The organism is Methylophilus sp. 13, assembly GCF_015354335.1.
GTDB lineage: Bacteria > Pseudomonadota > Gammaproteobacteria > Burkholderiales > Methylophilaceae > Methylophilus > Methylophilus glucosoxydans.
The window spans coordinates 1-95,835 of record NZ_JADKYR010000007.1 but is presented as its reverse complement, the minus strand read 5'-3'; the positions used below and the strand labels follow the sequence as shown (position 1 = coordinate 95,835).

The 95,835-nt window shown below is 51.0% G+C and carries 90 protein-coding genes, 1 tRNA gene and 2 pseudogenes; 35 read left to right on the top strand and 58 right to left on the bottom strand.

Annotated elements, in window-relative coordinates; genetic code table 11:
* Positions 1-77: pseudogene (locus INP77_RS14040) on the top strand (integrase core domain-containing protein); the annotation flags it as partial.
* A 110-nt stretch (positions 78-187) separates the two neighbouring features.
* On the opposite strand, the gene INP77_RS14035 reads toward INP77_RS14040, so the two are convergent.
* Entirely contained in the window at positions 188-961 is a 774-nt protein-coding gene (locus tag INP77_RS14035; protein WP_194749696.1) for an exodeoxyribonuclease III, read from the bottom strand.
* 27 nt (positions 962-988) lie between these two features.
* Between INP77_RS14035 and pyrE the strand changes: the two genes are divergently transcribed.
* Positions 989-1,636: an orotate phosphoribosyltransferase gene (gene pyrE / locus INP77_RS14030; RefSeq protein ID WP_194749695.1), complete on the top strand. Its 648-nt coding sequence runs from the start codon at positions 989-991 to the stop codon at positions 1,634-1,636.
* 42 nt (positions 1,637-1,678) lie between these two features.
* Here pyrE and INP77_RS14025 read toward each other — a convergent pair whose 3' ends face one another.
* The 12 genes from INP77_RS14025 to INP77_RS13970 form a co-directional block, all read right to left on the bottom strand.
* The gene (locus INP77_RS14025; RefSeq protein WP_194749694.1) at positions 1,679-2,068 is read right to left on the bottom strand and encodes a YidB family protein; all 390 of its coding nucleotides are present in this window, start codon (positions 2,066-2,068) and stop codon (positions 1,679-1,681) included.
* 171 nt (positions 2,069-2,239) lie between these two features.
* On the bottom strand, positions 2,240-3,325 hold the full coding sequence (locus INP77_RS14020) for a pseudouridine synthase (protein WP_194749693.1): 1,086 nt from the start codon (positions 3,323-3,325) through the stop codon (positions 2,240-2,242).
* Between the two features lie 44 nt (positions 3,326-3,369).
* Complete coding sequence (locus tag INP77_RS14015) at positions 3,370-4,653, bottom strand: biosynthetic peptidoglycan transglycosylase (protein WP_194749692.1); 1,284 nt, start codon at positions 4,651-4,653, stop codon at positions 3,370-3,372.
* 12 nt (positions 4,654-4,665) lie between these two features.
* The gene (locus INP77_RS14010; RefSeq protein WP_194749691.1) at positions 4,666-4,980 is read right to left on the bottom strand and encodes a ferredoxin; all 315 of its coding nucleotides are present in this window, start codon (positions 4,978-4,980) and stop codon (positions 4,666-4,668) included.
* A 31-nt stretch (positions 4,981-5,011) separates the two neighbouring features.
* Entirely contained in the window at positions 5,012-5,965 is a 954-nt protein-coding gene (locus tag INP77_RS14005) for an energy transducer TonB (RefSeq protein ID WP_194749690.1), read from the bottom strand.
* Between the two features lie 15 nt (positions 5,966-5,980).
* Positions 5,981-7,351 (bottom strand): UDP-N-acetylmuramate:L-alanyl-gamma-D-glutamyl-meso-diaminopimelate ligase, encoded by a 1,371-nt coding sequence (gene mpl, locus INP77_RS14000; RefSeq protein WP_194749689.1) that lies wholly within the window; start codon positions 7,349-7,351, stop codon positions 5,981-5,983.
* Between the two features lie 70 nt (positions 7,352-7,421).
* Positions 7,422-8,048 (bottom strand): thiamine phosphate synthase, encoded by a 627-nt coding sequence (thiE, locus tag INP77_RS13995; protein ID WP_194749688.1) that lies wholly within the window; start codon positions 8,046-8,048, stop codon positions 7,422-7,424.
* Positions 8,032-8,889 carry a hydroxymethylpyrimidine/phosphomethylpyrimidine kinase gene (locus tag INP77_RS13990; RefSeq protein ID WP_194749687.1) on the bottom strand — a complete coding sequence of 286 codons (858 nt, stop codon included), beginning with the start codon at positions 8,887-8,889 and terminating at the stop codon, positions 8,032-8,034. The genes thiE and INP77_RS13990 overlap by 17 nt, the downstream gene beginning before the upstream one ends.
* Positions 8,890-8,900: 11 nt before the next feature.
* A tRNA-Gly gene (locus tag INP77_RS13985) sits at positions 8,901-8,974 on the bottom strand.
* 104 nt (positions 8,975-9,078) lie between these two features.
* Positions 9,079-12,744, bottom strand: coding sequence for a YDG domain-containing protein (locus INP77_RS13980; RefSeq protein WP_194749686.1), 3,666 nt, complete (start codon positions 12,742-12,744; stop codon positions 9,079-9,081).
* A gap of 193 nt (positions 12,745-12,937) precedes the next feature.
* A complete protein-coding gene (locus INP77_RS13975; RefSeq protein ID WP_228518954.1) occupies positions 12,938-14,647 on the bottom strand; it encodes a ShlB/FhaC/HecB family hemolysin secretion/activation protein in 1,710 nt (569 codons plus the stop codon).
* A 138-nt stretch (positions 14,648-14,785) separates the two neighbouring features.
* A complete protein-coding gene (locus tag INP77_RS13970; protein ID WP_194749685.1) occupies positions 14,786-17,053 on the bottom strand; it encodes a primosomal protein N' in 2,268 nt (755 codons plus the stop codon).
* 59 nt (positions 17,054-17,112) lie between these two features.
* Between INP77_RS13970 and argS the strand changes: the two genes are divergently transcribed.
* The 3 genes from argS to INP77_RS13955 all read left to right on the top strand — a co-directional run bounded on the left by argS (position 17,113) and on the right by INP77_RS13955 (position 20,116).
* Positions 17,113-18,771 (top strand): arginine--tRNA ligase, encoded by a 1,659-nt coding sequence (gene argS, locus INP77_RS13965; RefSeq protein ID WP_194749684.1) that lies wholly within the window; start codon positions 17,113-17,115, stop codon positions 18,769-18,771.
* A gap of 40 nt (positions 18,772-18,811) precedes the next feature.
* On the top strand, positions 18,812-19,405 hold the full coding sequence (locus tag INP77_RS13960) for an SPOR domain-containing protein (protein WP_194749683.1): 594 nt from the start codon (positions 18,812-18,814) through the stop codon (positions 19,403-19,405).
* A 66-nt stretch (positions 19,406-19,471) separates the two neighbouring features.
* On the top strand, positions 19,472-20,116 hold the full coding sequence (locus tag INP77_RS13955) for a thiol:disulfide interchange protein DsbA/DsbL (protein ID WP_194749682.1): 645 nt from the start codon (positions 19,472-19,474) through the stop codon (positions 20,114-20,116).
* A gap of 40 nt (positions 20,117-20,156) precedes the next feature.
* On the opposite strand, the gene INP77_RS13950 is transcribed toward INP77_RS13955, so the two are convergent.
* Positions 20,157-21,848: a TrkA family potassium uptake protein gene (locus INP77_RS13950; protein WP_194749681.1), complete on the bottom strand. Its 1,692-nt coding sequence runs from the start codon at positions 21,846-21,848 to the stop codon at positions 20,157-20,159.
* Positions 21,849-21,861: 13 nt separating this feature from the next.
* On the bottom strand, positions 21,862-22,236 hold the full coding sequence (locus INP77_RS13945; RefSeq protein WP_194749680.1) for a DUF6394 family protein: 375 nt from the start codon (positions 22,234-22,236) through the stop codon (positions 21,862-21,864).
* A 59-nt stretch (positions 22,237-22,295) separates the two neighbouring features.
* Between INP77_RS13945 and INP77_RS13940 the strand changes: the two genes are divergently transcribed.
* Both INP77_RS13940 and INP77_RS13935 read left to right on the top strand, forming a co-directional pair.
* The gene (locus INP77_RS13940) at positions 22,296-23,120 is read left to right on the top strand and encodes an SDR family oxidoreductase (protein ID WP_194749706.1); all 825 of its coding nucleotides are present in this window, start codon (positions 22,296-22,298) and stop codon (positions 23,118-23,120) included.
* Positions 23,121-23,217: 97 nt separating this feature from the next.
* Positions 23,218-23,439, top strand: coding sequence for a hypothetical protein (locus INP77_RS13935; protein WP_194749679.1), 222 nt, complete (start codon positions 23,218-23,220; stop codon positions 23,437-23,439).
* A 54-nt stretch (positions 23,440-23,493) separates the two neighbouring features.
* Here INP77_RS13935 and INP77_RS13930 read toward each other — a convergent pair whose 3' ends face one another.
* From INP77_RS13930 to mnmG, 19 genes are all read right to left on the bottom strand, one after another.
* A complete protein-coding gene (locus INP77_RS13930; protein ID WP_194749678.1) occupies positions 23,494-24,258 on the bottom strand; it encodes an arylamine N-acetyltransferase in 765 nt (254 codons plus the stop codon).
* Between the two features lie 92 nt (positions 24,259-24,350).
* The gene (ettA, locus tag INP77_RS13925; RefSeq protein WP_194749677.1) at positions 24,351-26,015 is read right to left on the bottom strand and encodes an energy-dependent translational throttle protein EttA; all 1,665 of its coding nucleotides are present in this window, start codon (positions 26,013-26,015) and stop codon (positions 24,351-24,353) included.
* Positions 26,016-26,241: 226 nt separating this feature from the next.
* On the bottom strand, positions 26,242-26,706 hold the full coding sequence (locus INP77_RS13920) for an Hsp20 family protein (RefSeq protein ID WP_194749676.1): 465 nt from the start codon (positions 26,704-26,706) through the stop codon (positions 26,242-26,244).
* Positions 26,707-26,821: 115 nt separating this feature from the next.
* Positions 26,822-28,042, bottom strand: coding sequence for an EAL and HDOD domain-containing protein (locus INP77_RS13915; RefSeq protein WP_194749675.1), 1,221 nt, complete (start codon positions 28,040-28,042; stop codon positions 26,822-26,824).
* 102 nt (positions 28,043-28,144) lie between these two features.
* Entirely contained in the window at positions 28,145-29,980 is a 1,836-nt protein-coding gene (gene glmS, locus INP77_RS13910; RefSeq protein WP_194749674.1) for a glutamine--fructose-6-phosphate transaminase (isomerizing), read from the bottom strand.
* A gap of 4 nt (positions 29,981-29,984) precedes the next feature.
* Complete coding sequence (gene glmU / locus INP77_RS13905) at positions 29,985-31,355, bottom strand: bifunctional UDP-N-acetylglucosamine diphosphorylase/glucosamine-1-phosphate N-acetyltransferase GlmU (protein ID WP_194749673.1); 1,371 nt, start codon at positions 31,353-31,355, stop codon at positions 29,985-29,987.
* Between the two features lie 96 nt (positions 31,356-31,451).
* Positions 31,452-31,877 carry a F0F1 ATP synthase subunit epsilon gene (locus tag INP77_RS13900; protein ID WP_194749672.1) on the bottom strand — a complete coding sequence of 142 codons (426 nt, stop codon included), beginning with the start codon at positions 31,875-31,877 and terminating at the stop codon, positions 31,452-31,454.
* 68 nt (positions 31,878-31,945) lie between these two features.
* Complete coding sequence (gene atpD, locus INP77_RS13895) at positions 31,946-33,382, bottom strand: F0F1 ATP synthase subunit beta (RefSeq protein WP_194749671.1); 1,437 nt, start codon at positions 33,380-33,382, stop codon at positions 31,946-31,948.
* A 67-nt stretch (positions 33,383-33,449) separates the two neighbouring features.
* Positions 33,450-34,319, bottom strand: a complete 870-nt coding sequence (atpG, locus tag INP77_RS13890; RefSeq protein ID WP_194749670.1) for a F0F1 ATP synthase subunit gamma — start codon at positions 34,317-34,319, stop codon at positions 33,450-33,452.
* 29 nt (positions 34,320-34,348) lie between these two features.
* The gene (atpA, locus tag INP77_RS13885) at positions 34,349-35,890 is read right to left on the bottom strand and encodes a F0F1 ATP synthase subunit alpha (RefSeq protein WP_194749669.1); all 1,542 of its coding nucleotides are present in this window, start codon (positions 35,888-35,890) and stop codon (positions 34,349-34,351) included.
* Between the two features lie 16 nt (positions 35,891-35,906).
* Positions 35,907-36,443: a F0F1 ATP synthase subunit delta gene (locus INP77_RS13880; RefSeq protein ID WP_194749668.1), complete on the bottom strand. Its 537-nt coding sequence runs from the start codon at positions 36,441-36,443 to the stop codon at positions 35,907-35,909.
* Positions 36,444-36,460: 17 nt separating this feature from the next.
* Entirely contained in the window at positions 36,461-36,931 is a 471-nt protein-coding gene (locus tag INP77_RS13875; protein WP_194749667.1) for a F0F1 ATP synthase subunit B, read from the bottom strand.
* Positions 36,932-37,010: 79 nt separating this feature from the next.
* Complete coding sequence (gene atpE / locus INP77_RS13870) at positions 37,011-37,277, bottom strand: F0F1 ATP synthase subunit C (protein ID WP_018987204.1); 267 nt, start codon at positions 37,275-37,277, stop codon at positions 37,011-37,013.
* 47 nt (positions 37,278-37,324) lie between these two features.
* Positions 37,325-38,161, bottom strand: a complete 837-nt coding sequence (gene atpB / locus INP77_RS13865) for a F0F1 ATP synthase subunit A (protein ID WP_194749666.1) — start codon at positions 38,159-38,161, stop codon at positions 37,325-37,327.
* Positions 38,162-38,190: 29 nt separating this feature from the next.
* Entirely contained in the window at positions 38,191-38,583 is a 393-nt protein-coding gene (locus tag INP77_RS13860) for an ATP synthase subunit I (RefSeq protein WP_194749665.1), read from the bottom strand.
* A gap of 148 nt (positions 38,584-38,731) precedes the next feature.
* Positions 38,732-39,592, bottom strand: a complete 861-nt coding sequence (locus INP77_RS13855; RefSeq protein WP_194749664.1) for a ParB/RepB/Spo0J family partition protein — start codon at positions 39,590-39,592, stop codon at positions 38,732-38,734.
* A 48-nt stretch (positions 39,593-39,640) separates the two neighbouring features.
* A complete protein-coding gene (locus INP77_RS13850) occupies positions 39,641-40,402 on the bottom strand; it encodes a ParA family protein (protein WP_228518953.1) in 762 nt (253 codons plus the stop codon).
* The gene (gene rsmG, locus INP77_RS13845) at positions 40,402-41,025 is read right to left on the bottom strand and encodes a 16S rRNA (guanine(527)-N(7))-methyltransferase RsmG (RefSeq protein WP_194749663.1); all 624 of its coding nucleotides are present in this window, start codon (positions 41,023-41,025) and stop codon (positions 40,402-40,404) included. Before rsmG ends, INP77_RS13850 begins: the two co-directional genes overlap by 1 nt.
* Entirely contained in the window at positions 41,025-42,962 is a 1,938-nt protein-coding gene (mnmG, locus tag INP77_RS13840; protein ID WP_194749704.1) for a tRNA uridine-5-carboxymethylaminomethyl(34) synthesis enzyme MnmG, read from the bottom strand. The genes rsmG and mnmG overlap by 1 nt, the downstream gene beginning before the upstream one ends.
* A gap of 210 nt (positions 42,963-43,172) precedes the next feature.
* Between mnmG and cycA the strand changes: the two genes are divergently transcribed.
* Both cycA and INP77_RS13830 read left to right on the top strand, forming a co-directional pair.
* Positions 43,173-43,607 (top strand): cytochrome c'', encoded by a 435-nt coding sequence (gene cycA / locus INP77_RS13835; RefSeq protein WP_194749662.1) that lies wholly within the window; start codon positions 43,173-43,175, stop codon positions 43,605-43,607.
* Positions 43,608-43,611: 4 nt separating this feature from the next.
* Complete coding sequence (locus INP77_RS13830) at positions 43,612-44,196, top strand: cytochrome b/b6 domain-containing protein (RefSeq protein ID WP_194749661.1); 585 nt, start codon at positions 43,612-43,614, stop codon at positions 44,194-44,196.
* A gap of 9 nt (positions 44,197-44,205) precedes the next feature.
* Here the strand turns inward: INP77_RS13830 and mnmE are convergent, their stop codons facing one another.
* The 5 genes from mnmE to rpmH are packed head-to-tail and all read right to left on the bottom strand — an operon-like array spanning position 44,206 to position 47,903.
* Positions 44,206-45,561, bottom strand: a complete 1,356-nt coding sequence (mnmE, locus tag INP77_RS13825; protein ID WP_194749660.1) for a tRNA uridine-5-carboxymethylaminomethyl(34) synthesis GTPase MnmE — start codon at positions 45,559-45,561, stop codon at positions 44,206-44,208.
* A complete protein-coding gene (gene yidC / locus INP77_RS13820; RefSeq protein WP_194749659.1) occupies positions 45,551-47,152 on the bottom strand; it encodes a membrane protein insertase YidC in 1,602 nt (533 codons plus the stop codon). The genes mnmE and yidC overlap by 11 nt, the downstream gene beginning before the upstream one ends.
* Before the next feature lie 17 nt (positions 47,153-47,169).
* On the bottom strand, positions 47,170-47,379 hold the full coding sequence (yidD, locus tag INP77_RS13815) for a membrane protein insertion efficiency factor YidD (protein WP_194749703.1): 210 nt from the start codon (positions 47,377-47,379) through the stop codon (positions 47,170-47,172).
* A gap of 13 nt (positions 47,380-47,392) precedes the next feature.
* Positions 47,393-47,737 carry a ribonuclease P protein component gene (rnpA, locus tag INP77_RS13810; RefSeq protein ID WP_194749658.1) on the bottom strand — a complete coding sequence of 115 codons (345 nt, stop codon included), beginning with the start codon at positions 47,735-47,737 and terminating at the stop codon, positions 47,393-47,395.
* Between the two features lie 31 nt (positions 47,738-47,768).
* Positions 47,769-47,903, bottom strand: coding sequence for a 50S ribosomal protein L34 (gene rpmH, locus INP77_RS13805; protein ID WP_018987191.1), 135 nt, complete (start codon positions 47,901-47,903; stop codon positions 47,769-47,771).
* A 328-nt stretch (positions 47,904-48,231) separates the two neighbouring features.
* Between rpmH and dnaA the strand changes: the two genes are divergently transcribed.
* The 3 genes from dnaA to gyrB all read left to right on the top strand — a co-directional run bounded on the left by dnaA (position 48,232) and on the right by gyrB (position 53,483).
* A complete protein-coding gene (dnaA, locus tag INP77_RS13800; RefSeq protein ID WP_194749657.1) occupies positions 48,232-49,644 on the top strand; it encodes a chromosomal replication initiator protein DnaA in 1,413 nt (470 codons plus the stop codon).
* A 248-nt stretch (positions 49,645-49,892) separates the two neighbouring features.
* Positions 49,893-50,996 carry a DNA polymerase III subunit beta gene (dnaN, locus tag INP77_RS13795; protein ID WP_194749656.1) on the top strand — a complete coding sequence of 368 codons (1,104 nt, stop codon included), beginning with the start codon at positions 49,893-49,895 and terminating at the stop codon, positions 50,994-50,996.
* 81 nt (positions 50,997-51,077) lie between these two features.
* Entirely contained in the window at positions 51,078-53,483 is a 2,406-nt protein-coding gene (gyrB, locus tag INP77_RS13790; protein ID WP_194749655.1) for a DNA topoisomerase (ATP-hydrolyzing) subunit B, read from the top strand.
* 94 nt (positions 53,484-53,577) lie between these two features.
* Here gyrB and INP77_RS13785 read toward each other — a convergent pair whose 3' ends face one another.
* Positions 53,578-55,350, bottom strand: a complete 1,773-nt coding sequence (locus INP77_RS13785; protein WP_194749654.1) for a monovalent cation:proton antiporter-2 (CPA2) family protein — start codon at positions 55,348-55,350, stop codon at positions 53,578-53,580.
* Positions 55,351-55,512: 162 nt separating this feature from the next.
* On the opposite strand from INP77_RS13785, the gene INP77_RS13780 reads away from it, so the two are divergent.
* On the top strand, positions 55,513-55,884 hold the full coding sequence (locus INP77_RS13780; protein WP_194749653.1) for a hypothetical protein: 372 nt from the start codon (positions 55,513-55,515) through the stop codon (positions 55,882-55,884).
* A gap of 25 nt (positions 55,885-55,909) precedes the next feature.
* On the opposite strand, the gene INP77_RS13775 is transcribed toward INP77_RS13780, so the two are convergent.
* Together INP77_RS13775 and INP77_RS13770 are read right to left on the bottom strand one after the other, a co-directional pair.
* Complete coding sequence (locus tag INP77_RS13775; protein ID WP_228518952.1) at positions 55,910-56,659, bottom strand: alpha/beta hydrolase fold domain-containing protein; 750 nt, start codon at positions 56,657-56,659, stop codon at positions 55,910-55,912.
* Positions 56,660-56,704: 45 nt separating this feature from the next.
* A complete protein-coding gene (locus INP77_RS13770) occupies positions 56,705-57,454 on the bottom strand; it encodes a glucose 1-dehydrogenase (RefSeq protein WP_194749652.1) in 750 nt (249 codons plus the stop codon).
* A 133-nt stretch (positions 57,455-57,587) separates the two neighbouring features.
* On the opposite strand from INP77_RS13770, the gene INP77_RS13765 reads away from it, so the two are divergent.
* Genes INP77_RS13765 through INP77_RS13755 form a run of 3 tightly spaced genes read left to right on the top strand, consistent with a single transcriptional unit; the run spans position 57,588 to position 59,342 of the window.
* The gene (locus tag INP77_RS13765; protein WP_194749651.1) at positions 57,588-58,502 is read left to right on the top strand and encodes a LysR family transcriptional regulator; all 915 of its coding nucleotides are present in this window, start codon (positions 57,588-57,590) and stop codon (positions 58,500-58,502) included.
* Positions 58,503-58,531: 29 nt separating this feature from the next.
* Positions 58,532-58,978 carry a YiiD C-terminal domain-containing protein gene (locus INP77_RS13760; RefSeq protein ID WP_194749650.1) on the top strand — a complete coding sequence of 149 codons (447 nt, stop codon included), beginning with the start codon at positions 58,532-58,534 and terminating at the stop codon, positions 58,976-58,978.
* Between the two features lie 37 nt (positions 58,979-59,015).
* Positions 59,016-59,342 (top strand): thioredoxin family protein, encoded by a 327-nt coding sequence (locus tag INP77_RS13755; RefSeq protein WP_194749649.1) that lies wholly within the window; start codon positions 59,016-59,018, stop codon positions 59,340-59,342.
* On the opposite strand, the gene INP77_RS13750 is transcribed toward INP77_RS13755, so the two are convergent.
* Positions 59,324-59,491, bottom strand: coding sequence for a hypothetical protein (locus INP77_RS13750; RefSeq protein ID WP_194749648.1), 168 nt, complete (start codon positions 59,489-59,491; stop codon positions 59,324-59,326). The genes INP77_RS13755 and INP77_RS13750 overlap by 19 nt on opposite strands.
* A gap of 111 nt (positions 59,492-59,602) precedes the next feature.
* Positions 59,603-61,066: a PLP-dependent aminotransferase family protein gene (locus tag INP77_RS13745; RefSeq protein WP_194749647.1), complete on the bottom strand. Its 1,464-nt coding sequence runs from the start codon at positions 61,064-61,066 to the stop codon at positions 59,603-59,605.
* A 191-nt stretch (positions 61,067-61,257) separates the two neighbouring features.
* Here INP77_RS13745 and INP77_RS13740 point away from each other — a divergent pair, with 191 nt between their 5' ends.
* From INP77_RS13740 to INP77_RS13715, 6 genes are read left to right on the top strand one after another with little or no spacing between them, the layout of a single operon-like run.
* Positions 61,258-62,325 carry a MoxR family ATPase gene (locus tag INP77_RS13740; RefSeq protein WP_228518951.1) on the top strand — a complete coding sequence of 356 codons (1,068 nt, stop codon included), beginning with the start codon at positions 61,258-61,260 and terminating at the stop codon, positions 62,323-62,325.
* 57 nt (positions 62,326-62,382) lie between these two features.
* The gene (locus tag INP77_RS13735; protein WP_194749700.1) at positions 62,383-63,255 is read left to right on the top strand and encodes a DUF58 domain-containing protein; all 873 of its coding nucleotides are present in this window, start codon (positions 62,383-62,385) and stop codon (positions 63,253-63,255) included.
* A 30-nt stretch (positions 63,256-63,285) separates the two neighbouring features.
* On the top strand, positions 63,286-64,260 hold the full coding sequence (locus INP77_RS13730; protein WP_194749646.1) for a hypothetical protein: 975 nt from the start codon (positions 63,286-63,288) through the stop codon (positions 64,258-64,260).
* On the top strand, positions 64,257-65,222 hold the full coding sequence (locus tag INP77_RS13725) for a VWA domain-containing protein (protein ID WP_194749645.1): 966 nt from the start codon (positions 64,257-64,259) through the stop codon (positions 65,220-65,222). The genes INP77_RS13730 and INP77_RS13725 overlap by 4 nt, the downstream gene beginning before the upstream one ends.
* The gene (locus INP77_RS13720; protein ID WP_194749644.1) at positions 65,219-65,782 is read left to right on the top strand and encodes a hypothetical protein; all 564 of its coding nucleotides are present in this window, start codon (positions 65,219-65,221) and stop codon (positions 65,780-65,782) included. The genes INP77_RS13725 and INP77_RS13720 overlap by 4 nt, the downstream gene beginning before the upstream one ends.
* Positions 65,779-66,741, top strand: a complete 963-nt coding sequence (locus tag INP77_RS13715; RefSeq protein ID WP_194749643.1) for a vWA domain-containing protein — start codon at positions 65,779-65,781, stop codon at positions 66,739-66,741. The genes INP77_RS13720 and INP77_RS13715 overlap by 4 nt, the downstream gene beginning before the upstream one ends.
* 24 nt (positions 66,742-66,765) lie before the next feature.
* On the opposite strand, the gene INP77_RS13710 is transcribed toward INP77_RS13715, so the two are convergent.
* The 4 genes and pseudogenes from INP77_RS13710 to INP77_RS13695 form a co-directional block, all read right to left on the bottom strand.
* A complete protein-coding gene (locus INP77_RS13710) occupies positions 66,766-67,875 on the bottom strand; it encodes a catalase family protein (RefSeq protein WP_194749642.1) in 1,110 nt (369 codons plus the stop codon).
* Positions 67,876-67,959: 84 nt separating this feature from the next.
* Complete coding sequence (locus INP77_RS13705; RefSeq protein WP_194749641.1) at positions 67,960-68,112, bottom strand: hypothetical protein; 153 nt, start codon at positions 68,110-68,112, stop codon at positions 67,960-67,962.
* 265 nt (positions 68,113-68,377) lie between these two features.
* A pseudogene (gene ycaC / locus INP77_RS13700) lies at positions 68,378-69,010 on the bottom strand (isochorismate family cysteine hydrolase YcaC).
* A gap of 99 nt (positions 69,011-69,109) precedes the next feature.
* On the bottom strand, positions 69,110-69,970 hold the full coding sequence (locus INP77_RS13695; protein ID WP_194749640.1) for a pirin family protein: 861 nt from the start codon (positions 69,968-69,970) through the stop codon (positions 69,110-69,112).
* A 114-nt stretch (positions 69,971-70,084) separates the two neighbouring features.
* Between INP77_RS13695 and INP77_RS13690 the strand changes: the two genes are divergently transcribed.
* A complete protein-coding gene (locus INP77_RS13690) occupies positions 70,085-70,975 on the top strand; it encodes a LysR family transcriptional regulator (protein ID WP_194749639.1) in 891 nt (296 codons plus the stop codon).
* A 271-nt stretch (positions 70,976-71,246) separates the two neighbouring features.
* Positions 71,247-73,223 carry a bifunctional diguanylate cyclase/phosphodiesterase gene (locus INP77_RS13685; protein ID WP_194749638.1) on the top strand — a complete coding sequence of 659 codons (1,977 nt, stop codon included), beginning with the start codon at positions 71,247-71,249 and terminating at the stop codon, positions 73,221-73,223.
* On the opposite strand, the gene recG is transcribed toward INP77_RS13685, so the two are convergent.
* From recG to INP77_RS13640, 9 genes are all read right to left on the bottom strand, one after another.
* Positions 73,220-75,283 (bottom strand): ATP-dependent DNA helicase RecG, encoded by a 2,064-nt coding sequence (gene recG / locus INP77_RS13680; protein ID WP_194749637.1) that lies wholly within the window; start codon positions 75,281-75,283, stop codon positions 73,220-73,222. The two genes, INP77_RS13685 and recG, sit on opposite strands and share 4 nt — an antisense overlap.
* A 15-nt stretch (positions 75,284-75,298) precedes the next feature.
* Positions 75,299-77,515, bottom strand: a complete 2,217-nt coding sequence (locus INP77_RS13675) for a bifunctional (p)ppGpp synthetase/guanosine-3',5'-bis(diphosphate) 3'-pyrophosphohydrolase (RefSeq protein WP_194749636.1) — start codon at positions 77,513-77,515, stop codon at positions 75,299-75,301.
* A gap of 6 nt (positions 77,516-77,521) precedes the next feature.
* A complete protein-coding gene (gene rpoZ, locus INP77_RS13670; protein WP_194749635.1) occupies positions 77,522-77,737 on the bottom strand; it encodes a DNA-directed RNA polymerase subunit omega in 216 nt (71 codons plus the stop codon).
* 44 nt (positions 77,738-77,781) lie between these two features.
* Positions 77,782-78,393, bottom strand: a complete 612-nt coding sequence (gmk, locus tag INP77_RS13665; RefSeq protein WP_194749699.1) for a guanylate kinase — start codon at positions 78,391-78,393, stop codon at positions 77,782-77,784.
* The gene (locus tag INP77_RS13660) at positions 78,393-79,127 is read right to left on the bottom strand and encodes a proteasome-type protease (protein WP_194749634.1); all 735 of its coding nucleotides are present in this window, start codon (positions 79,125-79,127) and stop codon (positions 78,393-78,395) included. The genes gmk and INP77_RS13660 overlap by 1 nt, the downstream gene beginning before the upstream one ends.
* Before the next feature lie 52 nt (positions 79,128-79,179).
* Positions 79,180-80,016, bottom strand: coding sequence for a transglutaminase family protein (locus INP77_RS13655; RefSeq protein WP_194749633.1), 837 nt, complete (start codon positions 80,014-80,016; stop codon positions 79,180-79,182).
* 81 nt (positions 80,017-80,097) lie between these two features.
* Positions 80,098-81,042, bottom strand: a complete 945-nt coding sequence (locus tag INP77_RS13650) for an alpha-E domain-containing protein (RefSeq protein WP_194749632.1) — start codon at positions 81,040-81,042, stop codon at positions 80,098-80,100.
* Positions 81,036-82,529 (bottom strand): circularly permuted type 2 ATP-grasp protein, encoded by a 1,494-nt coding sequence (locus INP77_RS13645; RefSeq protein WP_194749631.1) that lies wholly within the window; start codon positions 82,527-82,529, stop codon positions 81,036-81,038. The genes INP77_RS13650 and INP77_RS13645 overlap by 7 nt, the downstream gene beginning before the upstream one ends.
* 182 nt (positions 82,530-82,711) lie before the next feature.
* Entirely contained in the window at positions 82,712-83,605 is an 894-nt protein-coding gene (locus INP77_RS13640) for a YicC/YloC family endoribonuclease (protein ID WP_228518950.1), read from the bottom strand.
* A 145-nt stretch (positions 83,606-83,750) separates the two neighbouring features.
* On the opposite strand from INP77_RS13640, the gene INP77_RS13635 reads away from it, so the two are divergent.
* The 8 genes from INP77_RS13635 (at position 83,751) to INP77_RS13600 (ending at position 90,485) form a co-directional block, all read left to right on the top strand.
* On the top strand, positions 83,751-84,686 hold the full coding sequence (locus INP77_RS13635) for a serine/threonine-protein kinase (RefSeq protein ID WP_194749630.1): 936 nt from the start codon (positions 83,751-83,753) through the stop codon (positions 84,684-84,686).
* A gap of 10 nt (positions 84,687-84,696) precedes the next feature.
* The gene (locus INP77_RS13630; protein WP_194749629.1) at positions 84,697-85,614 is read left to right on the top strand and encodes a PP2C family serine/threonine-protein phosphatase; all 918 of its coding nucleotides are present in this window, start codon (positions 84,697-84,699) and stop codon (positions 85,612-85,614) included.
* 12 nt (positions 85,615-85,626) lie between these two features.
* The gene (gene rph, locus INP77_RS13625; protein ID WP_194749628.1) at positions 85,627-86,346 is read left to right on the top strand and encodes a ribonuclease PH; all 720 of its coding nucleotides are present in this window, start codon (positions 85,627-85,629) and stop codon (positions 86,344-86,346) included.
* A gap of 1 nt (position 86,347) precedes the next feature.
* A complete protein-coding gene (gene rdgB / locus INP77_RS13620; RefSeq protein WP_194749627.1) occupies positions 86,348-86,971 on the top strand; it encodes an RdgB/HAM1 family non-canonical purine NTP pyrophosphatase in 624 nt (207 codons plus the stop codon).
* 25 nt (positions 86,972-86,996) lie between these two features.
* Entirely contained in the window at positions 86,997-87,212 is a 216-nt protein-coding gene (locus INP77_RS13615) for a hypothetical protein (RefSeq protein ID WP_194749626.1), read from the top strand.
* A 156-nt stretch (positions 87,213-87,368) separates the two neighbouring features.
* Positions 87,369-89,189 carry a DNA helicase RecQ gene (gene recQ, locus INP77_RS13610; protein WP_194749625.1) on the top strand — a complete coding sequence of 607 codons (1,821 nt, stop codon included), beginning with the start codon at positions 87,369-87,371 and terminating at the stop codon, positions 89,187-89,189.
* Positions 89,190-89,265: 76 nt separating this feature from the next.
* Complete coding sequence (locus tag INP77_RS13605; protein ID WP_194749624.1) at positions 89,266-89,793, top strand: hypothetical protein; 528 nt, start codon at positions 89,266-89,268, stop codon at positions 89,791-89,793.
* A complete protein-coding gene (locus INP77_RS13600) occupies positions 89,784-90,485 on the top strand; it encodes a hypothetical protein (RefSeq protein ID WP_194749623.1) in 702 nt (233 codons plus the stop codon). The genes INP77_RS13605 and INP77_RS13600 overlap by 10 nt, the downstream gene beginning before the upstream one ends.
* Here the strand turns inward: INP77_RS13600 and INP77_RS13595 are convergent, their stop codons facing one another.
* A complete protein-coding gene (locus tag INP77_RS13595; RefSeq protein ID WP_228518949.1) occupies positions 90,486-91,151 on the bottom strand; it encodes an arylesterase in 666 nt (221 codons plus the stop codon).
* 2 nt (positions 91,152-91,153) lie between these two features.
* Between INP77_RS13595 and INP77_RS13590 the strand changes: the two genes are divergently transcribed.
* From INP77_RS13590 to hemW, 3 genes are read left to right on the top strand one after another with little or no spacing between them, the layout of a single operon-like run.
* Positions 91,154-91,861 carry an ABC transporter ATP-binding protein gene (locus tag INP77_RS13590; RefSeq protein WP_194749622.1) on the top strand — a complete coding sequence of 236 codons (708 nt, stop codon included), beginning with the start codon at positions 91,154-91,156 and terminating at the stop codon, positions 91,859-91,861.
* A complete protein-coding gene (locus tag INP77_RS13585) occupies positions 91,861-94,377 on the top strand; it encodes an ABC transporter permease (protein WP_194749621.1) in 2,517 nt (838 codons plus the stop codon). The genes INP77_RS13590 and INP77_RS13585 overlap by 1 nt, the downstream gene beginning before the upstream one ends.
* A 38-nt stretch (positions 94,378-94,415) precedes the next feature.
* Positions 94,416-95,624, top strand: coding sequence for a radical SAM family heme chaperone HemW (hemW, locus tag INP77_RS13580; RefSeq protein ID WP_194749620.1), 1,209 nt, complete (start codon positions 94,416-94,418; stop codon positions 95,622-95,624).
* The last annotated feature ends 211 nt before the right edge of the window (positions 95,625-95,835 follow it).

The window sequence follows — 95,835 nt, the reverse complement described above, 5'->3', positions numbered from 1 at the left end:
TAGGCATACGTATTAGCCATAGCCGTCCCTATCACCCACAGACCAATGGTAAAGATGAACGGTTCCACCGTACGCTCGGCGAAAAAGAACATTTCAAACGATAAGCAACCTACCAATAAATCACTTTCATTTATTCAATAATCGCCAAACTAGATTCCGGCAAGGTAAAAAGAACAACTTTCCTAAATTAATCCGCATAATCCACAATCAACGGCGCATGATCACTAAAACGCTCTGCCTTATACACGCTCGCGGCCGTCACCTTCGCACCCAATGCTGGCGTTGCCAGCTGATAATCAATCCGCCAGCCCACATTCTTCGCCCAGGCCTGACCACGATTACTCCACCACGTGTAACAGTCATCTGTAGTATCCGGGTATAAGCCTCGATAAGTATCCACCCAGCCTACACGCCCAAGCACATCCGTCATCCAGGCGCGCTCTTCTGGCAAAAAGCCGGAGTTCTTTTTATTGCCTTTCCAGTTTTTGAGGTCGATTTCCTGATGGGCAATATTCCAGTCGCCGCAAATTACGACCTCGCGGCCACAGGCAATCAACTGCTCCAGATGCGGCAAAAATTTTGCCATCACGGCAAATTTGAATTGCTGCCGCTCTTCGCCGCTAGAGCCGCTCGGCAGGTATAAAGACACCACGCTTAGATTGCCGTACTGACATTCCAGATAGCGCCCTTCAGCGTCTATTTCGGCATGGCCCAAGCCAATAATCACCTTGTCTGCAGGCTGCTTGCTGTAAATCCCCACACCGCTATAGCCCTTTTTCTCAGCATAGTGAAAATAGCCGTGGTAACCAGGCGGCTGCAGCATGTCAGGCTGCATGTCACCGGCTTGGGCTTTGAGCTCCTGTAAACACACAATCTCGCCGCCACTATTCGCCAGCCAGGGCAAAAAGCCTTTGTTGCAGGCTGACCGTATGCCATTGAGGTTCAAGGTTATAATACGCATTGTTTAAATACTTTCTGCTTTTTTAAAATGACTGCCAACACACTCAGTGCCGATTTTATTGCTTTTTCCATCCACAAACAGGTATTGCGCTTTGGTGAATTTAAAACCAAAGCCGGCCGCTTGAGCCCATATTTTTTTAATGCTGGCCTGTTTGATGACGGCGAGAGCATGCTCAAACTGGGTGAGTTTTATGCAAACAGCATTCTACAGTCTGGCTTGCAATTCGACATGCTGTTTGGGCCAGCTTATAAAGGCATTCCGCTGGTGACCGCGATCAGTATTGCATTTGCACGTCTGGGCCATAATTATCCGTATGCGTATAACCGCAAAGAAGCCAAGGACCATGGCGAAGGCGGGACGTTGGTCGGGGCTGCATTGAACGGCCGTGTGCTGATTATTGATGACGTGATTTCTGCGGGCACTTCTATCCGGGAGTCTGTTGAACTCATCCGCAAAGCAGGAGCCACGCCTTGCGCGGTCAGCATCGCCCTGGATCGCCAGGAAAAGGGGCTAGGGGAGTTGTCTGCCGTGCAGGAGGTTGAACAAACCAACCAGATGCCGGTGGTCAGTATTGCCAAACTGGCTGACCTGTTTGCCTATTTGCAAGGCAACGAAAAACTGGCGCAGTATTTCCCGGCCATCGAAGCGTACCGCGCACAATATTGCGTACGCTAAGCCGGCGGATCCCACTAAAAAGCGAGCATCGGCTCGCTTTTTTTATTTCAGCATGCCCATCAAGCGCGACATGATAAGTGCCGGATTATTCTCCACCACACCATTCGGCGTTAATTGATTCACCACATCGGGTAAATGTTCGGCAATTTTGCTGCTCAGCTCATCGGTCGTCATATTCAACTTACCGGCGATCCCGCTCAATACTGCAGTCCCCAAGGCAGCCCCGACTTGCTGGGCGCTCACATTCAAATTCGCCCCTGTGCCTACCCACGAATCAACCTGCTCGCTCAAGCCGCCGTTTTTCAGCGTTTGCAAAATGCCAGGCAAGCCACCGTATTGTTGAAATAGCTCCATCGCCAGTTTTGCCAATGGACCTTTATCACCCATGACCTTGTTCATCATGGCACCAGCGACGCTATCGAATAATCCCATTCTGGGCTGCTCCTAGTTTATTGTCCAAATAGTTCTTCTTTTATTGCACCTAGGCAACGATTACCCCGGCCTGGATCCGCCCTAGGCCGGAATGACAGATCCCAAGAACCAATCAATCTACTTTAATAACTATCTTAGAAGTAGATTGTTTACCGATTCAGAAAAGACCAATCAAAAACGCTCATGCTCACCCAAATACCGCCATTGTCCCGGCGGTAACTTACCCAAGTTGATACTGCCTATGCGAATCCGTTTTAAGCCGACGACGTGCAATCCCACCAATTCACACATGCGACGAATCTGGCGCTTACGCCCCTCTCGTAACACAAATCGCAGTTGATCTTCATTTTGCCAGGAAACTTTGGCAGGTTTTAACTGCACCCCATCCAGACTCAGGCCATGATTCAACAAAGCCAGGCCATTGGCACTGAGCTGACCTTCAACCCGCACCAAGTATTCTTTTTCAACGCTGGAGTCATCCCCGATCAGCTTGCGCGCAACGCGGCCATCTTGTGTGAGTACGAGCAGTCCGGTTGAATCAATATCCAGCCGCCCGGCGGGGGCCAAGCCACGCAAATGGCCTCGCTTGAAGTGGATACCGCTGCTATCTTCGGGCCATTGATTGTCTGGATTGACCAGTACTACTGCTGGTTCATAGCCATCTTCAGCCTGGCCGCTAACGTAACCCACGGGTTTGTGTAGCAGAATGGTGACGGTTTCGGCCTGATGCTCTTTGGCATAGGCACTGATAATAATCTCGGCCGCTGGGTCAATGCGGGTGCCCAAGGTTTCAATGATTTCACCATTGACCTTGACCCAACCGTTCACGATCCAGTCGTCGGCTTCGCGACGTGAGCACAAGCCGCGGTCGGCCATGACTTTGGACAAGCGAGGCTGCTGGTCAATGGCAGCGGGCGCAGGGGCTGACGGGCGAGGGGGGCGGTCATCGGTTTTTGCCATGCGTGGACGCGGCTGGTCGCGGTTGTATTGTCGACGGCCATCGTTGGCGGTGGGTGAGCGTCTCTCTTTTTGTTCGGGTTTGCCATCAAATGCACGTGGCTTTTTATCACGCACGGCTTTTTCTTTGCGTGCGGGTTGCGCTTGTGCGTCGCGCGCTTGCGGCTCGGCTGCAGCACGTTCTTTTTTGACAGGGGGCGCTTTGCTGCGGTCACGCAGCTCGGGTGAAAGTGGCCGCACCGGCTTTTCTCGTTTTTGTTCTGTGGCCGCGGGAGATTTATTGAGTTTGAGCGTAGACAAAGTAGTCGTCTCACCATAGAAAATGAATAAGACGCTATTGTAATTTATTTGACTGGCAGCGGACGAAAATTCAGGGTGCCAGGCTGTTTGCGGGCACTTTCCGGCATATAGTGCAAAATACTTTCAGCACGCGACAATACGGGGTTTCTGGCAATAAACTGTTGTTTCCAGGCACGGTGCGGGTTGCGGATGATGCCCGCCAGCCAGGCGGCCTGAATCGGATTCATCTTGGCAGGCTCCAGGCCAAAATAATAGTTGGCCGCTGCGTGTGCACCACACAGCCCCGGGCCCCAATCCACCGTATTCAGATACAAATTAAGAATTTGTGTTTTATTTAAAGTGTGTTCGAGCTGCACCGCGTAGAGCAATTCTTCAATTTTACGCTTCCAGGTCCGTTCACCATTGGTGAACATGTATTTCACGACCTGCTGGGTGATGGTGCTGCCGCCTACCGCTTTATCCGTGCTTTCTTTGCCTAATAGCTGCCGCATTTGCGTGAGCACATAGCCGGGATGGTGCCTGAACTCGGCATCCTCGGCGATGATCACCGCCATCGGCAGCCAATGCCCCATGTTTTCATAACTGAGCCAGTGGACTTTTTCAGGATGTTTTTGCTCATCAAGCAAGGGGCAATCATACTGCACCGTCGACGCTGTGACCTTGCTGAGATCAAGCCCTGTGACTTGCAGCTGTTCAAGCTGAGGTTGTGCACTCCAGCTCTGCTTGGGCCAGCGCAGGGTGCCGCTGGCGCTAAGAATGCCTGAGACATGCGCCTGCGAGATGCTGGAGGAATGACTGGCCAAAGGTGCCAGCAAGCTCGCTAAGGGGGTAGCAGGCAGCGTCCAGTTAAGCTTTAAGGCGTGCATGGTGACTTTGCCTTCAAAGTTAATTTTGAAGGCGGGCGGGGGCACTGCGGAAGGAGCATTGGGGAGCGCTGAGGACTGTGCAACCAGGTGTCCGTGAAGTTGCTGGCCATTCAGCTTTAGCCATAACTCGACACTTTCCAGCATCAGGGGCTTATCACTCACCGATTTAGCGATTAACCAGCATTGCTGGCAGTGGACACGCAAGCCGTCTGCATCATACAAGCGGATCTGGCCATGGTGCAGGCTAAATGCCTTGTGGTCCAGCCACCAGCGGCCAACTGGCGAGGTCGCCAGCATGAACAGCGGCAACACACGGACCTGAACGCCACTGCCTATCGGCAGCTTTATTCGCCAGGCAGTTTTATCATAGGGCTGCCAAATCCAGGCAGTGACGGCGAGCGTTGTCAGCAGGACAGCTGCCAAGAGCGTGAGTAACAGGCGTTTGCACCAGAGTCTGACCATGTTGAGCAATGCTTAGACCACCAGGCGCTCCACAACCTTGCCTTGCTGCAGATGACTTTCGATGATGTCGTCAATATCGCTTTCATCGACAAAGGTATACCAGACCGCATCTGGATAGACGACCATGACCGGGCCAACGCCACAACGGTCCAGGCAACCGGCACGGTTAATCCGCACTTTGCCAGCCCCAGCCAAGCCTTGCTGTTTGACCTGCTTTTTCATGTAATCAAAAGCCGCTTCGGCACCTTTGTTCATACAACAGTCTTCACCGTTTTCACGCTGGTTCAGGCAGAAAAAGACATGGTATTGAAAGTGGCTTGGAGTCATCTAAATTGCCTCAGTAAATAGGGACTGCACATTACTCAGTCGAAAGTTGGTCATCCCTGGTAAAGTTCCAGGTACGGGTAATACTCAGCACATCGGTATCCTGACGAATATCTTCGGTGAATACCGGAAAGGGCGCGGCCAATTGCACAATGCGCCGTGCGGACTCATCGAGCAACCTGTGCCCGGAGCTGCGATGAATACGAATACCTTCTATCGACCCATCGGCCTTGATCGACACCGTCATCTGCAATTGACCATATAACTTTTGTGTTCGAGCCGCCTGCGGATAATTCAGGTTTCCCACACGCTCAATTTTTTGCCGCCATTGCTCCACATAATTCGCAAAGCGATATTCGCGTGTGCGGGCACCGATAAACTGTCGCTTGGGCCGGTTCTCATAGGCCTCCTGCTGCTTGGCAATCAATGCTTCCAGCTTGGCCATTTCTTGCATGGCAGCCAGTTGCGGCTGTGATTGCTCTGGCAGCAATTTTGCCGGCGTTTGCTCTTTGCTGGATGGATGCGGCAATGTGGACGGCGCCTGCAGACTAGTGACCGATGTACTGGCTTTTAGTTGCGTCAGTAGTGCCTGTGCTTCTTGCTCCAGTTGGGTCACCCGCTGCTTTTCTCGAACCAGCTCAGACTCTTGCGGGGCCGCAGCAGGCGTTGCTGAGGCGGTGTTTGCCTGTGGCGTAGCGGGCAAGGCTGCTTGTAATTGCTGCACGCTGGGCAGCGGACTTTTCATCTGCCGCTTTTCATCGGTATTGCCGCCGCGATCGAGGTTGGCTTGTGCCAGCGCATCAGCTTTTTCTGGCGCACTGCGGGTTTTACTGTTGACCAGCATCACCTGCAAGGAGGGAATCTGGTCTTTAAACGCCTTGAGTTCGGGCTGAAAATGGAGCGTCAGCAATACGGCGTGCACCAGTAAAGAAGCCCACAAGGCCCATACCAGTGGTGACTGTTTGCTGAAACCTTTCACGAGGCCCATGCGGCGTCTGCCTGTTTATCCCTGCAAAGCCTGCAATAATTTCTGGTGCACGCCGCCGAACCCGCCATTGCTCATCACCAGCACATGGTCGCCAGGTTTGGCCATGGCGCTGACAGCGGCCACTAACTGTGTCAGGTCATCAAAGGTTTGGGCTTTGTGCTGAATCGGCGCCAGCGCCGCTGCAGCATCCCAGCCCAGGTTGCTGGCGTAGCAAAATACGGCATCGGCATCGCGCAGGCTATCGGGCAGGGCCTCTTTCATTACACCTAGTTTCATGGTGTTAGAGCGTGGCTCGAGGACGGCCAGAATGCGAGCTGCGCCCACTTTGGCACGCAAGCCTGCAACCGTGGTGGCAATCGCGGTAGGATGGTGGGCAAAATCGTCATACACCGTGATATCGTTAACCACGCCTTTGACTTCCATGCGGCGTTTGACGTTTTTGAATTCGCTCAAGGCCTCAATCGCTATGCAAGGTGCAACACCGACATGGCGGGCGGCGGCAATCACAGCCAGCGCATTATTACGGTTATGTTCGCCGAGCAGATTCCAGCTCACATTGCCCTGGCGCTCACCGTTAAAAAACACATCAAAACGACCTTGGGCGTCCACATGTTGCACTTGCCAGCCACTCGCGCTGTCTATGCGCTCCACAGCACTCCAACACCCGCGTGCAAGTACCCGGTCCAGGCTTTCTTGTTGGTTCGCAACCACAAGACCTTGCTGAGGCACGGTGCGCACCAGGTGATGGAACTGCTTTTCAATAGCGGCAAGGTCGTCAAAGATATCTGCATGATCGAATTCCAGATTATTCAGTACGGCTGTACGCGGACGGTAATGCACGAACTTTGAGCGCTTGTCGAAGAAAGCGGTGTCATATTCATCGGCCTCAATCACAAAGAAAGGGGAGACCGATTGCGGATCTTGCCTGGGTGTTTGTGGCAACCGCGCAGAAACACCAAAGTTTTCAGGCACGCCGCCAATCAAAAAGCCCGGCGCCAACCCGGCGTACTCCAGCACCCAGGTCAGCATCGAAGACGTGGTGGTTTTGCCGTGTGTCCCGGCCACGGCCAGTACCCATTTACCTTGCAGCACATTCTCTGCCAGCCACTGTGGTCCAGAAATATAAGGCAATCCCTGATTGAGGATTTCCTCCATCAGCGGATTGCCGCGCGTCACCACGTTGCCAATCACGTAAATATCAGGCTGCAAGCCCGTTTGCGAGGGATCAAAGCCCTGGATCAACTCAATGCCCTGAGCCTCGAGTTGGGTGCTCATAGGCGGGTACACATTGGCATCACAGCCAGTGACCCGATGCCCGGCCGCCTTGGCCAGCACGGCGATGCCGCCCATAAACGTGCCACAAATGCCAAGGATGTGAATATGCATAGAATTTACCAGAACAGATTAACGCATGCATTTTACCAAACAACGTCTGGCAAAACGGTAGTGATGTGATTCAATTTGACGCAAATAAAGACTGATATGCCCGGCAGTGGGCAGTGATATCGTCCGCCTGGAAAATATCGCTAATCACGGCCAGTGCATCCGCGCCAGCCGTGATCAATGGACGGGCATTCTCCAACGTTATCCCCCCAATGCCAACCACCGGCACAGACAACTGTTGCCTGCCTTGCGCAAACAACGCAGTCTCGGCACGCGGCGCATTCGGCTTGGTAGAAGAAGGATAACAGGCGCCAAAAGCCACGTAATCCGCCCCCGCAGTTTGCGCGTGTTCCGCCAGCGAAAACTGGTTATAGCAAGAAGCGCCAATGATTTTTTGTTTACCAAGCAGGGCGCGTGCCTGCGTGATGGCACGGTCATGCTGACCCACATGCACGCCATCTGCATCCAGATGAGCGGCCAGATCAACATGGTCATTAATCAAAAAGGGAATCTGCGCGCCACGGCATAATGCCAACAAGGCTGCCGCTTGCTCCAGACGCAAGGCCTCGGTGGCCGTTTTATGACGGTATTGCACAATGGCAACGCCTCCACGCAAGGCCTGCATCACCTGTTCGCACAACAGTGCAGTGTCATCACAATCTGGCGTGACCAGATACAAACCTTTAATGCTGAAGCTCACTCGCCTTTTCCTGTACCTCGGACTCACGTGCCCAGAAGAAACGGTCGGGAATAAACTGCCCCATGCCCGGCCTAAAAGCGTGACGCAGGGTTTGCCAGGTGAATTCCTGTGCTTCATGCACGGCTTCTTCCATACTCAAGCCATGTGCCAAACATGCGGTGATGGCACTGGTGAGCGTGCAGCCAGAGCCATGATAACTGCCAGGCAAACGCTCCCAGTGATAATCCTTGATCAGGCCAGGCGCCCCATTTTGTAAACCATACAAACTGTTAACGACGTCATTTGAACGCTCGTGCGTGCCCGTGATCATCACATATTCAGCCCCCATGCCCAGCAGGCGTAGCGCACATTCTTCAAGCGAGCTATGCTTCACCTCGTCGCTTTCATCGTAATAGGCCAGGCGACGCGCCTCCAGGCTATTAGGCGTAATCAGAGTGGCTTGCGGGAACAAGAGCTCGCACATCGCGGCCTGCATTTCTTCATTCGACAACTCATCGCCGCGGCCGGATGCAAGAATCGGATCGATGATAAGCGGCACATCCGGGTAATCAGCCACTATCTCGGCAATCACTGCCACATTTTCAACGCTCCCCAGCAAACCCAATTTAAACGCGCTGACGGAGACATCTTCCAGAATGGTGCGTGCCTGATCATTGATCAGGTCTGCATCCAGCGGCATCACGCTCTCTACCCCCACCGTATCTTGCGCGGTAATGCCAGTAATCACTGACAACGGGTAGCACCCGATGCTGGAGAGCGCCAGAATATCGGCCTGCACACCTGCACCACTGCTGGGATCTGTGGCCGCAAACGTTAAAACGGTGGGAGGGGTATTTGCCATGAAAAATCCTTTGGAGCGGCTGACGGGAATCGAACCCGCGTATCAAGCTTGGGAAGCTGGCGTTCTACCATTGAACTACAGCCGCAGATGAACGGGCTCTATTTTACTTGGTGTTAGCATGAATACAAAACATTATTCAGCATAAAAATAAAGCCGGACAATTGCCCGGCTTTATTAACACTCAACACATTAAATACAATTCGAGTTCACACCATCCGGCAATTTAACGCCAGAACTAAGGATAGGCGTACTACCCAGATGATCTTCATTCACTGGACAAGCCACTGCATCCGGATCTTCATCATCCCCCGCAGCAGGGTTCAGTGAAACGATGGTCATCGTATTCAAAGCAGGGTTAGTTCCGACTAGGCCACCTAAACCAGCGTTGTCACGTGGTGAGATATTCAACGTTGTAGTCGTTGGGGTCGTAGGGGGCGTTGGAACAGCCAAAATACTAGCTGTAGTCGTTGCGGTATTATTAACCAGTGTATAGTTACCTGCATCTACACCACCTAAGGTTATGCCACTGATATTAACAGTTTTACCAGCACCTACGCCACTATCAATAAACTGCCCATCAGCTGTCGCCACTGTCAGCTGATCATTACCCAACCGTCCATTAAATATGGCAGCACCCGTATTGAGCGTAGCGAGTGTATTACCATCAAAGACTTTGTCATTGGCTGTGATACCTGCCACCGTGGAGACTGTAGCAGGCGTAACTTTGCCTACAGCACCAGTCGCAGCTACTGAAGTCTGATTATTAGTTAATGTATAACCATATACTTGCCGCACGACACTCGCACCATTCCGAAACCCTGTGTTAGTGACACTTACAATAGAGACAGGATTCGTGGTTACAACTTTGTTATCACCTACATTTTTGTTGTCATAAGTCGCCGAAACCAATTTACTGTAATTAATCACATCGTTATCACGCCCTTCTTTCACCAAGTCCAGACCAGCGATGCTTGCATCCGTAGTCGTGTCATAAACCTTGGTTGCAGTCCCACTTACTTTTGGATCAATTACAATTGTTTCAGAATAAATCAACCCATTGCCTTTGGCTGCGGCATTTATCTGCTGCGAGCCACTTTTTACGGCATCATAGCGGGTACCGTATTGTTTAAAGTCGTATCCATTCAGAATTTTTGAGCCACGTTGACCAACATCCGGTGATTGGGAGTAAATCAACCAACGCCCATTAGAACCAGTTGAAATGTCAAAGTTATTTGTATTTTTGTATCCTACAGCAGCGACCATAGTTACTGCGTCAGCGGAATTGCTTGTAGTAACAATGTTCCCTTTTTGAATGATATCTTTACCAGCACGGACAAAAATATTTGCAGAGTTACCATTCACACCAGTACCAGTTTTAGCACCCGCATTATTGGTGATACCACCAAAAGTGACATCGCCAGTGGTTGCTACCAAATTAACGGCACCCGCAACGCCACCAGACTTATTCGTACCATTACCGTCTGCACCAGATGCAGTTACCTTTCCAACTGTGAGGCTAGTGCCCGCGGTAATATTTATATCCCTCGCGCTCTTACCATCAGTATCACTTCGCCCCACACCAGCACTGGTATTGATATCACCCGTTTTAATTTCTCCTGCTGCATTCATGGTGACTTTAGCACCGAGATTATTAATTCCACCATTGGCGTTAACATTGCCCGTAGTTATGTTGCCTGCTGAGCTAGCCAAGGTTACATCTCCAGATAGCGTTGAACTCGCCGATGTTGAGCCAGCATCTCCAGCACTGGTAGTAATACTGCCAACAGTAATATTATTTACTGTATTGATAGTAACCACTCCACCTTGTCCACCACTGCCTAATGTCTGATTAGAAACTGACCCACTCGTATTGATATTACCCGTCATGGTCAGACTGTTGGCCTTAATCTCTACATTGCCACCATTGGCACCAGTACCAGGACCAACTGCTACACCAGCAGCATTAATATTGGCATTGCCAAGGTTTATGTCCCCTCCTTTAGCCTCCATTTTTACACTCCCAGCAATACCATTGAATATATTGCCTGTCGTGTTGATATTCCCTGTGGTCTGCGTTATGTTCGCGGCGGAAAGGAATATCCCTTCACTCCCACTCGTGATATTTGCGTTGATATTGATATCGCCGCCATTTTTACCATCTTTATCTGCTATCAAACTAATCGAGCCAATTGGCCCTGATTGAATATTTGCATTTACATTAATATTGTTATTTGCTTCCATTCGGATACTGCCATTAGGCAAGTTCATTGAAACCGGACTTTTGACTGTAATGTCATTGTTAGCTTGTAAAAATAACTCGGTAAATCCCTGAACATTCGATATATTGATTACGGTATTTACACCAGAATTATCGGCAAAGGCCACATCAGGCGTCCCTGTTGCTTGATCCGTCAACGGTGTAGGCGCCGTATTATCCAAAGTAATATTCTCTGGATCAAACAAAATACTACCGCCTATGCCATTGGCTGCACCAACATTGACATCACCGAGCATGGCCAAGTGCTGCTTACCAGAGACCTCAACAAACCCACCGTTTCCACTCTTGGCGCCGCCTTGAGCAGAAATCTCGCCATAGTAACGGGTTAAATCATCTGCCCAGACCACCACTTTGCCGCCATTGCCTTCTTGAATGGCATCCGCTTTGATCGTTGCACCGCTGGCTACATAAGTGGTTCTAGCGTTGTAAACCGCGTCATTTTTACCTTGATAATCACCACCGATCAATACTTTGCCACCGCCTTTATCGCCAGAAGCATCAAGCAAAGCGCCGTTCATCAAAGCCACTTGCTCACCTGTGACCTCAATGCTGCCGCCAGTAGTGTTCAGACCTTTCGCAATCAGCTGACCTGAGACTTGAACCTTGGCATTATCGCCACCCTCCAGACGGATGACGCCATTACGTTCGACCAATTGGTTAGCTTCAACAATCCCGGAGATGTTGATTGCAGAAGCACGGGCATTGGTAGCCATTTGTACAAAGCCGCCATCGGCATAAATGGAACCACTGTTCTTAATGGTGGCCTCGAGTGCACCACCAGACAATTTGGTTTTAACCAGTCCATTGCCAAAAAAGTCCAGTGTCGCTTGTTGGGCAGAGCCCAATACAACACTGCCATTGCTCGCTACCAAGGTGCCACTGTTATCAACGGTTTTACCTAAGAGAACAATGTAGCCTTCATTTTTGGCTTTGATAACGCCATAGTTTTCAACGTTACCAACCATGGCACCCGCGGCAAAACTATAATTACCCTTAAGGAAATTATCATTAGTGATATTCAAGCTGGAGGCAACGATGTTGCCAACGTTAACCTCGGAACCATTACCAAACAAAACGCCGTTTTGGTTAATCAAGAAAAGGCTGCCATTAGAATTGAGCGTTCCCATGATTTCTGAACGACTATCACCAATCACGCGATAAAGCGCGCGACCAGCATCAGGCATCACAACATCAAGCTGATGGCCTTTCTCTACACCAAATTTGTAAAAATCAACAATATTGACGTTTGCAGTATGGGTATATTGGGTATGTGTGCTGCTCAAATCTTTGACCGTAAGATCACCCGCAACCACCCCGGCAACCACATTGGTATCAGCAAAAGAAGTCAATGGAGCGAGGACCGCAGCAAATGCACTGGCGACAAGCATGCCACGCTTGGCAGAAGAGGTGATAGCACCAATATGTCGCTTGCCTACATAGCCAGAAGCCGGTTCAGGCATTTTTCCACTGACACTGGACTTACCTTGCGCGCGCGCGGTCTCCGCAACGGCAACCCAAGCTTGCTGAAGCCGACTCCACACAAGACGGTAGATATGGTTTAAGGATGCTGCTTTCATGACACTTCTCCTTGTTAATAATAAACGCCACCGATCTCATGACCAGTGGGTTACCATTACTTCTCTCATATTCCTGATATGAATGTAATTTTGGTTCAGGAATTTTTTTTTGTATGTAGCCCAGTATGACTAATGCCTATTCATCCGAGCTACTTATTTTGTTTTTGCCAGGCCGAGGCCTGTTGGTTTACTACTAGAAATTTTTTCTCAACTGACCCCAGAGCTGATACTCAGTATTACTTGACGAACCATCCAGATCGCGCTTTTGCTGGGAGTAGGTGGTCGTTAATACCCACTGCCCTGGAATCTGGATATCAGTACCGACACCCACATGCTGGGAGCGGACATAGTTGCTGCTGCCAATCGGGTCATGATTTAACTTGCCACGACCAGCATCGTAAAAAACAAACGGCGTCACAGCTTGGATGTAGGGAGTCACGTCAGCGCCCGTGGTCGCAAAAGTACGGCGTAAATCAGTTCCTGCCATCCAGCCTTGGTCTGCCTGGCTGGGGATATCAGAGAATTGACGCCAGCGGTTAATGGCGCCAATACCAAAGCGCTCTGCGATATCAAGGTTACTATTTGTGCCTTGGTAATCTGCCCGCACAATCCAGTTAACGCCATTGTCGAATACCTGCGTACGGCTGGAATTCCAGTTCCATTTGGTAAAACTGCCTTGAACATCCAGTTGAGCCTTGTCATTTGCTTTGGCTGCGTTGTCCTTAATTGAAACATTCCCCTGTGTCAGCACCAAACTCCACTGATAAGCAACATCACCTGCTTCATTGATCCAATCACCTAGCACACCTAATTCCACGCTACTGATATTTCGACGGTTATCAATAGAAAATGCTTTTACTTCGTCATCGAGAATTTTGTAGTTGCTACCCACTTTGAATGAAATGCTTTTTTTGGTTTCACGTAACCAGGGATGTTCTAAAGACGCATAAAAATAATGCGCATCGCCCGACGCATCAAACTGTTTGAAATCGCGACCAAGCTCATAATCTACATAGCTGTAAGCCAGATTTAAAATATTACCTGCACTGCCAACAGGGGTCAGATACAATCCACTCAATGAGCGCTGACCTTCATCTCTGGAAACTTTACCCACCACCGCCAATTGATCTCCACGACCGTTCAGGTTGTTGACGGCACCGCCAAAACCTAATGTTTCTCGACCGGTGTAACGGTTGCCGTAAGTGTTTGCCGCAACATACCCACTGTAACGCGCTCTGGGTTCAACAGACACAGCCACATCTGAACTGCCCACGGCCTCACCGGGGTTGAGCTGAGAGGTGACCTGAATGCCCGGCAAGCCGTTCATCACCATGATATTGCGCACGAGGTTGCGCTCATTGAGCACATCCCCCTTGTTCAAGCCGTACTCGGAAACAGACTGGAAATAAGATTGATCCAGCCCTTCACCAGTTTCGGCTTTCACCTCGCCCAAAGTACCTTCCAGAATCGCCAACTCAACCACAGCTTCTGCTTCAGTAGTTTTTTGCAAATCTTGCGTAGGCAAATAGACTTGTGTCAGCAAGTAGCCACGTTGGCGGTAATAGTTCCGAATGGTACCCACCGCTTCATTCAGCTCGCGCATACCCACTTCATGGCCAGTCAGCGAGGCGACTTGTGCGGCAAGCACCTCATCTGAAAACTGTTTGTTGCCAGAAAATTTGAACGCCTTTACCACAATCTTGAGACTGGATTTCTTTTGTTTTTTTTCTGGCTGTGGCGTTTCTTGTGGTACCTGAATAATGGGCCGTGGCTCTGGAATAATCGGTCTAGGAATATTGGGCTGCAAGGGCTCCGGGAACGAAACGCCCCCTGCCAAAACCTGCGAGCAATATCCCATGACCAGCCAAGGAATCAGGCGCATACCTGTCGTGTGTTTTTTCAAGATGACTCCCCAAAACTTTTATTAAAATCAATATGCTACAAATAATATCGCAACCCTTAAATTTACCTTAAAAAACAATCAAACACTAACCCTTTTTTACAAAACACCCTGTCATTGAAGACCACTTTTGCAAATTTGCTAGTATTCCAGGGCATCGACATCCAGCACCCAGCGAATTTTCGCCTGTAATGGATGTGCTCTTACCCAGGCGACGGCGACTTGCAGTAGCTGCTGCAAGGCGTTGCGATGTGCAGATTGCATCATCACATAACCCCGCTCCATACGGTTCAGGCGTGCAAGCCCTGGTCTGACAGGATCATAAATTAGCGGCTGATCAGGCAAAGTTGCAGCATGCTGATCGACATAGGCTCTGGCCGCCAGACTAAACTCCGTCAGAAACTGGTTTACCAGGGCATACTCAGTGGCTTCTGCTTTCATCACGGCAATATAGGTAGCAGGCGGGAACTGCATCGCCATACGCTCTTGCAACAAAGCCTGTGCAAACTCGGCGTAATTCTGCTCGCGCAAGGCGGCAAATAAAGGGTGCTGCGGGAAGGCCGTTTGTATTAACACCTCACCCGGTTTTTCACCACGGCCGGCACGACCGGCCACCTGCATTAATTGAGCAAACAAGCGCTCGCTGGCGCGGTAATCCGGGCTATACAATGCACTGTCGGTATCGAGCACACCCACCAAGGTCAGATTAGCAAAATCATGGCCTTTGGCCAGCATTTGGGTGCCCACCAAAATATCGATTTCACCGGCATGCACCTCGGAAAGCAAGGTAGTTAAAGCATCTTTGGCCTGAATGGTATCTCTGTCCACGCGCGCGACACGCGCCTGCGGAAACACCTGCTGCAGCGTTTCCTCGATGCGTTGCGTCGCCTGACCAACCGGGCGCAAATCCGGATTGCCGCAACTTGGGCATTGCAGCGGAATAGGCTGCTCATCGCCACAGTGGTGACAACGTAGCACACGCTGCCGCAAGTGCAGCACCGCTTTGGCAGAGCACCTGCGGCAATCGGCCAGCCACTGGCAGGCCGAGCAATGCAGCACCGGGGCATAGCCACGGCGATTAATAAACAACAAGCTTTGTTCGCCACGCTGCAAACGCTGCTCTATCGCCTGCTTTAACAAGGGCGTCAATCCGGCTTCTGGCGGCGGATGCGCAGTATCTATACAAAAAATACGCGGCAATGTGGCTTGTGACACCGCCCGCTTGTTTAATGTGAGCAAGCGATAAATCGGCTTTCTGCCGCCTGCGTGCTCCTGATCGCCCGTTGCGTTGTACCAGCTTTCCAGCGAAGGCGTGGCACTGCCAAGCACCACGGGCACACCATGCTGCTTCGCACGCACCAGCGCAACGTCGCGGGCATGATAGCGCATGCCATCTTGTTGCTTGTAAGAGCTGTCATGCTCTTCGTCCAGAATCATCAGCTTGAGGTGAGGCATGGGCGTAAACACACTCAAGCGCGTCCCGATCACAATGCGTGCGGCGCCAGACTGGGCCGCTTGCCAGTTTTGCAAGCGCTCACTCTCACTCAAATGACTATGCAAGGTAACCAATGCGTACTCACTGAGCCGGCTACGAAAACGGCTCTCCAGCTGCGGTGTCAGGTTGATTTCGGGCACCATAATCAGCACTTGCGACTGTGGATCAGCCAACACTTTTTCCAGTAAGCGAATATACACCTCGGTTTTACCCGAGCCCGTGATCCCAAACAGTAGCCAGGGCTGAAAACCATGCAGGCGGCCCAGAATCGCCTCAACGGCCGCGGCCTGCTCGTCATTGAGTTCGGGGATCTGCGCGGAGGCAGGCATGGAGGGCCGCGTCGCGATGACTTCTCGCCTGTTTACATAGCCGCCATCCAGCAAGGGCTGTAACGCTTTGCGCCAAGTGGCAGAAACCGCAGCGAGCATGGCCTCACTGCATTCGGCGTGCTGCTGTAGCAAGGCCAGCAACCTCGCTAAGACTTGTTGCCGCTTGCCGATCAACGCATCTGGCACCGCTTGTGCCAGATGATAGAGCCACATTTTGCGCGACACCGCCGGCTTGATTTGCCGCAAGCGCAATGGCAGGCTGGATAATACGGTTTGCCCAAACGGATAGTGATAATAGTCTGCACAAAAGCGCAACAATTTGAAGCTGGCAGTATCCAGCGGCACGTCGTCAAACACTTGCAATACCGCTTTGAGCTTGTGCAAGGGGATATCGGTCTCATTGACCAGAGCCATCACGATCCCCACCAGTTGCCGTCCAGCAAATGGCACCACCACGCGGTTACCCACTTTGATCACCAGGCCAGGATTCAGGTAATCAAACTCACGGTCCAGCGGCACATCAAGCACGACGCGCACAATGCTGGCGGACGTGGTGACCTGAGGAGCGGCGGATGTTGAACACATGGGTGAAAAGGCTTAATTAGGTTAAAATGGCGGTTTGACGATAACGCATCATTTTAACCTTGAAACAAACGATCACAGAACTGATTCTGCAAGCGGTGACGCCGCTGGTGGCAGACACCTCCAGTCTCCATATCATCCTTGAGCGGCCAAAATCTGCCGAGCATGGGGATTTCGCGACCAATATCGCCATGCAACTGGCTAAACCGCTCAAGCAAAATCCGCGCATGATTGCCCAGCAGATTATCGACGGCTTGCCCGCCAACCAGGTGATCAGCAAGGTGGAGATTGCGGGTGCAGGCTTTATCAATTTCTTTTTGTCGGCAGATAGCAAACAGGCCATCGTGCACGATATTTTGAAACAAACCGACCAGTTTGGCCGCAACCCGGCAGGGCAAGGCGAAAAAGTTCAGGTGGAGTTTGTCTCTGCCAACCCCACTGGCCCGTTACATGTGGGCCATGGCCGCGGTGCTGCGGTCGGCGACTGTTTATGCCGATTACTGGCCGCCAATGGCTGGGAGGTGACGCGTGAGTTTTATTACAATGATGCAGGCGCACAAATCGATAACCTGACCAAATCGGTGCTGGCGCGCGCGCAAGGGATAACGCCAGACGATGCAAGCTTCCCTGAAGATGGTTACCGTGGGGACTATATCCTCGAAATTGCAGAGGCCTTTTTAGCCAAAGCGACGGTGACTGCTGACGACATGCAGGTGACTGCCAGCGGTGATGTCAATGATACGGAATCCATACGCAAGTTTGCGGTGGCTTATTTGCGCCATGAGCAAGATTTGGACTTGCAGGCATTCCAGATCAAATTTGATGTGTTCTCACTCGAAAGCGCGCTATACACCGAAGGCAAGGTAGACAACACCGTGCAATCGCTGCTCGCCAGTGGTCACACCTATGAACAAGACGACGCCTTATGGCTGCGCACAACGGATTTTGGTGATGACAAAGACCGCGTCATGCGCAAAAAAGAAGGTGGCTACACCTATTTTGTGCCGGATGTCGCTTACCATCGTGAAAAGTGGCAGCGCGGTTTCAAACGTGTGATCAACGAGCAGGGCGCAGACCACCACAGCACCATTACGCGCGTGCGCGCCGGGCTACAAGCCCTCAATGTTGGCATTCCGCAAGGCTGGCCCGAATACGTTCTGCACCAAATGGTCACGGTGATGCGCGGCGGTGAAGAGGTCAAGCTCTCCAAACGTGCAGGGAGCTATGTGACTTTGCGCGACCTGATTGAAGAAGTTGGCTGTGATGCCACCCGTTACTTTTTGGCGGCGCGTAGCCCGGATTCGCAATTGGTGTTCGACATCGATCTGGCACGTGCGCAAACCAATGACAACCCGGTTTACTATATCCAGTACGCGCATGCGCGCATTTGCAGCGTATTGAATCAATGGGGCGGCGATGTTGGCAGCCTCACCACCACCGACCTGTCACCACTCAACAGCGCCGCAGAAACAACCCTGATGCAAGCCTTGGGGCAATACCCTGAAGTGGTCAGCAGCGCCTGCCAGGCACTGGCACCGCACATGGTAGCCAACTATCTCAAGGAGCTAGCCAGTGCCCTGCATAGTTATTACAATGACACCAAATTTTTGGTGGATGATGCACAAGTCAAACTGGCACGCCTGTCGCTGATTACCGCAACCCGCGTTGTCCTTCGCAATGGCTTGTCTTTGCTGGGGGTAAGCGCCCCGGATAAAATGTAAGCACCTGAAAAGTGCCCGAATTGATTGGTTCAAATTATCTATGAGTCGCGACTACAAACCCTCACAAGCCAAAGCAAAAAGCAAGAGCAGCGGCAGCACCTTCTTTAACGGCCTGCTGGTCGGCCTGTTTTTGGGCGTCGCCTTGACGGTCGCGCTCATCATTTATATCAAAGGTGACCACAGCCCGTTCACCAGCGCCTTCAAGAATGACAGCGGCTCGCAAGAGCTGCCGATCAAAAGCACCGTCACCGAAGAAGAAGTCAAACCTGGGAGCACCTCGATTGAGGACCCTAACAAATTTGACTTCTACACCATTTTGCCGGATACCGAGAGCAAAATCAGTGAAGAGCAAGTGAAAAAGAACCCGACCATCAAACAAGAAAGCTACTTTATTCAGGTGGGCGCGTTTGCCAAAGAGGATGATGCCAACAATCTCAAAACCCGACTGGCACTGGTAGGCTTTGAGGCCGTTGTACAAACGGCAGAAATTCCGAACAAGGGCACCATGCACCGTGTACGCATTGGACCGCTCAACGATCTGGCAAAAATTACAAAAATCAGCCATGACTTGGAAACCAATGGCTTTCAGCCTAATCTGATCAAGGTCAATATCGAATCTTCAGCATCGCATTAATGCTGTCATCGTATCGCCAACTGTCACGTTAAACCATTACTTTCCACACATAAGGAAACGAATATCATGAAAAAAATGTTGTTAAGTTTGATGCTCTGGGCAGGCTTCACCGCCACTGCTGCCTTGGCTGAGCCGCAAATGGGTGAGCAATTTGATCAGGTTGCACAGCAAATAACGACCGATCAACCTGCCAAAATCGAAGTGATGGAGTTATTCTGGTACGGCTGTCCGCACTGCTATCACATGGAGCATCCGCTGGAAGCCTGGGTGAAAAAATTACCTGCGGATGTGTATTTCAAACGCATGCCAGCCTTACCCAATGCCAGCTGGGCGCCCATGGCCAAAACCTATTTTGCCATGCAAGAACTGGGCGTACTGGATAAACTGCATACCCCATTGTTTGACGCCATTCATAAAACAAAAAGCTTGAACCCGGCGGACGAAGCTGCAGCCATTGACTGGGTGACCAAACAAGGTGGCCTGGACAAGATTAAAGTTGAAAAAGCTTTTAAGTCGTTTGCGCTGAACATGCAAATGAACAAAGCCATGCAGGTGTTCCGCGCTTCCGGCGCTACAGGCGTACCTGCCTTGATTGTTGATGGCAAATACATCACCGGCAGCTCCATGGCCGGAGGCAATGAAGCTGCCTTGCAAACCGCGGACTTTATTATCCAGAACGTGCGCAAGGACCGCGCAGCGGGTAAAAAATAAGCACCAATGACAATAAATAACCCTGCTTAGGCAGGGTTATTTATTGTTTCAGCCAGCGACCAATCCAGCTTTCAGGCATCTCATTCCCTGTCACCAGATAATGCAAGGTTTTCAGGTCGTGCAGCAGATAGCGCTGGATCGATTTGGCCTGATCCAGACCACAGAATAAAATTTTATCGCCCATCTCCAGCGGCGTCGCCAGGTCCGGTAATAACATTTTTTCACCCGCGCGCAGCAACATTAACGGCACCACCGGCATTTCATGCCGCTGTTGACCGGCAGGATTCATGAGTAAATGCTTGAGCGCTGGTCCCAAGCCTTGCTGCATGAGGCCACACACCGCCACGGCCATGTCATCCGCAATCGTAATATCCCAGGTATCTGGCACTTGCTCACCGAGCTTGGAAACCAGTTGCGCAATCACGGCATTGGCCCAGGCATTGCCCTGATGCCGCGCCGTGGCAAGAAACTCGGCCAACATGGGTGAAACCATATAAGACAAACAGGTGTGTGCAATCACATCACTGGGCTGCATGGTGATGTCGGCATCAAAATGTTGAAACAGCGGCTCGTTATGGCGCTTGTTCTTGCGGATGATCACAAACAGATTAGGGTTGAGTTCCAATGCCGTCATGACGATAGACAAGTTATTAATGTCATTGTCGGTGCCCGCTACAATACCCACCGCCTGCTCAATCCCGGCCTGTTTCAAGATGTGCGACTCCACACCGCTGCCGATAATGCATTGCTCACATTGCGTGCCTGCCGGATCTGCCTCGATGATCGTGACATGCATGGCCTCATTTTGCAGGCTTTTGACGACGGACTTGCCAAAGCGACCAAAGCCACAAGCAATCCAGTGGCCTTGCGGAATGGCGGCCGGGGTTTCAATCGCATCGCCCGGTGCACGCGTCAACCACTCATGCAGCAGGTAAGTGCCCAATGCGTTGAGCCGCATGGCCAAGTGTTCCCCAAAAATATGGTAAGGATTAATAATGCGGTCTGTGCCAAACGAGGCCATATTGGCGGCGATGACATCATCCTGTACACGCGCCAGCACCGGCAATCCAGGCTTGATCAGCTTCACCGCCACCGAGATTGCCAGGTTGGCATGGTCATCATCGGTCAGCGCCGCCACCCCGCGGCACATGGGATTTTTAATGCCGGCGTAGAGCAACACCTCGGATAACTTTGCATCTGCGCATAAGTGCGGAATATGAAACTGGTAATTCGTCAGCTCAAGTTCATTCACGCGTTCTGGCGAGCGTTCAAGCACCACCACCCGCAACTCGTTTCTATCCAGCGCCCTGACCAGCTCGCCGCCGGTTTCCCCATAGCCACAAATCAGGTAAAACGGCTCCATCAGGTTTTTGACATCGCGCTGGAAAATCGCAGTTTTAAACGCCTGCTTGAGTGCGCCCTCCTGAAACAACCCGATAATCGCCCCGATGGCGTAAAACCAGGAGATCACCGTCACATAAATCGAAAAAGTCATCCACAGACGCTGTGGCGTGGTAAACGGGTAGGGGAGTTCACCAAAACCGATGGTGGTCGCGGTATAACTCAGAATATAAAAGGCATCGAAGAAATTCAGATGATAGGCTTGGCCGCGGTCATTTACCCCGGGGATCAACACAAAGCCAATCATCGCAATGGCATAGCTGACAATCAACATCAGCAGCGGCGCACGCATGCGCCGCAAAATCCAGAACACAATTTGATTGAGCGTCATGCTGACTACGTGCTTAGCGACGCAGGGTCACGGTTTCATAAATCAGCAAAATGACCGACGTGATATTGGCGAGAAATGCACCACCAGACAAAGAAACCACCCCGACAATCACCTCAGTATCCGCGCCGTTGCTACCAGCAACGGTCCAGATAATTGCTGCGCCAATCAACTGTAAATCGGCGACCAGGCTGGTAGCGAGGTGGATCGCACCAATCTGCGTCCGGTCACCAAATTTAAGTACGGTGGCGATCAAATTCACCACAATGGCGACATACAACTCGTAATGCAAGTGATGTTGCGGGTTATCAATATCACCAACAAAAAATCCAAAGTTAAGCGTCATGGCTAGAATAATAAAAAAGCCAAAAATCACTTTTTCCAAATTCATCTACGTTTCCCCGACCAGTGTTTTATGGCATTCTACCCGATTAAAATTTGTTTACTGCAATGTATTTTATGGCGAAAACCAATTCTGACTGCCTGCATATTGTGATTACCGGTGCCTCCAGTGGCCTAGGCGCCGCCATGGCCACGGCCTATGCCCAACATTATCGGCAACAATTGCAACTAAGTCTGTGCGGTCGCAATACGGGCGCCCTGCAAGCGCTTGCCAGTCAGCTGAGCAGCCAATATCAGGTTGCCTGTACAACTTACAGCGTCGATGTAAGGCAGGCAGACCAGATGCAAGCCATGGCGCAAGCCGCCATCCAGCAATATGGCACCCCGCATATCGTCATCGGCAATGCCGGCGTCAGCCGTGGCACCCTCACCGAATACCAGGACGACATCCCCGCCTTTCAAGCCGTGTTTGATACCAACGTCATGGGGCTGGTGCACACCTTTCAACCGTTTATCGAGGCCATGAAACAGGCAACGGAGCAGGGCAAGATGGCGCAACTAGTTGGCATCGCCAGTGTGGCCGGGATTCGCGGCTTGCCTGGCGCCGGCGCTTACAGCGCGAGTAAAGCAGCGGCCATTACCTACCTCGAAAGCCTGCGCGTCGAAATGCAGCAATATGCTATTACCGTCACCACCATCGCCCCCGGCTACATCCGCACGCCCATGACCGACATCAACACCTACCCGATGCCCTTTCTGATGGATGCCGATGTCTTCGCCCGCAAAGCCATGCGCGTGATTGCCCAACAACGCCGCTTTAGTGTCATCCCCTGGCAAATGGGTATCGTCGCACGCCTGCTCCGCCTGATCCCGCCCGGCCTGTGGGACTGGATCATGAAAAAAGCGCCGCATAAAGCCAGGCTACCCGATTAAATTTAGCCGCCATCAAGGTTGATTAGCCCGAACAGGCTATTGAGTAGATATTTCAGTTGGAGATAATCAAACAAACCCACCTTGTTTTAAGAGAAGTATGGACAACACCCAACCCCGCCAACGCCCTCTACAGCCACAAGCACACGAGGTCTGGCAAGACCAATGCCGCATCTGCCTGATTAACGGCAAGCTGGTTGCCTTGCCTTATATTGAAGCGTCACGCTTTGACGATTACGAATTCGGTGCCACGCTGGCAGCCATTAATGCCAACCGGCTGATACGCAAACTGGTGAACAAAGAGCAATCCTCTCCACGCTAGTCAAACCAGCCTCTGCGACGTCCTGCCAGGTCAGGATGCATGGAGCAAAGGTTTTTACGTCGACAACCCAAAGAGGGTTTTAAGCGTATCGCTACGCTCACTCTTCGGTATGATCCTTTTTGTCACCACGCCATCGGTGATGGTTTTCAAGGTGTCGCCGAATAAAATCATCCTGCCTGCCGGCTGATGTAATACAACCAGCAATCTCTGCACAAAAATCGCCTCAGGGTGAGTGGAGTTCATAAAATTTGCCGGATAAAAATCAATCCACTCCCAGGGATGCAGGTCAAACGCAAATTGGTTTTGCCAGCCCTCATCGACGCGTGCCTGTACTAAAAACTCGCGCTCGCCCTGGGTACGCAACATAAAGCAATCATGGTCCTGCATGGTTTCCGTATCCAGCCTATTTAAGGCCAGTGGTGCGCGGATACCATAGCTGCCAAAACCCAAATCACATAACCAGGCTTGTTGCTCGAGATGTACCACAATTGCCATATGCGTTTTGGGTCTGCGCACCGGATAAAACATTGGTCGCGCCGCGACCAGTTGAAAGCGAAAGCCCAGCGCCTGTAATGCCATGGCAAAGACCCCATTCACTTCGTAGCAATATCCCCCGCGTTGCCGATAAATAACTTTCTCGACTATCTCCTCTGGCACCATGGAAACCACCTTGCCAGCCTGTACATCCAGATTTTCAAACGGCACACTGAATAGCTGACAGCGCATGAGTGCACGCAAGGTCTCGATATTGGTGTCAGGCTGTCCCACATAGCCTATGCGGTTGAAATAATCCTGCAGTTTGAAATTGGTTGCTTGCATGTGAATAGGATCCTGTGAACAAGTTGCTCTGAAGTGCGCTCCACAGTAACACGATCACCATAAAAAAGCCCACCTTGCGGGTGGGCTGTCTTTTATCGCGTAATCGGTTTATAGCGGATACGTTTGGGTTTGGCACCTTCTTCACCCAGGCGTTTTTTCTTGTCAGCTTCGTATTCCTGATAGTTGCCGTTGAAAAACGTCCATTGCGAGTCGCCTTCGGCGGCCAGAATGTGTGTGGCAATTCGGTCCAGGAACCAGCGGTCGTGCGAGGTGACCAGTACGCAACCTGAAAACTCAAGCAAGGCATCTTCGAGCGCTCGCAGGGTTTCCACATCAAGGTCATTCGAGGGTTCATCCAGCAGCAAGACATTAGCCCCGGAAATCAGGGTCTTGGCCAAATGCAAGCGACCACGTTCACCACCCGAGAGTTGACCAACGATTTTTTGCTGGTCGCCACCTTTGAAGTTGAAGCGGCCAATATAAGCCCGGCTAGGCATTTCAAATTTACCAACGCTGAGCACATCCAGCCCGCCAGAAATCGCTTCGAATACGGTTTTATCGTTGTCCAGGCCATCACGGGTCTGGTCGACTGCAGCCAGTTTAACCGTTGGGCCGGTGATGATTTCACCACTATCAGGCTGCTCCTTGCCTTGCAGCATGCGGAACAGCGTGGACTTACCGGCACCGTTGGGGCCGATCACGCCAACAATCGCGCCAGGCGGAATGGTGAATGAGAGGTTATCAATCAACAAGCGATCCCCAAAGCCTTTGGAGACGTTGCTAAACTCAATCACCTGGTTGCCAAGACGGTCACCGGGCGGGATAAAGATTTCCTGCGTCTCGTTGCGGCGCTGGTATTCGACGCTGGACATTTCTTCATAACGTGCCAAGCGCGCCTTGCTCTTGCTCTGACGCGCTTTTGCCCCTTGGCGCACCCATTCCAGCTCTTGCTTCATGGCTTTGCGGTGGGCGTCTTCCTGTTTTTGCTCCAGCGCTAAGCGGTCTTCTTTTTGTTCCAGCCAGCTGGAGTAGTTGCCTTTCCATGGAATACCCTCACCGCGGTCCAGTTCCAGAATCCATTCAGCAGCATTATCCAAGAAGTAGCGGTCGTGGGTGACAGCCACCACGGTGCCGGGGAAGCGCACCAGAAACTGTTCCAGCCACTCGACGGATTCCGCATCCAAATGGTTGGTCGGCTCGTCCAGCAACAGCATGTCAGGTTTTGACAGTAACAATTTGCACAAGGCCACGCGGCGTTTTTCACCGCCTGACAACGGGCCGATTTTTGCGTCCCAGGGTGGCAAGCGCAGTGCATCGGCGGCAATCTCTAATTGCTGCTCGACATCACTTCCGCTGGCGGCCAGGATATTTTCGTACTTGGCCTGCTCTTCGGCCAGTTTGTCAAAATCGGCATCAGGTTCAGCATAGGCGGCATAAATTTCTTCCAGCTTTTGCTTGGCTTCCATGATAGCGCCCAAGCCGGCTTCGACCTCCTGACGCACGGTTTTATCAGCATCCAGCTGTGGCTCTTGTGGCAGATAGCCAATCGAAATATTCGGCTGCCATTGCACTTCGCCTTCAAACTCTTTATCCGCGCCCGCCATGATGCGCAGCACGGTCGACTTGCCTGAGCCGTTTAAGCCCAGCAAGCCAATTTTTGCGCCCGGGAAAAATGAAAGGGAAATATTTTTGATGATTTGCCGTTTGGGCGGCACGATTTTGCTCACGCGGAGCATGGACATCACATATTGCGCCATTTGTATTACATCCAGAGTATGGTTGGAAGCGGCTATTTTAACGCAGAGCGAGGATAAACAAGGAATTCTTTAGCGTTAGATAACCGCGGATGAGCGTGGCTGGCGGACAGTGACATGCGCATGCAAGGCGGTTGACTGGATGCCTTTGCTCAGCAACTAAACAGATTTCTATTCTGCAGCTAAATATGAAAAAAAGGGCCAACTGGCCCTTTTTTATACCCTCAGCTTAAGCTGCTTTTTGCTCGATCAAGGTAGCGCTTGCATTTGGGACTGCGGTGCCAATTTCAATTTTGCGTGGCTTGAGTGCCTCAGGAATCTCACGCACCAAAGCAATCGTTAACAAGCCATTTTCGAGCTGTGCCCCGGTGACTTTCACATGATCGGCCAACTGGAATTTGTGCTCAAAGTCCCGCGTGGCAATACCACGGTGCAAATAGGTGGTTTCCTGTTCTTTTTTGGCTTTGCGGCCAGTCACGCGCAAAGCCTGGTGTTCAGTTTCAATCTCCAGCTCATCTTGCTGGAAGCCAGCCACTGCCATCACGATTTTGTAGGCGTTTTCGTCTACCAGTTCGATGTTGTAAGGTGGATAGCTGATTTCGTTTTCACTGCGCTGGCTTTCGTTGAGCATTTTAGCCAAACGGTCAAAGCCAATTGCGGTTCTGTAGAAGGGGGTTAAGTCATAACTACGCATACGTTGATCCTTTCAAAAATAAGCGATTAACATGATTCACAGACCTCAAACTGCAAGCATCTGTATCGTGTAAATGGGTATGCGCTTTATCTTTTCAAGAGGGTCAGGTATTGATTTATATTCCCAGAGCCTCGGTCCAGGCCAGGGCCTCCATATGGCACTGATTTACTTTTTCCGGCTTGAGTTGCAGCATGGCAGCCATCTCTAAAATTTCTTCATTGTTGGCATCTTCGCAAGCTTCGGTGAGCTTGAGGAAAGGGCCAAAAATACCCTGGCGCTCAACCAGTGCATCGACGATCGTCTCAGGTAATTGTAGTTTTTCGAGGATATTTTCCATCGGCACTTTAAGCATCACATCCAGCAGCGAAAATACGCCCACCACAAACAGATTGTCACGGTCGCGCTTTTCAAAAAACGGTTCGCCCAATAACTCGGTCAAGCGGCCACGTGTAATTGAGGTTTTCATCAGGGCAGGGGAGCTGCTGTTGTTTCCCGCCGTGACCATAAGTAAAGTCAGCCAGCGATAAAGCTGGTTGCGACCCAAGATGGTCAAAGCATGACCGATGGATTGCACTTCGCATGACAAGCCAAAGCCCACAGAGTTGATATAGCGCAGCAGTTTATAACTCAGCGTGGTATCACGTTTAAACCCATTTTCGATGTCTTTGTTTTCTGCCTCCTGGCTGACCAGGTTCAACAAATGCAACACGCCATCAAAGCTTGGATTAATGACCTTGCTGCTGATATTTTCTGGCTTGGCATAAAAATAGCCTTGGAACTGGTGGTAACCCGCATCCAGCAGGTCCTGAAACTGGTTATTTTCCTCCACCTTTTCTGCAATGAGGGAACATTGATCGTGCTGGTATTTTTTTAACCATTGTTTAGCTTGTGCAATGCCCACATTGCGCATATCGATCTTGATAAAGTCGGCATAAGGCAACAAGGCTTCCAAATGCGGATAGTGTTGCGGATTATCCAATGCGATACGGAATTTGAGTTGTTTCAACTCCTGGCAACGCGCCAGGATTTCTGGGGTGACCTGAAGGTGATGCACCACTTCGAGCACGGTTTTTTCTGCCGGCATCAATTCGAGAAACACGCTATTGAGCATGACATGATCGACGTTGATGAATGCCAGCTGCTGGCCGAGTAACCAGCTCTCATGCATTTCGTCCATAGTGGTATTCAGGATACGCGCGCAGGTTTGAATATCTTCCTCAAAGGGCGTGTTGCTGCCATCCGTCTCATTACGGAAGAAAAACTCGTAGCCTATGATTTGTTGTTGATCATTAACAACCGGCTGGCGACCGATAATACTGTGTTGTGACGTGGTCATGACTGCATTCCTGATTAGCACCGATTACCAGTTTATGGCAGTCATCGCCATTTTGTATTGAAAAAAAAGCCCCGAATGTCGGGGCTTTTCTGGGGTTTATGACTATTCGACGGTCACACTCTTGGCCAGGTTACGTGGTTTGTCTACATCGGTGCCTTTAAACAAGGCGGCGTGATAAGCCAGCAGCTGCACCGGAATCACATGCAATACCGGGGAGAGCGCGCCGACATGGCGCGGCGTGCGGATGACCTGTACGCCTTCAGACGCATGAAAGTGACTGTCTGCATCCGCAAACACAAACAACTCGCCACCGCGTGCCCGGACTTCCTGCATGTTGGACTTGACCTTTTCAAGCAAGGCATCGTTGGGGGCAATCACCACTACGGGCATATTGCTATCAACCAGCGCCAAGGGGCCATGTTTTAACTCACCGGCAGGATAGGCTTCGGCATGGATATAGGAAATCTCTTTAAGCTTGAGCGCGCCTTCCATCGCAATCGGGAAGTGGATGCCACGGCCGAGGAACAAGGCATGTTCCTTATCGCCAAAGCGATGTGCCCATTCGCGAATCTGCGGCTCCAGATTCAGCGCAATTTGCACGCTGCCGGTCAGTTGGCGCAGCTCGGCCAGGTATTGTTGCTCTTGCGCATCGGTCAAGAGACCGCGCACTTTGCTCAAGGTAACGGACAGGACAAACAATGCAATCAATTGCGTGGTAAACGCCTTGGTACTGGCCACACCGATTTCTGCACCAGCACGTGTGTAGTAAATCAGGGATGATGCCCGTGGGATGGCGCTTTCTTGCACGTTGCAGATGGCAAGACTGAAAGGATGCCCCAGTTTTTGGGCATGTTTGAGCGCTTCCATCGTATCCAACGTTTCTCCTGATTGCGAAATGGTGACGATCAGCTGCTTGGGATTAGGCACCGAATCACGATACCGGTATTCGCTGGCGATTTCGACTGAGGTTGGAATTTTTGCAATGCTTTCCAGCCAGTATTTGGCGGTCATGCCCGCGTAATAGCTGGTCCCCGCCGCTAAAATCAATACGCTATCAATCTGTTTGAAAATGTCAGCTGCTGTCGCACCAAACAATTCACACCTGAAAGCGCCATCATCAATAAGCGCCTCAATGGTATCGCTAATCGCGCGTGGTTGCTCATGAATCTCTTTTTGCATGAAATGGCTATATGGGCCCAATTCCAATGAGGCCAGAGAGACATCACTCATGTGCACTGTGCGCTGCACGGTTTCACCTTGCTTATCGATAATCGTCACGCGATCGGTTTGCAAGGTGGCGACATCGCCATCTTCCAGATAAACCACTTTACGCGTGGCTGACAGCACCGCAGACACATCGGAAGCAACGAAATTTTCGCCTTCTCCATAGCCAATCAACAGTGGGCAGCCCAAGCGGGCAACAATCATGGTTTGTGGCTGGGCCAGGGCGATCACACTGATCGCATACGCCCCGGTCAGCTCACTGATCGCTTGTCTGACAGCCACCAGCAGGTCTTTGCTCTGCTGGTAATAATAATGCACCAGATGGGCAATCACTTCGGTATCAGTTTGTGAAGTAAAGTGATAACCCAAGGCTTGTAAACGGTCACGCTGTTCATCGTGGTTTTCGATAATGCCGTTATGTACCACGGCGATTTCAGCCTGGTCTTGCGTAGGCGAAACATGCGGGTGTGCATTTTGTTCGGTGACGCCACCGTGCGTTGCCCAACGCGTGTGGCCTATGCCGATCTGGCTGGTTAAGCCCTGAGCTTTGCGCTCTAATTCAGAGACGCGGCCGACCGCACGCACACGTACGATGGACTGGTTGAGTACAGCAATCCCCGCTGAGTCATAGCCGCGATATTCCAGCCGGCTAAGGCCTTCAATCAACAAGGGAACAATATTACGGTTTGAAACTGCACCGACAATGCCACACATATGTTTATTTTTTCACCTTTTGTGGACGTTTCCATCCTTGAATTGAACGTTGCTCACGTGCACGACAGAGCGTTAATGTCTCTGCCGGCACATCTTTAGTGATGGTGGAGCCTGCGGCAATCGTCGCCCCTTTGCCTATGGTCACAGGAGCGACCAATTGACTGTCAGAACCCACAAACACATCATCTTCTATCACAGTCTGATGTTTATTGGCCCCATCATAATTGCAAGTAATCGTTCCCGCACCAATATTGACGTTTGCCCCGACTGTGGCGTCCCCCACATAACTCAAGTGATTGACCTTGCTACCCAGGCCGACGCTGGCATTTTTAAGTTCGACGAAGTTACCCACATGGGTCTCGGCAGCCAGGTGCGTGCCTGGCCGCAAACGCGCAAATGGGCCAACTTTACTATCCTGTCCGACCCTGGCCTCTTCTATATGGGTAAATGCAGCTAATGTGGTATTGCGTGCAATCACAGCATTTTTGATCACACAATTTGGACCGACATCAACACCATCTTCCAAGGTGACTTCCCCTTCAAAGACACAGTTCACATCAATACGCACATCACAGCCGCAGTTCAGGTGACCTCGAATATCAATTCGCTGTGCATCCATGAGGGTGACGCCTTGCGTCATCAAGTTGAGCGCCTGTCTGTGTTGATATTCACGCTCCATCTGTTGTAAATCCAGCTTGGAATTGATGCCGGTAACAGACCAGGCATCGGCGACCACATGTGGTAGTACCGCCCGTCCTTCGTTCACAGACATTGCAATGATATCTGTCAGATAATACTCTTGCTGCGCATTGTTGTTTTGCAGTTGAGCCAGCCAATGCTTCAGCGCTGCATTAGGCATGGCCATAATGCCGGTATTCACTTCCTGAAGGGCTCGTTGTGCTTCACTGGCATCCTTATGCTCAACAATGGCCACAACCTGATTTTGTGCATTGCGCACGATACGGCCATAACCGGTCGGATCATCCTTGATAAACGTTTGTACAACCAGATGTGCATCTGCCTGTGACAGCATGTCGCGACAGGCTTCAACATCGACCAGCGGCACATCACCCAGCAGAATCAGTGTCTTTCCTTGTGCAGGCAGATGGGGGAGGGCTTGCTGCACGGCATGTCCGGTCCCCAGTTGCTCGGCTTGTAAAACCCACACCAAATCCTCGCCCGGGGTTTGTTGCTGGACCTGTTCCCCACCAAAACCATAGACCACAATGATTTTTTGAGGATTGAGTTTGCGTGCGGCGTTGATCACATGATGCAGTATCGGTGTGCCGCCAATGGCGTGCAGTACCTTAGGCAGGTCTGAGCGCATACGGGTGCCTTTGCCTGCCGCCAGAATTACAATATTCAAATCAGTCATGCGATTATTTTATCTCAGAAACAAAAAAGGCGGCTTGAAAGCCGCCTCATTTGTCATTGTCTGCATTAAATTTAATGTTAAACGCTAATGCAACAACTAGTGGACTGATTTACGCAATTTCTGAATTGCCTGGATTTGTGCAACAGCCTCTGCCAACTCAGCTTGCGCTGCGGCATAGTCAATCTCCGAAGAACGGTTTTTCAATGCTTCTTCGGCCGCTTCCTTAGCTGCAATAGCCTTGGCTTCGTCCAGATCCTGCCCGCGAATGGCTGTATCCGCCAGTACGGTAATCATGCCTGGTTGCACTTCCAGCATGCCACCAGAAATAAAGATCAGGGTTTCTTCCTGTTCTGCAGATTGCTTGATACGCAATGCACCGGGCTTGATCGTGGTAATCATTGGTGCGTGATTTGGGTAAATACCCACTTCACCTGCACCTGCGGGGGCCACGACAAATTCGGCTTCACCGGAGAAGATAGACTCTTCGGCACTCACCACATCGACATGCACTGTATTTGCCATAATGTTCTCTTTTCTATATCACTGAAATAAACAGGCAGATGGCACCCATCTGCCTGTAGTCATATCTATTAGTTCAGTGTTTTAGCCTTTTCAACAGCCTCTTCAATGCCACCTACCATGTAGAAGGCTTGTTCTGGCAAGTGGTCATACTCACCATTTACAATCGCTTTAAAGCCTTTAATGGTTTCTTTCAGTGGTACATATTTACCCGGCGCACCGGTAAACACTTCTGCCACGTGGAAAGGCTGTGACAAGAAACGTTGGATCTTACGTGCACGGCCAACCACCAGTTTATCTTCAGGTGACAGCTCGTCCATGCCCAGAATCGCAATAATGTCGCGCAGCTCTTTATAACGTTGCAGTGTAGACTGCACCGCACGTGCAACAGAGTAGTGCTCTTCACCCACAATTTGTGGATCCAGCTGACGTGAAGTTGAATCCAGTGGGTCAACCGCTGGGTAAATACCCAATGAAGCGATGTCACGTGACAGAACCACGGTGGAGTCCAAATGCTGGAATGTGGTTGCAGGGGATGGGTCAGTCAAGTCATCCGCAGGTACGTAAACGGCCTGGATAGATGTAATAGAACCGACTTTGGTTGAAGTAATACGCTCTTGCAGACGGCCCATTTCATCAGCCAGGGTAGGTTGGTAACCTACGGCAGATGGCATACGGCCCAGCAACGCAGATACTTCAGTACCGGCCAGTGTGTAACGGTAAATGTTATCTACGAAGAACAACACGTCACGGCCTTCGTCACGGAATTTTTCAGCCATGGTCAACCCGGACAACGCGACGCGCAGACGGTTACCAGGAGGCTCGTTCATCTGACCGAACACCATCGCCACTTTGGACTCTTTCATGTTGTCCAGCTTGATCACGCCAGCTTCTGCCATTTCGTGGTAGAAGTCGTTACCTTCACGGGTACGTTCACCTACACCGGCAAATACGGACAAACCGGAGTGCTGTTTAGCAATGTTGTTAATCAGTTCCAGCATGTTCACGGTTTTACCTACACCCGCACCACCGAACAGACCCACTTTACCGCCTTTAGCAAACGGGCAAACCAGGTCAATCACCTTGATGCCTGTTTCCAGCAGGTCAACCGAAGGAGACAGCTCTTCAAACGCTGGCGCTTTCTGGTGGATAGAACGGAATTCTTGTGAGTCGATAGGACCGACTTCGTCGATTGGGCGGCCCAATACGTCCATGATACGGCCCAATGTGCCTTCACCGACTGGGACAGAGATCGCTGCACCTGTGTTTTTGAACGCAGTGCCACGTGCCAAACCATCGGAGGAACCCATGGCGATGGTACGTACAATACCGTCGCCCAATTGCTGTTGCACTTCCAAAGTCAAGCCAGTCTCAGCTTTGGAATCTTTGTCATCAATAATCAATGCATCGAATACTTTAGGCATCTGATCGCGTGGAAACTCCACGTCAACCACAGCGCCGATACACTGCACTACTTTACCTGTTACTGCTTGATTTGCCTTTGCCATTTTCTTTTCCTAACTGTATGAGTCAGATCTAATTGAATTCTTAAACTTGCTGCCTTAAAACGCACCCTTAGGACGAAACCGCAGCTGCACCGCCGACGATTTCAGAAATCTCTTTGGTAATAGCAGCCTGACGCGCCTTGTTGTAGACCAGTTTCAGTTCACCAATCACGCTCTTAGCGTTATCCGAGGCTGATTTCATCGCTACCATACGGGCAGATTGCTCAGAGGCCATGTTTTCAGCCACTGCGTTATAAATCAATGACTCAATGTAACGCATCATCAATTCATCTACGACCGGTTTTGCTTCTGGCTCATAGATGTAATCCCAATGACCATTAGGACTGCCCAGTTGCTCGCCAGTCAAAGGCAACAATTGTTGCATGGTTGGCACTTGCTTCATGGTATTGATGAATTTGGTATAGCAGATGTAAAGCTGATCAATTTCACCGGCAATGTACGCATCGAGCATCACCTTGATGGTGCCGATGAGTTTTTCCAGATGCGGAGTATCGCCCAAACCGGTAATATGGGATTTCACTTGTGCGCCCACCCGGTTCATGAAGCCATAGCCTTTGTTACCAATGGCGCTGACGCTGATACCTTTGCCTTCGCTTTCCCAGGTTTTCATCTGGTTCATCGACATGCGCAGTACGTTGGTATTCAAGCCACCGCACAACCCTTTGTCCGAGCTGACGACAATCAGACCCACGTTTTTCACCACGTCACGTTTAATCAAAAACGGATGGCGATACTCTGATTGTGCAAAGGAAAGGTGAGCCGCCACGTTGCGGATTTTTTCCGCATAAGGGCGGGAGGCACGCATTCTATCTTGCGCCTTGCGCATTTTAGAGGCGGCCACCATCTCCATCGCCTTGGTGATCTTGCGTGTATTTTCTACACTCTTGATCTTGGTTCTAATCTCTTTACTTCCTGCCATATGCGTTTCCTAAGTCGAAGTGTCAGAGATTAATAAGCGTTGGTCGCTTTGAAGTCCTGAATTGCTGCTTCCAGTGCTTTTTCGTTATCACCGCTCAAATCCTTGCTGGATTCGATCGTATCAACGATATTTTTGTACTTGGAGCTCAGGAAACCGTGCAATGCGTTTTCAAAGGCCAAGACTTTGTTGGTTGGCACATCATCAAAGTAACCTTTGTTAGCAGCAAACAGGCTGATACCCATATTCGCCACACTCAAAGGTGCGTATTGAGCTTGCTTCATCAACTCAGTAAACATACGACCGCGGTCCAGCTGTTTGCGGGTCGCTTCGTCCAAGTCGGAAGCAAACTGCGCAAACGCAGCCAATTCACGATACTGCGCCAAAGCCAGACGGACACCACCGCCCAGTTTTTTGATCACTTTAGTTTGCGCTGCACCACCCACGCGAGACACGGAAATACCGGCGTTGATCGCAGGACGGACACCAGCGTTAAACAGGTCACTTTCCAGGAAGATCTGACCATCGGTAATCGAAATCACGTTGGTTGGAACGAATGCAGACACGTCACCAGCTTGTGTTTCAATCACTGGCAAGGCAGTCAATGAACCTGTTTTGCCTTTAACTTCACCGTTGGTGAATTTTTCAACATATTCTTCATTGACGCGCGCAGCACGCTCCAGCAGACGGGAGTGGATGTAGAACACGTCACCTGGGTAAGCTTCACGGCCTGGTGGACGACGCAGCAACAGGGAAATCTGACGGTAAGCCACGGCTTGTTTGGACAAGTCATCGTAGACAATCAATGCATCTTCACCACGGTCACGGAAGTATTCACCCATGGTACAACCGGCATAGGGTGCCAGGAATTGCAGGGCAGCCGAGTCAGAAGCAGTTGCCGCCACCACGATGGTATAGGCCATCGCGCCGTGCTCTTCAAGTTTGCGTACCACGTTAGCAATGGTAGAAGCTTTCTGACCAATCGCAACGTAGATACAGGTCATGTTCTGACCTTTTTGGTTAATGATCGCATCGACAGCAACCGCTGTTTTACCTGTCTGACGGTCACCAATGATCAATTCACGCTGACCACGACCCACTGGCACCATGGAGTCAATAGACTTCAAACCAGTTTGTACAGGCTGTGACACGGATTTACGTGCAATCACGCCTGGGGCGATTTTTTCAATTTTGTCTGTCAGCTTGGTGTTGACTGGACCCTTGCCATCAATCGGCTGACCCAACGCGTTCACCACACGGCCAATCAGCTCGGGGCCCACTGGCACTTCCAGAATACGGCCTGTGCATTTACAGACGTCGCCTTCAGTGATGTGTTCATACTCACCCAGCACCACGGCACCCACGGAGTCACGCTCCAGGTTCAATGCCAGACCGAATGTGTTGCCTGGAAACTCGATCATCTCACCAGCCATGACGTTAGACAGGCCGTGAATGCGCACAATGCCGTCTGTCACAGAAATCACAGTACCCTGGGTACGTGCTTCTGCGGCGGTAGAGAAGTTTTCCAAACGGCTCTTAATGAGCTCGCTAATCTCTGATGTAGATAACTGCATTTAATTCTCCTATGCCTTATGCTGTGAGCGTATAGGCTAAATTTTGTAACTGACCTTGGACAGACGCGTCGATAACGGTGTCGCCAACAATAATTTTGATGCCGCCGATGATTTCCGGATCAACGGAAACGCTTGCTTCAATTTTCTTGCCGAACTTGGCTTCCAGACGCTTGACCAAATCTTTGGTTTGCGTTGCCGTGATTTTGGCAGCGGCAATGATTTGTGCGTCCAAGGTGCCTTCATCTTGCGCTTTTAAAGCCTCAAAGGCTTCAGCAATGGCAGGCAATAAGGATAAACGGCCATATTCAACCAAAGTCTTGATCAAATTTTGACCATGCTCGTTAAGATTGTCGCCACAGACTTTGAGGAATGCGCCTTCAACATCTGCCGCATTCAGTTTGGGGTTATCAATCAGGGTTTTCATTTGGTCATTAGAAGCCACTCCGGCTGCCAATGCCAACATATCAGACCATGTTGCCAATGCATTTTTCTCTTTGCCCAACTTGTAGGCAGCGACAGCATAAGGCCTTGCAATGGTTGAGAGTTCAGCCATGTTTTATCCCTTTAACCTTATAGTTCCGCAGCGAGTTTAGACAACATTTCGCTATGTGCTTTGGCATCAATCTCTTTGCGCAGGATTTTTTCTGCACCAGCCACAGCCAGTGTTGAAACCTGTGCACGCAGACCCTCTTTGGCACGGTTCACTTCCTGATCGATTTCAGCTTTGGCACCGGCAATAATGCGATCACCTTCAGCCTTGGCATTTGCTTTGGCTTCATCAATGATTTGAGCGGCGCGTTTTTCGGCTTGCCCAATAATCTCACTTGCTTTTTGTTTGGCCTCGTTCAATGTTGCTTCAGATTTTTTGGCAGCCACTTCCAGGGCGCTCTTGCCCTCTTGGGCAGCAGCCAAACCATCTGCGATTTCCTTTTGGCGTGTTTCGATCGCCTTTAACAGCGGCGGCCAAACGAATTTCACTGTGAACCAGATCAACACTGCAAATGCGATAGCTTGCGCGATGAGTGTGAAATTAATATTCATGTTGGATCCATCATACTGATTGGTTGAAAGGTTTAAGTCACTACTTAAACCCTACCGGGCGGTGATTACCGAGTAAAAATTACTTGGCAACAACGCTCAACAATGGGTTTGCGAATGCAAACATCATTGCCAGACCAACACCGATAATGAAAGAAGCGTCAATCAAACCCAACAGCAGGAATACTTTACCTTGCAGGGCAGGGATCATTTCTGGTTGACGAGCAGCGCCTTCCAGGAAACTTGCACACATGATACCAATACCGATACAAGCGCCAGCGGCACCCAAACCAATGATCAAACCAATACCAACGCCTGTGTAGGCTTGAATCAATGCTAATGCTTCCATTTAATACCCTCTCTTATAAAGAATTAAAAACAACTACAAAGTTAAAACTAGTGTGATTCATGCGCCATGGCCAGGTAGACCACAGTCAACATCATGAAAATAAACGCTTGCAAGGCCACAATCAGGATGTGGAAGATAGACCATCCAGCACCCAGTACAGCACCGGCAACGGTACCAGTCAGGCCAGTGGCAGCCCACATACCCAACAGCAAGAAGATGATTTCACCAGCGTACATGTTACCGAACAGACGCAATGAGTGAGAAAGTGGTTTTGAAACGTATTCAATCAGGTTAAACAAGAAGTTGGCAGGCCATACCAAAGGATTGCTACCAAATGGTGCACAGAACAATTCGTGAATCCAGCCACCCAGGCCTTTGGCTTTGATAGAGAAGAAAATCATCAGGAACCACACCGCCAATGCCAAAGCAAACGTGGTGTTAATGTCAGAAGTAGGGACGATACGCCATTTGGTATGCTCGCCACCAATTGCTGATGCCACATTTGCTACGTGGTCTACCGGCAGGAAGTCCATCGCGTTCATGACCAGCACCCAAACAAACACGGTCAGTGCAGCCGGCGCAATAAAGGAATGACGGTTACCGTGAAAAATGTTTTTAACCTGGTCATCGACAAAACCGAATAACAACTCAACAAACGCCTGACGCTTAGTCGGTATGCCAGCGGTCGCTCCACGTGCCACCCACCAGATCAGCCCCATCACCAGCAAACCCAGCACGACTGAAGTCAGCAGGGTGTCATAGTGCAATACCCAAAAGCCTTCAGAGGTGGCATTGCCATTCACACCTTGCGCATTAAAGCTAAGGTGGTGCGCGATATATTCAGAAGGAGTCAGTTCTGCGTGTTGTGCGTGTTCGGTTGTCATATGTTCAAACTATTTTTAAGTTAACTGGTCTACACATTTGCTTGTGATTTTGCGAGCGCGGCGCCAGAAAAAAGCGCAGCGGCTGCCAAGCCTGCAATCAATGCAAAAGGCACCAATGCATGAAACAACTTGAAAACCACAAACAGGATAATCGCGATGATTAATATTTTTACTGCTTCTGCCTTGAGTAAATTGAGTAATACCGCCGTGGGATCTGTTTTCAGCTGACCTTTGGCTGCAATTCTTGCAGCAAACCAGGCACCGATCACAACGGAAATGCCGCCCATCAAGGCTGATAATGCTGCATTGATCCCTGCCAATGCAAATGCTGCTATGGTCACTGCCGCTGTCGCCATGAGTTGCCAGCGCAGCATGTTACGGTAAAGCGACATGCCAGCCGCTTGGGTTTCGAGACCACTCATGGGGTTAGCCCGCAAAAATTCAAGACAAAATACTACAAAGACGCGAGATTTTGAATTATTCACCCGACGAAGTCAAGCACCAAACTAGCCATAACTGCCTGAATGAGCTGGAAAAATCGAGGCCTGCAGGTTGGCTACGTCATTTTGCTTACGATTTTAGGTGATTGTCGGTCAGTTTCGCTATCCAATCATCAAGCTGATCCAGATTTGCAAAACTCAGTTTCAAGACACCCGCGCCGTTCGCCTTACTGCTAATACTGACCTCAGCCCCCAACTGCTCACTGAGTTGGTTTTGCAGAGTCGCCACATCTGGATGCACGGCAGGCTTGGCTTTTTTGCCGCTCGCCGGCTCGGATTGAATCATGCGCTCTACTTCACGCACAGATAAGCCATCCTGAACCACCTTGTTTGCCAACAAGATTTGCTGGGCCGGCTCTATCCCCACCAACGCACGGGCATGGCCCATGTCAATCTGGTTATCCAGCAACATATCCTGCACCATAGGGGTCAGGGTCAGCAGGCGCAACAAGTTGGACACCGCCACTCTCGAGCGACCCACGGCTTGTGCCGCTTTTTCGTGCGTCATCTCAAATTCGTCAATCAGGCGCTTAATGCCCATGGCCTCTTCGAGTGGATTCAGGTTTTCACGCTGAATATTTTCAATCAGCGCCATCGCCAGTGCGGCTTCGTCGGCAATTTCCCGCACCAGCACGGGCACTTCGGTCAGGCCCGCCTTTTGCGAAGCACGCCAGCGACGTTCACCGGCAATAATCTCAAATTTTTCCGGGGCAATTTCACGTACCAGAATCGGCTGCATAATGCCTTGTGCCGCGATTGAGTCAGCCAATGTTTGCAGGGCTTCCTCGTTCATATAGGAACGCGGCTGATATTTGCCTGGCTGCAACTGCCCTACAGGCAATGTGCGCAACATGTCTGACTGGGCAATTGTTTCCGCATCCCCTGATAACAATGCGTCGAGTCCGCGACCGAGTCCCTTGGGCTTCACCATGCTGCTACTTCCTTATAAATGTATGTCTGAAATGAAATGGATGAATAATTAATTTTTTTGAATGATTTCTTGCGCCAACTCAAGATAAGCCTGTGCACCCTTGGAAGAACGGTCATATAACAGAACAGGCATGCCGTAACTGGGCGCCTCAGCCAGTCTGACATTGCGCGGAATAATGGTTTGATACACCTTTTTGCCAAAGTGATTCACCAGCTGGGCTGACACTTGCTGTGCCAGCATATTGCGGTTATCAAACATGGTACGCAGCAAACCCTCTATCTCCAGAACAGGATTTAAGTGAGCGCGCACTTTCTTGACAGTATTGACCAGATCAGACAAGCCTTCCAGTGCATAATACTCACATTGCATCGGGATCATGACTGAGTGTGCTGCAGTTAATGCGTTAACGGTCACCAGATTTAATGAAGGCGGACAGTCCAGCAAGACAAAATCGTAGCGATCATCACCCAACTTGAGAATTGCATTTTTCAACCGCGTTTCACGCGCCATTTCATTGACCAACTCTACTTCGGCCCCAGCAAGGTCGCGATTAGAAGCCGCCACATCATACTTAGCAGCTTCAGCATGTATCACCACCTCCTGCAGTGTCTTGTTACCAATCAACACCTGATAAATACTGTCTTTTAAATGTGATTTATCAATGCCACTGCCAGTACTGGCATTACCCTGCGGATCCAGATCGACTAACAAGACTTTTTTTCCGTGCTCGGCCAAACTGGCAGCCAGATTGACGCAAGTGGTGGTTTTACCGACGCCCCCTTTTTGGTTGGTGATGGCAATTATTTTCATTATGTATTCTCAAACACGATTAAATGTCTTTCGGCCTGCAAGTAGGGCACATAAAGACGGATCACTTCTTTAGGGATGACCTTTGCCTGCGCCAACTCATCGCTTGGCGCCACTCCCTTCATGGCCAACCATCGCCCCTGTGGCGCAATTAGATGTGCAGTCAACTGCTTGAACAAAGCAATATCGGAAAAGGCTCTCGAGATCACTTGTGAAAAGCGAGTAGGGGGCGCATACGCTTCAACCCGGCCATGCACCACTTGCGCGTTGAACAATCCAAGCTCAGCCTTGACCTGCCGCATAAAGATAGCTTTTTTTTGTACAGTATCAATCGTGGTGACTTCGACCTCGGGACGCGTAATTGCGATTATCAACCCCGGCAAGCCTCCACCACTGCCTACGTCCAGCACATTACCGGCCTCTACAAAAGGCAGAACGCTCAAACTATCCAGCACATGTAGCACCAGCATCTCTTCTGAATCACGGACCGCAGTCAGGTTATAGACCTTGTTCCACTTTTGCATAAGCGCCATATAAGCGAGACACTTCTGCTGCATTTCAGGCGTAACCATCGCCTGCAAACCGAGCACCTCGACACCGGCCGCTAACTTTGAAGCCAATTCCATCATGCTGCTGCAATATCGCCAGACTGGCTCTGCTTTTTCTGTTTACGCTTGAGATAAACCATCAACAAAGAAATCGTGGCAGGGGTAATCCCCTGGATGCGACTGGCTTGGCCAATTGTTTCCGGTTTCTGTGCTAGCAGTTTTTGCCGCGCTTCAATACTCAAGCCATGCACATCATTATAATCGATAGCATCGCCCAACTTGACGTGCTCACTATTTTTTTGGCGTGAAATTTCCTCATTTTGACGATCAATATAGCCTTGATACTTGGCAGCAATTTCTACTTGCTCCATCACATCTTCGGCCAACACTTCAGAGGAGGGAACAATTTCCAGCAATGATTGATAACTCACTTCTGGACGCCGTAATAATTCAAACAACGAATACTCATGCTCCAAAGCTTTACCAAAAACCAACGTTTGTGTTTCACGTGAAACAATTTTATTTTGGCTATTGCCCAGGGATTGACCTTGGTCAGGCTGTAAAAACGTGCGCTTCAATCTTGCTTGCTCACGCGTGATCGCTTCCTGTTTTTTACAGAAGGCCGCCCAGCGCACATCATCAACCAACCCCAGTTGACGACCGACTTCAGTCAAGCGCATATCTGCATTATCTTCACGCAACTGCAATCGGTACTCTGCACGGCTAGTAAACATCCGGTATGGCTCATTCACACCCGTTGTAATCAAATCATCCACCAACACACCCAAATAGGCTTGTTCACGGGAGGGGCACCAACCGTCTTTATCTTGCGCATAAAGTGCGGCATTTGCACCTGCTAACAACCCTTGTGCTGCCGCCTCTTCATAACCGGTTGTCCCATTGATCTGTCCGGCAAAAAACAAGCCTTGCACAGCCTTGGTTTCGAGAGTCGACTTTAATCCTCTTGGATCGTAATAGTCGTATTCAATGGCGTATCCGGGGCGCAAGATATGCGCCTGCTCCAGCCCGCGAATCGAACGCACCAACGATAACTGAATGTCAAATGGCAAACTGGTGGAAATGCCGTTCGGATAGATCTCATGGGTCGTCAACCCCTCAGGCTCAAGAAATACCTGATGAGACTCTTTGTCGGCAAAGCGATGAATTTTGTCTTCAACAGAGGGGCAATAACGCGGGCCCACACCTTCAATCACACCCGTGTACATCGGCGAACGATCCAATCCACTGCGAATAATGTCATGCGTCTGCTGATTGGTATGCGTAATCCAGCAAGGTAACTGTTGCGGATGCTGGCCTGCATTACCCAAAAAGGAGAACACCGGCACTGGTGTATCACCAGGCTGCTCAGTCATCACACTGTAATCAATGGTTCTACCATCAATACGTGGTGGTGTTCCAGTTTTTAGCCGGCCAGCCGGGAGACCAATTTCTCTTAGCCTAGCCGCCAGGGAGATTGCGGGCGGGTCTCCGGCGCGCCCGGCGCTATAACTTTGCAAACCCACATGCACCAAGCCACCCAAAAATGTCCCTGCAGTGAGCACCACCGACTTTGCATAGAAACGCAAACCAATCTGCGTTACCACTCCCGCAGCGCGATGATTCTCAAGAATGATATCGTCTACCGCCTGCTGAAACAGCCACAAATTTTGCTGGTTCTCCAGACGGCGTCGAATGGCCGCCTTGTACAAAATGCGATCGGCTTGCGCACGCGTGGCACGCACAGCCGGGCCTTTACTAGAATTCAAGATACGAAACTGGATACCTCCCTCATCAGTGGCGGCCGCCATGGCGCCACCGAGGGCATCAACCTCTTTGACCAGGTGACCCTTGCCTATGCCACCAATAGAAGGGTTACAGGACATTTGCCCCAGAGTTTCAATGTTGTGGCTCAACAAGAGGGTTTTTTGACCCATACGGGCAGCCGCCAGCGCAGCCTCGGTGCCGGCATGCCCACCACCCACCACAATGACATCGAATCGATCAGGAAAGTCCATCATAAAGAATCTTGAACTGTTTGATTTAAAAAGATTTATGATTTTAGCTTAAACTTACTAAATGGTCATTTAAATCACTGCATTGTTACACCTAAACTATGATTTAATACAATGTATTTACGGTTTAATACAAATCAATAACAAGCAGGCCATATTTGCTTAACATAACAAGAATAGAATTTTTCCTAAAACAACCAAGGAGCTATTACCATGAAAATCAAAACAATCATTGCTGTATTCGGGGTTCTTTTTTCTGCGCACGCATTGGCTGATGTCACCAATGCTGAAAAACTGGTATACAAATATACCAACATTGCACACTCTGCAAACTCCATGTACGAAGCCCCCTCCATTACTGATGGTAAAATTTTCTTTAACCGCAAATTCAAAACACCAAGTGGTAAAGAAGCGGCATGTGCCTCTTGCCACACTAACAACCCTGCTAACGTTGGCAAGAACATCGTCACTGGCAAGGAAATCCCTCCACTGGCACCACGCGTGAATACCAAGCGCTTTACCGATATTGATAAAGTAGAAGAAGAGTTCACCAAACACTGCAATGATATTTTGGGTGCAGACTGCTCACCTTCAGAAAAGGCAAACTTTATCGCTTATCTGTTAACCGAAACAAAACCTAGCAAATAATTCAATGCTACGTTACGTATGGGATCCGTTTATACGGATCTTCCATTGGTCACTGGTCGCGGCGTTTGCTTATGCCTTTTATACGCACGACTCGATGTGGGATCGGCTACATCATGCTTATGCGGGTTATGTGGCCGGCACTCTGATCGTGGCGCGCATTATTTGGGGCATTATTTCCACAGGTTATGCAAACTTTCATAGCTTCCCGCTGAACCCTGTGTGGGCGCTGAAACATCTCTACAAGCTTATCCATGGAACAGCCAAGCACTATATCGGCCACAACCCCACAGGTGCGATAGCAATTTATGCGATGCTGGGCCTAGGCATCCTGACGGTAGGTTCCGGCTGCATTGTTTATAACAATGGCTGGGACTTTATTGATGATGAAATGGCCAAAACCTTACATCACTATGTGACCTGGACATGGCTGGGTGTGGTGGTGGTCCATGTCTTCGGTGTGATTTTTGAAAGCATCATCAATCGTGATAACCTGATCTGGGCGATGATTACAGGGTGTAAACGCGTATGCAGTATTGAAGAACGGTTTGACCAAAAAAACACACCGTTCCCCCGAAAAAAAACCCGCTGATGCGGGTTTTTATTTACCTATACAAAAACGACTGAATATTTCCCCAAGCAAATCATCCGGCGTAAACTCGCCAGTGATACTACCCAACGCCTCTTGTGCGCAACGCAACTCTTCTGCAATGAGCTCCGCAGCATTCATTTGACTCACCGCATGACTTAAGTGCTCTGATACGGCTTGCAAAGCCTGCAAGTGTCGAGCCCTTGCCATAAACACACCTTCTCCGCCAGGTTGATAACCAATCATCTCCAGCAAGGTTTTTTGCAACAAGGGAATACCTAGACCTGTCTTGGCTGATAAAAATACGTGCTGCTCATGATCAATAACATCAGTGCGCGATGTTTCACGTGAAACATCTATCTTATTGTGCACCCAAACTTTTTTGACCTGACTCGGTAACTTTTCAAGAATGGACTTTTCAAATGCACCAATGCCATGCTGACTATCTACAAGTAACAAAGCCACATGCGCACTTGCAATCGCTTTCCAGGTCCGGGCTATGCCAAATTGCTCCACGGTATCTTCGGTCTCACGCAAACCTGCAGTATCAATGATATGCAAAGGCACACCCTGGATTTGAATGACGTTTTTGATGGTATCACGTGTCGTACCAGCTATCGGTGTCACAATCGCCACCTCTTCACCAGATAAGGCATTTAATAAACTGGATTTGCCAACATTGGGCTGTCCAATCAACACCACATTCATGCCTTCGCGCAGCAAAGCACCCTGTTTTGCCTGGTGGAAAATTCTTTGCAAGGTGACCTGATTTTGTTGAAGCTTTTCCAACACTCGCCCTTGCGTGATGAAATCAATCTCTTCCTCAGGAAAATCCAGGCAAGCCTCGACATACATGCGCAAATCAATCAATTGATGCAACAAGTCCTGTACCGCATTAGAAAACTCGCCAGACAACGATCGAACTGCACTGCGGGCCGCTTCCTCAGTAGAGGCATTAATCAGATCTGCCACTGCTTCAGCTTGGGCGAGATCCAGTTTGTCATTCAAATATGCGCGTTGTGTGAACTCGCCGGCCATCGCATGGCGTGCGCCGCATTCGATGCAACGCGCAAGCAATATTTGCATCAACGCAGTCCCGCCATGCGCCTGTAGCTCAAGCACATCTTCACCTGTATAGGAATGAGGATTGGGGAAAAAAATAGCAATGCCACGATCTATTAATACACCGTCGGCTTGTAGAAAAGAAAGATACGCTGCGTGACGCGGGGGAGGGCAGTGCCCGAGAATTTGAGCAGCAATACTGGCTGCTAGCGGGCCGGAGACCCTGACGACACCAATGCCGCCTGCACCGGGGGCGGTTGCAATCGCGGCAATGGTATCGTTGGCAATCGGAAGATTATTTGCCATGTCCTTTTTTCGCCAGCGCTTCGGCGTGGATCATGCGATTAATCGCCCATTGTTGCCAGATAGACAGGATATTGTTGACCAGCCAGTACAATACCAAGCCGGCAGGAAAGAAGAAAAAGAATACACTGAACAATACAGGCATGATCTTCATCACTTTTGCTTGAATCGGATCAGTAGGTGGTGGATTCAAGAAGGTTTGAATAATCATGGTGGCACCCATCAATATGGGCAACACAAAATAGGGATCGGTCGCAGACAAATCCTGTATCCAGCCAAAAAATGGGGCATGCCGTAATTCTACAGAGCCCAACAATACCCAATACAAGGAAATAAACACTGGGATTTGTACCAGTATGGGCAAGCAACCACCCATCGGGTTAATTTTTTCGGTGCGGTACATTTCCATCATGGCTTGCTGCAGCTTTTGCTTGTCGTCGCCAAACTTGTCTTTCAGTGCTTGCATGCGTGGGGCAATTTCACGCAAATGCGCCATATTGCGGTAGCCAGATGCAGACAACTTGAAGAAAGCTGCCTTGATGAGGATGGTCAGCACAATAATCGACACACCCCAGTTTTTCACCAGATCGTGGATATGACTCAACAACCACATTAACGGTTTGGCAATCACGGTCAAAATGCCGTAATCGACCACATATTCCAAGCCAGGCGCCGTCGCTTCCAAGGCTTGCTGAACTTGCGGTCCACTGAATAATTTTGCGTCTACTGTTTTAATTGTCCCTGGTGCAATTTCGCCTACAGGCAAAATGGTACCAATTGAGAAGTCATGCTCACTGAGTTTTGTCGTGTAAAACTTGCGTTCAGATTTTGATTGTGGAATCCAGGCGCTGACAAAGTAATGTTGTACCAAGCCAATCCAACCATCTTTAGCATTGATAGAAACGTCCTTTTTGGCCATTTCATCAAATTTCACCTTGTTGTACTTGTCTGCTTGGGTGAAATAAGCGCCCCCAGTAAAGGTCGGCATCATTTTAGAACCCTGATTGGATTCATTATCGTGAATGATTTGGTAATACACCGAAGGCGAAATGGCTTTTTCGCTGTTATTCTTGATTTCATACAACACATCAATGACATATTCACCACGATGAAAGCGGTAAATCTTGTCTACTGCAATACCATTCTTCTCCGGGGCAGTTAAACGGATATCCAACGTTTGTTGATCCGCTTGCATTTGGTAGGTGCTAGCCTCAGCGGTAAAGCTTTCATAATGCGTAGGCAAGCCTTCACCCTTGAGGCCGGTTTGCGCAACATATAATTTGTCTTTACTGCTATCACTCATCAACTCATAAGGGCCAGCGCCATTATCTGCTTTATGTTCTAACAAGGATAATTGACGTAAATCACCGCCGGCAGTGTCAATAACCGCCGAATAACGATCAGTTGTGATGGCGATACGTGTGCCTTTGTTTAAATGAAAGCCATCTACCTGCGGTTTATCAGCAGTTTCAGGCAGCGCTTGTGCCACTTGCTCGGCAGTTGGTTGTGGTGAATGGTCTTGTTGCCAGGCATCCCACAGCAACATGATGGAAAAAGAAAAAATCACGAACAGAATTAGACGGCGAGTATCCATAAGATTTCGTTTAAAAGTCAGGGTAGGGGGTCTACACCACCTGGATGCCAGGGATGACAACGACCGATGCGGCGTAAGGCTAACACACTCCCACGCCACGCACCATAGCGTTGCAAGGCCTCAATGGCATAGTGTGAACAGGTAGGGTGAAAACGACATTGTCTTCCCAACCAGGGACTGAGTCCCCATTGGTAACACTTGATCAAGAATATCAACAACGTCTTCATCGGCAAAGATTCATCAGGAAGCATGCACGGATTTGCTTAAACGGCATAGCAAAGTCTCTACATCTTGACGCACTTGAGCAAATTCACCTTGTTTGAACGGCTTACGCACTTGTACCACCACATCGAAACAAACAGGCGACATTGCTGGGTGAGCACGCAGGACTTCTCGCAACACCCGTTTCATGTAATTGCGTCTGACCGCCAGTTTGGACACTTTTTTTGAAACAACCAGACCGTAGCGGTGATGTGAAAGCTGATTTGGTTTGATATTGGCAATTAACCATTCACCATAAAACCGCTTCCTGAAACTAAAAACGGATGAAAATTCATCCGTTTTTTTTAGCTTATACAATGTCATGCATTGAGTATCCGCAATGCATTGTCAGGGATTACAGACCCAAACGTTTACGACCTTTAGCGCGACGAGCAGCAATCACTGCGCGGCCACCTTTGGTTTTCATACGTACCAGAAAGCCATGGGTACGTGCACGACGGGTTTTAGATGGTTGATAGGTACGTTTCATTATTAAACTCCGGCCAAAAATGGCAATTAAACTCTAATCCGGCAAGCTTGATTATTACGCTCAATATTTGCCGATTTCAAAAACCCTTAATTAAACATCAAATTCAGAGTTTATGTCAATGATTTTTTTTAATTTTTTATGATGGCGGGCTGTGGATAACTCGCCTTAAAACGTTTAGAATACTCAACAGATGGTCATGACAACAACCAAGACAAGACCACTTCTTCTGCCACTCTTTCCTGGCAATTATAACGAATAAATATTCAACACGCTGATCCGTATTCGCGATCAATGTGTTGCAATTACTTTTAAAAAAAGCACTGGAGCAATGGAAAATTTTTGGGCCTATTGTTTGTTAAAGTTCGAGCAAGAGCTGTCAGCACAACAATACAACACCTGGATCAAACCCCTGAAAGCACGCATCAATGGGGAATCCGTGCAAATTGTTGCGCCCAACAAATTTGTCATGCAATGGGTCAAAAGCAAGTTTTTTTCACGCATAGAGACGATCGCGACAGAACTCTCTCCAACAGCGATTCTTGAACTGATTGTCGACAGTAGTGAATCCTTGGCACCGGCAGCACCCGTGGTTAACAAGGCAGCCAGTGTGAGCGAAAATCCAGTTGAAGCCGCCATTGCAAAAGCACCGACAAAAACCGTTAGCAAACCAAATCGGCCCCCCATTCCACGATCAAGCGCAAAACCGGTTAAAAATGAGAAGAGTAGTGGGCTCAATGACAGTTTCTTGTTTGATAACTATGTCACTGGCCGTGCAAACCAGCTAGCACGCGCAGCGGCAATACAGGTGGCAGGCAATCCTGGTCAGGCATATAACCCACTGTTTATTTATGGCGGCGTCGGCTTGGGCAAAACACATTTGCTACAAGCCATCGGCAACGAATTAAAGAAAATTAAGCCAGAAGCGAATATCCGTTACCTGCACGCAGAACGTTATGTCTCCGATGTAGTAAAGGCTTATGAAAACAAGGCGTTTGATGAATTCAAACAACTTTATCATTCGCTGGATCTATTGCTAATTGATGATATTCAGTTTTTCGCCAAAAAAACACGCACCCAGGAAGAGTTCTTCTACGCATTTAACACGCTGATTGAAGAAAAAAAACAAATAGTCATCACTTGCGATACCTATCCTAAAGAAATCGCAGACATGGATGAACGGCTACGTACTCGCTTCAGCTGGGGGCTTACCGTCGCGGTGGAGCCACCAGAGCTGGAAATGCGGGTAGCCATTCTGCGCAAAAAGGCTGAAAACCTGAATATAGATCTGCATGAAGATGTGGCCTTTTTTGTTGCCAAACAGATACGCTCTAGCGTGCGAGAACTTGAAGGCGCCTTGAATCGTATTATTGCCATGGCTAACTTTACCGGTCATGCCATTGATGTGCATCTGGCCAAAGACGCACTACGAGACCTGATTGCCGTGCGCGGCCGCCAGATCACCATCGAAAACATTCAAAAGACAGTGGCTGACTATTACAAAATCAAAGTCAGCGATATGTTTAGCAAAAAACGCTCACGCAATGTCGCCAGACCGCGCCAGGTGGCCATGTCTTTGGCGCGTGAGCTTACCAATCATAGCTTTCCAGAGATTGGGGAAGCTTTTGGCGGACGTCACCACACAACCGTGATGCACGCCTGCGAAGAAATTGAACAATTACGCTTGAATGACCAGACGCTGGCACGTGATATTGGTTTACTCACACAAGTGATCAGGGATTAAAACAAGCAAGTCATGCTGTGGATAAGTTGAGAATGACGTGTGCTTAAATATTGCGTATAGACTGAATAAAATCAGTTTACAATATCAGCCACAAACGATGCAGGTTTAAACCGCAATTTATGCACAAGGCAATATTCGGATAAGTCTTTGAATTATTTATATTTTTAGACTTACCCACAAAAAAACGTAACATTACTATTATTCTTATCTTTTATATATTGAAATAAAGTTATTAATTAGGTCAGGCCATGCAAATCAAAATTAACCGTGAGGTTTTGCTTAAACCACTCAATAGTGTGACTGGCATCGTAGAGCGTCGGCATACATTACCTATCCTTTCTAACCTGTTAGTTAACATCAAACAGGATGAAATGCATTTGACCGCTACCGACCTCGAAATGCAGATTTCTCTGAAAGTACATGGCGGCATTGAAGGCGAATTAAGTACAACGATTTCAGCAAAAAAACTGCTGGATATCTGCCGTTCATTGCCTGACAGCACCACGATAGAAATGAATAATCAGGATAATCGCATTACACTGAAAGCAGGCAAGAGCCGCTTTAACCTGCAAACACTGCCTGCAGCAGATTATCCTTTGATGAGCAAAGCCAGTGGCCAAAACATCAGTTTCAGTCTGGCGCAATCAGAGTTCAAACGCTTGCTCAAGCAAGTAGAATTTGCCATGGCGCAACAAGATATCCGCTATTACTTGAATGGCTTATTGCTGGAAGTAAACGGCAACCAGTTGCACGTGGTGGGCACAGATGGACACCGTTTAAGCTATACCAATACCACCCTGGCGCAAAGCTTTGAAAAAACAGAAGTGATCTTGCCGCGTAAAACAGTGCTGGAATTGACGAAGTTGCTGGATGAGCAGTCAGATTCGCCTGTCGTGATTGAAGTCTTGAACGGACAGGTCAGCTTTGAATTTGGTGATATCCAACTGATCAGCAAAGTGATTGATGGCAAGTTTCCGGATTACAACCGTGTGATTCCCAATGGTCATCAAAATACTTTTCTGGTCAATCGCACACAAATCCTGAGCGCCTTGCAACGTGCGTCTATTCTGTCGAATGAAAAATATCGCAGTATCCGCATGGTCATCACCAATAATCAGCTCAAACTGATTAGCACCAACACCGAGCAAGAAGAAGCAGAAGAAGAACTCGATATCGACTACAGCAATGCCGCACTGGATATTGGTTTTAATGTCACTTACCTGATTGATGTGCTTAATAATCTGAGTGATGAACAAATTCAATTTGCGTTCGCAGACGCCAACAGCAGTTGCCTGATCACCGCAAGCAGCGATGCCAACTATAAATATGTTGTGATGCCAATGCGCATATAATGCTGGTAGCCGTGTTTCACGTGAAACACGGCCAATGTTAGGGTGATGGTCTTTTAACTCTCAATTAAAGAAACTTTTGTTATGGCACAGCCACAAGAATATAACTCAGACAGTATCAAGATTTTGGAAGGTTTGGACGCTGTACGTAAGCGTCCTGGCATGTACATCGGTGACACGTCAGACGGTTCTGGTTTGCACCACATGGTATTCGAAGTGCTGGATAACGCCATTGACGAAGCACTAGCCGGGCATTGTGACGATATTAAAGTGATTATCCACCCGGATAATTCCATCAGTATTTCTGATAACGGTCGCGGCATTCCGACCGATGTCAAAGATGACGATAAACATGAGCCCAAACGCTCCGCGGCTGAAATCGTGATGACCGAGTTACATGCCGGCGGCAAGTTTGACCAGAACTCTTACAAGGTGTCTGGCGGTCTGCACGGTGTGGGTGTGTCTGTCGTTAATGCGCTGTCAGACTGGTTAAAACTCAAGATTTACCGTAAAGGTAAGGTACATCAGATGGAATTCCATCGTGGCGTACCGCAAGCGCCATTGGCCGTGACTGGTACTACTGATAAAACCGGGACAGAAGTACATTTTCTGGCTTCTGTCGACACGTTTGTGCTGGTTGAATACCACTTTGAAATCCTCGCCAAGCGTATTCGCGAATTGTCCTTCTTGAACAACGGCGTCAAGATTGAATTAATTGATCAACGTACCGGCAAGTCAGAAAACTTTGCTTTCAGTGGTGGTGTAAAAGGGTTTGTGGAGTACATGAACCGCAGCAAAACGGTTTTGCACCCTAAAGTGTTTTATGCCATTGGTGAAAAAGACAACATCACGATAGAAGTAGCCATGCAGTGGAATGACAGCTACTCAGAAACCGTGCAATGTTTCACCAACAATATTCCGCAACGTGATGGTGGCACCCATTTAACCGGTTTGCGCACCGCCATGACACGGACGCTGAACCAGTATATCGAGCAAAACGAGTTTGCTAAAAAAGCCAAGGTCGAAACCACCGGTGACGATATGCGTGAAGGCATTACTTGTGTGCTTTCGGTCAAAGTGCCAGATCCAAAGTTCAGTTCACAAACCAAAGACAAACTGGTGTCCAGTGAAGTACAACCAGTGGTCTCCGAAATTGTGTCCGCTAAACTGGCTGAGTTTTTAGAAGAAAACCCGATTGATGCCAAAATCGTATGTGGCAAGATTGTCGAAGCTGCGCGCGCGCGCGAAGCAGCCCGTAAAGCCCGTGAAATCACCCGCCGTAAAGGCGTGATGGACACCATGGGCCTGCCAGGTAAACTGGCTGATTGCCAGGAAAAAAATCCGGCGCTCTGCGAACTCTATCTGGTCGAGGGGGACTCTGCGGGTGGTTCTGCCAAACAAGGCCGTGACCGTAAATTCCAAGCCATTTTGCCACTCAAGGGTAAGATTTTAAACGTGGAAAAAGCACGTTTTGACAAGTTGCTGGGCTCTGCCGAAATTGCCACACTGATTACGGCCATGGGCACCGGCATTGGTAAAGATGACTTTAACCTGGAAAAATTGCGCTATCACCGCATCATCATCATGACCGATGCGGACGTTGATGGTGCGCACATCCGTACCTTGTTACTGACATTCTTCTATCGCCAGATGCCAGAGCTGGTTGAAAATGGCCATATCTACATCGCACAGCCACCGCTATACAAAGTCAAACAAGGCCGTGATGAGCGTTACCTCAAAGATGAGCATGAGCTCGATGAATACCTGCTTAATTCAGCCTTGCGCGATGCCATACTGGTGACCAAAGAGGGCGGCGAGATTCTGAAAGATGAAGCCTTGACCAGCATCGCCAAACAAATGGTGCTGACCGAAGCCGTAATCCGCCGCATTGCTAATCTGTATGACGAAAGCGTTTTGCGCGCCATTCAGGATGTGGGCGAGGTTGACCTGAGCACGGAGGCCGCCGCTAACAATGTGGCAGAAAAACTGCGTCCTATCCTCGGTGCAGTCGGCTCAGAAGTGATTGTGTCACAAGATACAGAGACCAGCGCCTATCGTCTGGAAGTGAACAAATACGTGCACGGTAACCTGCAAAGTTGCGTCATTGATGCCGAGTTTGTAGGCAGCGGCGATTACCGCCAGATCAACCGCACTTCACAAATGGTGAATAACCTGCTGGGTGAAGGCGCCATGATCAAGCGCGGTGAAAAAGAGCAAAAAGTCAGCACCTTTAAACAGGCGTTAGACTGGTTGCTAGGCGAAGCCAAACATAACCTGAATATTCAGCGGTATAAAGGTCTGGGCGAAATGAACCCGGAACAACTGTGGGAAACAACCATGGATCCGACCGTACGTCGCTTGCTCAAAGTACAGATTGAAGATGCCATCGGTGCCGATGAAATCTTCACTACCTTGATGGGTGATAACGTGGAACCGCGCCGCGCCTTTATCGAAAGCAACGCCTTAAGTGTCAGTTCACTGGATATTTAAGCGCATCAGTGTTTCACTAAAAAGGCTCCTGAGGGAGCCTTTTTTATTTGTCATAGATTTATGAAACGCAGCAGTAAAGCCGCCAGTTTAAAGCTTAGGTTTTATCTAACAGACTGCTTTCTGATTCAAGCAGGGCTTTAAGATCCTCACGCCCTTGCGCCATAACGGTCGACAAGGCTTTTCTGTCATGGCGGATTTTGAGCGTGGTTTCCAGTTGTTCCACATCATGCTTTTCAAATTGCTGAATGATGTGATTCGCCGCTGTGGCTGTTTCACCAATGACCAATAAGGCTTGTCTGGCGGCTTCGAGTGAGGAGTAAAACGTCTCGCGGATGGGTTGCAAATCCAGCTCGCGCAAATCAAACGCATCGGTCCGGCTTCTGGCCCTGACCACAATGTTAACCTGTGGCCAGCGCTCCTTGACCAGACGGGCCATTTCTAGTGTGGCATGGGTGTCATTCAAAGCAATGACTAGCAATTTGGCCGAGCCTATGCCAGCTTCTTCAAGCACATCCAGTCGTGACGCATCACCGTAGTAGCATCGCCAGCCAAACTGGCGGGTTAAATCAACCTGGTTGGGGTCGTTATCAATCAGGGTGGCGCTGATGCCTTTGGCTAACAGTACACGGCCAACAATCTGGCCAAAGCGGCCAAAACCGGCAATGATCACGTTATTATTTTCATGGATGGCATCGGGTGCACGTTCTCCGCATTGCAGGGTTAAAAAGCGGTCATACAATAACAGCAGCAGCGGGGTGATGAGCATAGACACGGCGACGATGGCATTGAGGGTGTTATAGCTGTTGCGAGACAAGGATTCCTGGCTTAACGCCAAGCCAAAAATCACAAACGCAAACTCGCCAATTTGCGAAATAGACAGGCCCAATAACAGTTTGTCGCGTAACGAGTACTTGAAAACCTGGCCCAGGCCCATCAATAAGACCATTTTGATCGCCACAATGAGCAGGGCAAAGCCAAAAATCAATCCAGGCTGTTGTGTGACCAGTGAGATATCTACGGTCATGCCGACCGAAATGAAAAACAGCCCTAACAGCAGACCTTTGACTGGCTCAATGTCCAGCCTGAGTTCATAGCGGTACTCAGAGCCTGCGAGCAACACGCCCGCCAGAAAGGTACCGAGGGCCATCGACAAGCCGACCGATTGCATGGCCAGGGAGACCCCGATCACCAGTAACAATGAAAAAGCGACAAACATTTCGCGCAAGCCGGTTTGGGCAATCACGCGCATGACCGGGGGCAACAGCGTGCGGCTGGCAAAAATAATGGCAACAATCACGGCAATGGCCTTGCCCACGGCCATCACATCAAACCCGGTGCTGGCGTGATGCGGGGCAATCAAGGCCAGGATCATAAACAGCGGGATCACTGATAAATCCTGAAACAGCAGGGTGGCAAAGGCCGCTTGTCCGCCCGGCGTGTGTAACTGCTTTTTCTCAATCAGTGCTGTCAGTCCAATGGCGGTCGATGACATCGCCACGCCCATGCCGATAATCAGCGCCTCCTGCCATGAAAAGTGCATTAAGTAGGCGATGCTGCCAACCACGGTGATGGTCAGTGTTACCTGCAAGCCTCCCAGGCCAAACAACAGCTTGCGCAACTCCCATACTTTTTGCGATTCCAGCTCCAGACCAATTAAAAACAACATCAATACCACGCCAAACTCGGCAAAGTGCAGCACTTGCTCCGGGTCGGCAATCAACTTCAAGGCATAAGGGCCCAGCAAAATCCCGGCAATCAGATAACCCAGCACCGAACCCAGGCCGAGCCGCTTGAACAATGGCACCAGAATAATGGCGAAAGACAGGTAAATGGCCGCTTGCACCAGAAAGTCAGAAGTGGAATGCATGATGCCCTTAAGAGAAATAAAGATTGAAATAACGGCTGCTAAAAATACTTTGCCAGATAAATCTGACATAACTATCAGATTGCTACCAATATATTACTGACAAACGCTTGTTTAAAGTGTCTATCAGCCATTCATAAACGCCATTTTAAAGAATTAACCGCTATGCAGACGCCTAAAGAATTTGCTGATCAGATTTTTGATGTATTAAGTTTTTCGATTGACTTAGCCTGCCATGAAAAAGAATGGTTTAATGTCAGCCGCGATGCCCTCGCGTTTGGCTTTAACCAAACCGATGTCTCCAGTGATTTTGCCTACGCCCAGCGCTTTGACCTTGAAGTCTCCCCCGACATTTTCATCAGCCTGCATTACCGCTCGTTTGACCCCTCCGGCCCTTTCCGCCGCCTGCCTGGTGTCAGCAAGTTTGAGCTCACCCTGTCTGTTCAAGACAAAATGCAGCGCTTTCATCAAAACAGTTTTGATGAACCGCTCACGGCCAACGACCCCTCGGCTTGGGATGAGCTCTCCTACGCATAACGCCGTTTAAGACGGCCTTTGCCTTTTAGAGAGTCATCCACTGCCGGATCAGCGGCGCATGTTGCGCCCAACTTTTCTCGCTAACACACCAGTGTTGTACTTGCCCGCCCGCCAATAATAATTTTTTCGCATAGGCTGCTGCTTCATCCACAAGCGGATGGCCTTGTTCGCTAATGATGAGCGCATTAACCAGCCCCGCCAGTCGGCACGACTGGACAGGCGAAACATAAGGATGCCAAGCCAAACTGGGGCAGGGCGCATAGTCAGCCCATGCCGCCCGGCAGGGACTCTCGGTCAGACTAGCGAGCGAAGGCGAGGTTTGCAAGGCATCCAGCATGGGGTTAACCAAGACTTGCCCTTGCAGTTGGGCAGGTGCACGCAGCCCGCGGTCTCTGTAAAGCAGGGCGGTGACGGCAGCCAGATTGCCGCCAGCGCGCTCGCCACCTACAAATAGCAGCTTCGCATTTGCCCCTAATAATTTTGCATGTTCACTGAGCCACTGCAAGGCCTGGTAGGCGACTTCTATACTGTGTGGAAACTGCACACCCGGCGCCAGCGGATAATCTACACATACCACGACACAGCTGTCTGAGATGGCTTCAGCCAGTGCATGCGCGCTCTCAATCTGGCCCTGATTAAACAGGCCATCATGAAAATACAGCAGTGCTGGCCCTCGCTTTTGGCGGTGGTGGCGGCCAAACACCTGCAGCTTGATACTGTGGCCGGTGGCGGCATATTCAAAGGTAGTGGTCCACATGGTGTAGGGTTGATGCAAACGCTAATGCAGGCACTGCGCTGCGTGCCTGCATTTGGGCATCCACTAGCGCAAACCGCCCCCCACCAGCAATTGCTCACCAGTCAGCCAATAAGCATCTTCAGAGGCCAGAAACACTGCGACAGAGGCAATATCATTCGGTTGCCCACTGCGCCCCAGTGGCGTCTGTGCCACATAAGCGGACTCCATTTCTGAACCGATCACCCCGGCGGTATGCGTGCCTTCTGTTTCCACCAGGCCAGGGTTCAAGGCGTTGACGCGAATCTTGCGTGGGCCCAACTCTCTGGCCAGCACGCCGGTGATGGCATCCACTGCGCCCTTGGTGCCGGTATACACGGCACTCGCAGGGGGGGTTAAACGGCTCACTACCGAACCAATATTGATAATGCTGCCGCCCTCAGGCAAGTGTTTGACCGCGGCTTGCGAGGTCAGCAACAGGCCCAGCACATTAATGTTGAATTGCTTGTGAAAATGGTCAGGCGTGATTTCTTCTAGGGTGGCAAATTCATACACCCCGGAGTTATTGACCAAAATATCCAGCTTACCAAAGTGAGTGATCGCTGCGTCTACCAGCGCGTGTGCATCAGCCACCTCACTGACATTGCCGCCCACCGCCACCGCCTTGCCATCCGCTTGTGTAATCTCGGCCACTACTTTGTCAGCCCCAGCCTTGCTCGATAAATAATTCACCACCACCGCTGCACCCTCGCGGGCAAAGCGTTTGGCAATTTCTGCCCCTATGCCTTTAGAGGCCCCAGTGACTACAGCGACCTTTCCTTCCAGTTTCTTGCTCATCTTGATACTCCTCAATTAATAAAGTGGTTTAAAACTGGTGACCACTATAAATAAATAAAAACCCCAGATAAATCACCTAAAAATGCAATCACTGTGCTAATTTATTGGACAATCAAGTCAAACAAGGACGGATATGGACCGTTTTGACACCATGTTGGCCTTTACTAGGGTGGTCGAGCTCGAGAGCTTCACCAAAGCCGCCATGTCGCTCAACCTACCCAAAACTACTGTCTCGGCCCAGGTACTGGCGCTGGAAAAGCGCTTGCGCGTCAAACTGCTGCACCGGACTACCAGACGCATCAGCGTGACTACGGATGGCGCTGCCTATTATGAGCGCGCTATCCGGTTATTAAACGAGCTCGAAGAAACCGAAGCCGCACTCACGCAGTCCACCGCCAGCGCAAAAGGGCGCTTGCGCGTAGACGTGCCCACGCCTTTAGGCCGGTTAGTGATTATTCCTGCCCTGGCCGAGTTTTTTAAACGCTATCCCGAGATCCAGCTTGAGATCGGCTGTGACGACAGGCCAATTGATTTACTGGAGGAGGGCGTCGATTGCGTGATCCGCGTCGGCAATCCTCAAGACGCCAGCCTGGTTGCCAGGCGCGTAGGCACCATGCAGTTTTTACTGGTCGCCGCCCCGCAATATCTCAACACTCATGGCAGGCCTATGTACCCTGAGGCGTTGCAACACCACCAGGGCGTACACTTTTTTTCCTCCAAAACCGGAAAAATCCGCCCCTTTATGCTCACGCATGCAGGCACCGAGCAAGAAATCCCCGCCATACGTAAACTCGCCATCAACAATGGTGATGCTATCGTCGCCGCTGCGCTGGCAGGGCTAGGCATCAGTCAGCTGCCCGCATTCATGGTGCAAGGGTATTTAACTGAGGGTAAATTAGAAAAGGTCTTGGCCGATTTTCCGGCCGGGAGTTTGCCGATTAACGCACTCTATCCACAAAATCGTCACCTCTCATCCAAAGTGCGGGCATTTATCGAGTGGGTGGCAGAGTTGTTTGAAGGGTGTCGTTTACTGCAAAAAACCAGTTAACTAAAATCGCCTTATGCATAGGAAGCAAAATGAGCCAACGCGAACAAAATTTTGAAGAAACCTTGTTTCAACGCATCCCCCAAACTAAAAACCTGGGGATACACATTGCTAGGATGGATGAACACCAACTCACCGCCTACGGCGATTTTTTGCCCAACAAAAACCACCTCGATATCGTGTTTGGTGGCAGCATCGCCGCTATTTCGATTACCACGGCCTGGTCACTGGCGCAGTCCAAAATTGAACAAGCCGGGCTTAAAGGCAGCCTGGTCATCAAGCGGCAAGAGATTGATTATCTATTGCCAGTGAAAACAGATTTTGAATGTGTGGCGAGCTTTCAATCAGCTGATGATTGGGAGCAGTTTAAAGGCATGTATCAGCAAAACGGCAGGGCGAAAATTATAGTCATGGCTAAAGTGATCAGCGAAGCCAAAGTCACCTCAAGATTTCAGGGAGTGTTTGTTTTGTATCAATGATGCTTAATGCCCATGATGCACTTACGAGGATGATTAAATGGAAAATACAGAACCTACCCGCAAAGAGATCAATGCCCTCATAGGTGCCACGCTGCTAGAGTTTGGCGCCAGCTGGTGCGGCTACTGCAAGGCAGCGCAACCTACAATCAGCGCTGAACTCACCCAGTTTCCATCTATCCGCCGCATCAAGATTGAGGATGGGAAAGGCCGCCGGTTGGGGCGATCGTTTCACGTGAAACTGTGGCCGACGCTCATTTTTATGAAAGATGGCGTGGAGCTGAAACGCTTGGTGAGGGAGGTTGACGCGGGAGAGTTGAAATCAGCTTTAGCGTTGATTACTACCGATCAGGCGACTGCGGAATAATGGTTAAACTGCACTTTTCCAACAAGCGTGCATATCAGTTTCATCAAAGGGTTTGGGTTTGCTAAAAAATAGCCTTCAGCATTTTTAATCGGCATAGTGGCTGCACTGGATGCCACCCGCACCATGTTGGCATAGGCAATATTTGCCACGGAGATGCAGCTGTCCTCGTCCTTGAGCCAGACCATGAAAGGAAAGGTATCAAGCAGGGTCTGTATATATTGATCGCTCTCAATATTCTAAATATTGATTTATTCCCATCTTCAGCGCTGGGTAAAGCAGGCTTTTAACCCCAGAACGCCTTTCTCCAGTTCTGCCGTGGTCAGGCTGCCAAATCCTAGCCGGATGGCATGCACACTTTGCTGTGATTCTGAAAAGAGTGTGCCGGGCAAAATGCGCACTTTGTGGACTAATGCCTGGGCCGCCACCGTTTCAACCTCGTAACCCTCCTTCAAACGTAACCAGATGGCGAGCCCACCATCGGGGGCGTCGAAAGTAACGTATTCTTTGAGCTCCTTTTTAATCAACGCAATCAACAGGTTTCGGCGTTCGTTGTATACCTTAAAGGTTTTGCGGATATGGCGTTTGATTTCGCCGGCGTTCATAAGCTCGGCGACGGCAAGCTCGGTGATGGAGTTACCTTGCCGGTCTATGAGCATCACCTCCTGTGCACAGCGGTCTATCAGGCTGGGTGTGGCAACCAGGTAACCGACACGCAATCCGGGGGCGAGCACTTTGGAGAGCGAGCCGACATAGATGACACGGCCACCGTGATTGGTGCTCGCCAGGGGGAATACCGGGTGATAAGAAAAATGAAATTCGTGGTCGTAGTCGTCTTCTACAATGGTGAAGTCGTATTGCTCAGCCAGCATCAACAGTTTTAAGCGCCGCTCGGCGGTCATGATCACGGTGGTGGGGAACTGGTGGTGCGGGGTGACATAAATGGCGCGGATCGGGTGTTGTTTGCACAGTTTTTCCAGTGCAGTGACATCGATACCGTGTTTGTCTTGCCCCACGGTGAGGATGTTGGCACCGCAGGAGCGGAAGGCTTCTTTGGCAGCGGGGTAGCTCAGTTGTTCCACCACCACATTGTCATTGGGCCGGGTGAGGATACGCGCGGCCAGGAAGATGCCCATCTGGCTACCGCGTGCGATGCAGATTTGGTCAATGTCCACACTCAGGCCTCTTTCCATATTGAGCATGGTGGCAATCGATTGCCGTAATGCAAACGTGCCACGCGGATCACCATAGCCAAGGTTGTTACCTTTGCTGGAGCCGATTAACGCATGGCGGAATGCACGCGACAAAATGTTGAACGGGATCAGCCGTGAATCAGGAATGCCATCATTGAAATCAATCACACCATTGAGGGGTGACTGGTAGTTGAGGAGTGGATGCGTGGAGCCCTCCACCACATTGGCGGGCTGATGACCGGTTTTGCTTGCTTGCGGTTGTGTAGTGAAATTGGGCAGATTGGCCGAAACAAATGAGCCACGTCTTTGCTCGGTGACCAGCCAGCCCTGGGCGATCAGTTCATCATAGGCGAGGATGACAGTTTTGCGGTTGACCTTAAGTTGTTCCGCCAGCTCGCGTGTACCCGGCATAGCGGTAGATGGGGCCAATCTGCCTTTCTGGATTTCTTCCATGATTTGCTGGGCGATTTGCAGGTAGACCGGCAAGCCCGAGGTCTCGGCAATGGTTAATTGCAGGCTCCAAGAACGTAGCATTTTCCTCTCCTTTGTTTGTGGCAGCCAATGCAGCAACGGGAAGAATTCCCTTTATTTTGTTGGCAATCTGGATTAGCAAACAATCACTATATCGCATAAATGGCTGGACCAGTAAGGTTCTCTAAACTGGAGGATTGTGGACCTTTAACACTCTGTTACATTTTTGAAACATTTAATTAAAGGAAAGATTCATGTCCACTACCTCTGATATTCGATTGGCATTAGATACCCAACTGACAGACTGGCGTCAGCATGCTTTGAACCTTGAAAAACAAGTGAATCAAGTGATTGTGGGACAAAGCAAAGCCGTCAGATTAATGAATATTGCGATTTTTGCCCGCGGCCATGTGTTGCTGGATGGTGGTGTGGGGGTAGGTAAAACAACCTTGCTGCAATCCATTGCCCGTGGCATAGGTGGGGCTTATGAGCGGATTGAGGGCACGGTGGACTTGATGCCGAATGACCTGATTTACCACACGTTTCTGGGACCGGATGGCAGGCCGCAAATTGATGAAGGGCCATTGTTGCGGGCGGGTGAAAATTTATCAGTCTTCTTTTTTAATGAAATCAACCGCGCCAGGCCGCAGGTACATGCACTCATGTTGCGTGTGATGGCGGAGCGTCATATCAGCGCATTTAAAAAAGAATACCGCATGCCGCACATGATTGTGTTTGCTGACCGCAACCAGGTGGAGAAAAACGAAACCTTTGAGATTCCTTCTGCGGCGCGAGACCGTTTCATGATGGAAATTCCAATTGAGATTCCTTCAGATCGCGAGCTGAAAAAGTCTCTGGTGTTCAATACCAAATTCCAGCACGCGGAAAAACTCACGCAGCAGGTGGAAAGCAATATTCTGCAATTTGACCAGTTGAATGCGTTTTCCGACCTTTTGCAAAATCATATCCAGTCCAGCGACGTGCTTGAAGAGTACACCATGGATTTGTGGGACGCGACCCAGCATCCGGAGAAGTTTGGCGTGACCATGGACAGTGTGGATGTCAGCCGTGTGATCCAGACCGGCGCCAGTCCGCGCGGCATGGGCATGCTGATGAAAGCCGCACGTGTGAATGCCTGGTTGAATGGCCGCGACAGTTTGTATCCCGAGGACATTCATGCCGTGTTTCATGAGGTGATTTCACATCGCCTGGTATTTAACGCAGCTTACGAAAATCGCCGCACGGCGCTGGCCAGGGAGTTGACCAACAACATTATCCGCACGGTGGCCGTGCCTAGCTTGTCGTTTAGCAAAGCAGCTTAAAAGCAGGCCATCATGCGATCAACACTCAAACATGCTTGGAAAAAAGCCGGGAAGAAAATGCCGGTGCATCACGATGAGGGTGAATATGCGCGCCCCTTCGAATATGTCATTGGCTGGAAATCTGACAGCATCCAGCTCGGTGATCATCCTGGCACACAGCGCGGTATCGGCTCCGATTACCGTGGCACCATCAACCTGGTGGATTACCCGGATGCAAGGCGTATGGATTTACGGCAGACGATACGTGACCCGTTTGAACAGGTGCAGGTGCGGCAGTTTAACCAGGACAGCACGACGCCGATTTATGCCGTGTGTGATTTATCTGGCTCTATGCAATTCACGGGGCAGCAGCGCAAGCTGGATACGGCAATAGAAATTGCCACGGCGGTGGCGAACTCGGCTTACCAGGCCGGAGATCTGTTCGGCTTTATTGGCTATCACCAGCAGGTGATTGAAGATTTTACCTTGCCTCTCAGCCGCAGTTTTCACCAGAGCAAACAGACTATCGCCTTGCTGCATACCTATCAATCGCAGCGCATGGGCATGGACGGCGTCACCGACATGCCTAATTTCCTGGGACAGACGCGCGCGCTGGTGTTCTGGATTTCGGATTTTCATATGCCATTGCCTGTGATTGAGAAAACACTGCTGGCCATGTCTGCACACAAAGTGGTGCCTATCGTGCTGTGGGACGATGAGGAATATAAAAAGCTGCCCAAGTTCGGCTTTGGCACCATGATAGACCTGGAAACCGGGCGTAACCGGACAATGTTTTTCCGTGGTGAAGTAAAAGCCAAATTCCTGGCGGCATTTAATGCGCGCAGAGAGGCATTGGAAGCGTTGTTTTTGCGTTTTGATAGTCCGGCGTTGTTTATGCATGGCGATTACCAGCCCGAGCTGATGACGCATTATTTTGAACAAACGATGTGAGTGAAGTTTACCTAAGCGAGAGTGACAAGCATGCGTAATCAAATTTCAAACAATCCCCTGGTCAAGGCCATGCAAGGCCTGCTATGGGGGGCAGCCATGGTGTTGACGGTGAATGCTGCAATGGCGGCAACGCCAGTGAGCCAGGCAACTGTAACCCCAATCATTAAGGTCATAAATCCTGCCTTAAATAATCATGTGCATATCGGCGATGTATTGCAGCGGACTGTCGTGTTACAGGTGCCAGCGGCATATCAGTTTTCAGACCAAGCGTTGCCCAAAAAAGGGAGCAAGCATGACGGGATAGAGTTGGTGAATGTTGCGGTGCAATCCGAAGCGGAATCTGACCATACACAATACACCCTGCAACTCAGTTACCAGGTGTTTGCGGCAAGCATGACACCGACCGTGATGCAGTTACCCACTGAAAAACTCGTATTCACCAGTAAAACTCCGCCGGTTTCAACCAGTGTAGAAGTGCCTGCCTGGGGTTTCTGGTTTTCACCACTGGTGACTGGCGGTAGCGTGACAGCCAAGAAAAATATGTTGCCGGAAGTGGCTACCCCGCTGATTGATCATCGGGCACATCAACAACGGCTGGTCGTGTTTCTCGCTTTGCTGGTCGGCAGTTTATTGGCGCTTTTATACATCAATGCAGATGGCCACTGGTTGCCGTTTATGGGCGGTGCCTTTGCCCGTGCGCACCGACAGCTCAAACGGCTGGCGAGATCATCCACACCAAAAACTGCTGTTGAGGAGAAAAAGGCGTTGGTGTATCTGCATCAAGCATTTAACCAGCATTACGGTGCCAATATTTTTGCGAGGGATGTGCAAGCATTTGTCACATTGCGCCCGGGCTTTAAAAGCCTGCAACAGGAAATCAGCCAGTTTTTTGAAGCTTCCAATCAATCGTTGTATGACGTGAAGACACGCGATAGCCGCCAGGTGATTGCGCAATTGGTACAGCTTAGCAAGCGTCTGCGTGATTGTGAGCGGGGCGTGTCATGAGTATTTTACATCCATGGGCATTTGCCCTATTGCCCATCGCGTTGCTGCCTTTCTGGTTAAAAGGACATCAGGGTCAGCATTACAGCTGGCTGGAGCTGATGCCGGAGGACCTGTTTTCGGACCGGCTCAACCTGGCAGTTAAAGGGGTGATGTCGTTGTTACTGCTGAGTATCGTGATTGCATTGGCCGCACCCAGGGGGGCGGATGAGCAAATCCCGCGTGTGGGCAAGGGTGCGCAAACCGTGATGGTGATAGACCGTAGCGTGAGTATGGATCACCCGTTTGCGGGCGATGCTTCCGGCCATGTGGCGGAAATCAAGTCTGCCGCGGCACGCCGCATTATTACGCAGTTTATTGATTCGCGTCCGAACGACATGATGGGGGTGGTGGGATTTACCAACTCGGCGTTGTATGGCATCAAAATCACGACCAACCGTGATGCCATCCATGCCGCGATTTTGGCCGCCACCAGCCCCTCGCTCAACCAGACCAATATCGGTGCAGGTCTCACGGAGGCGGTCGGCCTGTTCGATAACATCGAAAACTCCGGCTCACGCGCGCTAATCCTGCTGTCTGACGGTGCGGGCAAATTAAGCCCGCGCGTGAAGTATTTGCTGAGCGAGCGCCTGAAAAGCCGCAAGCTGAGTATTTACTGGATCATGTTACGCGAACCTGGCGAGCCGAGTATTTTTTCCAAAGCCGAATATGGCGAGGACCGTACGCCTAACTCCATCGTGTTGCATAAGTATTTCCAGTCATTGGGCCTGAAGTATAAAGCGTATGAAGCGGATGATCCGGAAACCTTGCAGTCGGCCATTAATGACATCGATTCGCGGGAAAAAAAGGCCATTAAATATCGCGAGACGATTGCCGGCTATGACTATTCCAAGGTGTTTATGGTGTCTGCGCTGGTGTTGGTGTTGTTGATGTTGGTGATTAAAAATCTGAGGGTGTATGAATGAAAAACCATTTAACGCGCAAAAACCAGGTGTTGGGGTTGATGCTGATTGTCGGCGTGCTCGGCAGTGTCTATGAGGGTTACCAGGTCAGTCATATTGCGACGGCCAACCGTATGTTGCAGGCTGGCGAAGTATTAGAAGGCGACCCGTTTCCTTTTCACCAGAAATTTGCCGATGCTTACCAGCAAGTTAAAACAGGCAACTACAAACATGCCATCCAGAATTTTGGCCAATTGCTCGAAGCTCCCAAGCAGCAGGATTCGGCGCTCTTTGACCCGGACCAGGCATTGAAGTCGCAGATCCATTTTAATATCGGCAATCAGTTGTTCCGTTCCGGTTTGCAGCGCCTGGTGGAAGCCGATGGCGCCATCCAGGAGCAGGCCAAATTTGATTACTTGCAGGCACGGGCGGCCTATGAACAATCACTCAAGCTGGATCCACACAACCAGGCGGCCAAGTTTAATTTGAGCTTACTGCATGGGGTGATTCCCAAACATATCAAAACTGTGCCGCAAGATCCTTCCGGCATGGAAATCAGCAATTTGCCACAGGGGTTGCCATGAAACGCTTTTTTAACCTGCTGAAAGCGCATTATGAGACCAGCTTGTTGCTGGCTGCAGCGGTCTTTTTGTTGTTGGCCTTAGTGAAGCCTGAGATTCAGCTCAAGCAAGAGGTACACAACTATTTATTACTGGCCGATATTTCGCAAAGCATGAATGCCGAGGATATGCACATTGCGGATAAACCCGTGACCCGCCTGGCCTACACACAGCATTTGATGCGGCAAGTTGTCAAAACATCGCCCTGCGGTACTTATGTCAGTGTGGGCGTATTTGCGGCGGAAAATGTTGCTCTGCTGTTTATGCCACTGGAAGTGTGCGCTAACTTTGACATTATTAACGACAGTATTAACCACCTCGAATGGCGCATGGCCTGGAGTGGTAACAGCCGCATGACGTTTGGCGTTAAAGCTGCCGAGGCGACGTTTGATTACCTGAATATTCCGGCACAAATGCTGTTTTTTACGGATGGTGACGAAGCGCCCAAAGCCAATGGCATTAATAAACTGGACATCAGTGATGTACGTATAGGCAAAAAAGTCATATTTGTGGGCGTGGGCGGCAAAGAGCCTGCACCGATCAAACGCTTTAATGCCAACAATCATTTTGTCGGCTATTGGGGGACGGATGCGGCAGCAGAAAGTGCGGGCGGCGGCGTTAATTACAGTGATGCCAGCAAGGATGATCCTGATCCACCGGTGGCTTATGCCGAGTTTGACCGCTATTTATCCAGCCAGGATGTGGAGCATCTAAAAGAGATGGCCACGGAAATCAAAGGCCAGTATATCGAAGGCATAGATCAACCATCATTTTATGCATTTGTGCAATCGCAAACGCCCGCTGCCAAGTTTGTCACCAGCTATTCAGTAAAGTGGATATTCCTGAGCCTGGCGGCATTGATGGTCATTGCGACTTACCTGCCGGATCTATGGGGATACATGCATCAGCGCCGCGTCATATGAGAATGCGGAGCGATGATTTGCGGCTTAACACAAATCATCCAGGCTGGTGGGTTCGCAGATGCGTGCATCTTCTTTTTCTGCCCGCATTTTTTTAGCCATCTCATAGCTCATTTTCCTGAGCCGCATCACGGATCCCAGTGGCCGGTGAGAAGTAATGCCATGCCAGGGCGAGAACAGCATGCCTTCATCCACCACATGCGAACGGTATGGACTCCAGGCAATTTGGGGTTTGGCGGTGATGCGGGCGACTGGGATATAAGGGGAATGCTCCTCTGGCCAGATGATGGTGGCGTCTTCGATGGGCATGGTTTGGAGATCGGTGCAGAGTTGTACGCGTAGCTCCCAAACGGCGGTGCGCTTGATAAAAAAATCGACGATGGATTTTCTGAGGCCGTCGGAGGCGAACAGGTCTATGGGTTTGTTGCTGAGGGCGATGAGGTCGGGGGCGATGGGAACAACCGCGATTTTAGCCATGTAGTCACCGTACATGATCGGGTCCTGGCTGATGTAGGTTTCACCGAGCAAGTTAGTTTCTTGCGACTGGTAGAGGTGGTTAAGCTGCGATTGCTGGCCATATTTGAGCGACTCGACCAAATGTGCGGTAGAACGGAACAATTGCGCGAGGAAATGCCGGAATTCTGAACTGGTGTTGGGCGAACACGCTAAGTGTTTGAGGTTGTTTAAAAACACCTGCACGCTGGAGGATAAAAAACTGGCGCCGTTTACAAATAAAAAATTTTGCGTGATGGCGTCTTCACTGCCTGGCAGGCGCTCGCCTTCTACACCTACCACCTTCAGCGCGAGGCTGCGGGGCGTACCGGGTTTGTCGTGCAGGATGTCACCAGGGACAGTGGAAAAGCGCATAATCAGCGGCAGGGTTTGCGGGCGTGCAAACAGGCCTTGTGCATAGGCAGGCGGCAGTTGGTCATAGATTTGCATTTCGGCTGTGAGCAGGCCGTGGCTTTTCAGGTGCACACTGCGTGCAGCATGGGTGGCGGCCTGGCTGCTGATTTCTGAGAGCTTGTGCAGAGTTTGCTGCAGGTGCTGCTGGCGGGTGCGTTCGGTGGTGGCTACCACCTCGTAATCGGGCTGGTAACTTAGGGGCGAGACTACAAATTGATCTGTTTGCTGCATCACAACCCCCTTTTGCAATTGGGTTTATCGGATCAGTGCCAAGCACATTGATTTCTAGAGGGCGGGGTACCGCCCACTCTGGTATTACTCTTTGGTCTCACCGGCTTCTTTGCGTTGTTTACCCACAATACGTGCAGCGACTTCCTCTTCGCGCCCAGGATAACGGTGATCCTTTTTAAATTCCTCTTCGAGTTTTTCATATTCACGTTCCCGTTTCGGGCTGGAACCTCTGGGCATGTCACACCTCCTTTTGCGTGAGTGCAAACGGCAGCCGTTATGGCTGCCGTGTTGTCTTGTTATCAAACTGAAGTGGAAAATTCATTCAACCTTCATTTTCAAACGCGACAATTGCAGATTACGCGGGTAACTGGCGGTAGGGCATCCGGTTCAGGCTTAAGCGACTGTAGGAAGCCCTTTATGCCACGTGTTGCCACTCATAAACTTTTGAACGTATTTAGGCTAAAAAAATCCTTTAACCGGGATTCTTTACGCTTGCAAAGCCTTAAGGGTTGGCGGCAGACAAAGCATGGTAAGACGTCATCAAGTTGCGGTAATCTGGAATATGGTTGGCACAAAGGGCACCCAGGCCTTCAATATCGTGGCGCCAGTCGCGCTGAAGTTCACAGGCCACGCCAAACCAGGTCATCATGTGTACCCCGGCGGCTTGCATGCGTAGCCAGGCGGCATCGCGGGTGAGGGCGTTAAAAGTGCCTGAGGCGTCGGCGACCACAAATACTTCAAAACCGGCTTCAATGGCTGAGAGTGCGACAAAAGCGACACAAACCTCTGTGACGACGCCAGCAATAATGAGCTGCTTTTTACTTGTCGCCTTGATGGCCTGTACAAAGTCCGGGTTATCCCAGGCATTAATCTGGCCGGGGCGAGCGATGTAGGGCGCATCTGGGAACAGTGCCTTGAGCTATGGCATAAGCGGGCCGTTGGGGCCGGTTTCAAAGCTGGTGGTTAGGATGGTGGGCAGGTTAAAAAATTTGGCGGCATCGGCCAATGCAAGCACATTGTTTTTAAAGCGGTCTGGCTCGATATCGCGTACCAGTGATAATAAGCCAGCTTGGTGGTCTACCAACAATACGGCAGCGTTGTCACGGTCCAGACGGGTGTAGGGTGTATTTTTCATAATGTAATCCTCTCGAGATGTGGTTGGCTGGGTCACCGCCGTCAGTACTGCTGGTTGACGGCGGTGCCTGCTGTTTTATGTGATCAAGATGCCTGGCCCTTAAGCGGTGGCAAAGCGGCCCTGGTTGTAGTCATTAATGGCCTGGTCGATTTCCTCCCAGCTATTCATGACAAAAGGACCATGCCCGATCACCGGCTCATTGAGCGGTTCACCATTGAGCAATAGCAACGTGGTGTCTTGCTGGGCCTGCAATACCAGTTCAGTCCCTTCACGCTGCATCACGGCCAGTTCACTAGGGCGGATGGTATGCACTTCACCGGTTTTCACTGCGCCATGCAATACAAAAATGGCGGTGGTGTGGCCTTCTGGCAAGGTGAAGGTGGTGCGCGTGCCTGCATTGAGGCGTACATCCCACACATTCATTGCCGTGAAGGTCTTTGCCGGGCCTGGGTTGCCGTCATATGCACCGGCAATGACACGTACCTTGCCTGCCTCTTGCGGCAGAGTGACCTCAGGAATCTGGGCATGGGTAATGCCTTGATAGCCTGGCGCGGTCATTTTGTCCTTGGCAGGCAGGTTGACCCATAACTGGATCATTTCAAACGGACCGCCTGTGCGTGCATAGTCATCGCCGTGATACTCCTCGTGAATAATGCCTGAGCCCGCGGTCATCCACTGGACTTCACCTGGGCCAATGGTGCCGCCCGCGTTGGTGGAGTCATGGTGCGAGACTTGGCCATCGTAGACGATGGTGACCGTCTCAAAGCCACGGTGCGGGTGTTGGCCGACGCCGCGTCTATGTGCTGTTGGCTCAAAGCTAGTGGGGCCTGCATAGTCCATCAGCAAAAAGGGTGAAATATCACTGGCGATATCGCGGTAAGAAAAAATGCTTTGTACCGGAAAGCCGTCACCGACCCAGTGGTTGCCGTTACTGCGTTTGATAAATGCCAGTTTTTTCATGGTTTGCTCCTTGTTCAGGGGTGTGCGTGATTGCATGGATCACACTATAGACAGATGACAATCAGGTGACTAGATGGTTAAATGTGAAATTACTTTTCATTTAATTGAATAATCATGGACTTTAACGAAGCGGCGGTGTTTGTCAGGGTGGTGCAGGCAGGAAGCTTTAGCGCGGCCGCCCGTCAACTGGGATTACCGACGTCGACAGTGAGCACGCGGGTGGCAAGACTGGAGCGGCGGCTGGGTGTGACCTTGCTGCAACGCACCACGCGCCGTTTGCACCTGACCGAAGCAGGCAGCCTGTATTTTGAACATGCTTCGACCGGGCTGGGGTATTTAATGGAGGCAGAGGCCGCACTTGATGAGGCCAGGCAACAGCCGCAAGGGACATTGAAAATGACGGCTCCGGCGGATTTGGGCGATGCGCTGTTGGGACATTTGCTAGCCGAAACGCAGGCGCGGTATCCGGCATTGTCACTGGAGCTGTGGTTGACCGAGCGGTATGTCGATTTGGTCGCAGAAGGCGTGGACGTAGCGATCCGCATGGGGGAGTTACGCGACTCCAGCCTGATTGCCAAATCGCTGGGGACCATACAATGGGCGTTATTTGCCAGCCCGGCTTATTTGCAGCAGGCCGCGCCTATCAACTCTCCGGTCGAGCTGGCACAGCATCCCTGTGTGCAGTTTACGCCCATGGGGCGGCATCATTGGGAGTTGCAGCGGGGCACCAATGAGATCCGGGTGCCGTTGCCGGGTCAGGTGTTGGTCAATAATATCGGTGTTGTCAAAACCATGGCCGAGAGCGGGCAGGGGGTGGCTTTATTGCCAACCTTTATTTGTCAGGCGGCAGTGCGGCAGGCTGGCTTGCAACGTCTGTTGCCAGAGTGGCGTGGCCAAGCTGATGCGGTGCACCTGGTGTACCCTAAGCAGCGCTTTATGCCACCCAAGCTACGCGGGTTTATTGACCTGGCAGTGACGGCCCTTAAGCCACTGTTTGTGGCTTAGCCGGACACGAATTCTAAAGACTGCCTCCCGCAATCCCTTGAGGGGCATCGCTTTCTTTCTACAGGCTCTGTAGATGTCCCCGAGACCCGGGGCGACAGAAGTTACGCTAGCATCACTGACATTTCTTAGTATTTTTTTGCCATTCTTCAGCTAAAAATCGTGGCTTGGCTGCTGTCATTTTGCGTTTTTTGGCGCATGATACCAAGATAAGCAATTAAAGTATCAGCCGCTTTTAACCGTTGTTAAGACATTAACAATTATAGGCAGGGGGATGCGTGCGTTGAACAACACCACGGCAGAATCATCAGCGCTACACATTGAAATTGTGGATATGCTGTATGGCAATAACCGCAGGTCATTACTGGCTGCGTTTATTGTCATGGCTGCGTTGCTGCTCGTGCAACGGCATTTGATCGCCTCACCGATTCTGCTGATTTGGAGCGTACTTTTTCTGCTGGCCTATGGCGCACGTGCCTTTTTAACCTACCAATACGCCAAAGACCCGGTGCGTGAGGCACACACCCGGCAATGGTTGCAGTGGTTTCGCGCCACCTCTCTGTTTTGCGGCATCGCCTGGGGTCTTGCGGGGATCCTGCTGTTTCCCGAGAGCGATACCGAACATCAGGCCTTTTTAATCTTTGCGCTGGTGGGGGTCTGCGGGGCAGGCATCGTCATTTATTCGGTGGATACCACGACGAGTAATCTGTTCACGGGTGGGATTTTGTTGTTCATGATTCCACGCTTTGTGCTACATGGCACACAGTTGTCGCTGGCGCTGGCGGTGCTATTTATAGTCTATGTGATTTATGTGACGGTGGCTGGCCGCAGCCTGGCCAGCAGTTTGCGTGACAATATCATGCTGCGCATCGCCTCTAACCTGGACAATAAAAAAGTCCACCAATTGGCCTATTATGATTTTTTAACCGGGCTGCCTAACCGCCGTTTGTTAACGGATAGGCTCAACCAGTCATTTGCACGCTGTGCACGGCACAAAAGTTATGGTGCGGTCATCTGCCTGGACCTGAATAATTTTAAGGGCCTCAATGACAGCAAAGGCCATCAGGCTGGCGATGAATTGCTACAGCAGGTGGCGGCGCGTTTATCCTTGAGCTTGCGCAAACGCGATACGATTGCACGCATGGGCGGCGACGAATTTATTGCCGTGCTGGATGACCTCTCTAAAGATAAGGCTGAGGCGGTGGTTGCCGCGCATCGGGCGGCTGAAAATATGATGGCGGTATTTTCTGCGCCGTTTGAGCTGCAAGACAGTTTGTACCGCACCTCGCCCAGTATCGGTATTTGCCTGTTTATGGGGGATCACTTCGACGAAGCCGAGGTGTTGCGTCGCTCAGATATTGCCATGTATCAGGCCAAAAAATCGGACAAGCTCAACAGTATCCAGATGTATGACGAGACGCTCCATCCCGCCATTGAGCAACGTGCGTCGCTTGAGAATGAGCTGGCATTTGCCTTGCAGGCCAATCAACTGTTGTTGTATTACCAGGTGCAGGTGAATGCGGATCAGCAACCCATTGGTGCCGAAGTCTTGTTACGCTGGCAACATCCGACACTGGGCATGATTCCGCCCGACCAGTTTATCCCGATTGCAGAGGAGACGGGCGACATTGTGCCCATCGGGCATTGGGTGCTGGCCCAGGCCTGCCAGCAACTCAAGCATTGGGCAGATTCTGCACACACGGCTGGACTTAAACTATCCGTCAATGTCAGTGCCAAGCAGTTTAGTCAGCCCGACTTTGTGCGGCAGGTGACAGAGATTGTGCTGGCCAGTGGCTGTGATGCGCGCCACCTGTGCCTGGAGTTGACCGAGAGTCTGATTGTGAAAAACATTGATGAGGTGATTGGCAAGATCAAGGCGCTCAAAGCGCTGGGCATCACCTTCTCGCTGGATGATTTTGGCATAGGCCAGTCTTCATTGTCGGTATTAAGACGTTTGCCGCTGGATGAACTCAAGATCGACCGCAGTTTTATTAAAGATATTGCACATAACAACTACGATTCATTCATTGTGCAAACCATCATCAATATGGGCAAAAATCTGAGTCACTCTGTGATTGCCGAAGGCGTGGAATTACAGCAGCAGATGACCATGTTGCAGCATATGGGCTGCCAGCGTTTTCAGGGCTATTTGTTTAGCAAACCGGTGCCACTTGCTGAGTTTGAAGCCTGCTTGCAGGCGATTCTGACGCAGCCTGAGGCTTTGGCCAGATTGCAGACTCGCCTCTATTAAACCTTGATCCACTCTTCCGCCTGACTTAACCAGCGTTGCAAATGTGCGCTCACCGCTGCAGGGTCTGTCTGCAGCAGTTTTTCGGCCACGGGCTTCGCTGCGTCAAGCAGGTGCTCGTCCCGTTCCAGGTCGGCAATTTTGAGCATGGGCACGCCGCTCTGACGCGTGCCTAGCAGCTCGCCCGGGCCGCGAATATGCAAGTCGGCTTGCGCAATGGCAAAGCCATCATTGCTCTCATAAATCACTTTCAGCCGTTGGCGGCCAATTTGTGAGCATTGCTGTTTACTATATAGCAGGATGCAGGTACTTTTTGCAGCGCCGCGGCCGACGCGTCCACGTAACTGGTGCAACTGGCTCAGGCCCATGCGTTCGGCGTGTTCAATCACCATTAAACTCGCATTCGGTACATCCACGCCGACCTCAATCACGGTGGTGGCTACCAGCAACTGAATCTCATTGTCCGCAAATGCTTGCATGACGGCCTGCTTCTCTGCCGGTTTCATGCGGCCATGCACCAGCCCGACCTTAAGCGTTGGAAACACCTTTTGCATATAGGCAAACGTGTCATTGGCGGTTTGTAATTGCAAGGCTTCAGACTCTTCAATTAGCGGACACACCCAGTAAGCTTGATGCCCTTGCGTGCATGCCTCATAGACGCGCTGCAAAATCTCTTCACGTCTGTCATCCGCCACCAGTTTGGTGACGATAGGGGTCCGGCCCGGCGGTAGTTCGTCTATCACCGACACATCGAGGTCGGCGTAGTAGCTCATGGACAAGGTGCGTGGAATCGGCGTGGCCGACATCATGAGCTGGTGCGGTTCCAGCGCCGTGGCTTGTCCGCTGGTCGCGCCTTTTTTTCTAAGGGCCAGCCGCTGGCCGACACCAAAGCGGTGCTGCTCATCCACAATCGCCAACCCCAGTTGCTTGAACTGCACTTCGTCCTGAAACAGCGCATGTGTACCTACGGCTAACATGGCTTCACCATTGGCAATCATTGACAGTGACTGCTCACGTTCCCTTTTCGGCTGGCTACCTGTCAGCCAGGCCAGTGTGATGCCCAAGGGCTGTAACCAGCTACTGAGTTTCTTGTAATGTTGTTCGGCCAGGATTTCCGTGGGCGCCATCATCGCCACTTGCCAGCCGTGTTCGATCAGTTGTAGCGCGGCCAGGCAAGCGACGATAGTTTTGCCACTGCCAACATCGCCTTGCAGCAAGCGCTGCATGGGGTAGGGTTGGCCCAGGTCCTGGCGGATTTCTTGCACCACTTTTTGCTGCGCTGCGGTGAGTTCAAACGGCAGCATGGCGAGCAGGCGGTCAGCCAGCGCATGGGTGTCTGCAATCGCGGGGGCCGTGGCGCGTTTGCGCCGGGCATAATGCTGGCGCATGGATAACTGTTGGGCCAGCAACTCATCGTAAGCCAGGCGTTGCCAGGCCGGATGGCTGCGGTCTTCCAGGCTGGAAAGCGGGCTGTCTGGCGAGGGTTGGTGCAGCAAGTGCACGCTGCTGGCAAAGTCTGGCAGGGCCAGGGAGGCATATACCCAGGCGGGCAGGGTTTCGGTTAACAATGCAGGCTGCAATACCAGATTGACTGCTTTGCGCAGACTATTCTGGCTCAAACCTGCGGTGGTGGGGTAGACGGGCGTCAGTGCCTGATTGACGGGCGTTTCTTCACTGACTTTGCGTTGGGTGGGGTGCACCATTTCATAGCCAAAAAAGCCGCCACGCACTTCACCAAACACGCGCAAGCGCTGGCCTGGTTGCATGAGGGCGATCTGGCTGGGATAAAAATGTAAAAAGCGCAAATGCAGGATGCCAGTGTCATCTTGCAGGCTGACATTGAGGGCTTTGCGCGGTTTGTAGCTGACCTCCTGATGCACCACCACACCTTCAACCTGCGTTTGTTCACCAAGACGCAAATCGCGGATGGCGGTAATGCGTGTTTCATCCAGATAACGCAAGGGCAAGTGCAGCAGTAAGGCTTCGGCCGAGGTAATCCCCAGTTTACCCAACTGGCTGCGCAGGGCAGGCGACAGACCTTTGATTTCGCTCAAGGGACGCATGCGGTCGAGTCAGGCTTACTGGATGCGCTGCTCCACCTGGTTGCCTTTGACGCGGTTGATACGCACGATCTGCTGGATCTTGCGCAGGTTGCGGATCAAGGTGGCCAGATGCACGCGGTTGTGGACCTGCAAGGTAAAGTTGACGTTGGAGTACTGGCTGCCGTCGCTGGTCTCCACACTCACATTGTCAATGTTGGCTTCTGCATTGGAAATGGTGGCCGCAATCTTGGCCAGCATGCCGCGCTCATCCACCACCGTGATGCGCAAGTTGACGCTGAACAGTTTTTTCGGATCCGCATCCCATTCCACATCCAGCCATTTTTCCGGATCCAGCCGGAATTTGCGGATGGCGGGGCAATCATGCGTGTGAATGACCAGGCCTTTATCTTTATTGATAAAGCCCAGAATCGGGTCGCCAGGAATCGGGCGGCAGCAGGGCGCAAACTGAACCGCCATCCCCTCGGAGCCACGGATGGTAATCGTATCGAGTACCTTGCCGGTTTTATCTTCGGTTTCGGCTGGATGGGCCAGCAGCTGGTGCGCTACCATCAGGCTGTTACGTTTGCCGAGGCCGATATCGGTCAGAATGGCCTGGCGCGTTTTGCTGCCATAGTCATTCATGACTTTTTGCCATTGTTTGTCGCTAATGTCGCCAGGCTCGATATGCATGGCGCGTAACGCCACATTAAGCATACGCTCGCCCAGTTGTGCCGACTCTTCCACCTTGACCGTTTTCAGGTAATGGCGGATATGCGAGCGCGCCTTGCCGGTCACCACATAATTGAGCCAGGCCGGATTGGGTTTGGCCAGCGGGGCAGTAATGATTTCCACATGGTCGCCATTGCGCATTTCACTGCGTAGCGGTGCCAGCTCATTATTGATCTTGACCGCGACACAGCTATTGCCCACATCCGAGTGGACGGCATAGGCAAAATCCACCGCCGTCGAGCCACGTGGCAAGGCCATGATGTTGCCTTTGGGCGTAAACACATAGACCTCGTCCGGGAACAGGTCGACCTTGAAGTTCTCCAGAAATTCGTGGCTATCGTCGCTTTCGGTCTGGATTTCTACCAAGCGTTGCAGCCACTGGTGGGTTTGTTGTTGCAGCTTGGTCAGGTGGGCATCGGTGGTTTTATACAGCCAGTGCGCGGCCACCCCGGCATCGGCAATGTTGTGCATCTCCTGGCTGCGGATTTGTACCTCAATCGGCGTGCCAAACGGACCAAACAGGGTGGTATGCAACGATTGATAACCGTTGGCCTTGGGGATGGCAATATAGTCCTTGAAGCGGCCGGGAATAGGTTTGTAAAGCGCATGCAGCGCCCCTAACGCCAGATAGCAGGCGGCGTTGTCCTTGACGATGACGCGAAAACCGTAAATGTCGTTAATTTGCGACAATTTCATCGACTTTTCGCTCATCTTTTTGTAAATACTGAACAGATGCTTTTCGCGGCCCTGTACATCGTACTCAATGCCGTATTGCAATAGCTGGTTCTGGATGGCCTCCAGGATCTTGCTGATCACTTCTTTACGGTTACCGCGTGCCAGCCGGATCGCTTTGTCGATCACGTGGTAGCGGTTGGGGTATAAATACTTGAGGCTCAGGTCTTCCAGCTCATGGTAAATCGGGTTCAGGCCCAGCCGGTTGGCAATTGGCGCATAAATATCCAGCGTTTCACGGGCGATGCGCTTTTGCTTTTCTGGCCGCATGGCGTCCAGTGTTTGCATGTTATGCAGCCGGTCGGCCAGCTTGACCAGGATCACGCGGACATCCTGGCTCATGGCCAGCAGCATTTTGCGGAAGTTTTCCGCTTGTGCCTGCATGGCAGTTTGCAACTCGACCTTATCCAGCTTGGTCAGGCCGTCTACCAGGTCAGCGACCTGTTTGCCAAAGCGCTCGGCAATGGCGGCACTGTCGACTTCGGTATCCTCGACCACATCATGCAGCAATGCGGCCAGCAGGGTAGGCAGATCCAGGTGCAGTTTAGCCAGAATACAGGTCACCGCCACCGGGTGCGAGATATACGGTTCACCGGTTTTGCGGGTTTGTCCCGCATGCGCCTGGTCGGCATAGCGATACGCTTGCCAGACCAGTTGCACTTCTTCTTCGTTGAGATATTTGCGGATCAGCTGGGTAAGGGGGGAATCCTCACGGTCAGCGGGGAGCAAGTCCGCTTCGCTCAGCGGCGGTTTGGACTTGCGATGGGCATGGTCGCCTTGGGTGTGGGGCATGGCTGCTTAAGCGTGGCCCTTTTTCTCTAAGATCTCTACACCGATTTTACCGGCAGCAATTTCACGCAAGGCAATCACGGTCGGTTTGTCTTTTTGTGAATAACCACTGACGAGTGGATCGGAACCATTGGCCAATTGTCTGGCGCGATAAGCCGCGACCAGCGTCAGTTGAAAACGGTTAGGGATGTTGTCCAAGCAATCATCGACAGTAATACGTGCCATAAAAACCTCTATCTGTGTGAACCTGAAGTGCGGCGTGCGCCGGCTTAGGTAAGGGATTGAATCAATGACGCGTGGCAGGCTACCTGGCGGTTTAACTGCAAGCGCTGGGCGCGAACAATCGCCATCAGATCCTGCAAGGCCACGTCAAAATTATCATTAATTGTAACATAATCAAACTCATGCACGTGACGCATCTCCTCACGCGCGGCGGACAGCCGTTGTGCAATCACGGCTTCACTGTCCTGGCCGCGGCTGTTGAGGCGGTGCGCCAGCGCTTCGATGGAAGGCGGCAGAATAAAAATAGAGGTCGCGTCAGGGAATAAGGTTCTGATCTGCTGTGCGCCTTGCCAGTCGATTTCGAGGATCACATCGCGGCCGGCAGCCAGGGCGCCTTCGACTTCGCTTTGCGCGGTGCCATAGCGGGCGCTGTGCACATGCGCGCTTTCCAGAAAACCGCCGGCGTCTAGAATCTCCAGAAACGCGGGCTCTGAAACAAAATGATAGTGGATGCCGTCTTCTTCACCCGGACGCGGTGCACGCGTGGTGTGCGAAACAGACAGTTTCAGGATTGGGTCTTGCGCCAGCATGGCGCGCACCAGGCTGGTTTTACCGGCGCCAGAGGCGGCAGAGATAATAAATAAATGGCCGTGACTCATCATGCACACCATTCAGGGTCAGGCAAGGAAGAGAACACGGCTTTCAGGCCCTCGCTCCAGCCTTTACGGATGCTGGCATAACAAGGGTCATCTTCTGTCAGGCGTTGCCGTTTGCCGGCGCTTAAAGTATCAGTTCGGTATATCATCAAATCAATCGGTAAGGCCACAGAAATATTGCTGCGGATGGTGGAGTCAAAAGAAATCAGCACGCATTTTACCGCATCTGTGACATTGGTTTGATGTTTGATCACGCGATCAATGATCGGCTTGCCGTATTTGGTTTCACCAATTTGCAGGTAAGGCGTATCCGGGGTCGCTTCGATAAAATTACCGGCGGCATACACATTAAACAGGCGTGGCTTTTCGCCCTTGATTTGCCCTGCGACCAGCACGCTGGCACTAAAGTCTATGCCGTGCTCCTTCAGTGCTTTGCCGTCACGCTGATGCACGCTGCGCATGGCCGCGCCCACCACGCTGGCGGCTTCAAACATCGAGTGCACATTGTGCAGATTGGCATGGCCTTCTGCCGACTTGAGTTGTTCGCGGCACAGGTTGACCACGGATTGCGTGATCGCCAGATTGCCTGCGGTCAGCAGCACAATCATACGTTCGCCCGGCACCTCAAACACGTGCATCTTGGGTGCAATCGCCACTTGGTCCACCCCGGCATTGGTGCGCGTGTCTGAGGCCAATACCAGACCTTGTTCAAGCAGGATTCCTACACAGTAAGTCATCTCAAGTCAGTCATTTATCAAGTTAACAAATATCATAGCATGCGAGTACTTGCTATTGCTGGGCGGCTTGTGCCTGCTCACGTAATTGCTGTAAGTGTGCCTGCCGTTGCGCTTCGCTCAGCGCTGTCTGGCGGTTGACGCTCACCATGCTGGCCATGCCTTCCTGGCCGCCACCCATACGTGAGCCAGTCACCGGACTGGCACTGCGGTAGTCGAGACCGCCCGCCAATTTGACATGGGTTTCATCCACCGGAATACCATTGGAGACATCCAGCCCCAGCCATGTCTCTTGTTGCCAAACTTCTACCCAGGCATGGGTTTGCATCAGGCTGCCATCCTCGGTAAACAGGTAACCACTCACATAACGGGCGGGCCAGCCCAGGCTGCGGCAGCAGGCGATAAAAGCATGCGCATGGTCCTGGCAGACGCCCTTGCCCAGCTTAAAGGCGAGTGCGGCGGGGGTGTTCACCTCGGTGGCGCCCTTGCTGTATTGCATGCGGTCGCGCAAGGCCTGCATCAGCGCTTGCGCGGGCGCATGGGCAAAGTCTTTGGCAAAGGCCATGATGGCATCATCGGGCTGGGTGAGTGGCGTGTCTCGCAAAAAAACAGTCACTGGCAAGCTTGCCGTGGCTGCGCTGGTCGCGGCGCCGGTTTCGACCTCACCGCTCACCGTGATCAATAAAGCCTGGTGCGGCTGGTCGACGACCAGTGTGTGTGCCAGGTTGCCAAACGCATCTGCAAACGGGGTCAGCTGCCCGGCTACCTTGATCTCCCAATGTCTGACTTGCTGGCGCGGGTCGGTGCGGGGTGTCAGGCGCAGTTGCTGTATGGTGTATGGCACCATTTCGCTGTACACATATTGGGTTTGATGTTCGATGGTTAACCGCATGTCGCTTCCCAAATAAAAAAGCGCAGTGCTGTCTTAGAGCAATCTGCGCATGAGGGGTTCATGGCAATCGTGTGTCAGGCGTCAGGCCGTGGCGCTTAAAAAATTACGTTGTATTTCCTCGCCCAGTTTGCGGTTTGCCAGAATAAATTCATCCAGAAAATGGTGTACGCCATCTTTTAAAATATCCAGCATGCGGCCGTAATGCAGTCTGGCATGCATCTGGCCAGCCAGCCGCTCGGCTTCGGTGTGGCGGCTGCCGGCGACCTGGCGCAAAATCGGCATGATCTCGGCGTAACAGGCATGCAGAGACCGCGGCATGTCTTCACGCAGAATCAATAATTCAGACACCTTGGTCGGTTCAATGGCATCGCGGTAGACTTTTTGGTAAGCCTGAAACGCCGAGACCGAGCGCAACACCGCACTCCATTCGTAGTAATCCACCGCGCCGTCATTGGCTTCTTGCATGGGCATCAGGTACTCATACTTCACATCCAGCAGGCGGGCAGTATTGTCTGCGCGTTCCATAAAGGTGCCCAGGCGCACAAAGCTAAAGGCCTCGTCACGCAACATGGTGCCAAAACAAACGCCACGGAACAGGTGCGAACGGCTTTTTACCCATTCGCAAAATTCGCTCAAGCCGGATTGGGTCAGGTCCTGTTTGATATATTGCCCAAACTCAATCCACAGTGTGTTCATGTTTTCCCAGGTCTCGGTGGTCATGGCCACACGCACGGCACGGGCATTTTCACGCGCACTGCGTAATGAGCTGTAAATGCTGGACGGGTTCTGGCTATCCATGACCAGATGCTTGATGACATTGGTGGCCGACAGCTCTTTGTAGTTGCTGTCATAAATGTCGCGGATTCCGGCAATTTCAAGCACGGCATCCCAAAGTTCGGCTTCGTTACTGCTGTCTGAAGGCAACAGGGACATGTTATAAGTCACGTCCAGCACACGGGCCACGTTTTCAGCACGCTCGATATAGCGTGCCATCCAATATAAATGATCTGCGGTACGGCTTAACATATAACGGCCTCTTGCGTTGCTTGTTGGGCAGCCATTTGCGACTGCACGGTTTCTGCACTGACATCGTCCCGCTCCAGCACCCAGGTATCCTTGGTGCCGCCCCCTTGCGAGGAGTTCACCACCAGTGACCCTTCTTTGAGCGCTACGCGCGACAGGCCACCCGGCACCACGCTGACCGTTTTGCCAGACAGCACAAATGGCCGTAAATCCACATGACGCGGTGCAATGCCCTGGTCGACCAGCGTTGGGCAGGTTGACAGTGCCAGCGTCGGCTGCGCGATGTAGTTAGCGGGTTTGGAGACGATGCGTAAACGGAATTCTTCAATTTCCTGTTTGCTGGCTGTGGGGCCTACCAGCATGCCGTAGCCGCCAGAGCCCTGCACTTCCTTGACGACCAGCTCGGGCAGATGATCCAGCACATAGGCCAGATCATCTTCCTTGCTGAGTTGATACGTAGGCACGTTCTGCAAGATGGGGGATTCACCCAAGTAGAACTTGATCATCTCCGGCACGTAAATATACGTCGCCTTGTCATCGGCCACGCCGGTGCCTACAGCGTTGGCCAATGTGACGCCACCATTGCGGTAAACGGAGAGCAGACCTGGCACGCCCAACAGGGAATCGGGCTTGAACACCAGAGGGTCGAGGAAGTCGTCGTCAATGCGGCGGTAGATCACGTCCACCCTTTGCGGGCCTTGCGTGGTGCGCATATAGACGGCGTTATTACGGACAAACAAATCCTGGCCTTCCACCAGTTCTATGCCCATTTGCTGGGCGAGGAAGGCATGTTCAAAGTAAGCGCTGTTGTAAGCGCCGGGTGAGAGCAATACCACGGTCGGGTCAGTGACGCCGGTCTGGGCGACCGAGCGCAGGTTGTTCAGCAGTACACTGGGGTAATGCTCTACCGGGGCAATCGGGTATTTTTTAAACAAATCCGGGAACAGCCGCATCATCATCTTGCGGTCTTCGAGCATATAAGACACGCCGGAAGGGGTACGCAGGTTGTCCTCCAGTACGTAAAACTGCGACTCGCTGGTGCGGACCAGGTCTATCCCTGCCACATGCGCATACACCTGGTTAGGCACAGTCACACCCACCATTTCCGGGCGGTATTGGGAATTGGTCAGGATGCTGTGCGGGACAATGCCGGCCTTGATGATTTCCTGATCATGATAAATATCATGCAGAAACATATTGAGGGCGCGTACGCGCTGGACGGCACCTTTGGACAAATGCGCCCATTCACTGGCCGAAATCATGCGCGGAATCACATCAAACGGAATCAGGCGCTCGGCACCATCTTCTTCACCATACACGTTAAACGTGATGCCGACGCGGCGGAACAGGACTTCTGCTTCTGCGCGTTTGGCCGCCAGTTGCTGGGTAGGCACATTCGCCAACCAGCGGTTATAGGCCTGGTAAATCGCCCTTACATTGCCCCCATAGCCCTGCATTTCATCAAAAAACTGTTTGGCCGTTTGCGTCATCGTGCTGGACCTTTGCCTTACTTGTAAAATTCATTTAAACAAGAGCAAGCCGTGTGCCAGCCTGTAAAACCCATTTAAATCATGAGTTTATGTTTTATATGAGCGGGTTTCAGAAAGAAAGCGCACCTAAATGGTGCACTCTCGAATCACGGTTTTGGTGCAAACCGAGTGTTAAATAGGGTTTATTCAATATTCTGAATCTGTTCACGCATCTGTTCGATCAACACTTTCAGTTGCATGGACACTTGTGTCGTTTCAATCGCCACCGATTTGGAGCCTAGTGTGTTGGCTTCCCGGTTCATTTCCTGCATCAAAAAGTCCAGCTTTTTGCCCATGGTGCCGCCAGCCGTGAGGATGCGGTCCATTTCAACAATGTGGGCATTGAGCCGCGCCAACTCTTCATCGACATCAATCCGTTGGGCGTAGAGCACGATTTCCTGACGTACGCGGTCATCCTCTGCCTGCATGGCTTCACGCAGTTTGGTGGTCAGTTTATCCTGATATTGGCTGATCAGGGCAGGTAACAGCGGTTTGACGATGCTGATCTGCTCACGGACACCTTGCAGACGGTCGAGCAGCACTTGCTTGAGTTTTTCACCTTCACGCTGGCGGGCGGCAATCAGTTCATCAATGGCCTGCGACAAGCCATTGAGCAGGCTCTGCGCCATGGCCTCGGTATCGATGCTCTCCGTTTGGCAAACACCTGGCAGCTTGAGCACTTCAACCAGATTGACGGGTTGCGCCTGCGGAAAATGTTGCTGTAACGCGGCCAGGGTTTGCGCGATCTGCCCGACCATCTCAGGATTGAGCGTCAGGTTAGCCACCGCGGCATCGCTTTTGAGATTGATGCGGCATTCCACCTTGCCACGTCCCAGGCGGGACTGCAGCAATTCACGTACTTGCGCCTCAAACTGGCGCAAGTTGTCATCGATTTTGACATTGAGCTCGAGATAACGGTGGTTGACTGCACGCAGCTCAATTAGCAGCAGCCCGCCAGTAAAGCGGCTTTCGGTGGCCGCAAAGCCGGTCATGCTCAACATCGGTTGGCTAGCGGGGGAATTTTTTATCGTCATCATCTGGCTCCTGGCAAACTCACTGATTGTATCAAATGCGGTATCGTTATGCGAAAATGGTACAAACAAGGCGGCGCGCAGAACAAATCACAGCCTCTGCTGATGCCATGCCCTTAATAAAAGCCATGATTGTGACGTTAAAGCGCTAGTGAAGCTCGCTCATAAATACGATTTTGCCTTGCCGGTAGGCACTGTGCTGCATGACTACACCATTACCAAGGTGCTGAGTCTGGGCGGGTTCAGCTTCGTCTATCTGGCGCAAGATGCGCAGAAAACCACGGTTGCTATCAAGGAATACATGCCGGTGACCTTGGCCGAGCGCGAGGGCGATACGCATATCCGCTCTAATGGCAAAAATGAAGCTGCCTACAAACATGGCATGAAGTGCTTTTTTGAAGAAGGTCTGGCGCTGGCCAATATCGAGCACAAAAATATCGTGCGCGTGAAAAACTTCTTCCGCGCCAACAGCACCGTTTATATGGTCATGAAATATGAGCGCGGCAAATCGCTGCAAGACTACATCATGGCGTTAGCGCAGCCTGTGCCCGAGAATTTTCTGATCCGCATGTTCGTTGAGTTGCTCAATGGATTGCGTGAGGTGCACTCACGCAAATTGCTGCACCTTGATATCAAACCGGCCAATATCTATATCCGCCTGGATGGCTCGCCAGTGCTGCTGGACTTCGGTTCGGCGCGCCAGGCTTTGTCCGAGGTGACGCTGGCGCCCACTTACACGCCGGGCTATGCCCCGCCTGAGCAATATATAGACCGCAAACATCTGGGCCCCTGGAGCGATATTTACAGCATAGGCGCCAGCATGTATGCCTGTCTGCACCGGGCCTCGCCGATCGCGGCCAACCAGCGCCTCAAGCACGATACGCTGGTGCCGGCCGTGGAGCTTGGCAAACAGATATACTCTGAAAAATTGCTGGCGATTATTGATGAGTGCATGCAGCTGGACTACATGCTCAGACCGCAAAGTGTGTTTTCATTGCAGAAAAAAATGATCGGCATCCATGTGGCTGAAGATCCGCGTGGCTCGCTGGTGGATAAAATTATTAAAGTGTTGACCAAGCCACTATGAAATTCATCCTATGAAATTCACCATTGCACAAGGCAGTCGCCAGGGGCCGCGACCCTATAATCAGGACCGGCTGGCTTACTCTTACCATCGGCATGCCATTTTCATGGTGTTGGCAGACGGCATGGGCGGGCACCAGCATGGCGATGTGGCGGCCGAAATCGCGGTCAAAACCATGATCGATGCCTTTCAGCGCGAATCAAAGCCCATGATTGCGCAACCCGCGCAATTTTTGCGCGAGCAGATTGCACAGGTGCATGAGGTGATTGAAAACGTCCGCCTGCAAAAGCGTTTGCAAGAGTCGCCGCGTACCACCATCGTCGTGGCTTTGATTCAACACAATAAACTGTTTTGCGCCCATGTCGGCGATTCCCGCGCCTACCTCTACCGCAACGGCCTGGTCGAGTTTCAAACAGAAGATCATTCTGTGGTGCAATCCTTGTTGCGCGAGGGTAAAATCCGCGCTGACGAGGTCAACCATCACCCGCACCGCAATAAAATTTATAATTGCGTCGGCGGGGATCGTGAACCGCAGGTCGAACTGACTGCGCCGATTCCGTTGCGGGAGGGCGATGTGGTGTTGCTGTGCTCGGATGGCGTCTGGAACGTGGTGTCCGAGATCAGTATGGCGCAACACATGCTGGCGGCGGATATCCATGATGGTGTCACGCGCTTGCTCGACGATGCCGATGCCGCCAGTATTACCGTTGGTGATAACATGAGCGCCATTGCGCTGCAGTGGGGCGAACGCATTGTCACCCCGCTGACGATTTCAACGCTGGATTTACCGCTAGACGTCACCACCACCATGATGAATGAAAGCCCGGCCACGCCCAGTCCGTATGCGTTAGACCTGACTGACGAAGAAATCGAAAAGGCGATTGCCGAGATACAAGAAGCGCTGGGCAGAACCCGGCAATTGATTAAATAAGAGAAAGTAACCATGACCAGACCCAGCCAGCGCGCCAACGACCAGTTGCGTGCCATCGAAATCATTCGCCATTACACCAAGCATGCAGAAGGCTCAGTACTGGTTAAATTTGGCGATACCCAGGTGATTTGTACTGCCAGCGTAGAAGAAAAAGTCCCAGGCTTTTTAAAAGGTAAAGGCCAGGGTTGGGTGACGGCAGAATACGGCATGCTGCCACGGTCTACCGGTTCCCGCATGGACCGTGAGGCCGCGCGCGGCAAGCAAACTGGCCGTACGCAAGAGATTCAGCGCCTGATCGGCCGCAGTCTGCGCGCCATCATTGACCTTGAAAAACTCGGTGAACGCACCATCCACTTTGACTGTGACGTGATTCAGGCCGATGGCGGCACCCGCACCGCCAGCATCACCGGCGCCTATGTCGCCATGGTCGATGCCGTGTCCACCTTGCTGCAAAAAGGCCTGTTGGCCGAGAGCCCGATCAAAGACTCTGTGGCCGCCATTTCCGTCGGCGTTTATCAAGGCACACCCGTGCTGGATTTGGACTATATCGAAGACTCTGACTGCGATACAGACATGAACGTGGTCATGACCGGCAACGGTGGCTTTGTCGAGATTCAGGGCACCGCCGAAGGCGAGCCCTTTGCCCGCGAAACCATGAACCAGATGCTGGATCTTGCCGCCAAGGGCATCAGCGAAATTGCCGTGATTCAGCAAACCGCACTGGCTGCTTAATATGGCCTTGCCGTTTGAAAAACTGGTGATTGCCTCTGGCAACAAAGGCAAACTCCGTGAAATCACCCATTTGCTGGCGCCGCTCAATCTCGCAGTGCTGCCGCAGTCCGAGTTTAATGTCCCAGAATGCCCCGAGCCGTATGGCACTTTTATTGAAAACGCCCTGGCCAAGGCGCGCCATGCCAGCGAGCATACCGGCTTGCCCGCGCTGGCCGATGATTCCGGCCTGTGTGTCGATGCCTTGCAAGGCGCACCTGGCGTGATTTCTGCACGCTATGCCGGGCCACAGCCAGCCAAAAGCCTGCTCACGCAAGACGAGCGCAATAACGATAAATTGCTCACAGCCATGGAACGCATTGCCGACCGCCGTGCCTATTTTTACAGCGTGGTTGTGCTGGTGCGCCATCCGCAAGATCCGCAACCGATCATTGCCGATGGCCTATGGCGCGGTGAAATCCTGCGTGAGTTCCGCGGTACCGAAGGCTTTGGCTACGACCCACTGTTTCTTGATACGCAGACTGGCAAAACCGTGGCAGAATTACCGCTTGAGATCAAAAGTCAGTTGAGTCACCGCGGTCAAGCGATGGCCAAACTGCTGCAACAACTGAAAACACTCAGTCATTAAACAAACAAGATGAGTAAACAAGACCATGAGTAATGAATGGCCAAAATGGGTACGCGATGACGGTTCGGTGGTGTCCTGCACCGAAAAGGTCAAAGTCATGGCCGAAAATTTTGATGAACTGAAACAGATTGCACAAGATGCGCTGGAAGATGGCTTGCTGATGGAAGTCAGTGAAGAGCAAATGCGTAAAGCGTTACACGAGCTTGTCGATACCTTAATCAATCCTTATAACAAGATTTAGGGAAGTGCTGAATAATTGAGCGAGCGGGATAAAGTGCAAGGCGCACGGAGCACAGGAACCGAGACAGTACGTGGTGTACGGCTCGGCTGCGAGCACCGCGCAACGCAGCAATTTGCCCGCGCAGTCAATTATTCAGTGCTTCCTTAGGCTTGCCAAATGGCAACCCTCTCACCCCAACACATCCTCCAAACCGTTTTCGGTTACAACCAGTTCCGCCATCAGCAACAAGCCATCGTCGAGCATGTGATCGCCGGGCAAGATGCGCTGGTGCTCATGCCCACCGGCGGCGGAAAATCCCTTTGCTACCAGATTCCCGCCTTGGCCCGCGAAGGTTTGGCGATTGTGGTTTCGCCCCTGATTGCCCTCATGCAAGACCAGGTTGAGGCCTTGCAGCAATTAGGCGTGAATGCTGCCTTTTTAAATTCCAGTTTAAGTGCTGAAGAGAATAACCGTATCACCCGCCAGGTGGTGAGTGGAGAAATCAAATTACTCTACGTTGCCCCCGAGCGCCTGATGGTTGGCAGCTTTTTGAGCCTGCTCGACGAAGTGCAGCTGCACACCGGCCTTGCCCTGTTTGCGATTGATGAAGCGCATTGCGTGTCGCAATGGGGGCATGATTTCCGGCCGGAATATCGCCAGCTCACGGTGTTACACAACCGTTTCCCAGATGTGCCACGCATTGCGCTCACTGCCACGGCAGATGCACCGACGCGTGCCGAAATTATCAGCCAGCTCAATCTGGAAAACGCACGCCAGTTTGTCTCCAGTTTTGACCGACCGAATATCCGCTACCACGTCGGCATTAAAAATAATGCCCGCCAGCAATTACAGGCATTTCTGGAGCGTGAACACCCTAACGATGCAGGCATTATTTATTGCCTGTCCCGCCGAAAAGTCGAAGAAACCGCTGCCTGGCTGGTTGAAAAAGGCTGGTCTGCCTTGCCATACCACGCCGGTTTGCCCGCGCAATTACGTGAACATCACCAGCGCCGCTTCCTGCGTGAAGAAGGCATCATCATGGTGGCGACCATCGCATTTGGCATGGGCATCGATAAACCCAACGTGCGCTTTGTCGCGCATTTAGACCTGCCAAAAAGTATGGAAGGCTATTACCAGGAAACCGGCCGCGCTGGGCGCGATGGCCTAGCCGCCAACGCGTGGATGGTCTACGGCATGGGCGATGTCGTCTCCATGCGGCAAATGCTCGATAGCGGCGAAGCCTCCGAAGAACGCAAACGGCTGGAACGCCTGAAGCTGGACGCCTTGCTCGGCTACTGCGAATCCACCGCCTGCCGCCACCAGACCATTTTGCGCTACTTTGGCGAAAGCCATCCCGGCGCCTGCGAGCAATGCGATAACTGCCTGCACCCGGTCGAAACCTGGCAAGCCACCCAAGTCGCGCAAATGGCACTTTCCTGTGTTTATCGCACCGGGCAAAGATTCGGCGTCGGCCATTTGATCGATGTGCTCACCGGCAAAGTCACACCGCAAGTCGAGCGCTTCGGTCACGATAAAGTCAGCACTTTCGGCATAGGTAAAACCCTCAATCAAAACCAGTGGAGCGGTGTTTACCGACAATTGATCGCGGCGGGATTGCTGGAAACTGATCTGTCAGGTTATGGTGGTTTGCATCTCACTGAAACGGCACGTCCAGTGCTCAAAGGCGAGCAGGAAGTGTGGCTACGCCGCGATGCCGAACCCGAAAAGCGCATGAGCAAAGCTGAACGCAGCGCCCGCGCCAAAGAAGCATTTGAAGGGGCTAACGATGATCCGCTCTGGCAAGCACTTAAAGCCAAACGGCTGGAACTGGCAAGAGAACAGGGCGTGCCACCATATGTGATTTTTCACGATAGTACCTTGCTGGAGATTCATAACCGCAAACCTCAGACTTTGGATGAAATGGGACAGATTAGCGGTATAGGGCAGGCGAAATTGCAGAAATATGGGGAGGCGTTTTTGCGGGTATATGTGAGTTAAATTGAGGCTTTTTATGAAAGAATGAGCTATATTTAGATACTAAAAATCTTTAATGATTTCATGGAAAAATAAATAAATGAATGTCTTCATAACTTTAAATAATTATAAAAAGGACTATTTACCTTTCAAATTCAAAGGTTTTTGGCAAGAAGGCAATTGTTTTCTGCGAGTCGTTAGCAAAGATAGAAAAATTGTTTTTTTATGCTGTCAATTACCAAACTATCACGGTACCTCTATTACAAATGCTGTTGAAAGTATTAGATCAAGAGCTGTTGAAGTACTTTTGACCGAAGTTAACTCAAACGATAAGCCCGTTATAGATGTTTCTTTAGAACTTAGTTTGGCTGAAAGGCTAATCAATTCCTCTGTAGATATTGAAAGGGATAAAAAGCATAAAATTTTTGATTTCATCCGTAAAAACTCAATTTGGATTGAGCATTATCCGGCGGGTCATAGTATTGATGCAAATGGATCCTACGCTATAGTCAGGTTTTCTCAGTCTGGAGAGCCTAGTTGGAATTATGTTTCAATCGACTCCTTATTTAATTTAGTTCCTGGATTCGATTTCAATGTAAGTAATGAAATGCTCTACAAATGGAAATAATAAAGACTTCTAATTTTGTCTCCGAAGAGCACTCATTTTATTCAAATGAAGGAATATACTCATACGTAAATATTGCTCAGTTACTTTTAGAACTTAACAGTATTGTCAAATCAATGTCTGCGGGACAAGAAATAGCTAATTTTTATACTGCAGAACGCTCTCTTTATGAACCGTTGAAAAAAATACTAGAGGGTCATTTACCTATTCCCAACTTAGTAAATATAGAAAACGTTCTTTATAAAATGAATAATAAAAGAACGGATGTTTCAATTCGTCATATAACCAATGTAAGTAAGGGAAGGCTGGAGAAGGATTTAAGTTGTACGCATTTTATTGAAATTAAATCTCTTTTTAAGGGAGAGAAGCTAAGTGCTAGCGATATCCTAGATGATCTTCGCAAATTAATAGAATGTGAAGCTGAATATAGGTCGGTTGGATTTTTTGTGCTGGTGGGGTTAAATGAAGACTTGAAGCGTAATAATCAAAACTTAACAAAACTAGGCTCTCTTGGTCAGAATACAGAGCCATTCGAAGTTAGCTTAGATGATACTCTATCAATATGGTTAAGGCCTGCTGGATCATATGTGTCTCAAGATCCTTTTGTTTTTGTTTGGGAAGTATCAGTTAACAATAGATTCAGTCAGAATAGATCTGGATGCACTTTTTCTGTGTTTCAAAAGGATATTTTCTAATCAGTCATCCTTGATGGGCGTATTAACTTTAGTAGTCCTTGGTAACAGGGGTTTCAAAGTCGGCCAAACATTTTCCAATATCTTTCTCTGCGCATTCACATTCGGGTGCAGCCCATCTTCCAGCACCAGATCACTGTGACCACTGACACCATCCAGGAAAAACGGGATAAACGGTGTTTTGTATTTCTCCGATAAATCCAGGTAAACCGCTTTAAAACCATTGGTGTATTTAGGGCCGTAATTCGGTGGAATAAACATGCCTAATAAAACCACCTGCGCATTGATCTGCTTGCTGGCCTGAATCATCTTTTCCAAATTATTCTTCATCGCATCCAGCGGTAAGCCGCGCAGGCCGTCATTTGCGCCTAGTTCTATCACCACAATACTGGGTTTAAACTGCTGAAGTGCGGTAGGCAAACGGCTGAGGCCGCCCGCAGTGGTTTCACCACTGACGCTGGCGTTGGCAACTTCGTAGGGTAATTGCTTGTCTTTTATTCTTTGCGCCAATAAATTCACCCAACCTTTTTCTTTGGGGATGCCGTAGGCGGCGGATAAACTGTCTCCAAACACCAGAATCACCGGTTTGGATGTTGTTTCAGCCAGGGCGGCATCGGCAAAAAATAGAGTAGTGCAAACGCTTAATATCTTGAGAAATCGGAACATCATTAATGCAAGCCCCTTATGCTGTTGAAGCAGTGTCTTTAAGTAAAACGGTTGTTTCGAATGATACAACAATCCCCATTTTGACTAATTTGAATCTTGCCGTACCCAAGGGTGAGAGGCTTGCGATCATCGGGAGTTCAGGTTCTGGTAAATCTACCTTGCTGGGTCTGCTGGCGGGGCTGGATATTGCCAGCAGTGGCAAGGTGTTGATTGATGGTAGCGATATTGGCCCGTTGGATGAAGATGGCCGCGCCGCCATTCGGGCCAAGCATATGGGCTTTGTGTTTCAGTCGTTTCAATTATTGGGTTCACTGACCGCTTTGGAAAACGTGATGCTGCCTTTGCAGCTGGCGGGCCAGCGGGATGCGCAGGCAATTGCCATCGCGGCGCTCGACAGTGTCGGCCTGGCAGCGCGTGCCACGCATTACCCAAAACAATTGTCGGGCGGCGAGCAGCAGCGGGTGGCGATCGCCAGGGCATTTGCGGCCAAGCCTTCGATTTTATTTGCCGATGAGCCGACTGGTAATCTGGATGCTGCGACTGGTGAATCTATCATTGAGTTGTTGTTTGACCTGAATGTGAAGAGCGGCACGACGTTGGTGTTGGTCACGCATGATATGAATCTGGCGCGGCGTTGCCAGCGCGTGTTGAATTTGCAGAATGGCCAATTGAGTGAAATCAATATTGCAGACAACAAAGCAGGGGGGCATTAATGCTGGCGCTTTCTATTGCCTGGCGTCAGTGCCGCAGCCTGTGGTCTTCGGGTGAAATCCGCGTATTGCTGTTTGCGCTAATCCTTGCGGTCACGGCAACCACCTCAGTCAGCTTTTTCACTGACCGCATCAAAGCCAGCATGCAAACCCAGGGCAATGTGTTGCTTGGGGCGGATCTGGTGGTGAATTCAGACCATGTTCTCCCGGAAAAATACCTTGCTGAGGCACAGCGGCGCCAATACCAGACCACGCAGGCGCTGGAGTTTTCCAGCATGGTGGTCAAAGGGGAAAGTAGCGAGCTGGCCGAAATCAAGGCGGTGGAAGCGGGGTTTCCGCTACGTGGTCATTTGACCATCAGCAAGCAGTCAACGACCACAGCGAACGCTGAACCATCTTCTGCAACTATCCCAGCACGCGGAACAGTATGGATGGAGCCACGACTGGCGCAAAAGCTTGCGTTGAAGATTGGCGATGAAATTAGCGTCGGTGACAGCCAGTTTATGGTCGCGGCCTTTGTATTGCAGGAACCGTCGCGGGGCGGAGATATGTTCAGCATTGCGCCGCGCCTGTTTATGAATAGCGCCGATGTGCCTGCGACTGGCCTGGTCCAGTTTGGCAGCCGGGTGAAATACCAGTTGCTGGTGGCTGCCAATACCGATGGCGCAGCGGTGAATCAGGCCATGGAAGACTACGCCGAATGGCTGAAACCGCAATTAGCCCGCGGTGAACGGGTAGACGATATCCGCAGTGCCCGCCCGGAAATGCGCAGTGCGCTCAACAAGGCGCAACAGTTTCTCGGCATTGCCTCCATGGTCGGCGTGATTCTGGCGATGGTGGCCATGTTGCTGGCGAGTATCCCCTATGTGCAAAAGAGCCTGGATGCCTATGCGTTGATGCGCTGTTTTGGCGCGACCAAAAAGCTGATTACACAGATTCTGCTCTACCAGACCTTGCTGTTGGCATTGGTGGGTAGCGTGATCGGGTGTGTGCTGGGCTTTGCCGCGCAATATGGCTTGGCGATACTTGCTGGCCGCCTGTTTCTCGAAACGTTGCCAGCCCCGGGCTGGATGCCGGTCTTGTTGGGTTTCGCCACTGGCTTTGCTACTTTGCTGACGGCGGTGTGGCCGCAATTGCAGCGTTTACGGGCGGTGCCTGCACTGCGCATTTTGAGGCAGGATTTAGAAGGCAACGTACGCAGCCATGGTCTGATGTTTTTACCCGCATTGCTGGTATTGGCCGGGCTGGTGTTCTGGCATGCGGGGGATATCAAACTGGCCGGGATTGTATTTGCTGCGCTATTTGGATTGGTCGTGGTGGCTGGTTTGCTGGCTTATCTGGGCATGCGTTTCGTGCAGTCGTTCAGTGTCCAGAACTTCGGCATCATCAAGCTTGGCTTGATGGGCTTACGGCGCCGCCCGATGTTGACCATCGCGCAGGTGGTTGGCTTAAGCATGGGTTTGATGGCGATCTTGTTGCTGGCATTTGTGCGTAATGATTTGCTGGAAAACTGGCAGACCTCGTTACCCGCAGATGCGCCTAACCGCTTTGTGATTAATATCCAAGCAGACCAAATCCCGGGGATTAATCAGTTACTGACATCGCATGCTATCCAGCATGCGGATATTTTGCCCATGGTCAGGGCGCGGCTGATCTCCGTGAATGGCAAACCCATCAAGATTGAGGATTATAAAGATGACCGCGCCAAGCGCTTGGCCGAGCGTGAATTCAATTTATCGTGGGCTGCGCAAATGCAGGCCGATAACGAACTAGTGGCAGGGCAGTGGTGGCGTGCTGAGGATGCTGGTAAACCGCTGTTGTCGTTAGAGCAAGGGTTGGCTGAAACACTCAATTTAAAACTGGGCGATAAATTGTCTTACGATGTGGCCGGCACCCAGCTTGAGCTCACCATCACCAGTTTGCGCAAGGTGGAGTGGAACAGCATGCATGTGAATTTCTTCGCGGTGACGCCACCGAAAGTGCTGGATCACTATGCCGCCAATTACCTCACCAGCTTTCACTTGCCAGCGGGCAAAGAAGACGCCCTGAATCAGCTGGTCAAAACATTCCCCAATTTAACCATCATCAATGTGGCAGCGGTGCTGGAGCAGATTCAAAGCCTGATCAGCAAAATGAGCTATGCGATTGAATTCGTGTTTGGTTTTAGCCTGTTGGCGGGCCTGGCCGTGTTGTATGCCGCGCTGATGGCAACCCGCGAAGAGCGCGTGCGCGAAAGCACCTTGATGCGGGTGCTGGGCGCTTCCAGAAAGCAGGTGGTGCTGGCGATGCTGGTGGAGTTTTTATGCATAGGCCTATCGGCCAGTATCGTTGCCAATATTTTTACCAATATTGCCGCTTATGCCCTGACGACGCGGGTGCTGGAGATGGACTATCAATTCAACGCCTGGCTGACCATGCAGGCCTTGCTGGCGGCGATGGTGCTGGTGCCCTTGTCGGCCTGGCTGGTGGCGCGCAACCAGTTTAACCAGCCGCCCAGAGCTTTGTTGCAAAGTGTTTAAGTCCCTGTGCCTGGATGGATACAGGTTAAAATACGCGCATGATTCCGATTTATCCTGCCAATAGCCTGAAAGATGCGCCGCTACAAGGCGACATCACGCTGAGCGGCCTCACCAATCCGCCGCCACTTTCGTTGTATATCCATATCCCGTGGTGCGTGCGCAAATGCCCGTATTGCGATTTTAATTCGCACGAAGCACGGCAGGAGATCCCGGAAGCCGCTTATGTGGATGCCTTGATTGCCGACCTTGAACAAGCGACGCCGCTGGTGTGGGGCCGCAAAATCCGCAGCGTGTTTTTTGGCGGCGGCACGCCCAGCATTTTTTCTGCCGAGTCGATTGATAAGATTTTGAGCCATGTGCGTATGCTGACACCGCTGGAATATGGCGCCGAAGTCACGCTTGAAGCCAACCCGGGCACAGTGGATATCGCCAACTTCAAGGGTTACCGCGAGGCGGGGGTAAATCGTGTGTCACTCGGTATTCAGAGTTTTCAGCCGCAATATCTCAAAGCGCTTGGTCGCATTCATGACCGCGACCAAGCTTTGGCCGCCGCCGAGTTGGCGCTGAATACCTTTGAAAAGGTTAATCTGGATGTGATGTATGCACTACCAGAACAAAGCCTTGAAGATGCATTGCTAGATGCCGAAACCGCCTGCCAGATCAAACCCGCGCACCTCTCGTTTTATCACCTGACGCTGGAACCCAACACACCGTTTCACCGCACGCCACCGAGCTTGCCCGACGACGATACCAGCGCCACCATGCAGGAAGAAATCGAGAAAATACTTGCTGGGAGTGGTTACCAGCATTACGAAACTTCCGCCTTTGCCCAGCCTGGCCAGCAGTGCCAGCACAACCTCAATTACTGGACGTTTGGCGATTACCTGGGCATAGGCGCAGGCGCGCACTCCAAACTCAGTTTTCATGACAAGATCATTCGCCAAAGTCGGCATAAGCATCCGAAAAAGTATCTCGAGTCTATCGCCACTGGCCAGATGGTGGATAGTGAATGGCAGATTGGGCGTGAGGACTTGGCGTTTGAATTTATGATGAATGCGTTAAGGCTGGTGGATGGGGTGGAGGCTAGTTTGTTTCAGCAACGGACGGGATTGCCATTAAGGACTATTCAGTCGACCTTGCTGGCGGCGCAGCAACAAGGGTTGTTGGCGGAGCAGAGTGGGGTAATTGCACCGACATTGAAAGGGCAGCGGTTTTTGAATGAGTTATTGGGGATGTTTTTACCGTAACACCTGACGCAAGCAGGAGTTTGAAAGTGGTAGGGTGGGCATATATGCCCACGCGTGTGATCGGTGATTGGTTGTCACGCTCTCTGTCGCCCCTCGGCGAGTCACTTTTCTTTGCTTGCACTGTATAGACCGGGGACATGGTTGACAGGTGTACGAGGACATAGTTGACACTTTCGCATTGGATAAATGCGGAGAACACTATGCCTTGGGA

What these genes read in the sequence shown, in the direction of transcription:
- INP77_RS13830 (WP_194749661.1), top strand. Translation starts at nt 43,612, where the DNA reads ATGCTACGTTACGTATGGGATCCGTTTATACGGATCTTCCATTGGTCA.
- INP77_RS13590 (WP_194749622.1), top strand. Translation starts at nt 91,154, where the DNA reads ATGCAAGCCCCTTATGCTGTTGAAGCAGTGTCTTTAAGTAAAACGGTT.
- INP77_RS13940 (WP_194749706.1), top strand. Translation starts at nt 22,296, where the DNA reads ATGTATTTTATGGCGAAAACCAATTCTGACTGCCTGCATATTGTGATT.
- INP77_RS13780 (WP_194749653.1), top strand. Translation starts at nt 55,513, where the DNA reads ATGCAGACGCCTAAAGAATTTGCTGATCAGATTTTTGATGTATTAAGT.
- INP77_RS13605 (WP_194749624.1), top strand. Translation starts at nt 89,266, where the DNA reads ATGAATGTCTTCATAACTTTAAATAATTATAAAAAGGACTATTTACCT.
- INP77_RS13760 (WP_194749650.1), top strand. Translation starts at nt 58,532, where the DNA reads ATGAGCCAACGCGAACAAAATTTTGAAGAAACCTTGTTTCAACGCATC.
- INP77_RS13915 (WP_194749675.1), bottom strand. Translation starts at nt 28,042, where the DNA reads ATGACCACGTCACAACACAGTATTATCGGTCGCCAGCCGGTTGTTAAT.
- INP77_RS13685 (WP_194749638.1), top strand. Translation starts at nt 71,247, where the DNA reads ATGCGTGCGTTGAACAACACCACGGCAGAATCATCAGCGCTACACATT.
- INP77_RS13615 (WP_194749626.1), top strand. Translation starts at nt 86,997, where the DNA reads ATGAGTAATGAATGGCCAAAATGGGTACGCGATGACGGTTCGGTGGTG.
- INP77_RS13745 (WP_194749647.1), bottom strand. Translation starts at nt 61,066, where the DNA reads ATGCTACGTTCTTGGAGCCTGCAATTAACCATTGCCGAGACCTCGGGC.
- INP77_RS13920 (WP_194749676.1), bottom strand. Translation starts at nt 26,706, where the DNA reads ATGCGTAGTTATGACTTAACCCCCTTCTACAGAACCGCAATTGGCTTT.
- INP77_RS13855 (WP_194749664.1), bottom strand. Translation starts at nt 39,592, where the DNA reads ATGGTGAAGCCCAAGGGACTCGGTCGCGGACTCGACGCATTGTTATCA.
- INP77_RS13640 (WP_228518950.1), bottom strand. Translation starts at nt 83,605, where the DNA reads ATGATGACGATAAAAAATTCCCCCGCTAGCCAACCGATGTTGAGCATG.
- atpB (WP_194749666.1), bottom strand. Translation starts at nt 38,161, where the DNA reads ATGACAACCGAACACGCACAACACGCAGAACTGACTCCTTCTGAATAT.
- INP77_RS13880 (WP_194749668.1), bottom strand. Translation starts at nt 36,443, where the DNA reads ATGGCTGAACTCTCAACCATTGCAAGGCCTTATGCTGTCGCTGCCTAC.
- cycA (WP_194749662.1), top strand. Translation starts at nt 43,173, where the DNA reads ATGAAAATCAAAACAATCATTGCTGTATTCGGGGTTCTTTTTTCTGCG.
- glmS (WP_194749674.1), bottom strand. Translation starts at nt 29,980, where the DNA reads ATGTGTGGCATTGTCGGTGCAGTTTCAAACCGTAATATTGTTCCCTTG.
- INP77_RS13850 (WP_228518953.1), bottom strand. Translation starts at nt 40,402, where the DNA reads ATGAAAATAATTGCCATCACCAACCAAAAAGGGGGCGTCGGTAAAACC.
- INP77_RS13690 (WP_194749639.1), top strand. Translation starts at nt 70,085, where the DNA reads ATGGACTTTAACGAAGCGGCGGTGTTTGTCAGGGTGGTGCAGGCAGGA.
- INP77_RS13730 (WP_194749646.1), top strand. Translation starts at nt 63,286, where the DNA reads ATGCGTAATCAAATTTCAAACAATCCCCTGGTCAAGGCCATGCAAGGC.
- INP77_RS13725 (WP_194749645.1), top strand. Translation starts at nt 64,257, where the DNA reads ATGAGTATTTTACATCCATGGGCATTTGCCCTATTGCCCATCGCGTTG.
- INP77_RS13955 (WP_194749682.1), top strand. Translation starts at nt 19,472, where the DNA reads ATGAAAAAAATGTTGTTAAGTTTGATGCTCTGGGCAGGCTTCACCGCC.
- INP77_RS14005 (WP_194749690.1), bottom strand. Translation starts at nt 5,965, where the DNA reads ATGGGCCTCGTGAAAGGTTTCAGCAAACAGTCACCACTGGTATGGGCC.
- gmk (WP_194749699.1), bottom strand. Translation starts at nt 78,393, where the DNA reads ATGAGTCACGGCCATTTATTTATTATCTCTGCCGCCTCTGGCGCCGGT.
- INP77_RS13705 (WP_194749641.1), bottom strand. Translation starts at nt 68,112, where the DNA reads ATGCCCAGAGGTTCCAGCCCGAAACGGGAACGTGAATATGAAAAACTC.
- mpl (WP_194749689.1), bottom strand. Translation starts at nt 7,351, where the DNA reads ATGCATATTCACATCCTTGGCATTTGTGGCACGTTTATGGGCGGCATC.
- INP77_RS13990 (WP_194749687.1), bottom strand. Translation starts at nt 8,889, where the DNA reads ATGGCAAATACCCCTCCCACCGTTTTAACGTTTGCGGCCACAGATCCC.
- ettA (WP_194749677.1), bottom strand. Translation starts at nt 26,015, where the DNA reads ATGGCGCAATATGTGATGTCCATGCTCCGCGTGAGCAAAATCGTGCCG.
- recQ (WP_194749625.1), top strand. Translation starts at nt 87,369, where the DNA reads ATGGCAACCCTCTCACCCCAACACATCCTCCAAACCGTTTTCGGTTAC.
- INP77_RS13935 (WP_194749679.1), top strand. Translation starts at nt 23,218, where the DNA reads ATGGACAACACCCAACCCCGCCAACGCCCTCTACAGCCACAAGCACAC.
- yidC (WP_194749659.1), bottom strand. Translation starts at nt 47,152, where the DNA reads ATGGATACTCGCCGTCTAATTCTGTTCGTGATTTTTTCTTTTTCCATC.
- atpE (WP_018987204.1), bottom strand. Translation starts at nt 37,277, where the DNA reads ATGGAAGCATTAGCATTGATTCAAGCCTACACAGGCGTTGGTATTGGT.
- hemW (WP_194749620.1), top strand. Translation starts at nt 94,416, where the DNA reads ATGATTCCGATTTATCCTGCCAATAGCCTGAAAGATGCGCCGCTACAA.
- INP77_RS13695 (WP_194749640.1), bottom strand. Translation starts at nt 69,970, where the DNA reads ATGAAAAAACTGGCATTTATCAAACGCAGTAACGGCAACCACTGGGTC.
- pyrE (WP_194749695.1), top strand. Translation starts at nt 989, where the DNA reads ATGACTGCCAACACACTCAGTGCCGATTTTATTGCTTTTTCCATCCAC.
- INP77_RS13585 (WP_194749621.1), top strand. Translation starts at nt 91,861, where the DNA reads ATGCTGGCGCTTTCTATTGCCTGGCGTCAGTGCCGCAGCCTGTGGTCT.
- INP77_RS13710 (WP_194749642.1), bottom strand. Translation starts at nt 67,875, where the DNA reads ATGCAGCAAACAGATCAATTTGTAGTCTCGCCCCTAAGTTACCAGCCC.
- mnmE (WP_194749660.1), bottom strand. Translation starts at nt 45,561, where the DNA reads ATGGCAAATAATCTTCCGATTGCCAACGATACCATTGCCGCGATTGCA.
- INP77_RS14010 (WP_194749691.1), bottom strand. Translation starts at nt 4,980, where the DNA reads ATGACTCCAAGCCACTTTCAATACCATGTCTTTTTCTGCCTGAACCAG.
- rph (WP_194749628.1), top strand. Translation starts at nt 85,627, where the DNA reads ATGACCAGACCCAGCCAGCGCGCCAACGACCAGTTGCGTGCCATCGAA.
- yidD (WP_194749703.1), bottom strand. Translation starts at nt 47,379, where the DNA reads ATGAAGACGTTGTTGATATTCTTGATCAAGTGTTACCAATGGGGACTC.
- recG (WP_194749637.1), bottom strand. Translation starts at nt 75,283, where the DNA reads ATGCGTCCCTTGAGCGAAATCAAAGGTCTGTCGCCTGCCCTGCGCAGC.
- rpoZ (WP_194749635.1), bottom strand. Translation starts at nt 77,737, where the DNA reads ATGGCACGTATTACTGTCGATGATTGCTTGGACAACATCCCTAACCGT.
- INP77_RS13650 (WP_194749632.1), bottom strand. Translation starts at nt 81,042, where the DNA reads ATGTTAAGCCGTACCGCAGATCATTTATATTGGATGGCACGCTATATC.
- atpA (WP_194749669.1), bottom strand. Translation starts at nt 35,890, where the DNA reads ATGCAGTTATCTACATCAGAGATTAGCGAGCTCATTAAGAGCCGTTTG.
- gyrB (WP_194749655.1), top strand. Translation starts at nt 51,078, where the DNA reads ATGGCACAGCCACAAGAATATAACTCAGACAGTATCAAGATTTTGGAA.
- atpD (WP_194749671.1), bottom strand. Translation starts at nt 33,382, where the DNA reads ATGGCAAAGGCAAATCAAGCAGTAACAGGTAAAGTAGTGCAGTGTATC.
- INP77_RS13770 (WP_194749652.1), bottom strand. Translation starts at nt 57,454, where the DNA reads ATGAGCAAGAAACTGGAAGGAAAGGTCGCTGTAGTCACTGGGGCCTCT.
- INP77_RS13675 (WP_194749636.1), bottom strand. Translation starts at nt 77,515, where the DNA reads ATGCCCCACACCCAAGGCGACCATGCCCATCGCAAGTCCAAACCGCCG.
- INP77_RS13660 (WP_194749634.1), bottom strand. Translation starts at nt 79,127, where the DNA reads ATGACTTACTGTGTAGGAATCCTGCTTGAACAAGGTCTGGTATTGGCC.
- INP77_RS13595 (WP_228518949.1), bottom strand. Translation starts at nt 91,151, where the DNA reads ATGATGTTCCGATTTCTCAAGATATTAAGCGTTTGCACTACTCTATTT.
- dnaA (WP_194749657.1), top strand. Translation starts at nt 48,232, where the DNA reads ATGGAAAATTTTTGGGCCTATTGTTTGTTAAAGTTCGAGCAAGAGCTG.
- INP77_RS13860 (WP_194749665.1), bottom strand. Translation starts at nt 38,583, where the DNA reads ATGAGTGGTCTCGAAACCCAAGCGGCTGGCATGTCGCTTTACCGTAAC.
- atpG (WP_194749670.1), bottom strand. Translation starts at nt 34,319, where the DNA reads ATGGCAGGAAGTAAAGAGATTAGAACCAAGATCAAGAGTGTAGAAAAT.
- INP77_RS13765 (WP_194749651.1), top strand. Translation starts at nt 57,588, where the DNA reads ATGGACCGTTTTGACACCATGTTGGCCTTTACTAGGGTGGTCGAGCTC.
- INP77_RS13645 (WP_194749631.1), bottom strand. Translation starts at nt 82,529, where the DNA reads ATGACGCAAACGGCCAAACAGTTTTTTGATGAAATGCAGGGCTATGGG.
- INP77_RS13875 (WP_194749667.1), bottom strand. Translation starts at nt 36,931, where the DNA reads ATGAATATTAATTTCACACTCATCGCGCAAGCTATCGCATTTGCAGTG.
- INP77_RS14015 (WP_194749692.1), bottom strand. Translation starts at nt 4,653, where the DNA reads ATGGTCAGACTCTGGTGCAAACGCCTGTTACTCACGCTCTTGGCAGCT.
- INP77_RS13630 (WP_194749629.1), top strand. Translation starts at nt 84,697, where the DNA reads ATGAAATTCACCATTGCACAAGGCAGTCGCCAGGGGCCGCGACCCTAT.
- INP77_RS13950 (WP_194749681.1), bottom strand. Translation starts at nt 21,848, where the DNA reads ATGACGCTCAATCAAATTGTGTTCTGGATTTTGCGGCGCATGCGTGCG.
- INP77_RS13740 (WP_228518951.1), top strand. Translation starts at nt 61,258, where the DNA reads ATGTCCACTACCTCTGATATTCGATTGGCATTAGATACCCAACTGACA.
- rnpA (WP_194749658.1), bottom strand. Translation starts at nt 47,737, where the DNA reads ATGACATTGTATAAGCTAAAAAAAACGGATGAATTTTCATCCGTTTTT.
- INP77_RS13945 (WP_194749680.1), bottom strand. Translation starts at nt 22,236, where the DNA reads ATGAATTTGGAAAAAGTGATTTTTGGCTTTTTTATTATTCTAGCCATG.
- INP77_RS14035 (WP_194749696.1), bottom strand. Translation starts at nt 961, where the DNA reads ATGCGTATTATAACCTTGAACCTCAATGGCATACGGTCAGCCTGCAAC.
- INP77_RS13930 (WP_194749678.1), bottom strand. Translation starts at nt 24,258, where the DNA reads ATGCAAGCAACCAATTTCAAACTGCAGGATTATTTCAACCGCATAGGC.
- INP77_RS13655 (WP_194749633.1), bottom strand. Translation starts at nt 80,016, where the DNA reads ATGCGGTTAACCATCGAACATCAAACCCAATATGTGTACAGCGAAATG.
- mnmG (WP_194749704.1), bottom strand. Translation starts at nt 42,962, where the DNA reads ATGGACTTTCCTGATCGATTCGATGTCATTGTGGTGGGTGGTGGGCAT.
- rsmG (WP_194749663.1), bottom strand. Translation starts at nt 41,025, where the DNA reads ATGGAATTGGCTTCAAAGTTAGCGGCCGGTGTCGAGGTGCTCGGTTTG.
- INP77_RS13720 (WP_194749644.1), top strand. Translation starts at nt 65,219, where the DNA reads ATGAAAAACCATTTAACGCGCAAAAACCAGGTGTTGGGGTTGATGCTG.
- INP77_RS13960 (WP_194749683.1), top strand. Translation starts at nt 18,812, where the DNA reads ATGAGTCGCGACTACAAACCCTCACAAGCCAAAGCAAAAAGCAAGAGC.
- INP77_RS13735 (WP_194749700.1), top strand. Translation starts at nt 62,383, where the DNA reads ATGCCGGTGCATCACGATGAGGGTGAATATGCGCGCCCCTTCGAATAT.
- rdgB (WP_194749627.1), top strand. Translation starts at nt 86,348, where the DNA reads ATGGCCTTGCCGTTTGAAAAACTGGTGATTGCCTCTGGCAACAAAGGC.
- INP77_RS13980 (WP_194749686.1), bottom strand. Translation starts at nt 12,744, where the DNA reads ATGAAAGCAGCATCCTTAAACCATATCTACCGTCTTGTGTGGAGTCGG.
- INP77_RS13600 (WP_194749623.1), top strand. Translation starts at nt 89,784, where the DNA reads ATGGAAATAATAAAGACTTCTAATTTTGTCTCCGAAGAGCACTCATTT.
- INP77_RS14025 (WP_194749694.1), bottom strand. Translation starts at nt 2,068, where the DNA reads ATGGGATTATTCGATAGCGTCGCTGGTGCCATGATGAACAAGGTCATG.
- INP77_RS13970 (WP_194749685.1), bottom strand. Translation starts at nt 17,053, where the DNA reads ATGTGTTCAACATCCGCCGCTCCTCAGGTCACCACGTCCGCCAGCATT.
- INP77_RS13785 (WP_194749654.1), bottom strand. Translation starts at nt 55,350, where the DNA reads ATGCATTCCACTTCTGACTTTCTGGTGCAAGCGGCCATTTACCTGTCT.
- INP77_RS13715 (WP_194749643.1), top strand. Translation starts at nt 65,779, where the DNA reads ATGAAACGCTTTTTTAACCTGCTGAAAGCGCATTATGAGACCAGCTTG.
- INP77_RS13755 (WP_194749649.1), top strand. Translation starts at nt 59,016, where the DNA reads ATGGAAAATACAGAACCTACCCGCAAAGAGATCAATGCCCTCATAGGT.
- dnaN (WP_194749656.1), top strand. Translation starts at nt 49,893, where the DNA reads ATGCAAATCAAAATTAACCGTGAGGTTTTGCTTAAACCACTCAATAGT.
- glmU (WP_194749673.1), bottom strand. Translation starts at nt 31,355, where the DNA reads ATGACTGATTTGAATATTGTAATTCTGGCGGCAGGCAAAGGCACCCGT.
- rpmH (WP_018987191.1), bottom strand. Translation starts at nt 47,903, where the DNA reads ATGAAACGTACCTATCAACCATCTAAAACCCGTCGTGCACGTACCCAT.
- INP77_RS13900 (WP_194749672.1), bottom strand. Translation starts at nt 31,877, where the DNA reads ATGGCAAATACAGTGCATGTCGATGTGGTGAGTGCCGAAGAGTCTATC.